At 72.9% G+C, this 112,319-nt stretch carries 98 protein-coding genes and 3 tRNA genes (1 of these 101 running past the window's edge); 59 read left to right on the forward strand and 42 right to left on the reverse strand.

All coding sequences use genetic code 11. The features are described from left to right. Positions 1–288 precede the first annotated feature (288 nt). The 4 genes from ACIQPQ_RS01825 (at position 289) to ACIQPQ_RS01840 (ending at position 5,817) form a co-directional block, all read left to right on the forward strand. Complete coding sequence (locus ACIQPQ_RS01825) at positions 289–1,137, forward strand: hypothetical protein (RefSeq protein ID WP_401298383.1); 849 nt, start codon at positions 289–291, stop codon at positions 1,135–1,137. Between the two features lie 81 nt (positions 1,138–1,218). After that, entirely contained in the window at positions 1,219–2,271 is a 1,053-nt protein-coding gene (locus ACIQPQ_RS01830) for a hypothetical protein (protein ID WP_401298385.1), read from the forward strand. A 188-nt stretch (positions 2,272–2,459) separates the two neighbouring features. After that, entirely contained in the window at positions 2,460–2,993 is a 534-nt protein-coding gene (locus tag ACIQPQ_RS01835) for a hypothetical protein (protein ID WP_401298388.1), read from the forward strand. Positions 2,994–3,096: 103 nt separating this feature from the next. Continuing rightward, the gene (locus ACIQPQ_RS01840) at positions 3,097–5,817 is read left to right on the forward strand and encodes an immunoglobulin I-set domain protein (RefSeq protein ID WP_401298390.1); all 2,721 of its coding nucleotides are present in this window, start codon (positions 3,097–3,099) and stop codon (positions 5,815–5,817) included. Between the two features lie 139 nt (positions 5,818–5,956). Here ACIQPQ_RS01840 and ACIQPQ_RS01845 read toward each other — a convergent pair whose 3' ends face one another. Continuing rightward, entirely contained in the window at positions 5,957–7,312 is a 1,356-nt protein-coding gene (locus tag ACIQPQ_RS01845) for an MFS transporter (RefSeq protein WP_401298393.1), read from the reverse strand. Between the two features lie 481 nt (positions 7,313–7,793). Here ACIQPQ_RS01845 and ACIQPQ_RS01850 point away from each other — a divergent pair, with 481 nt between their 5' ends. The 12 genes from ACIQPQ_RS01850 to ACIQPQ_RS01905 all read left to right on the forward strand — a co-directional run bounded on the left by ACIQPQ_RS01850 (position 7,794) and on the right by ACIQPQ_RS01905 (position 19,977). Continuing rightward, entirely contained in the window at positions 7,794–9,083 is a 1,290-nt protein-coding gene (locus ACIQPQ_RS01850; protein WP_401298396.1) for a glucarate dehydratase family protein, read from the forward strand. 134 nt (positions 9,084–9,217) lie between these two features. Further along, positions 9,218–10,363 carry a carbohydrate kinase family protein gene (locus ACIQPQ_RS01855; RefSeq protein ID WP_401298399.1) on the forward strand — a complete coding sequence of 382 codons (1,146 nt, stop codon included), beginning with the start codon at positions 9,218–9,220 and terminating at the stop codon, positions 10,361–10,363. A gap of 193 nt (positions 10,364–10,556) precedes the next feature. Then, positions 10,557–11,627 carry a PhoH family protein gene (locus ACIQPQ_RS01860; protein ID WP_401298402.1) on the forward strand — a complete coding sequence of 357 codons (1,071 nt, stop codon included), beginning with the start codon at positions 10,557–10,559 and terminating at the stop codon, positions 11,625–11,627. Between the two features lie 13 nt (positions 11,628–11,640). After that, on the forward strand, positions 11,641–12,138 hold the full coding sequence (ybeY, locus tag ACIQPQ_RS01865; protein ID WP_383767404.1) for an rRNA maturation RNase YbeY: 498 nt from the start codon (positions 11,641–11,643) through the stop codon (positions 12,136–12,138). Further along, a complete protein-coding gene (locus ACIQPQ_RS01870) occupies positions 12,135–13,433 on the forward strand; it encodes a hemolysin family protein (RefSeq protein ID WP_401298404.1) in 1,299 nt (432 codons plus the stop codon). Before ybeY ends, ACIQPQ_RS01870 begins: the two co-directional genes overlap by 4 nt. 22 nt (positions 13,434–13,455) lie before the next feature. Further along, positions 13,456–13,878, forward strand: a complete 423-nt coding sequence (locus ACIQPQ_RS01875) for an MmcQ/YjbR family DNA-binding protein (RefSeq protein ID WP_401298406.1) — start codon at positions 13,456–13,458, stop codon at positions 13,876–13,878. Positions 13,879–13,945: 67 nt separating this feature from the next. Continuing rightward, entirely contained in the window at positions 13,946–14,338 is a 393-nt protein-coding gene (locus tag ACIQPQ_RS01880; RefSeq protein WP_401298409.1) for a cytidine deaminase, read from the forward strand. Between the two features lie 197 nt (positions 14,339–14,535). Beyond that, on the forward strand, positions 14,536–15,012 hold the full coding sequence (locus ACIQPQ_RS01885) for a hypothetical protein (protein WP_401298411.1): 477 nt from the start codon (positions 14,536–14,538) through the stop codon (positions 15,010–15,012). A 175-nt stretch (positions 15,013–15,187) separates the two neighbouring features. Then, complete coding sequence (locus tag ACIQPQ_RS01890; protein WP_401298414.1) at positions 15,188–16,555, forward strand: beta-xylosidase; 1,368 nt, start codon at positions 15,188–15,190, stop codon at positions 16,553–16,555. Between the two features lie 150 nt (positions 16,556–16,705). Next, positions 16,706–17,761, forward strand: a complete 1,056-nt coding sequence (locus ACIQPQ_RS01895; RefSeq protein WP_401298417.1) for a WxL protein peptidoglycan domain-containing protein — start codon at positions 16,706–16,708, stop codon at positions 17,759–17,761. A 44-nt stretch (positions 17,762–17,805) separates the two neighbouring features. Then, a complete protein-coding gene (gene era, locus ACIQPQ_RS01900; protein ID WP_383767394.1) occupies positions 17,806–18,759 on the forward strand; it encodes a GTPase Era in 954 nt (317 codons plus the stop codon). A gap of 423 nt (positions 18,760–19,182) precedes the next feature. After that, entirely contained in the window at positions 19,183–19,977 is a 795-nt protein-coding gene (locus tag ACIQPQ_RS01905; protein ID WP_401299572.1) for an alpha/beta hydrolase, read from the forward strand. A 39-nt stretch (positions 19,978–20,016) separates the two neighbouring features. Here ACIQPQ_RS01905 and ACIQPQ_RS01910 read toward each other — a convergent pair whose 3' ends face one another. Genes ACIQPQ_RS01910 through ACIQPQ_RS01920 form a run of 3 tightly spaced genes read right to left on the reverse strand, consistent with a single transcriptional unit; the run spans position 20,017 to position 22,944 of the window. After that, a complete protein-coding gene (locus ACIQPQ_RS01910) occupies positions 20,017–20,703 on the reverse strand; it encodes a DUF4276 family protein (RefSeq protein ID WP_401298420.1) in 687 nt (228 codons plus the stop codon). A 10-nt stretch (positions 20,704–20,713) separates the two neighbouring features. After that, a complete protein-coding gene (locus ACIQPQ_RS01915; protein WP_401298423.1) occupies positions 20,714–21,877 on the reverse strand; it encodes an AAA family ATPase in 1,164 nt (387 codons plus the stop codon). Between the two features lie 44 nt (positions 21,878–21,921). Continuing rightward, a complete protein-coding gene (locus tag ACIQPQ_RS01920) occupies positions 21,922–22,944 on the reverse strand; it encodes an NAD(P)-dependent alcohol dehydrogenase (protein ID WP_401298425.1) in 1,023 nt (340 codons plus the stop codon). Between the two features lie 112 nt (positions 22,945–23,056). Between ACIQPQ_RS01920 and ACIQPQ_RS01925 the strand changes: the two genes are divergently transcribed. Further along, a complete protein-coding gene (locus ACIQPQ_RS01925) occupies positions 23,057–23,632 on the forward strand; it encodes a TetR/AcrR family transcriptional regulator (RefSeq protein WP_401298428.1) in 576 nt (191 codons plus the stop codon). 4 nt (positions 23,633–23,636) lie between these two features. Here the strand turns inward: ACIQPQ_RS01925 and ACIQPQ_RS01930 are convergent, their stop codons facing one another. Genes ACIQPQ_RS01930 through ACIQPQ_RS01940 form a run of 3 tightly spaced genes read right to left on the reverse strand, consistent with a single transcriptional unit; the run spans position 23,637 to position 24,953 of the window. Next, positions 23,637–23,885, reverse strand: a complete 249-nt coding sequence (locus ACIQPQ_RS01930) for a DUF397 domain-containing protein (protein ID WP_401298431.1) — start codon at positions 23,883–23,885, stop codon at positions 23,637–23,639. Positions 23,886–23,922: 37 nt separating this feature from the next. Then, complete coding sequence (locus tag ACIQPQ_RS01935; RefSeq protein WP_401298434.1) at positions 23,923–24,171, reverse strand: DUF397 domain-containing protein; 249 nt, start codon at positions 24,169–24,171, stop codon at positions 23,923–23,925. Continuing rightward, positions 24,168–24,953, reverse strand: coding sequence for a Scr1 family TA system antitoxin-like transcriptional regulator (locus ACIQPQ_RS01940; RefSeq protein WP_401298437.1), 786 nt, complete (start codon positions 24,951–24,953; stop codon positions 24,168–24,170). Before ACIQPQ_RS01940 ends, ACIQPQ_RS01935 begins: the two co-directional genes overlap by 4 nt. A 101-nt stretch (positions 24,954–25,054) precedes the next feature. On the opposite strand from ACIQPQ_RS01940, the gene ACIQPQ_RS01945 reads away from it, so the two are divergent. Beyond that, positions 25,055–25,543, forward strand: coding sequence for an ATP-binding protein (locus ACIQPQ_RS01945; RefSeq protein WP_401298440.1), 489 nt, complete (start codon positions 25,055–25,057; stop codon positions 25,541–25,543). Here ACIQPQ_RS01945 and ACIQPQ_RS01950 read toward each other — a convergent pair. Together ACIQPQ_RS01950 and ACIQPQ_RS01955 are read right to left on the reverse strand one after the other, a co-directional pair. Then, positions 25,521–26,852, reverse strand: a complete 1,332-nt coding sequence (locus ACIQPQ_RS01950) for a GH1 family beta-glucosidase (protein ID WP_401298443.1) — start codon at positions 26,850–26,852, stop codon at positions 25,521–25,523. The two genes, ACIQPQ_RS01945 and ACIQPQ_RS01950, sit on opposite strands and share 23 nt — an antisense overlap. 58 nt (positions 26,853–26,910) lie before the next feature. Beyond that, positions 26,911–27,177 (reverse strand): protealysin inhibitor emfourin, encoded by a 267-nt coding sequence (locus ACIQPQ_RS01955; protein WP_401298446.1) that lies wholly within the window; start codon positions 27,175–27,177, stop codon positions 26,911–26,913. Positions 27,178–27,308: 131 nt separating this feature from the next. Between ACIQPQ_RS01955 and ACIQPQ_RS01960 the strand changes: the two genes are divergently transcribed. Beyond that, complete coding sequence (locus tag ACIQPQ_RS01960) at positions 27,309–27,623, forward strand: hypothetical protein (protein ID WP_383767362.1); 315 nt, start codon at positions 27,309–27,311, stop codon at positions 27,621–27,623. A gap of 46 nt (positions 27,624–27,669) precedes the next feature. On the opposite strand, the gene ACIQPQ_RS01965 is transcribed toward ACIQPQ_RS01960, so the two are convergent. Further along, positions 27,670–28,740 carry a M4 family metallopeptidase gene (locus ACIQPQ_RS01965; RefSeq protein WP_383767359.1) on the reverse strand — a complete coding sequence of 357 codons (1,071 nt, stop codon included), beginning with the start codon at positions 28,738–28,740 and terminating at the stop codon, positions 27,670–27,672. A 345-nt stretch (positions 28,741–29,085) separates the two neighbouring features. Between ACIQPQ_RS01965 and leuA the strand changes: the two genes are divergently transcribed. From leuA to ACIQPQ_RS01980, 3 genes are all read left to right on the forward strand, one after another. Then, the gene (leuA, locus tag ACIQPQ_RS01970) at positions 29,086–30,807 is read left to right on the forward strand and encodes a 2-isopropylmalate synthase (RefSeq protein WP_401298450.1); all 1,722 of its coding nucleotides are present in this window, start codon (positions 29,086–29,088) and stop codon (positions 30,805–30,807) included. A 188-nt stretch (positions 30,808–30,995) separates the two neighbouring features. Beyond that, positions 30,996–31,691, forward strand: a complete 696-nt coding sequence (locus ACIQPQ_RS01975; protein ID WP_401298452.1) for a TerB family tellurite resistance protein — start codon at positions 30,996–30,998, stop codon at positions 31,689–31,691. 232 nt (positions 31,692–31,923) lie between these two features. Continuing rightward, positions 31,924–33,108 (forward strand): exo-alpha-sialidase, encoded by a 1,185-nt coding sequence (locus ACIQPQ_RS01980; RefSeq protein WP_401298455.1) that lies wholly within the window; start codon positions 31,924–31,926, stop codon positions 33,106–33,108. Between the two features lie 77 nt (positions 33,109–33,185). Here the strand turns inward: ACIQPQ_RS01980 and ACIQPQ_RS01985 are convergent, their stop codons facing one another. After that, on the reverse strand, positions 33,186–33,647 hold the full coding sequence (locus tag ACIQPQ_RS01985) for a GNAT family N-acetyltransferase (protein WP_401298458.1): 462 nt from the start codon (positions 33,645–33,647) through the stop codon (positions 33,186–33,188). Positions 33,648–33,847: 200 nt separating this feature from the next. On the opposite strand from ACIQPQ_RS01985, the gene ACIQPQ_RS01990 reads away from it, so the two are divergent. From ACIQPQ_RS01990 to ACIQPQ_RS02015, 6 genes are all read left to right on the forward strand, one after another. Continuing rightward, positions 33,848–34,717: an SCO2525 family SAM-dependent methyltransferase gene (locus ACIQPQ_RS01990; RefSeq protein ID WP_401298461.1), complete on the forward strand. Its 870-nt coding sequence runs from the start codon at positions 33,848–33,850 to the stop codon at positions 34,715–34,717. Positions 34,718–34,871: 154 nt separating this feature from the next. Then, positions 34,872–36,743, forward strand: a complete 1,872-nt coding sequence (locus ACIQPQ_RS01995) for an SCO2524 family protein (RefSeq protein WP_401298464.1) — start codon at positions 34,872–34,874, stop codon at positions 36,741–36,743. 3 nt (positions 36,744–36,746) lie between these two features. Then, a complete protein-coding gene (locus ACIQPQ_RS02000) occupies positions 36,747–37,667 on the forward strand; it encodes an SCO2523 family variant P-loop protein (RefSeq protein ID WP_401298466.1) in 921 nt (306 codons plus the stop codon). Between the two features lie 22 nt (positions 37,668–37,689). Next, positions 37,690–38,691, forward strand: coding sequence for an SCO2522 family protein (locus tag ACIQPQ_RS02005; protein ID WP_401298469.1), 1,002 nt, complete (start codon positions 37,690–37,692; stop codon positions 38,689–38,691). 1 nt (position 38,692) lies between these two features. Continuing rightward, positions 38,693–39,697: an SCO2521 family protein gene (locus ACIQPQ_RS02010; RefSeq protein ID WP_401298470.1), complete on the forward strand. Its 1,005-nt coding sequence runs from the start codon at positions 38,693–38,695 to the stop codon at positions 39,695–39,697. Positions 39,698–39,795: 98 nt separating this feature from the next. Next, complete coding sequence (locus ACIQPQ_RS02015) at positions 39,796–40,782, forward strand: DUF6879 family protein (protein WP_401298473.1); 987 nt, start codon at positions 39,796–39,798, stop codon at positions 40,780–40,782. A 17-nt stretch (positions 40,783–40,799) separates the two neighbouring features. Here ACIQPQ_RS02015 and bla read toward each other — a convergent pair whose 3' ends face one another. Together bla and ACIQPQ_RS02025 are read right to left on the reverse strand one after the other, a co-directional pair. After that, a complete protein-coding gene (gene bla / locus ACIQPQ_RS02020; RefSeq protein ID WP_401299575.1) occupies positions 40,800–41,756 on the reverse strand; it encodes a class A beta-lactamase in 957 nt (318 codons plus the stop codon). A 74-nt stretch (positions 41,757–41,830) separates the two neighbouring features. Continuing rightward, positions 41,831–43,093, reverse strand: a complete 1,263-nt coding sequence (locus ACIQPQ_RS02025; protein WP_401299578.1) for an MFS transporter — start codon at positions 43,091–43,093, stop codon at positions 41,831–41,833. Positions 43,094–43,244: 151 nt separating this feature from the next. Here ACIQPQ_RS02025 and recO point away from each other — a divergent pair, with 151 nt between their 5' ends. Continuing rightward, positions 43,245–43,994 (forward strand): DNA repair protein RecO, encoded by a 750-nt coding sequence (gene recO / locus ACIQPQ_RS02030; protein ID WP_383767329.1) that lies wholly within the window; start codon positions 43,245–43,247, stop codon positions 43,992–43,994. Here the strand turns inward: recO and ACIQPQ_RS02035 are convergent. Next, positions 43,976–44,104: a hypothetical protein gene (locus ACIQPQ_RS02035; protein ID WP_401298476.1), complete on the reverse strand. Its 129-nt coding sequence runs from the start codon at positions 44,102–44,104 to the stop codon at positions 43,976–43,978. The genes recO and ACIQPQ_RS02035 overlap by 19 nt on opposite strands. Between ACIQPQ_RS02035 and ACIQPQ_RS02040 the strand changes: the two genes are divergently transcribed. Continuing rightward, positions 44,103–44,939: an isoprenyl transferase gene (locus ACIQPQ_RS02040; protein WP_401298479.1), complete on the forward strand. Its 837-nt coding sequence runs from the start codon at positions 44,103–44,105 to the stop codon at positions 44,937–44,939. The two genes, ACIQPQ_RS02035 and ACIQPQ_RS02040, sit on opposite strands and share 2 nt — an antisense overlap. A gap of 100 nt (positions 44,940–45,039) precedes the next feature. On the opposite strand, the gene ACIQPQ_RS02045 is transcribed toward ACIQPQ_RS02040, so the two are convergent. From ACIQPQ_RS02045 to ACIQPQ_RS02060, 4 genes are read right to left on the reverse strand one after another with little or no spacing between them, the layout of a single operon-like run. Next, a complete protein-coding gene (locus tag ACIQPQ_RS02045; protein ID WP_401298481.1) occupies positions 45,040–45,462 on the reverse strand; it encodes a Fur family transcriptional regulator in 423 nt (140 codons plus the stop codon). A gap of 59 nt (positions 45,463–45,521) precedes the next feature. Beyond that, a complete protein-coding gene (locus ACIQPQ_RS02050; RefSeq protein WP_401298483.1) occupies positions 45,522–46,424 on the reverse strand; it encodes a metal ABC transporter permease in 903 nt (300 codons plus the stop codon). 6 nt (positions 46,425–46,430) lie between these two features. Next, positions 46,431–47,279 carry a metal ABC transporter ATP-binding protein gene (locus ACIQPQ_RS02055; protein WP_401298485.1) on the reverse strand — a complete coding sequence of 283 codons (849 nt, stop codon included), beginning with the start codon at positions 47,277–47,279 and terminating at the stop codon, positions 46,431–46,433. Further along, the gene (locus tag ACIQPQ_RS02060) at positions 47,276–48,262 is read right to left on the reverse strand and encodes a metal ABC transporter substrate-binding protein (protein WP_401298488.1); all 987 of its coding nucleotides are present in this window, start codon (positions 48,260–48,262) and stop codon (positions 47,276–47,278) included. Before ACIQPQ_RS02060 ends, ACIQPQ_RS02055 begins: the two co-directional genes overlap by 4 nt. A gap of 160 nt (positions 48,263–48,422) precedes the next feature. On the opposite strand from ACIQPQ_RS02060, the gene ACIQPQ_RS02065 reads away from it, so the two are divergent. After that, positions 48,423–49,805 carry a glycine--tRNA ligase gene (locus ACIQPQ_RS02065; protein ID WP_383767315.1) on the forward strand — a complete coding sequence of 461 codons (1,383 nt, stop codon included), beginning with the start codon at positions 48,423–48,425 and terminating at the stop codon, positions 49,803–49,805. Between the two features lie 76 nt (positions 49,806–49,881). Here ACIQPQ_RS02065 and ACIQPQ_RS02070 read toward each other — a convergent pair whose 3' ends face one another. Continuing rightward, on the reverse strand, positions 49,882–51,021 hold the full coding sequence (locus ACIQPQ_RS02070) for a chitinase (protein ID WP_401298491.1): 1,140 nt from the start codon (positions 51,019–51,021) through the stop codon (positions 49,882–49,884). 181 nt (positions 51,022–51,202) lie between these two features. Here ACIQPQ_RS02070 and ACIQPQ_RS02075 point away from each other — a divergent pair, with 181 nt between their 5' ends. Both ACIQPQ_RS02075 and ACIQPQ_RS02080 read left to right on the forward strand, forming a co-directional pair. Then, positions 51,203–52,213, forward strand: coding sequence for an aldo/keto reductase (locus ACIQPQ_RS02075; protein ID WP_401298494.1), 1,011 nt, complete (start codon positions 51,203–51,205; stop codon positions 52,211–52,213). Positions 52,214–52,238: 25 nt separating this feature from the next. Continuing rightward, complete coding sequence (locus tag ACIQPQ_RS02080; protein ID WP_401298497.1) at positions 52,239–52,835, forward strand: TetR family transcriptional regulator; 597 nt, start codon at positions 52,239–52,241, stop codon at positions 52,833–52,835. Between the two features lie 28 nt (positions 52,836–52,863). Here ACIQPQ_RS02080 and ACIQPQ_RS02085 read toward each other — a convergent pair whose 3' ends face one another. Continuing rightward, positions 52,864–53,058: a hypothetical protein gene (locus ACIQPQ_RS02085; protein ID WP_401298499.1), complete on the reverse strand. Its 195-nt coding sequence runs from the start codon at positions 53,056–53,058 to the stop codon at positions 52,864–52,866. Positions 53,059–53,258: 200 nt separating this feature from the next. Between ACIQPQ_RS02085 and ACIQPQ_RS02090 the strand changes: the two genes are divergently transcribed. Then, positions 53,259–56,987, forward strand: a complete 3,729-nt coding sequence (locus tag ACIQPQ_RS02090) for a hypothetical protein (RefSeq protein WP_401298502.1) — start codon at positions 53,259–53,261, stop codon at positions 56,985–56,987. On the opposite strand, the gene ACIQPQ_RS02095 is transcribed toward ACIQPQ_RS02090, so the two are convergent. Continuing rightward, a complete protein-coding gene (locus ACIQPQ_RS02095) occupies positions 56,917–57,132 on the reverse strand; it encodes a hypothetical protein (protein WP_401298504.1) in 216 nt (71 codons plus the stop codon). The two genes, ACIQPQ_RS02090 and ACIQPQ_RS02095, sit on opposite strands and share 71 nt — an antisense overlap. 98 nt (positions 57,133–57,230) lie before the next feature. Continuing rightward, positions 57,231–58,688, reverse strand: coding sequence for an MFS transporter (locus ACIQPQ_RS02100; RefSeq protein ID WP_401298507.1), 1,458 nt, complete (start codon positions 58,686–58,688; stop codon positions 57,231–57,233). A 101-nt stretch (positions 58,689–58,789) separates the two neighbouring features. Between ACIQPQ_RS02100 and ACIQPQ_RS02105 the strand changes: the two genes are divergently transcribed. Continuing rightward, complete coding sequence (locus ACIQPQ_RS02105) at positions 58,790–59,764, forward strand: helix-turn-helix transcriptional regulator (RefSeq protein ID WP_401298510.1); 975 nt, start codon at positions 58,790–58,792, stop codon at positions 59,762–59,764. A 22-nt stretch (positions 59,765–59,786) separates the two neighbouring features. On the opposite strand, the gene ACIQPQ_RS02110 is transcribed toward ACIQPQ_RS02105, so the two are convergent. Beyond that, on the reverse strand, positions 59,787–61,232 hold the full coding sequence (locus ACIQPQ_RS02110) for an MFS transporter (RefSeq protein WP_401298512.1): 1,446 nt from the start codon (positions 61,230–61,232) through the stop codon (positions 59,787–59,789). A 269-nt stretch (positions 61,233–61,501) separates the two neighbouring features. On the opposite strand from ACIQPQ_RS02110, the gene dusB reads away from it, so the two are divergent. Next, positions 61,502–62,572 (forward strand): tRNA dihydrouridine synthase DusB, encoded by a 1,071-nt coding sequence (gene dusB, locus ACIQPQ_RS02115; protein ID WP_401299580.1) that lies wholly within the window; start codon positions 61,502–61,504, stop codon positions 62,570–62,572. A gap of 40 nt (positions 62,573–62,612) precedes the next feature. On the opposite strand, the gene ACIQPQ_RS02120 is transcribed toward dusB, so the two are convergent. The 3 genes from ACIQPQ_RS02120 to ACIQPQ_RS02130 all read right to left on the reverse strand — a co-directional run bounded on the left by ACIQPQ_RS02120 (position 62,613) and on the right by ACIQPQ_RS02130 (position 68,301). Then, positions 62,613–64,499, reverse strand: coding sequence for a CDP-alcohol phosphatidyltransferase (locus ACIQPQ_RS02120; protein ID WP_401298515.1), 1,887 nt, complete (start codon positions 64,497–64,499; stop codon positions 62,613–62,615). A 218-nt stretch (positions 64,500–64,717) separates the two neighbouring features. After that, entirely contained in the window at positions 64,718–66,658 is a 1,941-nt protein-coding gene (locus ACIQPQ_RS02125) for a glycogen debranching N-terminal domain-containing protein (RefSeq protein WP_383767290.1), read from the reverse strand. Then, a complete protein-coding gene (locus ACIQPQ_RS02130; protein WP_401298518.1) occupies positions 66,655–68,301 on the reverse strand; it encodes an MGH1-like glycoside hydrolase domain-containing protein in 1,647 nt (548 codons plus the stop codon). Before ACIQPQ_RS02130 ends, ACIQPQ_RS02125 begins: the two co-directional genes overlap by 4 nt. A gap of 120 nt (positions 68,302–68,421) precedes the next feature. Between ACIQPQ_RS02130 and ACIQPQ_RS02135 the strand changes: the two genes are divergently transcribed. Both ACIQPQ_RS02135 and ppdK read left to right on the forward strand, forming a co-directional pair. Then, positions 68,422–69,645, forward strand: coding sequence for an ROK family protein (locus ACIQPQ_RS02135; protein WP_401298521.1), 1,224 nt, complete (start codon positions 68,422–68,424; stop codon positions 69,643–69,645). A 631-nt stretch (positions 69,646–70,276) separates the two neighbouring features. Next, on the forward strand, positions 70,277–73,024 hold the full coding sequence (gene ppdK / locus ACIQPQ_RS02140) for a pyruvate, phosphate dikinase (protein ID WP_401298524.1): 2,748 nt from the start codon (positions 70,277–70,279) through the stop codon (positions 73,022–73,024). Between the two features lie 234 nt (positions 73,025–73,258). Here ppdK and eno read toward each other — a convergent pair whose 3' ends face one another. After that, positions 73,259–74,539 (reverse strand): phosphopyruvate hydratase, encoded by a 1,281-nt coding sequence (gene eno / locus ACIQPQ_RS02145; RefSeq protein ID WP_401299583.1) that lies wholly within the window; start codon positions 74,537–74,539, stop codon positions 73,259–73,261. Between the two features lie 129 nt (positions 74,540–74,668). Between eno and ACIQPQ_RS02150 the strand changes: the two genes are divergently transcribed. Beyond that, positions 74,669–75,544 (forward strand): winged helix-turn-helix transcriptional regulator, encoded by an 876-nt coding sequence (locus tag ACIQPQ_RS02150; protein ID WP_401298527.1) that lies wholly within the window; start codon positions 74,669–74,671, stop codon positions 75,542–75,544. 46 nt (positions 75,545–75,590) lie between these two features. Here ACIQPQ_RS02150 and ACIQPQ_RS02155 read toward each other — a convergent pair whose 3' ends face one another. After that, positions 75,591–76,085 (reverse strand): excalibur calcium-binding domain-containing protein, encoded by a 495-nt coding sequence (locus ACIQPQ_RS02155; protein WP_401298529.1) that lies wholly within the window; start codon positions 76,083–76,085, stop codon positions 75,591–75,593. Positions 76,086–76,422: 337 nt separating this feature from the next. On the opposite strand from ACIQPQ_RS02155, the gene ACIQPQ_RS02160 reads away from it, so the two are divergent. Continuing rightward, positions 76,423–77,136 (forward strand): DUF4232 domain-containing protein, encoded by a 714-nt coding sequence (locus ACIQPQ_RS02160; protein WP_401298531.1) that lies wholly within the window; start codon positions 76,423–76,425, stop codon positions 77,134–77,136. 205 nt (positions 77,137–77,341) lie between these two features. Here the strand turns inward: ACIQPQ_RS02160 and ACIQPQ_RS02165 are convergent, their stop codons facing one another. Continuing rightward, the gene (locus ACIQPQ_RS02165; RefSeq protein WP_401298534.1) at positions 77,342–78,502 is read right to left on the reverse strand and encodes an alkaline phosphatase PhoX; all 1,161 of its coding nucleotides are present in this window, start codon (positions 78,500–78,502) and stop codon (positions 77,342–77,344) included. 126 nt (positions 78,503–78,628) lie between these two features. Between ACIQPQ_RS02165 and ACIQPQ_RS02170 the strand changes: the two genes are divergently transcribed. Then, positions 78,629–79,567 (forward strand): SDR family NAD(P)-dependent oxidoreductase, encoded by a 939-nt coding sequence (locus ACIQPQ_RS02170; RefSeq protein WP_401298537.1) that lies wholly within the window; start codon positions 78,629–78,631, stop codon positions 79,565–79,567. Positions 79,568–79,714: 147 nt separating this feature from the next. Continuing rightward, a complete protein-coding gene (locus tag ACIQPQ_RS02175; protein WP_401298539.1) occupies positions 79,715–80,497 on the forward strand; it encodes a sulfite exporter TauE/SafE family protein in 783 nt (260 codons plus the stop codon). Positions 80,498–80,509: 12 nt separating this feature from the next. Here ACIQPQ_RS02175 and ACIQPQ_RS02180 read toward each other — a convergent pair whose 3' ends face one another. The 3 genes from ACIQPQ_RS02180 to ACIQPQ_RS02190 all read right to left on the reverse strand — a co-directional run bounded on the left by ACIQPQ_RS02180 (position 80,510) and on the right by ACIQPQ_RS02190 (position 82,700). Continuing rightward, on the reverse strand, positions 80,510–81,124 hold the full coding sequence (locus tag ACIQPQ_RS02180; RefSeq protein WP_401299586.1) for a class F sortase: 615 nt from the start codon (positions 81,122–81,124) through the stop codon (positions 80,510–80,512). Between the two features lie 262 nt (positions 81,125–81,386). After that, positions 81,387–81,950, reverse strand: coding sequence for a hypothetical protein (locus ACIQPQ_RS02185; protein ID WP_401298542.1), 564 nt, complete (start codon positions 81,948–81,950; stop codon positions 81,387–81,389). A 315-nt stretch (positions 81,951–82,265) separates the two neighbouring features. Continuing rightward, a complete protein-coding gene (locus ACIQPQ_RS02190; protein ID WP_401298545.1) occupies positions 82,266–82,700 on the reverse strand; it encodes a gamma-glutamylcyclotransferase family protein in 435 nt (144 codons plus the stop codon). Positions 82,701–82,870: 170 nt separating this feature from the next. On the opposite strand from ACIQPQ_RS02190, the gene ACIQPQ_RS02195 reads away from it, so the two are divergent. Further along, positions 82,871–84,586, forward strand: a complete 1,716-nt coding sequence (locus ACIQPQ_RS02195) for a M4 family metallopeptidase (RefSeq protein WP_401298548.1) — start codon at positions 82,871–82,873, stop codon at positions 84,584–84,586. An 88-nt stretch (positions 84,587–84,674) separates the two neighbouring features. Here the strand turns inward: ACIQPQ_RS02195 and ACIQPQ_RS02200 are convergent, their stop codons facing one another. Beyond that, positions 84,675–85,355, reverse strand: a complete 681-nt coding sequence (locus ACIQPQ_RS02200) for a vancomycin high temperature exclusion protein (RefSeq protein WP_401298550.1) — start codon at positions 85,353–85,355, stop codon at positions 84,675–84,677. 196 nt (positions 85,356–85,551) lie between these two features. On the opposite strand from ACIQPQ_RS02200, the gene ACIQPQ_RS02205 reads away from it, so the two are divergent. The 4 genes from ACIQPQ_RS02205 to ACIQPQ_RS02220 all read left to right on the forward strand — a co-directional run bounded on the left by ACIQPQ_RS02205 (position 85,552) and on the right by ACIQPQ_RS02220 (position 91,732). After that, positions 85,552–86,874, forward strand: coding sequence for a deoxyguanosinetriphosphate triphosphohydrolase (locus ACIQPQ_RS02205; RefSeq protein WP_401298552.1), 1,323 nt, complete (start codon positions 85,552–85,554; stop codon positions 86,872–86,874). Positions 86,875–87,067: 193 nt separating this feature from the next. After that, positions 87,068–88,333 carry an NAD(P)/FAD-dependent oxidoreductase gene (locus ACIQPQ_RS02210; RefSeq protein ID WP_401298555.1) on the forward strand — a complete coding sequence of 422 codons (1,266 nt, stop codon included), beginning with the start codon at positions 87,068–87,070 and terminating at the stop codon, positions 88,331–88,333. A 29-nt stretch (positions 88,334–88,362) separates the two neighbouring features. Further along, positions 88,363–90,252: a DNA primase gene (gene dnaG, locus ACIQPQ_RS02215; protein WP_401298557.1), complete on the forward strand. Its 1,890-nt coding sequence runs from the start codon at positions 88,363–88,365 to the stop codon at positions 90,250–90,252. A 319-nt stretch (positions 90,253–90,571) separates the two neighbouring features. Next, a complete protein-coding gene (locus tag ACIQPQ_RS02220) occupies positions 90,572–91,732 on the forward strand; it encodes an RNA polymerase sigma factor (RefSeq protein WP_401298560.1) in 1,161 nt (386 codons plus the stop codon). Positions 91,733–91,797: 65 nt separating this feature from the next. Here the strand turns inward: ACIQPQ_RS02220 and ACIQPQ_RS02225 are convergent, their stop codons facing one another. The 4 genes from ACIQPQ_RS02225 to ACIQPQ_RS02240 all read right to left on the reverse strand — a co-directional run bounded on the left by ACIQPQ_RS02225 (position 91,798) and on the right by ACIQPQ_RS02240 (position 97,479). Beyond that, positions 91,798–93,726 (reverse strand): ABC transporter ATP-binding protein, encoded by a 1,929-nt coding sequence (locus ACIQPQ_RS02225; RefSeq protein ID WP_383767244.1) that lies wholly within the window; start codon positions 93,724–93,726, stop codon positions 91,798–91,800. Then, positions 93,726–95,459, reverse strand: a complete 1,734-nt coding sequence (locus ACIQPQ_RS02230; protein ID WP_401298563.1) for an ABC transporter ATP-binding protein — start codon at positions 95,457–95,459, stop codon at positions 93,726–93,728. Before ACIQPQ_RS02230 ends, ACIQPQ_RS02225 begins: the two co-directional genes overlap by 1 nt. A gap of 208 nt (positions 95,460–95,667) precedes the next feature. Then, positions 95,668–97,122: an FGGY family carbohydrate kinase gene (locus ACIQPQ_RS02235; RefSeq protein WP_401298566.1), complete on the reverse strand. Its 1,455-nt coding sequence runs from the start codon at positions 97,120–97,122 to the stop codon at positions 95,668–95,670. A gap of 51 nt (positions 97,123–97,173) precedes the next feature. Further along, positions 97,174–97,479, reverse strand: a complete 306-nt coding sequence (locus ACIQPQ_RS02240) for a YtxH domain-containing protein (protein ID WP_401298569.1) — start codon at positions 97,477–97,479, stop codon at positions 97,174–97,176. A 178-nt stretch (positions 97,480–97,657) separates the two neighbouring features. Between ACIQPQ_RS02240 and ACIQPQ_RS02245 the strand changes: the two genes are divergently transcribed. The 5 genes from ACIQPQ_RS02245 to ACIQPQ_RS02265 all read left to right on the forward strand — a co-directional run bounded on the left by ACIQPQ_RS02245 (position 97,658) and on the right by ACIQPQ_RS02265 (position 100,166). After that, positions 97,658–97,730 (forward strand) — tRNA-Asn (locus ACIQPQ_RS02245). Between the two features lie 5 nt (positions 97,731–97,735). Beyond that, positions 97,736–97,808 (forward strand) — tRNA-Asn (locus ACIQPQ_RS02250). A 214-nt stretch (positions 97,809–98,022) separates the two neighbouring features. Then, positions 98,023–98,099, forward strand: a tRNA-Ile gene (locus tag ACIQPQ_RS02255). 216 nt (positions 98,100–98,315) lie between these two features. Beyond that, positions 98,316–99,344 carry an SDR family oxidoreductase gene (locus ACIQPQ_RS02260; protein WP_401298572.1) on the forward strand — a complete coding sequence of 343 codons (1,029 nt, stop codon included), beginning with the start codon at positions 98,316–98,318 and terminating at the stop codon, positions 99,342–99,344. Positions 99,345–99,353: 9 nt separating this feature from the next. After that, positions 99,354–100,166, forward strand: coding sequence for a helix-turn-helix domain-containing protein (locus tag ACIQPQ_RS02265; protein WP_401298575.1), 813 nt, complete (start codon positions 99,354–99,356; stop codon positions 100,164–100,166). Positions 100,167–100,399: 233 nt separating this feature from the next. Here ACIQPQ_RS02265 and ACIQPQ_RS02270 read toward each other — a convergent pair whose 3' ends face one another. Beyond that, complete coding sequence (locus tag ACIQPQ_RS02270; RefSeq protein WP_401298578.1) at positions 100,400–101,209, reverse strand: SDR family NAD(P)-dependent oxidoreductase; 810 nt, start codon at positions 101,207–101,209, stop codon at positions 100,400–100,402. Between the two features lie 96 nt (positions 101,210–101,305). Here ACIQPQ_RS02270 and ACIQPQ_RS02275 point away from each other — a divergent pair, with 96 nt between their 5' ends. After that, positions 101,306–101,686 carry a MerR family transcriptional regulator gene (locus ACIQPQ_RS02275; RefSeq protein WP_401298581.1) on the forward strand — a complete coding sequence of 127 codons (381 nt, stop codon included), beginning with the start codon at positions 101,306–101,308 and terminating at the stop codon, positions 101,684–101,686. Positions 101,687–101,953: 267 nt separating this feature from the next. Further along, a complete protein-coding gene (locus ACIQPQ_RS02280) occupies positions 101,954–102,313 on the forward strand; it encodes a hypothetical protein (protein WP_401298584.1) in 360 nt (119 codons plus the stop codon). 157 nt (positions 102,314–102,470) lie between these two features. Here the strand turns inward: ACIQPQ_RS02280 and ACIQPQ_RS02285 are convergent, their stop codons facing one another. Next, positions 102,471–103,466, reverse strand: coding sequence for a LuxR C-terminal-related transcriptional regulator (locus ACIQPQ_RS02285; protein ID WP_401298587.1), 996 nt, complete (start codon positions 103,464–103,466; stop codon positions 102,471–102,473). Between the two features lie 179 nt (positions 103,467–103,645). On the opposite strand from ACIQPQ_RS02285, the gene ACIQPQ_RS02290 reads away from it, so the two are divergent. From ACIQPQ_RS02290 to ACIQPQ_RS02300, 3 genes are all read left to right on the forward strand, one after another. Next, positions 103,646–103,954 carry a hypothetical protein gene (locus tag ACIQPQ_RS02290; protein WP_401298590.1) on the forward strand — a complete coding sequence of 103 codons (309 nt, stop codon included), beginning with the start codon at positions 103,646–103,648 and terminating at the stop codon, positions 103,952–103,954. Between the two features lie 170 nt (positions 103,955–104,124). Then, positions 104,125–104,322, forward strand: coding sequence for a hypothetical protein (locus ACIQPQ_RS02295; protein WP_401298593.1), 198 nt, complete (start codon positions 104,125–104,127; stop codon positions 104,320–104,322). A 109-nt stretch (positions 104,323–104,431) separates the two neighbouring features. After that, positions 104,432–105,619: a tachylectin-related carbohydrate-binding protein gene (locus tag ACIQPQ_RS02300; RefSeq protein WP_401298595.1), complete on the forward strand. Its 1,188-nt coding sequence runs from the start codon at positions 104,432–104,434 to the stop codon at positions 105,617–105,619. Between the two features lie 511 nt (positions 105,620–106,130). Here ACIQPQ_RS02300 and ACIQPQ_RS02305 read toward each other — a convergent pair. Both ACIQPQ_RS02305 and ACIQPQ_RS02310 read right to left on the reverse strand, forming a co-directional pair. Beyond that, complete coding sequence (locus ACIQPQ_RS02305) at positions 106,131–107,396, reverse strand: CHAP domain-containing protein (RefSeq protein WP_401298598.1); 1,266 nt, start codon at positions 107,394–107,396, stop codon at positions 106,131–106,133. 313 nt (positions 107,397–107,709) lie between these two features. Beyond that, complete coding sequence (locus ACIQPQ_RS02310; RefSeq protein ID WP_401298601.1) at positions 107,710–108,507, reverse strand: SAM-dependent methyltransferase; 798 nt, start codon at positions 108,505–108,507, stop codon at positions 107,710–107,712. A gap of 158 nt (positions 108,508–108,665) precedes the next feature. On the opposite strand from ACIQPQ_RS02310, the gene ACIQPQ_RS02315 reads away from it, so the two are divergent. Both ACIQPQ_RS02315 and ACIQPQ_RS02320 read left to right on the forward strand, forming a co-directional pair. Then, positions 108,666–109,055 carry a hypothetical protein gene (locus ACIQPQ_RS02315; protein ID WP_401298604.1) on the forward strand — a complete coding sequence of 130 codons (390 nt, stop codon included), beginning with the start codon at positions 108,666–108,668 and terminating at the stop codon, positions 109,053–109,055. A gap of 256 nt (positions 109,056–109,311) precedes the next feature. Then, a complete protein-coding gene (locus ACIQPQ_RS02320) occupies positions 109,312–110,262 on the forward strand; it encodes a M28 family metallopeptidase (protein ID WP_401298607.1) in 951 nt (316 codons plus the stop codon). Between the two features lie 81 nt (positions 110,263–110,343). Here the strand turns inward: ACIQPQ_RS02320 and ACIQPQ_RS02325 are convergent, their stop codons facing one another. Beyond that, positions 110,344–112,319: the 3' portion of an AMP-binding protein gene (locus ACIQPQ_RS02325; RefSeq protein WP_401298610.1), read on the reverse strand. Its footprint extends 484 nt past the window's final position; 1,976 of the gene's 2,460 nt are visible here — the last part of the coding sequence; its start codon lies off the right edge, out of view — the gene reads right to left on this strand; its stop codon occupies positions 110,344–110,346.

The following is a 112,319-nucleotide window of genomic DNA, read 5'->3' on the forward strand; positions in this document are numbered from 1 at the left end:
CCTGCGCCTGCGCCCGTGCCTGTTCCTGCGCCTGTTCCTGTGCCTGCGCGGAACTGTGGGCCCGGCCGGTGTCCTCCGGCCGCGGGGGCCCTCCCGGTTGCGCTCATCGCCCGTTCCTCTCCACTCGGTTCTCCGTCCGTCCGTCGCACCCGGTTCTCCGTCCGTCCGGGCTCGTGTCCGGGCCGGCGTCCGGGCACTCGTCCGGTTCGCGCCTGGTGCCCACCTGGAACACAGACGAAGAATAGATTAGGTTAGGCTGACCTTAGTTCCGGGTGGTGGGGGTTTTCCATGGCATCGGCAAGTGGCCTGCGGGGCCACGGAGTTGGCGGTCTCCTCGCGGTCGCCTCGGCGTCCGTCCTGTTGCTGCCGGCCGCACCGGCCGCCGCCGCGGGCGGCTCCGCGACCGGGCCGGAAGGCCAGAAACTCACGGTGTCGGCATCCTCCGGCCTGGACCCGGCGGGGGCGACGGTCACCGTCACCGGCTCCGGCTACAACACGGAGAAGGGCATCTACGTCGCCTTCTGCGTCGACAACGGTGTCGGGAAGACGCCCACGCCGTGTGTCGGCGGCGTCGACATGTCCGGCGAGTCCGGCGCCTCCGCCTGGATCTCGTCCGACCCGCCCTCCTACGGCGAGGGCCTCGCCAAGCCGTACGGCGGCAGCGGCCACGCGGGCACCTTCAGCGTCAAGCTCAAGGTGCGGGCCAAGGACGCCAACACCGACTGCACCGCCGCGGGCGTGCGCTGCGCCGTCATCACCCGCAACGACCACACGCGGGGCGGCGACCAGACCCAGACGGTCCGCATCCCGGTGACCTTCGGCACGGCGGGCGGCTCGGGCGGCACGGCGGGTACGGGGAGCACGGCGGGTGCGGGGAGCACCGGCGGCGCGACGGCGACGCCGGGCGCGACGGCCGGTACGGGCACCACGGGCTCAGGTGCCACGGGCTCGGGCACCACCGGCTCGGGCACCACCGGGGGCGCGTCCGGTGACCAGGCCGCCGACGGCTCCATGGCGAGCACCGGCTCCGACGTCGCGCTGCCCCTCGGGCTCGGCGCGGCCGGTCTGGTCGCCGCCGGGGCGGGTGCCTGGTTCTGGGCGCGCCGCCGCCGGACGGGCACCGGCGGAGCCGCGTAGGCGCGTCGAGCGGTCCCGGCCCGGTCACCGCCCGGTGCGGGCGGGCTGACGCAACCTCACTTTCCAGAGGGAGAACCGAACATGGTGAAGAGACCCGGCGCCGTCGCCCTGACGGCGGGCGCCCTGGTCGCACTCTGCTGCCCCGGCGCGGCCCTCGCGCAGGACGCCCGCGCCACGGGGGAGCCGACCGTCCGGGAGGTCTCGGGCGGCTTCGCGCGCTGGACCGCGGCGGCCGGGCAACTCGCCGACGAGGGCGTCTCGTTGGACGTCACCCGGCCCGCCGTACGGTCCTCCGCCGACCGTGCCTCCTTCCCCGCCCTCGGTGGCAGCACCGACCCGGCGGCGGGCACGGCCGACCTCCGTCTCGGGGGCGCCGCCCGCTTCGACGGCCCGTCCGCGCGGCCTCTGGTCCTCGGCGGACTGCGGCTGCGCCTCGCGGCGGACGGGGGCGGCGCGCTGTACGGCCGTACGGTCGTCGACGGCCGGGCCGCCGAACTCGCCCTGGCGGACGTCGCGTCGGGCGCCGGTCCCGCCGTACGGGCCACCGGGGTGACCTGGGCCGGTCTGCGGGCCTCGCTCACCGCCGAGGGCGCGGCCCTGCTGTCCTCCTGGAGCGGCGCGGAGTTCACGGCGGGGGAGCCGCTGGGGGCGCTGGAGCTGACGCTCGGGACGAGGGCGGCGGGGACCGGCGGGAGCGGGTCGGAGGGCGGGTCCGGGAGCGGGCCGGGGGACAGCCCCTCGGGCGGCTCATCGACCCAACCTGCGCCGAAACCAGATGACTTGGAGCCGGGTGACCTGGAACCGGGCGGCGCCCCGGACGCGGGAGCCGCGCCGGGTTCCGAGGCCCCGGCCGCGGGTGACGGCACCCCCGTGGCCACCGTCACACACGCCACGCTGGCTCCGGGGTCCCGGCAGACCGTCACCGGCGAGGGCTTCGCGCCCGGCGCGGTGGTGCTGGTCGCGATCGACGGCGACACCCGCTACCAGGCGGAGGCGGACTCCGACGGCCGGGTCACGCGTGAATTCCCCGTCTACGACACCGCCTTCACCGGGAAACACACGGTGGAGCTGACCGCAGTCGGCAGCCGTCCGGCGGTCGTGAGCGCGACGTTCGGGGTCGGAACCCCGAGCTGATCAGCGTGTTACGCCGGATCACCCCAGCACGGAGCGGGCCGCACGGTCCGCTCCTCGGCATGCCCGAACTCCCCTGCACAGAAGCCCGGTTGGGTTTTCTTTGCAGTCCGTTGACAAACAGCTGAAGATCGTATTTAGGTTTGCCTTACCTAAGTTCGACTCGTCGAGACGGAAGAGGACCTCCTCCCATGAGAGTCACCCCCCGCACCGCCGCCCGCGCCGCTGTCGCCGTCGCGTCCGCCGCCGCCCTCACCCTGGGCCTGGCCGGTTCCGCCTCCGCCGCCACCTCCACCCGCAGCGTCGTGGACGGCGGCACCACCTACAACCTGTCGCTGACCGCCCCGAACACGGCGACCGCCGCGGGCCAGGTCATCACCGTCACCGGCTCCGGCTACAACACCTCCCAGGGCGTCTACGTCGGCCTCTGCGTGGTCGACGGCGCGCAGGGCGCCAACAAGCCGACCCCGTGCCTCGGCGGCCAGGACGAGACCGGCGCGACCGGTGCCTCGCACTGGGTGAACAACACCTTCGGCGGCATGTTCGCCAACAGCTCCAAGTTCGGCACCGGCGGCACCTTCAGCGTGCAGATCTTCGTCAAGGCCACCCTCGACGACGGCCGGGTCTGCGGCGAGGACGTCGACTGCGCCGTGGTGACCCGCGCCGACCACTTCGACAGCGGCGACCGCAAGTACGACGTGCACGTCCCGATCGCCTTCCAGTAGGCGGTCCCGGCCGGGCCCGTGACCACGGGCCCGGCCCTTCGGCGTCCCCCTGGGTGTCCTCGGTCGGGGCGCACCCCCCGTCCGAGGAACCCCCGGAGATCCCATGACAGACGCCACGAAAGGCCGGCCCGGCCCGGTCGGCGCGGCCCGCCCGCGCGGCCGCCGACCCGCCGCCCTCCTCGGCGCCGCCGCCCTGCTCGCCGCCGCGACGGTCGCCGTGACCGGCGGCACCGCCGCCCAGGCCGCGGACACCCCGCGCACCGGCCTCGGCAAGGCGGGCCAGAAGCTCACCGTGTCCGCCACCGCGCACCTCGACCCGGACGGCGAGACCCTGCGCGTCAAGGGCTCCGGCTACGACGCCACCAAGGCGATCTACGTCGCCCTGTGCAAGGACAACGGTGACGGCGTCATCCCCACCCCCTGCATCGGCGGCGCCGACCAGAACGGCACCGGCAGTTCCTCGCAGTGGATCGTGCCCGAGGGCGACGAGTACGCCGGGGACCTGGCCGTGAAGTGGGGCGCGGGCGGCACCTTCGACGTCGAACTGGACGTGAAGGCGAAGGACGGCAGCGTCGACTGCGCCAAGGTCGGCTGCTCGGTCGTCACCCGCGTCGACCACCGCCGCCCCGGCGACCGCTCCCAGGACGTCCGGGTCCCGGTCGCCTTCGAGGGCCAGGACCCCGGTGACGGCGACGACGGGGGCGACGGCGTGGACGTCCCGCCCGGCACCGTCGACTGGGTGCGCGCCGCCGACTTCACCACCGCGGGCAAGGTCCGCGACCTCCTGCTGCACCCCGACTCCGGGAAGCTCTACGCCGGTTCGGACGACGTCGTCGACACGGGCGACGTCAACGAGCGCGGCCTGTACGCCCTCGACCCGGCCGACGGCAGGGTCCGCAGCCACCTGGCGAAACTGCCCGGCTCCAACGGAGCCCTGCTGGAGCGGACCGTCAACCTGATCGCCGGGCCGCTCCCCGGTGACGGCGTCACCTTCCAGTACCCGCTGCGGGGCCTGGCCACCGCCAAGGACGGCGACACCGCCGCCGCGAGCGCCGTATGGCTGACCGGCGCCACCGTCACGGGCGTCGGACCCGGTACGACGGCCGCCACCACCCTGGTCGCGCAGGGCGCCGCGCTCTCCGAACTCGACACCGCCACCGGGGCCGTACGGCGCACGATCACCCTCGACGGCGGCTCCCAGCTCGGCGTCGACCCGGCCCGTAAGGCGGCCTGGTCGGCGGGGGTGAGCGGCGGGCAGCTGCGCCGGGTCGACACCTCCGGCACCGACGCGTTCACGGTCACCGCGACCGCCCAACTCCCCGACGAGGGGGTCGGGTTCGTCGAGGCCGACCCGGTCACCGGCAACGTCTGGGTGGGCAGCGGCAGTTCGGTCCTCGTCCTCGACGCCGCCGCGAAGCTCCTCACCACGATCACCGGCCCCGACGAGGCGGTCGACGTCGCCTTCGACGCGGTCACAAAGCGGGCGTTCGTCGTCTGGCAGGACAGCGGCGACACCGGCAACGGCGGCGACGAGGTCAGCTCCCTCGGCGTCTACGACACCGTCGGCTTCGCCGCCGCCGCGAAGCCCACCACCCTCGCGGGCAACCAGTCCCAGCTCGGCGAGGCCGCCGTCGCCGTCGCCCCCGGCGGCACCTCGGTCTACGTCTCCAGCCCGGCCCAGGCCCGCATCACCAAGCTCGACCTGCGGAGGTCGCCCCGCGTGACCCAGTCCCCGACCGACCGCACGGTCGCGCCCGGCGACGAGGTCGCCCTGGTCGCCGCTGCCGAGGGCACCCCCGAACCCAGCGTCGCCTGGAGCGTCAGCGCCGACGGCGGGCAGACCTGGACCCCGGTCGAGGGCGCGACGAAGAACGCGTACACGTTCACCGCGCGCGCCGCCCAGGACGGCTACCGCTACCGCGCCGAGTTCACCAACACGGCGGGCCGGACCCGCACCACCCCGGTCACCCTCACCGTCAAGGAGGCGGGCGGCGACAACGGCGGCGGCAACGGCGGCAATGGCGGCAACGGCGGCCAGACCCCGACCGGCCCCTCCGGCACGAAGACCGTCACCGGCACAGGTGGCCAGAAGCTCACCGTCACCCCGGTCAACGGCCTGGCCGAGGAGAACCAGGTCCTCAAGGTCACCGGCTCCGGCTACGACGAGAAGAAGGGCATCTATGTCGCCCTCTGCGTCGACAACGGGCCCGGAGAGCTGCCCACTCCGTGCGTCGGCGGCGTCGACATGACCGGCGGCTCGCACAGTTCGGCCTGGATCTCCTCCAACCCGCCCGACTACGGCAAGGAGTTGGCGAAGCCGTACGGCAAGGGCGGCAGTTTTGCGGTGGAGCTGACCGTGGACGCGAAGGACGAGTTCACCGACTGCTTCAAGAAGACCTGCGTCCTCGCCACCCGCGCCGACCACACCCTGTCCGGCGACCGCTCCCAGGACGTCAAGGTCCCGGTCAGCTTCACCGGCCAGCCCCCGGTCGGCACCGACGACGGCCCCGGCGCCGACTCCGGCGGCACGACGGGCGATTCGGGCGGCACCTCCGGCGGCGGGACGACCGGCGGCACGGACGGCGGCACCGGCACCACGGGCGGCACCACGACCGGCGGCGGCAGCGACGGCGGGTACGGGGACACCGGCACGACCGGCGGCGTCTCCGCGACCGGCGGCACCGGCGGCAGCCTCGCCGCCACGGGCGTCACCGTGGGCGTCGCCGCCGCCTCCGCGGCCCTGCTGACCGCGGCGGGCTGGTACCTTCGCCGCCGCGCGAACCAGGCGACGGCGCGCGTACCGGCCCGCGACACGGCAGCCTGACCCACGACCCACGCCCCACGCCCCTCGCTCCACCCCCCACCCGTCCCCGGTCCCGGCGCGGCACCCGCCCGCCGGAGCCGGGGACGGTCCCTGTCCGCCCCGGCGCCCCACACGCCCGCGGGCCCCATGCGTCCCGTCCTTACGCGTCCCCCGCCCCCGGCGCCCCGCCCGCCGGTCGCGGACCGGCCGTGTCGTAGGCGTCCTGGTCCGGTACGGCGGCCGGGAGGTCGACGGCGACCTCGACGACCGTCTGTTCCGCCGCGCCGACCGGGGGCACCGCGCCGCTCGGGGTGCCGGTGGCCGCCGCGACCATCGCGGCCGGGGTGCCGCCGCGCCGCCGGACCGCGCCGGGCAGCAGCGGACGGCCGCCCGTGTGCAGTGCCACCGCCGTCATCGGGACGGCCACCACGAGCAGCCCCGCCCCCAGCACCAGCCCCATCACCGGGAACCCGGCCTGCGCAGACAGGACGCTCCCGGTCAGCGGGCCCGCCGCCGTGCCCAGCGAGGACGCCGAGCCGACCAGCACCGCCCACCGGCCGCGCGGGTCCAGCGACGCGGCCAGCCCGATCAGGTACGACAGGACGACCGGGTAGAGGGCGTTCCAGGCGATCTCCCCGGCCGCGAACCCGCCGAGCCCGGTCGCCGACGCGCTGACCACGACACACCCGGCGATCAGCGCCGTACCGCCGCCGATCGGCACCGCCCGCCCCAGCCGCGCCCCGAGCGCGCCCGCGCCCAGCACGCCGAGCAGCCCGGCGCCGAGTGCGACCGCGAACACCACGCCGACGGTGGCCTCGCTCAGCCCCGCCTGGGTCAGCCCGATCCGGCCGCTGACCCCCCACAGGGCGTTCTGCACGAGGGACCAGCAGGGCATCGCGGCGGCCAGCACCAGCCCGGACCGCAGGTGCGGCAGCCGGGCGGGGGCGGCGGCGCCGTCGGCCGGGGCCGGGGTAGCGGGGGCGGGTCCGGGGAGCCGCCGGGTCAGCGGCCAGACGGCGCCCGCGGTCAGCGCGAGCGCCGCCAGCGGCTGCCCGTGCCCGGCGCCGAGGTGCGGGACCGTCAGATAGACGGCGCCCGCGAGCGCGGACACCCCGAGCAGGCCGAACGCGGAGGCCCGGTGCGGGTCGGGCTGGGCGGCGATGCGGGTGGCGGCGACCGTGGTGGCCGTGCCGGAGCCGAAGCCGCCGAGGACGGCGCCCGCGACGACGAGCGGCACACCGTCGGCGAGGGCGGCGCCGCCGTAGCCGAGGAGGGCCAGCAGGAGTCCGGCGCGGGCCAGGGCGCGCGCCCCGACCCGCTCGACGCGCGCGGCCAGGGTGAACCCGGCGGCGGCCGAGCCGAGGAGCAGCGCGCTGCCGACGGCACCGGCCTGGGTGGCGGAGAGCGGCAGTCCCGCGTCGAGGCGGCCCACGACGGTGGGCAGCAGATAGGGGGCGAGGTACCCGGCCGTGAAGAGGGCGACGAGGGACCAGGGGGTGGCGCGGGGCGCGGACACGGGCGTTTCCAGGCGTGCGGAAGGGGCCGCTCGGCGTGAGCGGGCCCGGTGGGGGAGGGGGAGGGGTCGAGCGGAGGAATGCGGGGGCGACGTCCGTCGACGGACGGGAACGCGCGGGCAATTTGTATCAAGCACGCAGTCCGGGAGACAGCGCGGGTGGGGTGAAGTGGATCACTTTCTGTTTGGCGGTGGGATCACGGGGTACGCGCGAGCGCCGCATCGCGCGCGCGGCGCGCTCCCGGCGCGCCGCTCACGCGCCCCCTCGCCCCCTCCCCTCCCACCTTCCCCGCACCCCTTCTCCCGCCCCGCCCCACGCCCTCCCGCCCCTCCCGTCGCCCTTCCCGTCACCCCGCGCCATTGACGACGCGAGTTCGCATACCTAGCCTTCATCTCCATACGTGAATCACGTGAATCACGTGAATCACGTGAATGACGTGAATCACGTGAATGACCACCCCGGAGAGCGCAGGAGCCGCCGCCCGTGAACCTCACCGTCGCCGACGTCCGGCTCACCCCGGTCCTGGTCGCGGACCCGCCCCTGCTCAACACCCAGGGCGTCCACCAGCCGTACACCCCGCGCTTGGTCGTGGAGGTGGAGACGGCCGACGGGGTCACCGGCGTCGGGGAGACGTACGGCGACACCACCTACCTGGAACTGGCCCGCCCCTTCGCCGAGCGGCTGCGCGGCCGGTCGGTCAGCGACCTGAATGGGCTGTTCACCCTCGCGGACGAGGTCGCCGTCGACGCCGCCCGGGTCTCCGCCCGCGTCGACGGCGGCGGACTGCGCGGCGTCCGGACCGCCGACAAGCTCCGCCTGTCCGTCGTCTCCGCCTTCGAGGTCGCCTGCCTCGACGCCCTCGGCAAGACCCTCGGCCTGCCCGTGCACGCCCTGCTCGGCGGCAAGGTGCGCGACGCCGTCGACTACAGCGCGTACCTCTTCTACCGGTGGGCCGACCACCCCGACGGGGTGCCCGCCGAGAAGGACGACTGGGGCGCCGCCCTCGACCCGGCCGGGATCGTCACCCAGGCCCGCCTGCTCACCGAGCGGTACGGCTTCACCTCGTACAAGCTCAAGGGCGGCGTGTTCCCGCCGGAGCAGGAGGTCGTGGCGGTCCGCGCCCTCGCCGCGGCGTTCCCCGGGCGGCCCCTGCGGCTCGACCCCAACGGCGCCTGGTCGGTGGAGACCTCGGTGGCGGTGGCCCGCGAACTCGGCGACGTGCTGGAGTACCTGGAGGACCCCGCGCTCGGCACGCCCGCCATGGCCGAGGTCGCCGAGCGGACCGGGGTGCCGCTCGCCACCAACATGTGCGTGACGACGTTCCAGGAGGTCCCGGAGGCGTTCACCACCGGCGCCGTGCAGGTCGTCCTCTCCGACCATCACTACTGGGGCGGACTGCGCAACACCCTCCAACTGGCCGCCCTGTGCCGCACGTTCGGGGTCGCGATCTCCATGCACTCCAACACCCACCTCGGCATCTCGCTCACCGCGATGACCCACGTCGCCGCCACCGTCCCCGGCCTCCGGCACGCCTGCGACACCCACTACCCCTGGCAGACCGAGGACGTCCTCACCGCCCGCGTCCCCATCGAGGGGGGCCGTGTCAGAGTCCCCGACGCCCCCGGCCTCGGCGTCACCCTCGACCCCGAACGCCTCGCCCGCCTGCACCGCCGCTGGCTCGACGACGACGGCACCCTCCGCGACCGCGACGACGCGGCGGCGATGCGCGCGACCGACCCCGCCTGGACGACCCCGACGGTCCCCCGCTGGTAGCGGCCACCCCGGCACGCCGTCACCCCGCCTCCCGGCGGCCACCCCGCCCCCCGGCCCCCGTCGTCCGCGCTCCCCGCCCCCGCCCCTCCCGTGGTGCACACTGGCGAGATCCGTACCACGTCAGGGAGCGCACCGTGATCGCGTCCACCGCGTCCACCGGAGAGGGACACCACCGCCAGGCCCGCCCCACGGCCGCCCACGTCGACCCGCTGAGCGCGCGGCGCGCCCCCGGGGACCCGCCCTGGGACGTCTATCTGACCGGCACCGTCTTCCTCGACATCATCTTCACCGGCCTCGACTCCGCCCCCGTGCGCGGCACCGAGTCCTGGGCGCGGGGCATGGGATCGAGCCCCGGCGGCATCGCCAACATGGCCGCCGCCCTCGCCCGCCTCGGCCTGCGCACCTCCCTCGCGGCCGCCTTCGGCGACGACCACTACGGCGAGTACTGCTGGGACACCCTCGAACAGGGCGAGGGCATCGACCTCACCGCCTCCCGCACGGTCCCCGGCTGGCACTCCCCGGTCACCGTCTCCATGGCGTACGAGGGCGAACGCACCATGGTCTCCCACGGCCACGAACCGCCCCCCGAGGAGACCGCCCCCGCCTCCCCGCCGCACGCCCGCGCCGCCGTCGCCTCCCTCACCCCCGGCACCGGCGCCCCCTGGATCGCGCAGGCCGCCGGTCGCGGCACCCGCGTCTTCGCCGACGTCGGCTGGGACGACACCGGCGCCTGGGACCTCGCCGGACTCACCGACCTGCGGCACTGCGAGGCCTTCCTGCCGAACGCCGAGGAGGCCATGCGCTACACCGGCGCCGCCACCCCGCGCGCCGCCGCCCACGCCCTCACCGACCACGTCCCGCTCGCGGTCGTCACCCTCGGCGCCGACGGCGCGTACGCGGTCGACCGGCGCACAGGGGAGACCGCCGAGGTCCCCGCCATCGCCGTGGAGGCCCTCGACCCGACCGGCGCCGGGGACGTCTTCGTCGCCGGGTTCGTCACCGGGACCCTCGCGGGCTGGCCGCTCGCCGACCGGCTCGCCTTCGCCGGGCTGACCGCCGCGCTCTCCGTCCAGGAGTTCGGCGGCTCGCTCTCCGCGCCCGGCTGGTCGGAGATCGCCGCCTGGTGGCACCAGGTCCACTCGGTCGCCGACCAGTCGCCCGAGGCCCTCGACCGCTACGCCTTCCTCACCGCGCTCCTCCCCGCCCGCGACCCCCGCGACACCGCCCCCTGGCCGCGCCGCCGCGCCGTCCCCACGATCGGTTTCGGCCGCTCCGCGTGACCCCGCCCGCGCCCCGCCCCGGCCCCCTGTACGGCCCGCCCCGGCGTCCCGCGCGGCCCGCCCCGGCGCCCGTAGGCGTCGCCGAAAAGTCCTACGGCGTTGTCAGCCCCCTGGCGTACTCTGGAAAACGCCAGGCCGCCCTTGGGGCAGGCGCGACGTACCCGGGAGGACGTAGAGGCTTTCGGGCCGGCCTATGACTCAGACACCGACAGCTCACACGCCCGCGCAGGGCAAGGCGAGAGCACAGTTCACCGTTCCCGCCCAGCACCCCATGGTGACCGTGCTGGGTTCCGGCGACTCCCTCCTGCGCGTGATCGAGACGGCTTTCCCGGCGGCCGACATCCACGTCCGGGGCAATGAGATCAGCGCGGTCGGCGATCCGCGGGAAGTCGCCATGATCCAGCGCGTGTTCGACGAGATGATGCTGGTGCTCCGCACCGGACAGCCGATGACGGAGGACGCAGTGGAACGCTCGATCGCGATGCTGCGGGCGAGTGAGAACGGGACCAGCGACGGCCGGGAGACCCCGGCCGAGGTACTGACGCAGAACATCCTGTCCTCGCGCGGCCGCACGATCCGCCCCAAGACCCTGAACCAGAAGCGGTACGTCGACGCGATCGACAAGCACACGATCGTCTTCGGCATCGGCCCCGCGGGCACCGGCAAGACCTACCTGGCCATGGCCAAGGCGGTCCAGGCCCTCCAGTCCAAGCAGGTCAACCGCATCATCCTGACCCGCCCCGCGGTGGAGGCCGGCGAACGCCTCGGCTTCCTCCCCGGCACCCTCTACGAGAAGATCGACCCCTACCTCCGCCCCCTCTACGACGCCCTCCACGACATGCTCGACCCCGACTCCATCCCCCGCCTCATGGCAGCGGGCACGATCGAGGTCGCCCCGCTGGCATATATGCGTGGCCGCACGCTCAATGACGCGTTCATCATCCTGGACGAGGCGCAGAACACGAGCCCCGAGCAGATGAAGATGTTCCTCACGCGGCTCGGGTTCGAGTCGAAGATCGTCATCACCGGTGACGTGACGCAGGTCGACCTGCCGAGCGGGACCAAGTCGGGGCTGCGGCAGGTGCAGGACATCCTGGACGGGGTGGAGGACGTGCACTTCTCGCGGCTGACGTCCCAGGACGTCGTACGGCACAAGCTGGTGGGCCGTATCGTCGACGCGTACGAGAAGTACGACGACCAGCACGGCACCGAGAACGGCACCCACAAGGGCGGCCGGGGGAAGTCCGGGCCCAAGGGGAAGTAGACCGAGCACCACCATGTCGATCGACGTCAACAACGAGTCCGGAACCGAGGTCGACGAGCAGGCGATCCTCGACATCGCCCGCTACGCGCTCGCGCGGATGCGCATCCACCCGCTCTCCGAGCTCTCGGTGATCGTCGTGGACGACGACGCCATGGAACAGCTCCACATCCAGTGGATGGACCTGCCGGGGCCGACGGACGTCATGTCCTTCCCGATGGACGAGCTGCGTCCGCCGTCGAAGGACGACGACGAGCCCCCGCAGGGCCTCCTCGGCGACATCGTGCTCTGCCCCGAGGTCGCGAAGCGGCAGGGCGAGGAGGCCCCGACGCGGCACTCCATGGACGAGGAGCTGCAACTGCTCACCGTCCACGGCGTGCTGCACCTCCTCGGCTACGACCACGAGGAGGCGGACGAGAAGGCCGAGATGTTCGGCCTCCAGGCCGCCATCGTCGACGGCTGGCGCGCGGAGAAGGGCCTCACCGGCCCCTCCCCGGCCCCGACCGTGTCATGAGCCTCCCCCTGATCCTCGGCGCGATCGCCCTCGTCGTCGTGGCCTGGCTCGCCGCCTGCGCCGAGGCGGGCCTCGCGCGCGTCTCCAGCTTCCGCGCCGAGGAGGCCGTCCGTTCCGGCCGCCGCGGCAGCGCCAAGCTCGCCCAGATCGCCGCCGACCCCACCCGCTACCTCAACGTGGCGCTGCTGGTCCGCGTCGCCTGCGAGATGGCCGCCGCCGCCCTCGTCACCTACGGCTGCCTGCACGCCATCGACGGCACCGCCGCCGCCCTGCTCGCCGCCATCGGCGTCATGGTCCTCGTGTCGTACGTCGCGGTCGGCGTCTCCCCGCGCACCATCGGCCGCCAGCACCCGCTGAACACGGCGACGGCCGCCGCGTACGTCCTGCTGCCGCTGGCCCGGATCATGGGCCCGATCCCGTCGCTGCTGATCCTCATCGGCAACGCGCTCACCCCCGGCAAGGGCTTCCGGCGCGGCCCGTTCGCCTCCGAGGCGGAGCTGCGCGCGCTGGTCGACCTCGCGGAGAAGGAGTCGCTGATCGAGGACGAGGAGCGCCGTATGGTGCACTCCGTCTTCGAGCTGGGCGACACGCTGGTGCGGGAGGTGATGGTGCCGCGCACCGACCTCGTCGTCATCGAGCGGTACAAGACGATCCGCCAGGCCCTCACCCTCGCCCTGCGCTCCGGTTTCTCGCGGATACCGGTCACGGGGGAGAGCGAGGACGACATCGTCGGCATCGTGTATCTGAAGGACCTGGTCCGCAAGACGCACATCAGCCGGGACGCGGAGAGCGACCTGGTGTCGACGGCGATGCGCCCGGCCGCGTTCGTGCCCGACACGAAGAACGCGGGCGACCTGCTGCGCGAGATGCAGCAGGAACGCAACCACGTCGCGGTCGTCATCGACGAGTACGGCGGCACGGCGGGCATCGTCACCATCGAGGACATCCTGGAGGAGATCGTCGGCGAGATCACCGACGAGTACGACCGGGAACTCCCGCCCGTGGAGGAGCTGGGTGACGACCGCCACCGGGTCACCGCCCGCCTCGACATCACCGACCTGGGCGAGCTGTACGGCCTGGAGGAGTACGACGACGAGGACGTGGAGACCGTCGGCGGCCTCCTCGCCAAGGCCCTCGGCCGGGTCCCGATCGCCGGGGCCTCCTCGACGGTGGAACTCCCCGACGGCCGTGAGCTGCGGCTGACCGCGGAGGCCGCCGCCGGACGCCGGAACAAGATCGTGACGGTGCTGGTGGAGCCGGTGAAGCAGCCCGCGGAGGACGAACAGCCCGCGTGAACCCCGCCCTGGAGGTGTCGACGTGAGTCCGGAAGAACTGCGCGCCCTGTGCCTGTCGTTCAACGCGGTGACGGAGGAGTTCCCCTTCAACCCGCGGGCCTCGGTCTTCAAGGTCGGCGGGTCGGCCACGGGGACGCCCGCGGGCAAGATGTTCGCCCTCACCGAGCTGGACACCCGGCCGCTGACCGTCAACCTCAAGTGCGACCCCGAGGACGCGGTCCGGCTGCGCGCCGAGCACCCCGGCCTGATCGTCCCCGGCTACCACATGAACAAACGGCACTGGAACACGGTGACGGCCGGCGGGGGCGAGGACGGTGACGGCGGTGCGGGCGGTGACGGCGGCGGGCTCCCGGCGGAGCTGCTGCGGGAGCTGGTCGAGGACTCGTACGACCTGGTCGTCGCCGGTCTGCCGCGCGCGGTACGGCTCCGCCTCGACCGCCCCTGAGCCGCCGTCCGCCCGGTCGGCGGCACTGGCGTCCGCCCGGTCGGCGGTGCCTCCGTATGCTCGGGGCATGACCGACAGCAGCGCGCTCGACCCCGAGGACCGCAAGATCGTCACCCTGGCCCGTTCCGCGCGGGCCCGCAACGGCGTGCCCGAGGGCGCGGCCGTACGGGACGACATGGGCCGTACGTACGTGGCGGGCACCGTCGCCCTGCCCTCCCTGGAGCTGAGCGCGCTGCGCACGGCGGTGGCGATGGCGGTGGCGTCGGGGGCGACCTCGCTGGAGGCGGCGGCGGTGGTCGGCGCGGCGGAGACGGCGGACGCCGCGGACCTCGCGGCCGTACGGGATCTGGGCGGGCCGGGGACGCCCGTCCTGCTGGCCGCGCCGGACGGGACGGTCCGCGCGACCGTCCGCGCGGGGGAGCCGGCGGGTTCGGCGGGGGTGTCGGGGGCGGCGGAGTAGTCCGGAATTCACCCTTGCCGCCGCCGGTCGGCTGACGCATCAATGAGACCGTAGAAGGTTCCGACGGACCGTCAGATGTCTGTCCTCCGGGGGTGGTTGACCGCACCCGCCCGCTCCCGGGGGGCGACCGTCCGCCGTACGGACCTCTCCCCTCCATCCCCCATGGATTCCCGGACACGGGAAGGGAACGGACTCCCATGAGAGGCAAGCGATTCACCACGGGTGCGGCCCTGCTGGCCGGAGGCCTCGCGGTCTGCGGGCTGGCGTTCGCGCCGTCCGCCGCCGCCGTCACCCCGCAGTCGGCGACCATCACCGCCAGTTGCGGCTTCTTCGGCGGCGGGCAGGCCACGCTCACCGCCACCCAGAACGGCACCGCCGCCACCCTCACCCTCACGGCCACCGCGATCACCACACCGCTCGCGCTCGGCCAGGACTCGATCACCTCCACCCTCACCCTCACGAAGTCCGGCGGCGGCACCGTCGTCTTCTCCGGCACCCGGAACCCGGCGACCCCCGCCGGGGCCTCCGTCACCGTCGGCCCGCTCGACGGCACGGTGGCCTCCGGCGACACCCTCGACGCGTACGGCGGGTCGCTGAAGATGACCGTCTTCGGCATCCCCATCACCTGTACGGCGACCGCGCCGCAGGCGCCGGGACCGTTCGTCTTCGACTGACGGACGCCGCCACCCCAGCCCCCGATGAGCCGTCAGTCCTCGCGCACACGCACAGAACTGACGGCTCATCAGCTCATGGGCGCCCGTCCATTGACTTCTCGCGCGACGCGCCCCTCAATGCCCCCTGTCGGCGCAGAAGAGCCGCTGCGCCCGCATCCTCCAGGAGAGGGCACCCATGGGCCAGAAACCCCAGAAACCCCAGACACCCCAGAGATCACAGAGATCCCGAAGTAGCCGCGGACGGCGCCGACTCGCGCTCCTCGGCGCCGCCGTGCTCGCGGTCACCGCGGGCGGTGCGCTCACCGCGCCCGCCTCCGCCGCGGCGGCCGGGGACGTGGACTTCCCCACGCACTGCGTTCCGCCGCCCATCGCGGGCATCCCGCCCATCGACGGCACCACCACCGGCAGGATCACGGTGAACACGACCAGCCCGCGCGTCGGGGACACCGTCACCGTGACGTACACGGTGGTGAAACCCGCCGCGAGCAACCCCACCGACATCGCGCTGCCCGCCGACATCATGACGCCGACCGGCAAGGTCACCCTCGGTGGGGCGCAGACCGGCAGCGTCACGGTCGCCGGGCCGAAGAAGAACCCGCCCGTGCCCGGCCGGGGCACCTTCCCGTCGTTCTCGATGACCGGCACCTTCACGGTCACCGCGCCCGGCGCGATCACCCTCTCGCCCGGCGACTACACCATCCACACCAGCTACATCCTCGAACTCGACACCCCGTGCACGGTGACCGATCCGCCCGCCCCCGTGTCGGAGACGGTCACGGCGGCCGACAACCCGCCCGCCAACACCCGTGCCATCACCCTGAGTTCGGCGTCCGGTGCGCCGGGGGCGGCGGTCACCGTCAGCGGCAGCGACTTCACACCGGGCGCGACCGTCACCCTGGCCGGCCGGTCCGGCGGCACCCAGACCGCCGACCGGGCGACCGTCACCGCCGACGCCCAGGGGAACTTCAGCGGGCCGCTCACCGTGAACGACCGCGCCACGAGCGGTGTGGTGGCGTACGAGGGCGCCGCGTGGTCCCCGGACAAGGGCGCCGGGCCCGTCGCGTACGTCGTCCTCGACGACACGCCCGTACCGGACGGCAGCCAGAAGCTGACGACGACCGTCAAGGCGGGCACCCTGTCGATGACCCAGGCCGGGGACACGGTCAGCCTGTCGGCCGTGGACTACGGCACCGGCGGGGCCTCGACCGGGGCGCTGCACACGGTGACCGTGAAGGACTTCCGCGGCGGGCCCGCGGGCTGGTCCCTCACCGGCAAGGTCACCGACTTCACCGGTCCCGGCGCCACCATCCCGGCGGGCAAACTGAGTTGGACGCCCGCGTGTGCCACCGCACCGGGCAGCCCGAGCACCTGCCAGGCCGGTTCGGCCGGGGCGGTCGGCAGCGCGGGGGCGACCCTGGCCTCCGCACCGGACGCGGCGCGCACCGGCGGCGAGTTCACCGCGGACGCCCGGCTGTCGCTCGACGTACCGGCGTTCACCCCGCCGGGGAGCTACTCCGGGGTGCTGACGTTGACGCTCACCTGATTCCGGGCCCCGGTGGCCGGGCGCCCGCCGTACGGCGGTCCGCACCCGCCCGACCACCCCGCCCGACCACCCCGCCCCCCGTCCGGCCCCGTCCTGCCCGGTCTCGCCCCCGTCCCACCTCGTCGTCCGCTGTGTGAGGGGTCCGCACCCATGCGCAAGCCGTACGCCGTCCGCCTCCCCGCCCCTCCGGCTCCCCCGCTCGTGCCCCTGCTCCTGCTCGTGCCCCTGCTCCTGCTCGTGCCGCTGTTCGTGCTCGTTCCGCTGCTCCTGGCCTCCGCTCCGGCCCGAGCCGCCGACAACGGCAGCTGGTCCGTGTACCCCGTCGCGTCGGCCGTCTCCGCACGGCCGTACTTCTACGTCTCCGCCGACCCGGGTCAGACCCTCACGGACCGGGTCGTCGTCGCCAACAAGACGGACACCCCCCTCACCTTCCGGCTCTACGCGGCCGACGCCTACAACACCGCCCGCGACGGCGGCTTCGCCGTCCGGTCGCCCGGCGAGCGGATGCAGGGCGTCGGCGCGTGGGCGGAACCGGCACGGGACCGGGTCACCGTGCCGGGCGGCCGGTCGGTCACGGTCCCCTTCACCGTGCGGGTGCCCGCCGACGCCGAGCCGGGCGACCACCCCGGCGCGATCGTCGCCGTCGACGAACGGGTGGAGAAAGCGGACGGCGGCCCCGTCGCGCTCGGTGTCCGCCGCGCGGTCGGCGCCCGCGTCTACCTCCAGGTCGGCGGCCCGGCCCTCACCGGGCTCGCCGTCGAGAACGTACGCCTCGACCCGCACCGCCCCCTCGTCCCCGGCCTCGGCGACAGCACGACGACGATCTCCTACACCCTGCGCAACACCGGCAACGTCACCCTCGACCCGCGGGTCGAGCTGCGGGCGCGCGGACTGTTCGGCCGGACCCTGCTCTCCCGCGAGCTGACGAAGGTGCCCGCCGAGCTGCTGCCCGGCCAGCGGGTCCGCCTCACCGAGCGCTGGCGGGACGCGCCCCAGCTGGACTGGGGCGACGTGACGCTCACGGCGAGCGCGCGCGACACCCGCGAGTCCGCGAGCGCCTCCTTCTTCGCCCTGCCGTGGCTGGTCGCGGGCGCGCTGGTCGTGGCGCTGGGCGCGGGGGTGTGGGTGGGGACGCGGATACGGCGGGCCGGGCGGGACGGGCGGCCCGAGGGGGTGCCGGGTGCGGAGCCGGACGGGGGCTTGTGAACGGCTGTGCGGCGCGGCCTCGGGGATCAGGGAGAATGGGCGGCATGAGCGTGCGTACCCAGTCATCCGACCAGTCGGCCGAGGCAGCCCACCGGGCCGGTTTCGCCTGTTTCGTGGGCCGCCCCAACGCGGGCAAGTCCACCCTCACGAACGCTCTCGTCGGGAAGAAGGTGGCGATCACCTCCAACCGGCCCCAGACGACCCGGCACACCGTGCGCGGCATCGTGCACCGGCCCGAGGCGCAGCTGATCCTCGTCGACACCCCCGGACTGCACAAGCCGCGCACGCTGCTCGGCGAACGCCTCAACGACGTCGTACGGGCCACCTGGGCCGAGGTCGACGTCGTCGGCTTCTGCCTCCCCGCCAACGAGAAGCTGGGCCCCGGTGACCGGTTCATCGCCAAGGAACTGGCCGGGATCAAGCGGACCCCGAAGGTCGCGATCGTCACCAAGACCGACCTGGTCGAGTCGAAGGAACTGGCCGAGCAGCTCATCGCCATCGACCAGCTCGGCCGGGAACTGGGCATCGAGTGGGCGGAGATCGTCCCCGTGTCCGCCGTCGGCGACCAGCAGGTCGAACTCCTCGCCGACCTCCTCGTCCCCCTCCTCCCCGAAGGCCCCGCGCTCTACCCCGAGGGCGACCTCACCGACGAACCCGAGCAGGTCATGGTCGCCGAGCTGATCCGCGAGGCGGCGCTCGAAGGCGTACGGGACGAACTGCCGCACTCCATCGCCGTCGTCGTCGAGGAGATGCTGCCCCGCGAGGACCGGCCCGCGGAGAAGCCCCTCCTCGACATCCACGCCAACATCTACATCGAGCGGCCCAGCCAGAAGGGCATCATCATCGGCCCCAAGGGACGCCGCCTCAAGGACGTCGGCATCAAGTCCCGCAAGCAGATCGAGGCGCTCCTCGGTACGCCCGTCTTCCTCGACCTGCACGTCAAGGTCGCGAAGGACTGGCAGCGGGACCCGAAGCAGTTGCGGAAGTTGGGGTTCTGAGCGGGGGGTCGGCCGGGGGGCGTTTCTCCGTGACCGTGGGGTCACGCCCCGCAGGGCGCTTGCCCACCCACCCGCCCGTCTCGGTAGGCCAAGCCGCCCCGCCACGGGGCCCTGCCCCGGACCCCGAGGCGGCCCTGCCCCGGACCCCGAGGCCCGCCCGAGCAGCCCCCACCCAGACGCAACCGCCGCCCCACGCCCCGCCCGGCGCTTGCCCACCCCCCCCTCTAGAAAATCCGTTTGGCGGGTCACGCCCTCCCTGCTAACTTGCCGGAGGCCGTGCAGCTGACCGAGGAGGTGGTACCCGTGAACGTTGATTCGACGTGGGTGCTCTCCTCAGGGGTCACGGTCGGGCGATAGGTCGTCGTCCGGGAGCACTGTTCCGCTGTGCTTCCGAAAGGCACGACCACCATGCAGAACCCGGCTTTGCGGTTCACCTCCGAGGACCGTCTCGACGAGACCGTCCTGGAACGCACCTTCACCCTCGGCCCCGCCGACACCTCCGGCCCCGCCGACCCCTCCGAAGTCCCCGGTGCCTCGGGCATCCCGGGCATCCTCTGGACGCCCACGTCCGATGCCGCCCCCGCCACCCCCGCGCCCCTCATCCTCCTCGGCCACCCGCCCCTCGGCCTCCGCGCGATGTACCCGCGCCTGGCGGCGCGGGCCCGCAGTGCCGTCGCGGACGGCTTCGCCGCGGCCACGATCGAGTTGCCGGGTGCCGGGGACCGGCCGCCGCTCCCCGGCGCCGAGCAGGCCCGTGCCGAGTTGCGGCGGGCGATGCGGGCGGGGGAGCGGGTCGATGACGAGACCGTCGACGCCCTCGTCCTGCCGTTGGTCGACGCGGCCGTACCGGAGTGGCGGGCGGCGCTGGACGCCCTCCTCGCGCTGCCGGGGATCGGCGGCCCGGTCGGCTACTCGGGCGGGGTGATCTCGGTGGGCGTCCGTCTCGCGGCGGTCGAACCCCGTGTCAGGGCCGCCGTCCTGTTCGCGGGCAGCCTCGTGCCCCGGACGATCCTCGAAGAGGCCCGTACCGTGACCGTCCCGCTGCACGTCCTGCTCCAGTGGGACGACGAGGGCAACGACCGCCAGGCGTCCCTGGACCTCTTCGACGCCTTCGGCAGCCACGAGAAGACCCTGCACGCCAACATGGGCGGCCACACCGGCGTCCCGGAGCACGCGGGGGACACGGCGGCCCGGTTCTTCACCCGGCATCTGAAGTAGGGCCTCACCCCTTCCCCGGAGGTGTGCCGGGCCCCGCCCTCAGACGGCGCGGGCCCGGCCACCGCCGGGCGCCCCGGATTCCAGGCGGGTCAGCCAGTCGTGGAGGTGGGGGCAGGTGGCGCGGAGGGCGGTCAGGCCGAGGAGTTCGATGGCGTCGGGGCCGTCCACGACCTTGTGGTAGGCGGGGTGGGCGCGCAGGACGCGTTTCGAGGGGGCGGTGTCCGGACCGTCGTTGACGCGTTCGGCGCCGCCCGCCGCGGTGACCTGGGAGCCCAGTACGTCGGCCAGCTTCGGTGAGCCGACGAGTTCGGCCAGCTCGTCCGCCGCGGCGAGTACCCACGCCTCCGTCTCGTGGAGGGCGAGGAACGGCAGGAACCGCGGGTCGTCGACGGTCCGCGCCATCGCCTCCTCGACGTGGGTGACGCGGGCGTAGGGGTCACCGGTCGGGGCGTCGGCCAGACCCGGCGTGTCGGAAGGAAGCCCGTACAGGTCGAGCAGGGTGGTCACCGTGTCGACGGCCGAGTTCCGCAGGAGCGCCCGGATGTCGTGCTCGATCTTGGGCCACCTGCTCACCCCGCCCTTGTCGTGCGGGCGCCCGGCGGCCCGGCGGGTCTTGAGCGTGACCGGGGTGACCCAGACGCCGTTCGCGGTCAGGTCCCGCTGGAGGACCTGCTGCACCAGCCGTTCTTCCGTCGCGCCCTCCACCAGGACGTGCACCTGACGCATCGCTTTGACCTCACCGTTCCCGCTCGGGCCGGGGCCGACCGCCCAGCAGGTTCTTCAGCCACAGGTCGCCCAGCGAGTAGCTGTCGAGCCAGGCCGCCAGTTCCTCGGGGTCGGGGCGGCGCAGCCTGGTCGAGCCGTCCTCGCGTTCCGCGACGACGAGTTCGTCGAGCCCGAACTGGTCGAGGAGGGTGACGGACTGTGTGGCGGCGAGGATCTGGCTGTGGGTGGACGCGGACCGGAACAGTTCCGCCAGCACGGTGAGCGCGAAGGGGTGCAGGCCCAGTTCGGGTTCGTCGAGGACGAGCAGCGCGGGCGGTCGCGGCTGGAGCAGGAGGACGGCCAGGCAGATGAAGCGCAGTGTGCCGTCGGACAGGGCGTCGGCCGGGAACACGGTGTCGGAGCCGACCTGCTTCCACCGGAGCTGTACGCGGCCCGCCGCGTCCTCGGTGAGGACGAACGCGCGGAAGAAGGGCGCGACGGAACGGACCGTGCGCACGATCTGCTCGTACGCCGCGGGATCTTCCTCGCCCAGGCGCCGCAGGAACGCGGCGAGGTTGCGGGCGTCGGGGTGCAGGACCTCCGTGTCGGAGGCGTAGCCCGGCTGCTTCACGGGGGCGCCGGGGGTCGTGTCGTGGAAGTGGTAGACGCGGCAGCCGCGCAGGGTCTCCCGGGTGTGACGGGCCACCTCCGCCACTTCTGCGGCTTCGGCCGCTTCGGACGGCTCGGCTGCATCGGCCGGTTCGTCGTCCGCGATCCGGCCGAGCCTGGACTCGCTGTGGCCCCGCCCGATCTCCCGTACCAGCGGCTGTTCGTCGCCCGCCTCGGTGTACGACTCGACCGCCTCACGGCCGAAGACCAGCTCTCCCCGGTGCGAGGGGACGAGGGTCGCCTCGTAGGCGATCACGTGGCCGCTGTCGGTGGCCTCCACCCGCAGGCCGAGGCCGGCCGATCCCTTTGCCACGTCGTGCAGCAGGGCCACGGCGCCGCCGCGCAGTCCGACCTCCATGCCCAGTTCGCCGTCGGCGATCCGGCCGAGGAGTTCGACGGCTTCGATGAAGTTGGTCTTGCCCGCGCCGTTGGGGCCGACGAGGACGGTGACCGGGCTGAGGTCCAGTTCGGCCCGGTCGATCGACTTGTAGCCGCTGATGGTGAGGCGTCGCACCCTGCGTGACATGGTCATCAATCTATCGAGCGAGGACGGCGGGGCGGGGGAGGTGCTTACCGCTGAAGCACCAGCTTCCCGATGACGCGCCCCGCGCGGCTCTCCTCGATCGCCGTGTTCACGCCCCCCAGGGTGAGGGGGAAGGTGCGGGAGATGTGGGCGCGGACGTGGCCTTCGGTGGTGAGGGTGTTCACGCGGTGGAGGAGGGGGGCGGAGGACTTGAGGAAGACGGGGACGTACTTGGTGCCGCGGGTGCCCGCGCCGCGGAGTCTGCGGGCGGTGATGGTGGTGACGAGGCGGGCCGCCGACGCGACGGTGACCTCGCCGTCCTCGTCGCGGGCGATCGTCACGAACCGGCCGCCCGGCCGCAGGACCCGCCGCGCCTGCACCCACTGGTCCCGGCCGCCCACGCAGTCGATCACCACGTCGAAGGCGTCCGCGCCGTACGCCGACGACAGGACCGTCTCGGTGCGGTCCATGATCTCGTCCGCCCCCAACGACCGTACGAAGTCGCCGTTGCGGCCGCTCGCCACGCCCACCACGTACGCCCCGGCCGCGTGCGCCATCTGCACGGCGAGGTGTCCGACCCCGCCCGATGCCCCGATCACCGCCACCCTGCTGCCCGCCGTGACCCCGCCCCGGTCCAGGCAGGTCAGTGCGGTCTGCCCGGCCAGCGGCAGCGCGGCGGCCGCCGCGAAGTCCAGTCCGTCCGGTACGGGCGCGAGGAGCCCCGTCCGTACGGTGACGTACTCCGCCCCTCCGCCGCCGTCGATCTCGTTGTCCGCGTGCACCCGGTCGCCGACCCGGAACCCGGTGACGCCCTCCCCGACGGCCGTGACGACACCCGCCAGGTCGAACAGCGGCGTGAACGGGAACCTCCGGCGGCTGATGAGGCGCCGGTTCCCCTCGATCATCTGCCAGTCGATCGGGTTCACCCCGGCCGCCCTGACCTGCACCTGCACCTCCTCCGGGCCGGGCGCCCGGACCGGTGTCTCCGCCGTCCCGAGGACGTCGCGCGCCGCTCCGTAGCGGTGCTGCACGATCGCTTGCTGGGTGGACGGCACGCTGTCGGACGTCATGGCGGAGCCCCTCACGAGTCATGGACCAGGTTTCTTTTACCAGGCTGCCCGCACACTACTGTACGACTAGTTCAGTAGTGGTCGCGGTTGTCAGGAGGGGTATCCTGTCGGCATGGCAAAGGTGTCCGGCGAGGCCGAGGACCCGCGTGTGGCCCGCACGCGGCGTGACGTCATCCGTGCGAGCGCGACGTCCCTGCTGGAGGAGGGCTGGGGCGCGACCACGCACGCCGAGGTCGCCCGTCGCGCCGGGTACTCCAAAGCGACGATCTACGCGCACTGGCCGACCTCCGTCGACCTCATGCGCGACGCGATCGCCCAGATCTGCGCCGACGCCCCCCACCCGCCGACCAGCGGCGACCTGCGCCAGGACCTGCACGACGCGCTGAGCCGTCTGGCGCTCACCCTCTCCGAGGGCCGCTACGACCGGCTGATGGCGGGCGTCATCGAACGCGCCGCCCACGACGAGGGCGCGCGCGGGCTGCGGGACCAGCTGTACGAGACGGCGACGGTCGATCTGCGGGGCGTCCTCACCGCACATCTCCGGCCCGACGACGTCGAGCCGGTGCTCGCCATGCTGGCGGGCGCGGTCCTCGTCCGCGCGAGCTACGAGGGCAGAGCGGTGGATTCCGCGTTCATCGCCGACATCATCGCCCGCGCCCTCGACCGCGCCGCGCCCAAGGGGAGTTGAGGCCCTACTTGAGGGAGTCCGTGAACGTCGCCCAGCTCGCCGGGGTGACGTTCAGGGTGGGGGCGTGAGGGGTGGGCTGTTGTTTGGAGTCGCGGATGTGGATGGAGTCGGGGCAGGTGGCCACCTCGACGCAGGCGCCGCCCTCGCTGCTGCTGTGGCTCGACTTCTTCCAGGAGACGGCCACTTCGAGGCAGGCATCGCCTTCGTCGCTGCTGTGGGTCGACTTGAACCAGCGGAGTGCAGTAGTGCTCATGTCTCTCCTAGCAGTGCGGTAGTGGGCTGCTCTGCGACTACCTGAGGGAGTCCGTGAACGTCGCCCAGCTCGCCGGGGTGACGTTCAGGGTGGGAGTGTGGGGGGCGGGTTGTTGTTTGGAGTCGCGGATGTGGATGGAGTCGGGGCAGGCGGCCACCTCGATGCACTGGCCGCCCTCGTCGCTGCTGTAGCTCGACTTCGTCCAGGAGACGGCCACTTCCAGGCACTGGCCGCCTTCATCGCCGCTGTGGGTCGACTTGAACCACTGAAGCGCTTCCGTGCTCATTGCTCTCCTAGTAGGCGGTCGAGCAGGCCCACCGAGTCCTGAGTCGTCAGGGCCTGTGTCCGCAGCATCGCATACTTGCGAGCCAGTCGAGACACCTCTTCCGGGTCGGAGACCCACTGGCTGCCGCGTTGCGATTCCGTATAGGCGAGGTGCTGGTGATCTGGGGTTTCGATGAGTGTGAAGGGGCCGTTAAGCCCTGCGTGAAGTGGGCTCGCCAAAGGCAGCACTTGCAGTGATACGCAAGGCAGTTCGGTCACTTCGCGCAGATACCGCACCTGCTCTTGTCGGGTCTGCGGGGTGCCGATACGAAGTCCGAGAACCGGCTCCCACACCACGAAGCTGAGCGTCGGTGGGTCCTTCCGCTGCAAGATCCCCTGGCGGTCGAGTCGCAGCCGTAGCGTCGTCTCCAGGCTGTCCGGGTCGTACGCCGGAATGCGGTTTTGTAGCACCGCGCGGGCGTATGCCTCTGTCTGGAGCAGGCCAGGGATGACGGCGTTGTCGTACCAGGACAAGGCAATGGCCACCTTCTCCTGATCCATGTACTCCTCGGCCCACAGCGGGAACTGGTCCACCTCAGGGAGGTTCATCACTCCCGCCGCCAGCATTCCCTTCGTACCCAGCACCTCGTCGCAGCGTTCGGCAGTGTCGAGTTTCAGGGGGCGCCGACCCTGTTCGATCGACGCAAGCGTCTCCTGGTTGATGCTCACCCGCGCGCTGAACTCGGGTTGGCTCATACCCGCCGCCCTGCGTGCCGCGGCCAGTTGACGGCCGAGCATCTTCATGGCCGACTGGTTCTTCCTCCGTGTTGGCGTCATGTCTGCTGCACTCCCCGTACTTAATCGCACACCACCCCGTACGGCCCCGTACAAAAACTCTGTACGGGATGACGTACTGCACAAGGGTAGTGACGGTGCGCGACTCTCGTGCCGTGAATAAGTCCACTGATCTCCCCGCCGAGCGCGATCACTTCTACGGCCGCGCGAGCCGTTCCGTCCCTGCCGCCAGGCGGTTCGCCCGCCAGTCGTTGGAGGGGTGGGGGTTGGCGGGGTGGGCGCGGAGCGCCGATGTGTCGCTCTGCGTGAGCGAGTTGGTCACCAACGCCGTGCGGCACGGGGTGCCGAGGGGCCGCGGGCTGCGGTTGCGGCTGCGGTACGACCGGGACCTCGTCCGGGTCGAGGTGCACGACAGCGGGGGCGGGGTGCCGCGGGTGCAGGAGGAGCCGGACGAGGGCGGGCGGGGGCTGCTGCTGGTGTCGGTGCTGGCCGACAAGTGGGGCGTGGGGGAGCGCAGCCCCGGCAAGGTGGTGTGGTGCGAGTTCGAGGTGGGTGGGGAGGGGGCGGGGCCGGGGGTCACTCCGCCGGGGGGCGGGTGAGGAGGTCGCGGTACCAGGCGTACGACGCCTTCGGGGTCCGGCGCTGGGTCGTGAAGTCGACGTGGACCAGGCCGAATCGGCGCGCGAAGCCCTCCGCCCACTCGAAGTTGTCGAGGAGGGACCAGACGAAGTAGCCGCGGACGTCGACGCCCGCGGTGATCGCGTCGTGGAGGGCGCGGACGTGGCCGTCGAGGTAGGTGATGCGGTCCTGGTCGTCGAGGCCGGGGTAGCTGCATCCGTTCTCGGTGATGACGATCGGGGGGAGGCGGTCGCCGTAGCGGGAGGCGAAGGTGGTGAGGAGTTCGGTGAGGCCCGCCGGGATCACCGGCCAGCCGAAGTCGGTCGTCGGGACGCCCTCGATCTCCCGTACGGAGAAGGGGAGTTCGGCGGGCATGCGGACGCCGCCGAAGTCGATCTCGGTGCCCTGGGGGGCGCCGACAAGGGTGGGGGCGTAGTAGTTGACGCCGTACCAGTCGAGGGGGGCGCCGATGAGCTTGAGGTCGGCCTCGATGTCGGGGGAGGGCATGAGGTCGCCGAGGCCCTCGGGGTAGGCGCCGAGCAGGACCGGTTCGGCGAACAGGCGGTTGAGGAGGAGGTCGTAGAAGGCGGCGGCCTCCAGGTCGGCGGGTTCCTGGGAGGCGGGCCAGGTCGGGCCGTGGGAGTTGGCGATGCCGATGTCGTCGGCGCCCGTGGCGCGCAGGGCCTGTACCGCCAGTCCGTGGCCGAGGAGTTGGTGGTGGGCGGCGGGGAGCGCGTCGAAGAGGAGGCGGCTGCCGGGGGCGTGGGTGCCCAACGCGTGGCCGAGGAGCGTGTGTTCGGCGGGTTCGTTGAGGGTGATCCACTTGGTGACGCGGTCGCCGAGGCGGGCCGCCACCGCCGTCACATGGTCGGCGAAGCGGGTCGCGGTGTCGCGGTCCAGCCAGGTCAGGTCGGCGGGGAGGTCCCAGTGGAAGAGGGTGGGGACGGGGCGGACGCCCGCGGCGAGCAGAGCGTCCACCAGGCGGTCGTAGAAGTCGAGGCCGCCGGGGGAGTTCACGCGGGGCCAGGAGATCGAGAAGCGGTACGCGCCGACGCCGAGGTCGGCGAGGAGCGCCACGTCCTCCTCGTAGCGGCGGACGTGGTCGCAGGCCACGGCGGCCGTCGAGCCGTCCTTGATCCGGCCCGGCTCGGCGGTGAAGACGTCCCAGACGGAGGGCGCGCGGGTGTCCGCGGCGCCCTCGATCTGGTGGGCGGAGGTCGAGACGCCCCACAGGAAGCCGTCCGGGAACCGGGGGAGGGGCACGGCTGCCCCGCGCGCATCAGTGGCCATGGGCGGGATCATCCGTACCCCCGGGTAGGGAAGTCAACGCCCGTACGTGAGAAGGGGGTTACGCGCCCTCTTTCAGGACGCGGGAGACCAGCCTGCGCTGCTCGCCGGTGAGGGTCGGATCGGCGGCGTAGACCGTCGTCCCGTCCACGGTGATCTGGTAGCTGAACCCGTCGGGCACCCCGGCCGGAGGCGCGCCCCGGCCGCCGTGCACGGCCTGCGTGGCGAGCGCGCACCACTCGTCGGCGTCCGCCCGCCCCGACGTGTCCACCTCCCCCACCCGCTCGATCCCCGCGAAACCACCCGTACGCCGCACTCGAATCCGCATGCCCCAGGTCTAGTACGGATCGCCCCCGACCGCACCCTTGCCGGGCCGCACGGTCCCTCCCGGCGGCCGGTCGGCGGGTCCCGTCTGCCATGCTGTCCCCGCACGGGCACGGCGGAGGGCGAGGGGGACGCGTGGCCGAGCCGATCACCGGCTGGATCTGGGACCGACACCTGCGGGTCTTTCTCGAACTGCTGTCCCGCTACAGCGGATACGCCTTCGGCGACCTCGACTGGGAGACCGTCGCGGCCGCCGTCCAGGACACCGACGACGAGACGTCCGGCCGCTGGTACACGTACCCCCTGGCCGGCGCCGACGCCACCGTGGACGTCGCCCTCGCGCGGGCCGTCGGCGGCGCGGAGGTGTCCGTCCGCGTCACCGGAGCCGACACCGCCGAACTGCGGCTCCGCACGGACACCCTCCTCACCGCCTTCGCCGCCGCCCCCTGACCACCGGGCGCGACGGAATCCTCGGCCGCGCCGGAATCCGCCTCCGCTACGGCACCCGCACCCCCACCTGCTCCCACGCCTTCGACACCGCCTGGAACTCGTCGGTGCCGTCGCCGAAGCGGGTGCGGGCCGCCTTGACGGTGAGGGCGGCGAAGTCGGTGAAGAGGGCGCGTTCGGCGAGTTCGCCGCCGGTGAGGACGTCGTACCAGACCTGGCCGGCCTTCTCCCAGGCGTAGCCGCCGAGGGCGGTCGCGGCGAGGTAGAACGCGTGGTTGGGGATGCCGGAGTTGATGTGGACGCCGCCGTTGTCGCGGCCGGTGCGGACGAAGTCGTCCATCGTCGCGGGCTGCGGGTCCTTGCCGAGGACGTCGTCGTCGTAGGCCGTGCCCGGTGCCTTCATCGAGCGCAGGGCGCTGCCGGTGACGCCGGGGGCGAGGAGTTCCGCGCCGATCAGCCAGTCGGCCTCGGTGGCGGTCTGGCCGAGTGTGTACTGCTTGATGAGCGCGCCGAACACGTCGGACATCGACTCGTTGAGGGCGCCCGGCTGGCCGTAGTAGGTCAGGTTCGCGGTGTACTGCGTGACGCCGTGCGCCAGTTCGTGGCCGATGACGTCGACGGACTGGGTGAAGTCGACGAAGATCTCGCCGTCCCCGTCGCCGAACACCATCTGCTCGCCGTTCCAGAACGCGTTGTTGTAGTCCTCGTCGTAGTGGACGGTCGCGTCCAGCGGCAGGCCGTCGCCGTCGATCGAGTGACGGCCGTACGCCTTCAGGAAGAGGTCGAAGGTCGCGCCGAGTCCCGCGTACGCGCGGTTGACGCTCGCGTCCTGGCCGGGCTCGTCGCCCTCGCCGCGGACCTCGGTGCCGGGCAGGTCGGTGCCGTGCCGGGCGTCGTAGACCGTGCGCAGCGGCTGCTCGGACGGCGCCTTCGCGGCGGGCGCGGCGGCGAGCCGGAACTCGGTGGTCACCCGGCGCCGGCCGCGCAGTTCGCTGTCGCGGACCAGGGTGCGGCGGGCGGGCCCGGACAGCGCCGGGTTCTCACTGCTCGCCAGCCGGTCCAGGACGTGGGGTGGTACGACGGTGCAGAAGACGGGCTCGAAGCCCCCGTGAGTCGTCATGTCCGGCACCTTGGCACTGCGTGAGAGGACTGTCACCCCCTGCAACCATGATTGGTGAAATACGGTGACATACGGCGCTGTCCGCTCACGGTGAGTGGTATGCCGGGCGCTTCGGGGCGTCCGTACGTGATCGGCCGTATGCGTCGTATGTCCGCCCGGTCCCGCATACTGGAACGGGCCCGCGCGTCGTACGGGGCTCGGATAGAGTGCGGAGCACTATGCGTTTCGGGCTGCTTCTCCTTAGCTGCCGCGGCGAGGGCCTGTAGTCGAGGCCGACCCCCTCCCCGCGGAGCTTGCCGTTGCGTCGTCGGCCGTCCATCCGGACATCTGAGGAGCCACCGCACCATGGCGAACCGCCAGCAGCCCAGTTCTCTGCCGATCCACAAGTACGGCCGCTACGAGCAGGTCGACCTCCCCGACCGCACCTGGCCGCAGCAGCGGATCACCACCGCCCCGCGCTGGCTCTCCACCGACCTGCGTGACGGCAACCAGTCCCTGATCGACCCCATGTCGCCCGAGCGCAAGCGCCGGATGTTCGACCAGCTGGTCAAGATGGGCTACAAGGAGATCGAGGTCGGCTTCCCCGCCTCCGGTCAGACCGACTTCGACTTCGTGCGCTCGATCATCGAGGAAGAGGGCGCGATCCCCGACGACGTCACGATCTCCGTCCTGACCCAGGCCCGCGAGGACCTGATCGAGCGGACCGTCGAGTCGCTGAAGGGCGCCAAGCGCGCCACCGTCCACCTGTACAACGCCACCGCGCCCGTCTTCCGCCGCGTCGTCTTCCGCGGCTCGAAGGCCGACATCAAGCAGATCGCCGTCGACGGCACCCGCCTGGTCGTCGAGTACGCGGAGAAACTGCTCGGCCCCGAGACCGAGTTCGGCTACCAGTACAGCCCGGAGATCTTCACCGACACCGAACTGGACTTCGCCCTGGAGGTCTGCGAGGCGGTCATGGACGTCTGGCAGCCCGGCCCCGGCCGCGAGATCATCCTCAACCTGCCCGCCACCGTGGAGCGTTCGACGCCGTCCACGCACGCCGACCGGTTCGAGTGGATGGGCCGCCACCTCACCCGCCGCGAGCACGTCGTCCTGTCGATCCACCCGCACAACGACCGCGGCACCGCCGTCGCCGCCGCCGAACTGGCCCTGATGGCGGGCGCCGACCGCGTCGAGGGCTGCCTCTTCGGGCAGGGCGAACGGACCGGCAACGTCGACCTGGTCACCCTCGGCATGAACCTGTTCTCGCAGGGCGTCGACCCGCAGATCGACTTCTCCGACATCGACGAGATCCGCCGCGTGTGGGAGTACTGCAACCAGATGGAGGTCCACCCGCGCCACCCGTACGTGGGCGACCTGGTCTACACGTCCTTCTCCGGCTCCCACCAGGACGCCATCAAGAAGGGCTTCGACGCCATGGAGGCCGACGCCCGCGCACGCGGCGTCACCGTCGACGACCTGGAGTGGGCGGTGCCGTACCTGCCCATCGACCCCAAGGACGTCGGCCGCTCCTACGAGGCCGTCATCCGCGTCAACTCGCAGTCCGGCAAGGGCGGCGTCGCGTACGTCCTCAAGAACGACCACAAGCTGGACCTGCCGCGCCGGATGCAGATCGAGTTCTCGAAGATCATCCAGGCGAAGACCGACGCCGAGGGCGGCGAGGTCACCCCGAAGGACATCTGGGCCGCCTTCCAGGACGAGTACCTGCCCAACCCCGAGAACCCCTGGGGGCGCATCCAGGTGCGCACCAACCAGTCGACCACCGACACCGACGGCGTCGACTCGCTCACCGTCGAAGCGGTCGTCGACGGCGAGGACACCGTCCTGTCCGGCTCCGGCAACGGTCCGATCTCGGCCTTCTTCGACGCCCTGGAATCCATCGGCGTCGACGTACGCCTGCTGGACTACCAGGAGCACACGCTGAGCGAGGGCGCCTCCGCGCAGGCCGCCTCGTACATCGAGTGCGCCATCGGGGACAAGGTGCTCTGGGGCATCGGCATCGACGCCAACACCACCCGCGCCTCCCTGAAGGCGGTCGTCTCCGCCGTCAACCGCGCGGCCCGCTGACCACCCCCACCGGCGGTTTACGGACCCCGGTCGCCCCTCGCGGCGGCCGGGGTCCCGTCGTATATCGGCCATCCCCGCGTGAAGGTCACGAGCAGGTCTCGTCCGGGGTGCTGACTAGGGGTCCTCCGTGTGGCTAACATCACGCAAGCATGTGGCGATGTTGCCACAGTGTTTCGCGGAGGTGCGACGTGCTGCCAGGACGGGGACAAGACGGCCGTGCCACCGGGCTGGCCCGCATCCTGGGCTGCCGCACCGCGTGGACGCCCGTCGGCGACGGCGAGTTCTTCTGCCCCGCCTGCGGGGGCGACCGCAACTACCAGCGGATGACCGGCCGCCGCCGCTTCACCCTGCTCGGCCTGCCCGTCCTGCCGCGCGGCGAGACCGGGCCCGTCGTGGAGTGCGCCTCCTGCCGCCGCCACTACGGCACCGACGCCCTCGACCACCCCACCACCACCCGCTTCTCCGCGATGCTCCGCGACGCCGTCCACACCGTCGCCCTCGCGGTCCTCTCCGCGGGCGGCACCTGCGCGACGACCTCCCTGGAGACGGCCGCCGTCGCGGTCCGCGCGGCCGGGTTCCCCGACTGCACCCGCGACCAGCTCGCCGCGCTCGTCGACGCCCTCGCCCACGACACCGGGCGGGTCTACGGCGAGCCCTGCGCGCCCGGCCTCGCGATAGAGCTGCACGAGGCCCTGGACCCCCTCGCCCCCCACCTCGCCCCCGCGGGCCGCGAGGCGATCCTCCTCCAGGGCGCCCGCATCGCCCTCGCCGACGGTCCGTACACCCCCGCCGAGCGCGAGGTCCTCACCACCGTCGGCGCGGCCCTGACGCTGCGCACGGAGGACGTGAGCAGGCTGCTGGCGGCGGCCCGGACACCGTCCTGAGGGTCCCCCGGACACCCTCCTGAGGGTCCCCCTACGGGACGCCCGGACACCGTCCTGGGGTCCCCCTACGGGACGCCCTGACGTCACCCGGACGCCGCTCCGACGCCGCCCTGACGGTCCCGTACGGGACGCAGGGGGCGCTCCGGTGGGGGCAGAGCCGTGGCGTACCCCCCTCCCGCAGGGCCCAGCGGTGACCATGGTGGGGTCCGTCGCCGCCTCCGTTGGGAGTGGGATGTCCCACCTGCGCCGCAGTCTGCTCGCCGCCGCCGTGCTGCTCAGCCCGTTCACCTCGGCCTCCGGGGCCGCCGCCGCGGGCCGCCGCACCACCACCGTCCCCTTCGCCGCCGGACAGGACGGCTACGCGTCCTTCCGTATCCCGGCCGTCGTGCGGACCCCGCGCGGCACCCTCCTCGCCTTCGCCGAGGGCCGCCACGACGGTCCCGGCGACACCGGCGACATCGACCTCGTCGTACGGCGCTCCACCGACGGCGGCCAGACCTGGAGCCCGCTCGGCGTGGTCCTGCCCGGCGGCGGGCACACCCGCGGCAACCCGGCGCCCGTCGTCGACCCGCGCACCGGCGACCTCGTGCTCGTCAGCTGCTCCAACCACGGCGACGTCACCGAGGCGCAGATCATGCGCGGCGAGGTCACCCCGGAGCAGGGGCGCCGCGTCCACGTCCAGTTCAGCCGGGACGACGGACTCACCTTCACCGACGCCGTGGAGATCACCGACCGGGCGAAGCTCCCCGAGTGGCGCTGGTACGCCACCGGCCCCGGACACGCCGTCGCCCTCACCCGCGGGCCGCACGCGGGCCGCCTCGTCGTCCCCGCCAACCACTCCGCGCCGCCGCCGCCCGGCTCCGCCGACACCGGGCGCGAGTACCGCTACTACGCCGGGCACAGCCTGCTCAGCGACGACGGCGGCCGTACCTGGCGGATCGGGTTCGTCGACGGCGACCACGACGGCACCGCCAACGTCAACGAGAGCATCGCCGCCGAACTCCCCGACGGCACGCTGTACTTCAACGCCCGCGACCAGGGCGGGGCGGTGCCCGGCAACCGGCTCGACGCCCGCTCCACCGACGGCGGCGAGACCCTTGTCGCCCCCTACGCCGCCCAGCCCACCCTCGCCGACGCGCCGGTCGTGCAGGGCAGCGTGCTCCAACTGGAGGGCTTCGAGGCGCCGTTGCTCTTCTCGGCGCCGTCGCGGCCGACCGTCCGCCAGGCGATGGCGATCTGGCGCAGCACCGACGCGGGCCTCACCTTCACCCGCACCCTCACCCTCTCCGACCAGCCCGCCGCCTACTCCGACCTCGTCCAGATCGACGCCCGCACGATCGGCCTGCTGTACGAGACGGGCACGGACGGACCGTACGAGCGGATCGAGTTCCAGCTGGTGGGGGTGGGGGAGGTGTAGGGCGGCCGGGGTCCCGTACCCCGGACGGGTGGGGCCGCCGGGGTCCCGTACCAGGGGCGTGCGGGCCCGCCGGGGGCTCAGGCCGTGAGGGACATGAGGAGCCGGTCGGCGCCGGGCCCGAAGTAGTCGGGGTACGGGCCGGCCGGGTCCGCGACGAAGCCCAGGGAGCGGTAGAGGGTGATCGCCGTGGTGTTGCCCGGCTCCACGGAGAGCGTCACCCGGCGCACGCCCCGCGCGCGGAGGTGGGCGAGCGAGGTGGCCATCAGCCGCCTGCCCAGGCCCAGACCGCGCAGCGGCGGGGAGATGCCGAGGCTGAGTATCCAGCTGCGGGCCCCGTCCGGCGGCGTCGACAGCACGTACCCCACCAGGACGTCCCCGTCGGCGACGACGAACACGTACTCCGGGAACGAGGCCAGCAACTGACGCAGCACGAAGTAGGGGTAGGGGGCGGTCGGGAAGGCCTCCTCGTCGAGGCGGACGATATGGCGGAGATCCTCCTCCGTGGCCGCTCTGGTGTGGAAGAGCCTTTCTCCGGACACCTGGCTCAGGGGCGAACCGGTGGCCGACCGAGAATGATCTCGGGGAACTCCGGGAAGAGGAGTCATACCGTCCCCTTGTGAAGAATCGACAAAGTGAATGGTCGTGGTGCTCGCTCTTGTGCGATATCCATACCCGACCTTCCATCATTGCCCGATGCATCCGCTCCTTCAAGACCGCCCGCGACTGCTAGGCTGAACCAATGACCTCGGAATGGCTCGCCGAAGATAAGCTGAATGGCGATGTGCCCTGGGACGCGTTCGATCCCAAGGAGTACATCAAGCGCAATTATCTGGAGATCCAGCCCGTCGACCGGGAGATCCTCGTCCGGGTCAGAGATCACTTCCGCGATCACTTCCGTGATCATTCCGCCGCGCGCGGGGACGGTGGGCCGCGAGGTGCTGTTCCTGAGGCCGGTGCGCCCGGGAGCGGCGGGCGGGGCCGGGGTGCGGAGACCGTCGGCATCGACGTCGGCGCGGGGCCCAATCTCTATCCCGCCCTCGCCATGCTCCCCTGGTGCGACCGGATCACGCTGCTGGAGCGGTCCGCGCGCAACCTCGACTACCTCCGCGGCCAACTCCCCGGCTACGACGCCAACTGGGACCAGTTCTGGGAGGTCCTCAAGAGCGGCGAGGACGGCGCGGGCGCGGCCTACACCGCCCTGGACGCCGACCCGCGGGATCGCCTGCGGCGGGCCGTCGGGGAGCCGGTGTCCGGCAGCCTCTTCGACCTCCGCGACCGAGGACCCGCCTGGGACCTCGGCACGATGTTCTTCGTCGCGGAATCCATCACCACCTCGCTGGAGGAGTTCCGGCGCGGTGTCGGCTGTTTCATGAACGCCCTGAAACCGGGCGCGCCTTTCGCCGCCGCATTCATGGAGCATTCCGAGGGATATCGCGTCGGTTCACAAGAATTCCCCGCCCGCGACATCGACGAGGAAGAAGTGCGCAATGTGCTCGACCCGTACGCCGCGGCCGGAATGGAGGTCGCTTTGATGGACAATCCCCAGCAGCTCGTCCGGCACGGATACACCGGAATGATTCTGGCCTGCGGGCGACGACGCACCACCTGATATTCCACCGGTCTCCGGTATGCGGCTTTGGCCTCCGGAGAACCGGTTCCGGTCGGCGCGACCCACGCGATCCGTACGATCCATACGATCCGTGCGGAAAGCGCGGTCGATGCGGGGCATTTCGTGGCAGCGGGCCTGTGCGAGGGGAATGGGCATGCAGATCAAGCCGAGACAGAATCTGCTCGACGTGTGGCAGGCCGTCGCCCGCCATTCCTTCGGCAGCGGTCGATGGGAGTGGGGCGAGTGGGGCGGGCGCAGCTCCGTCGCCGACGCCGAGCGGCTGCTCTGCCTGCTCTACCCGGCCACCGAGATCACCGCCTTCCGCCTCGACGACCCGGACACCACCCAGCGGGACGTCGAGCGGGCGCTGCGCAGCGTCGGGGACTCCAGCGAGATCCCCGGACACCTCGTCGGGGTCCTCGCCGACTTCATGACCAAGCACCGCGGCGAGGAACGGCCCACCTTCGCGGGCGGCCACTACTTCTCCCCCCAGGACCCCGAGCGCGAACTCACCGAGGAACAGCGGGACCTGGGAGTGGTCGACAGCTTCTCCATGTCCGTCACCCTGTGCCTGGCCACCCTCGGCTTCCTCAAGGTCTACCGGGGCAAGACCCAGCGCACCAGCACCCTCGCCCAGATCGACCGGCTCCAGGAGGCCACCAGCGCCCGGCTCACCGCCGCCATGGTCAGCCTGCTGCGCTCCTTCACCGTCAACGTCGTCGACGTAACCTCCGACCAGGGCCAGGCCCTCACCCGGATGCTCGGCCAGGGACAGCTCTCCGAACGCCAGACCCTCCAGCGCTTCCAGGAACGCTTCCGGCAACTCCGCGCCGTCATCAGCGAGAGCCTCATCCTCGGCCTCGACTCCGACGTCACCGACGAACTCCGCAACGAGAACCGGCTCTTCGAGTGCGGCTGGGCCTGGAGCCTGGTCGCCGGAGCACCCGAGGTCGAACTGGAGGCGGAGACCGCCCAGGGCGTCGGCAAACAGCCCGAGGGCGTCGCCCACCCCACGCCCTACCTGTACTTCACCGTCGTCGCCCTCGACGGCATCCCCGACCTGTTCTCCGAGCGCACCCTCGTCCTCGGCCTGCTCACCCCCGAACAGCAGAAACTCGCCGACGCGCTCCGGCTGCGCTGGGAGATCACCCAGCAGTACTGGTCCGCCATCGCCCGCTTCGGCGACACCACCTGGCCGCTGGAACAGATCCCCTGGCGCACCACCCTCCAGCAACTGGAATCGGAGTACTTCTCCCTCTCCGTCGCCTCCATCCTCGTCCACGACCTGGTCCGCCGCCGCGCCACCGACGACGACCTCACCCGCACCGTCGGCGTCATGGAACGCCTCGCCGAACGCGGCCGCATCACCAGCGGCATGACCCGCGAGGACCGTGCCATCGGCCTGCACCACCCGGGCGTCACCCTGCCCCTGCTCGGCGGCGAGACCCTCGGCCCGCCCATGACCTGGACGATGGCCGACTTCTCCGCCCAACTCCTCAAACGGACCGTCCAGCTCTGCGCCCTGTCCCGGAACATCGCCTCCCAGGACCGCCTGCTGCGGCTCGCCGAGGACATCCTCGACCACCTCTGGAAACGCCGGAAGAGCGACGGCGAGGGCGCCGGACTCTGGGACGACGTGCACGCCGTCTACCCGGGAGCCGACACCGGCCCCTCCCGCCAGGGCCCGCTCTCCTGGAGCATGACCGAGCGCGTCACCGAATGCATGGTCGCCGCCCACGCCCTCTACGACCAGCCGCCCATCCGCAGCGCCGAACTCTCCCTCCTCGCCCGGTCGTTGCTCAGCGAGGCCGCGCACCTCCTCGGCAAGGAACAGATGGAGCAGCCCGCGCCCGCCCCCAAGAGCCCCCAGGGCGAGGAGATCAAGGGCATCGAGGCCGACCTGCGCCGCGCCCGCCTCCTCGTCGACGCGCAGCCCGGCAGCGCCTACGCCCTCGCCCTCGGCGTCCTCACCCGGCTCGACGTGCTCGCCCGCGCCCGCGGCGCCTCCGCGTACCGGGGGGTCTGAGCGGTGCTCGTGTTCGCCGCCTCCGACAAGGGAGGCACCGGCCGCTCGGTGACCAGCGCCAACCTCGCCTACCACCGCGCCCTCGACGGCGACGACGTCTGCTACCTGGACTTCGACTTCGGCTCGCCCACCGCCGCCGCCGTGTTCGACCTGCCCGACGTCCTCGCCGAGGCCGAGGGGCGCGGCCTGCACTCCTACCTCAAGGGCAAGACCGGCGAGCCGCTCCGCGTCGACGTCTGGTCCCGCACGGAACACCCCGTGCTGCGCAGCCGCCCCGGCGGCTCCGGACGGCTGGTGCTGCTGCCCGGCGACCGTACCGGCGGGGAATTCGTCACCGACGACGAGAACCTGCACCGCTGCGTCGACCTGATACTCCGTCTGAAACGCGAATTCGACGTCATCATCGTGGACTTGAGCGCCGGACGCAGTTATGCGATGGACCTCGTCCTCGCCGCCACCTCACCCCGCGGCGGACTCGGCCGCCTGAAAACCCGCTGGCTCGTCTATCACCGCTGGACCCGCCAGCACGTGACGGCGGGCGCCGAACTCGTGTACGGAAAACAGGGGATTCTGCGGGCCGGTACCGCCATGGGCCACGACGAGAACGCGCTTTCCGCCTCGATCCGCTTCGTCCGCGCCGCCGTACCCGATCTGGAGTCCCCGCTCTGGTCGCAGGTCTCGCCCGCGCAGTACGCGTGGATGCGGCAGTGCGACACGCAGTTGGAGGAAATCGCGGCGTCCCGCGGCATCGGCAAGACCCGCGTGCTGGCGTCCATTCCGCTGGAACCCGTCCTCCAGTGGCAGGAGCGCCTCATCACCGACGAGGACGTCCACGACAGCCGCATCGCCCAGGTCGAGACCTGGCAGAAGATGGGCGAACTCGCCGAACGCCTGACGGACGACACGTACTGGGGGCAGCTGTGAACGCGACCCGAGGAGAACGGCGATGAGCGGGCCCGGCGCCGTCTTCCGCGAGACCAGCGCCGAACCCCGCACCGAGGCCGTGCCGTTCGCCCACCTCTCCCTGGAACTCGGCCACCTGTACATGGAGGACTTCGCCGAGGGCCCCGACCGGCTGCGCCGCCACTTCGCCGCCGTCAAGCCCTGGGCGGACGCCGCGCGCGCCGCCGTCGGACCCCTGCCCGCCGGACGGCGGCCCCGGATCAGCACCTGCTTCCTCATCGACGACTACTTCAGCCGCCTCTCCACCCCCGCCGAGCTGATCCCGCCGCTGCTGGCCGCCGCCGCCGAGGCCGGACTCACCGTCGACTACCTCGCCCGCGAGTCCGGCTGCGCCGCCCCCGCCCCCCTCCCCGGCCGCCCCGCGCCCCGCGACCGCGTCGAACCCGCCGAGTCCGTCCTGCACCGGCTCGTGGAGTCCCCGCCGCCCGGCGGCAACGGCTTCCGCCCGCCCGTCAGCCGCACCGGCTGGCTCACCAACGGCCGCCGCACCCCCACCCGGCGCACCTCCGCCGCCCTCGACGCCGACGGCGCCGTCTGGACCCCGCCCAGCGAGACCGGCGCCCGCGGACACTCCGTCTTCATGGACGTCGAACTGTGGAGCGGGCCCGAGGACGCCCGCGTCTGGTCCTGCGCCTTCCTCGCCTCCGTCTGGCAGCTCGTCCGCCTCGGACTGCTCCGCCAGGACGGACGCGCCGTCCTCACCCCCGTCCCCTGGGACGACCGCGACTTCCCCGCCGACTGGGACGCGCTGCCCGCCGTCGTCCGCCTCGACCCGCGGGCCGCGCCCTTCACCGCGTACGCCACGTGCAGCGTCCTGCCCGCCCGGTTCCTGCCCGTCGAGCACGCCGTACGCGTCGTCCTCGACCAGGTCCACGTCGAGGCCGAGGCGTTACGCCAGGTCGCCGAACGCTCCGCCCAGGAGGGCACCCCGGTCCCCGCGGGCGTCGTCGACCGCACCTCCTACGTCTTCCCGCCGGGACTCTGACATGACACCGCCGCACCCGGACACGGCCCCGCCGGGCGCACCGGCCGCGCCCGCAGCCGCCCACGCCCCCGTCCTCGTCTGCGGCGAGGTCCGCACCTGCCTGCTGCCGAACCGGGACGCCGTCGACGAGCGGACCGCCGAAGAAGTGCTGCGGCTGCGCGCCGACGAACGGGTCCGCGTCTCCCGCCGCCCCAACCGCCACGCCGTCTCCCCGGACGTCCTCACCGGCGTCGACTGCCGCCTGCCCGCCGCGGGCGGCGCCAAGGTCCGCGCCGTCGGCACCGTCACCGCCCGCGCCGCCCTCGTCGGCGGCCGTGTCCTGCAGTCCACCGCCCACTTCGCCGCCCCCGCCGACGGCCCCGACCGGCGGCGGCCCTGGGGGTACTACCTGGTGCGGCCCGGCGTCCTCGTCCCCGTCGGCAAGCTGCCCGCGCGGGCCGTCGCCACCGGCTTCCTCGCCGGGCAGCAGCCCGACGAACTCGACGTCGGCTCCGTCGCCGAGAGCCTCCTCGCCCGGATCTCCCGGCAGCACCGCCTCCTCGACCACGACGCGCCCCTCACCACCACCGACACCAGCCTCCGCTGGGCCGCCCTGCCCGCCACCGACGGCACCGACCAGGCACCCCGCTTCACCGTCGGCGACGACGGCCGCCGCCAGGTCGAACTCCGCCTGCCGCCCGGCATCCCGCCCGCCGCCGTCGCCGCGCTCTGCGAGGACCTCGCCCTGCACGACTGGCTGCTGACCACCGTCGGCGACAAACTCGACGGCCTGCGCCTCGGCTCCGGCGACGGACGGGCCGCCCTGAAGACGCTGCGCCCGCTCGTCGACCACCTGCTGCACCTGTGGATGCCCCGCGCCCGCACCGACCGCGCCCTCGACACCCTCTGGCACGCGCTGGAGGAGGCACCCGGCTTCAGCCGGCAGTGGGCCGCGCTGTCCCAGCGCATCCGCGACCAGCTCGCCGTCCAGCTCCTCACCCGCAGCGAGGCACTGACCCCGTCCTGACCACCGACCACACCCACCGACCGCACCCACCGACCGCACCCATCGACCCAACACACCGACCGCACCCACCGACCGAACACACTGGGGGAGAAAGAGAGATGAGCGCACCCACGAGTCCGCATCCGCGCGGCGGCCCGGCGCGGCCCGACAACGACAGCGCGCGCCGCCTGACCGTGAAACTCCTCGTCACCGTCGTCGTCGGCGGCGTCGTCTACGTCCTCACCAATGTCCTGCTGCCCCAGGACGAGGGCCCCTGGCAACTGGTGCTGTCGGTGCTGTGCGGCGGCACCGTGCTGATCGTCCAGTTCATGGCGTCCTTCGTGAACCAGCTCAGCGAACTGAGGGACGTCGTGGAGAAGCGCTTCGCCGACATAGGCGAGGCCACCAAACTCTTCAACGAGGTCGAGAAGTTACGCGGCGACGGCGTGCCCCGGCTCGCCGAGCACGCCACCAAGGTCGTCTCCACCGGGCCCGACATCCTCCACGAGTTCGCCCACGAGGAGATCAACCGCCTCGCCGCGCAGATGGAGGACCTCACCAACCTCATGGCGGAGACACCCGGCGAGAACCACGACTGGCTGATGACGCTGACCAAGTGCACCCGCACCAGCATCGACGCCATCAGCACCACCGTCGTCGACGAGGGCTTCTGGTCCTCCGAACCCGCCAGCCGCTACCTCACCGCCCAGCGCGAGGCGATCCTCGAACGGGGCGTCACCGTACGGCGGTTGTTCATCGTCCGGGCGGCACAGGAACGCTCCGCGCTGGCCCCGATCTGCGCCGAGCAGCGCGACATCGGCATCGACGTCCGGGTCGTCGCCCTCGAAAGCCTCCCGGCGCATCTGCGGCGCGGCCGGATGATCGACTTCATCGTCTTCGACGGCGCGCTGTCCTACGAGATCCACGCGGACCAGCTCAGCGTGAACTCCTCCACGACCGTCAACGCCCGCGCGGACGAGGTGCAGCCGGTGATCCGCCGCTTCAACCAGCTCTGGGACGCCGCCGCCGAGATCTCCCCCAACGGCAGCCCCGACAGCCTGCCCGTCCTCACCCCAGGCTCCGACCCGGACGCCGACGGCGCCTGACCGCGGAGGAGCCGTGCTCAGCCCACCGCCTCCACCACCGACTCGACCACCCGCACGATCAGTTCGTGGTCGTAGGCCGCGTCCCGGTCCGGCTTCGTGAGGAGGACCGCGAGGACGACCGGACGGCCGTCGGGGGTCCACAGGACGCCCGCGTCGTTGTCCGCGCCGTAGAAGCCGCCGCCGGTCTTGTCGGCGACCGTCCAGCCCGCGGGGACGCCCGCGCGGAAGCGGTTGCCGCTGGTGCGGGTGGCGCGCATCCAGGACGTCAGACGGTCCCGGTCGGCGGGCGGCAGGGCGTCGCCGAGGACCAGGCGGGCGTAGGAACGGGCGATCGCGTACGGGCTGGTGGTGTCCGTCTCCCGCCCCGGCTCCGCGGAGTTGAGGTCCGGCTCCCAGCGGTCCAGGCGGGTCGTCCGGTCGCCCAGGGAGCGGGCGAAGCGGGTGACCGCGTCCGGGCCGCCCAGCGCGCGCAGCAGCAGGTTCCCGGCCGTGTTGTCGCTGTCGCAGATCGCCGCCTCGCACAGCTCCGCGACGGTCAGGCCGTTCTCGATGTGCTCCTCGGTGCCGGTGACGGGCGAGTTGGACACCACGTCGGCGGCGGTCCAGTGGACCCGGCGGGCCAGGACCTCCCCGTGGCGGTCCAGGTCGCGCAGTACGGCGCCCGCCGCGAGGACCTTGAACAGCGAGCAGACCGGGAAGCGTTCACCGGCCCGGTGCCGGATCGCGCGCCGCCCGCGCACGTCGTACGCGAAGACGCCCAGCCGGGCGCCGTGCCGTTCCTCCAGGGCGCGCAGCCGGGCGGAGACAGCGTTGTCGTCGTGACCGGTGGTGCCGGTGGTGCCGGCGTGACCGGTGGTGCGGGCGCGGTCCGGGGCGGCGTGGGCCGTGCCCCCGGTCAGCAGGGCGGCGGCGGTGCTCGCGGCTGTGGCGGCCGTGGCGGCGAGCAGGGTGCGGCGGTTCGTCGGGACTCGGATGGGTCTCTCCGTCCGTCGGTGACAGGGTCCGTGGACCGGGTCAGGTGACACGGTCCCGTGACAGGGGTGACAGGTCAGGGCACCACGGTGGTCTCCGTGGCCCCCTCTGTCACGGACGTCGCCGCCCGGCGGGTGGTTGCGAGCAGCGGCAGCGGCGTCGCCAGCAGCAGGACGCCCGCCGCCGCGATCGCCGTCCGCGGGCCGGTCAGCGCCGCCAGGACGCCCCACAGCGCGGTGAGCACGGCGATCGAGGCGCGGGTGCCGACCGTCCAGGCGGCGAGCGTACGGACCACGCGGTCGCCCGGGGTCAGCTCCAGGCGGCGGGTGGCCAGCACCGGGTTGTAGACGCCCGCGCAGGTGATCAGCCCCAGCTCGACGCCCATCACCAGCGCCAGCCCGCCCGGCCCCGGCCGCACGCACGCCAGCCCCAGCGGCCAGCACGCCCGCAGCGTCCCCGCGACGCGCAGCACCCGGCGCCGCCCGTACCGGGCCACCAGCCGGGGTGCCAGCCGCGCCCCGGCCAGCCCGCCCGCGCAGGGCACCGCGAACGCCAGCGCGTACTGCCAGGGCGCGAACCCCAGCGGGCCCAGCATCAGCACCGCCAGCGGCGGCGCCGACGCCATGATCAGCCCGTTGACCAGCACGGCGTTGAGGAAGAGGGGGCGCAGCGCGGCCGACCCGAGGAGGTGCCGCCAGCCGAGCAGCAGGTCGCCCGCGCCCAGCCGCCGGGACGTCGCCCCCTCGGGCGCGGGCGGCTTCTCCTCGTGCCGGACCGCGCCCAGGCCCGCCGCCGACAGCAGGAAGCTCACCGCGTTCGCCACGACCGTCGTCACCGGCCCGAAGAGGCCGATCGCGGCGCCGCCCAGCGGCGGGCCGAGCATCGTCGCGGTCCACGTCGTCGACTCCAGGCGGCCGTTGGCGGTGAGGAGGTCCTCCGGCGGCAGCAGGTGCTTGAGGAAGGCGCCGCTCGCCGCCGTGAAGCAGATGTCGGCCGTGGCCACCACCGCCGCCACCGCCAGCAGCTGCCCGAACCCGAGCACCCCGTACGCGTACGCCACCGGCACGCTCAGCAGGGCCGCGCACCGCACCAGGTCCGCGCCGATCATTACCGGCCGCTTGCGGCGGAACTCCACCCACGGGCCCAGCGGCAGCGACAGCAGCGCCCCGACCGCCGGTCCCGTCGCCGCGAGCGCCGCCACCTGCGCCGGACCGGCCGCCAGCACCAGCACCGCGATCAGCGCGAACGCGTCGAACGCCAGCCACGTACCGAACGTGCTCGCCGCGTACGCCGCCCACAGCCATCCGAACGACCGCCCCAGCCCCCGCCGCGCCGCCACCACCCGCACCTCCCGCACTCCGACCGCACTCCGACCGCGTTCCGTCCGTGCTCCGCCCGCCGCGCGTTCCGCCCGCACGTCGTCCGTCGCGGACCGGGGGATCGTAGCCGTCCGGCCCGCCCCCGCCGCCGCGTGGGCGAGAATGGGACCCATGAGTCTGTTCCGCGACGACGGCATCGTGCTGCGCACCCAGAAGCTCGGCGAAGCGGACCGCATCATCACGCTGCTCACCCGCGGCCACGGCCGGGTCCGCGCCGTCGCCCGCGGGGTGCGGCGCACCAAGTCCAAGTTCGGCGCCCGCCTGGAGCCGTTCTCCCACGTCGACGTGCAGTTCTTCGCGCGCGGCAGCGAGCTGATCGGCCGCGGGCTGCCGCTGTGCACGCAGAGCGAGACCATCGCGCCGTACGGCGGCGGCATCGTCAGCGACTACGCCCGCTACACCGCGGGCACCGCCATGCTGGAGACCGCCGAGCGGTTCACCGACCACGAGGGCGAACCGGCCGTCCAGCAGTACCTGCTGCTCGTCGGCGCGCTGCGCACCCTCGCCCGCGCCGAGCACGCCCCCCACCTGGTCCTCGACGCGTTCCTGCTGCGCTCCCTCGCCGTCAACGGCTACGCGCCGAGCTTCGGCGACTGCGCGAAGTGCGGGATGCCCGGCCCGAACCGGTTCTTCTCCGTCGCCTCCGGCGGCTCCGTCTGCGCCGACTGCCGGGTCGCGGGCAGCGTCGTACCCTCACCGCAGACCCTGGTGCTGCTGGGCGCGCTGCTCACGGGAGACTGGGAGACGGCGGACGCCACCGAGGCGCGCCATGTGCGGGAGGGCAGCGGCCTGGTCTCGGCCTACCTGCACTGGCACCTGGAGCGCGGACTGCGGTCCCTGCGCTACGTGGAGAAGCAGTAGACGCCCGGACGCGTACCGAAGCAGCGGCAGTAGCGGCAATACGAGCAGCAGTACCAGCAGCAGTACCGGCAGTAGTAGTGGTAGCGGCAGTAGAGGAGCGAGTAGGTCATGGTCGTACGCGGGTTCCTGGGGCGGCAGCGCCGGGAGTACAAGGCGCCGGAACCGCACCCCTCGGGGGCGCGCGCGCCGAAGGTGCCCGGCGAGCTGGTCCCCGAGCACGTGGCGATCGTCATGGACGGCAACGGGCGCTGGGCGAAGGAGCGCGGGCTGCCGCGCACCGAGGGCCACAAGGTCGGCGCCGAGCGGGTGCTGGACGTGCTCCAGGGCGGGGTGGAGATCGGCGTCCGCAACATCTCGCTCTACGCCTTCTCCACCGAGAACTGGAAGCGCTCGCCCGACGAGGTCCGCTTCCTGATGAACTTCAACCGCGACTTCATCCGCAAGTCCCGCGACCAGCTCGACGAGCTGGGCATCCGGGTGCGCTGGGTGGGCCGGATGCCGAAGCTGTGGAAGTCGGTCGCCAAGGAGCTCCAGATCGCGCAGGAGCAGACCAAGGACAACGACCGGCTGACGCTGTACTTCTGCATGAACTACGGCGGACGCGCGGAGATCGCCGACGCGGCGAAGGCCCTCGCCGAGGACGTGCGGGCGGGCCGCCTCGACCCGTCGAAGGTCGACGAGAAGACCCTCGCGAAGTACCTGTACTACCCGGACATGCCGGACGTGGACCTGTTCCTGCGGCCGAGCGGCGAGCAGCGCACCTCGAACTACCTGCTGTGGCAGAGCGCCTACGCCGAGATGGTCTTCCAGGACGTCCTGTGGCCCGACTTCGACCGCCGTGACCTGTGGCGGGCCTGCATCGAGTTCGCCTCCCGCGACCGCCGCTTCGGCGGGGCCATCCCCAACGAGGAGCTGCTGGCGATGGAGGGGCGGCAGGAGGACTGAGCCCCGGCCGCCGTACGCGCCCCGCCCGTGCCGTACGGATCGGGGGGCGTGCGCGGGGGCGCTGTGCGCGGGGGGTGCCGTGGGCGCCCCCCGGACCGGTTCAGCCGGTGGCGGCCGTGCCCGCGCAGTCCGCGCAGGTGCCGAAGATCTCCACCGTGTGCGCCACGTTGACGTAGCCGTGCTCGGCGGCGATCGCCTCGGCCCACTTCTCCACGGCCGGGCCCTCCACCTCGACGGCCTTGCCGCAGACCCGGCAGACCAGGTGATGGTGGTGGTCGCCGGTGGAGCAGCGGCGGTAGACGGACTCGCCGTCGGAGGTGCGCAGCACGTCGACCTCGCCCGCGTCGGCGAGAGACTGGAGGGTGCGGTAGACCGTGGTCAGCCCGACGGAGTCGCCCTTGTGCTTGAGCATGTCGTGCAGGTCCTGCGCGCTGCGGAACTCCTCCACCTCGTCGAGCGCCGCCGCCACAGCGGCGCGCTGCCGGGTGGCGCGGCCCTTCACGGGCGATCCAGCGGTCGTCACCGTTGCCTCCTCACGTCTGCGCCTTGCCGGGCCATTGTGCCAGCCCGAACGGGGCGCGGTCAGACGCCGGCCTCGTCGCCCGCCCCCCGCGTGGCCGGAATCGAGCATTCCATGGGGTCGCCGGGCGGGTGCGCGGCGGCCTGGGCGCGGGCGCGGCGCCGGGCCAGCGGAGTGGCCAGCGCGGTCAGCGCGATGAACGCCCCGATGGTGAGCAGCACGATCGTCGCGCCGGGCGGGACGTCCTGGTAGTACGAGGTGACGGTGCCGCCGAGGGTGACGGCGACGCCGATCGCGACGGCGATCGCGAAGGTCGCCGCGAAACTGCGGCTGAGCTGCTGGGCGGCGGCCACCGGGACCACCATCAGCGCGGAGACCAGCAGCAGGCCGACCACCCGCATCGCGACGGTGACGGTGACGGCGGCGGTGACGGCGGTGAGCAGGTTCAGGGCGCGCACCGGCAGACCGGTAACCCGCGCGAACTCCTCGTCCTGGCTGACCGCGAAGAGCTGGCGGCGCAGCCCGAGCGTGACGAGCACCACGAACGCGGCCAGCACGCAGATCGCGGTGAGATCGGACTCGGAGACCGTGGAGAGCGAACCGAAGAGGTACGAGGAGAGGTTGGCGTTGGAGCCGGTGGGGGCGAGGTTGATGAACATCACGCCGCCGGCCATGCCGCCGTAGAAGAGCATCGCGAGGGCGATGTCGCCGCGGGTGCGGCCGTACCAGCGGATCAGCTCCATCAGGACCGCGCCGAGGACGGCGACGGCGGTGGCCATCCACACCGGGGACCAGGAGAGCAGGAAGCCGAGGCCGACGCCGGTCATCGCGACGTGGCCGATGCCGTCGCCCATGAGGGCCTGGCGGCGCTGGACGAGGTAGATGCCGACGGCGGGGGCGGTGATGCCGACGAGGACGGCGGCGAGCAGGGCCCGCTGCATGAAGGCGTAGTCGAGGAATTCCATCGGCGCTCAGCTCAGCAGTCCGGTGCGGACGGGGGTGCTGTCCGCGGGGGCGTGGGGGTGGACGTGGTCGTGGCCGGGCAGGGCGTGCTGGCCGAGGGCGCGCGGGGGCGGCCCGTCGTGGGTGACGCAGCCGTCGCGCAGTACGACCGCGCGGTCGATCAGCGGCTCCAGCGGGCCCAGCTCGTGCAGGACGAGCAGCACCGTGGTGCCCTGGTCGACCTGCTCGCGCAGGGTGTGCGCGAGGATCTCCTGGCTGGCGAGGTCGACGCCCGCCATCGGCTCGTCCATGATCAGCAGTTCGGGTTCGGCGGCGAGCGCGCGGGCGATCAGCACCCGCTGGTGCTGGCCGCCGGAGAGCGCGTCCACCGGGTCCTTGGCGCGGTCGGCCATGCCGACCAGCTCCAGGGCGTGCCGGACGGCCGCGTGGTCGGCCTTGCGCAGCACCCCGAACCGGGTGCGCGACAGGCGGCCCGAGGAGACGACCTCGGTGACGGTGGCGGGCACGCCCCCGGCGGCGGTGGTGCGCTGCGGTACGTAGCCCACGCGCCGCCACTCCTTGAACCGCCGCCGGTCGGTGCCGAACAGCTCGATGCGTCCGGCGGCGACGGGGACCTGCCCGATGACGGTGCGGACGGCGGTCGACTTGCCCGAGCCGTTGGCGCCGAGCAGTGCGACGACCTCACCGCGCCGCACGGTGAGGTCGATGCCGCGCAGCACCGGGCGGGCGCCCAGGTCGGCGCGGACGCCGGTCAGCGCGATGACGGGGTCGCCCGTGCGCGCTATGTCGGGGTCGCCCGCTTTCGCTGCGCCGGGTTCGGCTGTGCTGCTGTCCAACGCGCCCTCCGCGAAGATCATTTGGCTCCCAGGGCTTTCCGAAGCGCCGTGAGGTTCGCCTTCTGGACCTCGAAGTAGTCGGTGCCGCGCGACTTGTCGGTGATGCCCTCGATCGGGTCGAGGACGTCGGTGCCGAGGTTCGCGTCCTTGGCGATGGTCTTCGCGGTCTTGTCGCTGACGAGCGTCTCGTAGAACACGGTCGTGACGCCGTCGGCCTTCGCCATCTTCTCAAGATCCTTGACGCGGGCGGCACTCGGCTCCGACTCGGGGTCGAGGCCGCTGATGGCCTCCTCGATCAGGCCGTAGCGCTCGGCGAGGTAGCCGAAGGCGGCGTGGGTGGTGATGAAGACCTTGGTCTTCGTCGAGGCGAGGCCGGTCTTGAACTCGGTGTCCAGGGCGCCGAGGCGGGCGACCAGGTCGGCGGTGTTCTTCTTGTAGTCGGCCGCGTGGTCGGGGTCGGCCTTCTCGAAGGCCTTGCCGACGCCCTGAGCGACCTCGGCGTACTTGACCGGGTCCAGCCACACGTGGGGGTCCTTGCCGCCCTCGTGCTCGTGCTCCTCGCCCTCTTCCTCACCGGCGTGCTCGTCGTGCTCCGCCGCGTGCCCGCCGACCTCGGTGCCGTGCTCCTCCAGGGAGGTCAGCTCCGCCGCGTCGATCTTGGTCTTGAGGCCGGACTGGTCGACGGCCTCGTCGACGGTGGGCTGGAGGCCCTTGAGGTAGAGGGCCGCGTCGGACTCCTCCAGCTGGGCCCGCTGCCGGGCGCTGATCTCCAGGTCGTGGGGCTCCTGGCCGGGCTCGGTGAGGCTGGTCACCTTCACGTGCTCGCCGCCGATCTGCTGGGCGAGGTAGGCCATCGGGTAGAACGAGGCGACGACGTCGAACTTGGACGTGTTGCCGGAGTCGCCCGCCGCCGCGCTGTCGCTGGAGCAGGCGGTGAGGGCGCTGAGACCGAGGGCGGTGGCCGCCGCGACCGCGGTCGCCGGTATGAGTCGTCGTACGTTCATGACACTCATTTTCATCAAATATGGAAACCGTTGTCAACAATCGATTCGAGGTCCCGGAACAGGCAACCGATTTGGTCGAGGGGGAGCCCCCGCCGGTACGCTGGGGCATTCGCTGGAAGCATCTCGCTCCGCCGCCCGTCGTCGTTATGAAGAGAGCACCGTGGCCGCCGACAAGATCGACACCATCGTCAGCCTGAGCAAGCGCCGTGGCTTCGTATTCCCCTGTAGTGAGATCTACGGTGGCCAGCGCGCCGCCTGGGACTACGGACCGCTCGGTGTCGAGCTGAAGGAGAACCTGAAGCGCCAGTGGTGGCGTTACATGGTGACGTCGCGCGAGGACGTGGTCGGTCTCGACTCGTCCGTCATCCTGGCTCCCGAGGTCTGGGTCGCCTCCGGTCACGTCGCCACCTTCTCCGACCCGCTGACCGAATGCACCTCCTGCCACAAGCGGTTCCGCGCGGACCACCTGGAGGAGCACTACGAGGCCAAGCACAACCGCCCCCCGGAGAACGGCCTCGCGGACGTCAACTGCCCCAACTGCGGCAACAAGGGCCAGTTCACCGAGCCCAAGCAGTTCTCCGGTCTGCTCTCCACCCACCTCGGCCCCACCCAGGACACCGGCTCCGTCGCCTACCTGCGGCCCGAGACCGCCCAGGGCATCTTCACCAACTTCGCCCAGGTGCAGACCTCTTCGCGCCGCAAGCCGCCGTTCGGCATCGCCCAGATGGGCAAGTCCTTCCGCAACGAGATCACGCCCGGCAACTTCATCTTCCGCACCCGCGAGTTCGAGCAGATGGAGATGGAGTTCTTCGTCAAGCCGGGCGAGGACGAGCAGTGGCAGGAGTACTGGATGGAGCAGCGCTGGAACTGGTACACCGGTCTCGGCCTGCGCGAGGAGAACATGCGGTGGTACGAGCACCCGAAGGAGAAGCTCTCCCACTACTCCAAGCGCACCGCCGACATCGAGTACCGCTTCCAGTTCGGCGGCAACGAGTGGGGTGAGCTGGAGGGCGTCGCCAACCGCACCGACTACGACCTCACCGCGCACTCCAAGGCCTCCGGCCAGGACCTCGCCTACTTCGACCAGGAGGCCGGCGAGCGCTGGACGCCGTACGTCATCGAGCCCGCGGCCGGTGTCGGCCGCGCGATGCTGGCGTTCCTGCTCGACGCCTACGTCGAGGACGAGGCGCCCAACGCCAAGGGCAAGCTGGAGAAGCGCACCGTGCTGCGCCTCGACCACCGTCTCGCCCCGGTGAAGGCCGCGGTGCTGCCGCTCTCCCGCAACGCCGACCTCTCCCCGAAGGCCAAGGGCCTCGCCGCCGCGCTGCGCCAGCACTGGAACATCGAGTTCGACGACGCGGGCGCCATCGGCCGCCGCTACCGCCGCCAGGACGAGATCGGCACGCCGTTCTGCGTCACCGTCGACTTCGACACCCTCGACGACAACGCGGTCACCGTGCGCGAGCGCGACTCCATGAAGCAGGAGCGGGTCTCCCTCGACCAGATCGAGGGCTACCTCGCGAGCCGCCTCGTCGGCGCCTGAGCCCCACCGGGCGCTGACGCGCCCCGAGTTGTGCGGAGCCCGCCCCGGCCGGATCGGCCGGGGCGGGCTTTGCCGCTCAACGCCCCTGCAAGGCCTTGACGGTGTCGCCGAAGGTCCAGTTCTTCGCACCGTCCCAGTTGATCGACCAGGTCATCAGGCCCTTGAGCGCGCCGCTGTAGGTCCGCCAGGCCTGGGAGACCAGCGCCGGGCTCATGTGGCCGCCGCCCGCGCCGGGTTGGGCGGGCAGCCCCGGCACCTGCTTGTCGTACGGCACCTTGATCGTGGTGCCCTGCACGACCAGGCCCCGGTTGAGGCAGTCGGTCTGGGCGGTGAAGCCCGCGACGGTGCCCGCCGCGTAGGAGTCGCCGGAGCAGCCGTACATGCTGCCGTTGTAGTACTGCATGTTCAGCCACCACAGGCGGCCGTTGTCCGCGTACTTCTTCACGATCGGCAGGTACGCGCCCCAGATCGAGCCGTACACCACGCTGCCGCCCGTGACGTACGCGGTCTCCGGGGCCATGGTGAGGCCGAACCCGGCGGGCATGCGGGCGAGGACGCCGTCGATGATGCGGATCAGGTTGGCCTGGGACGGGGAGAGCTGGTTGATGTTCCCGCTGCCGACGAGGCCGGTCTCGATGTCGATGTCGATGCCGTCGAAGTTGTAGGTCTTCAGGATCGGCACGATCGTCGCCACGAACCGGTCGGCGACGGCGGTGGACGACAGGTCGATCCCGGCCGTCGCCCCGCCGATCGACAGCAGGATCGTCTTGCCGGAGGCCTTCGCGGCGCACATCTCGGCGGGCGTGGCCACCTTCACCCCGGCGTCCATGCCGTTCTCCCACAGCGCCGTGCCGTCCGAACGGATCACCGGGAAGGCCGCGTTGATCACGTTGTAGCCGTGCGCGCCGATCCGGGAGTCGGTGATCGGGGTCCAGCCGAACGGCGGGTGCACGCCGTTGGCGGCGCCGTCCCAGTTCTCCCAGTAGCCCTGGAGCACCTTGCCCGAGGGGCGCGGCTTCAGCGCACAGGTGTCGGCGGCGGGCGCCCCCGGCGGGGCGGCCTGAGCGGCGTTGGCGGCCGGGGAGGCGAGGGAGGCCGGTGCGGCCGAGGCGGTGGGGGTGAGGGTGGCGAGGGCGGCGGTGGTGACGGCGGCGGCGAGCAGGCCGAGGGTGCGGCGGAGGGGGTGGTGGGCTCGGGGAGCGCGGGGTCGTGGCATGAGGGGTCCTCCCGGTGGGGGTGCGGGTGGAGCGAGATCCGTGTCGTAGACATGACAGTGCGACTGGTCCAGACCTTTCGTCAATGGGTCTGGACCAATTCGGCAACCAGGGGCTGGGGGGATGACAACTATGGACTGACAGATATTGAAATCTGTCAGCTGTCATGTCAGGCTGGAGGACATGACGACACACACCCGCACCCTCGGAACCACCGGCCCCCAGGTCTTCCCCCTCGGCCTCGGCTGCATGGGCATGTCCGCCCTGTACGGCGACGCCGACCGGACCGAGTCCCTCGCCACGATCCACGCCGCCCTGGAGTCCGGCGTGACCCTGCTGGACACCGGCGACTTCTACGGCATGGGCCACAACGAGATGCTGATCGGCGAGGCCCTGCGCACCGCCCCCGCGGCCCGCCGCGAACAGGCCCTCGTCAGCGTCAAGTTCGGCGCCCTGCGCACCCCCGACGGCGCCTGGTCCGGCTACGACGGCCGACCCGAGGCGGTCAAGAACTTCGCCGCCTACTCCCTCCAGCGCCTCGGCGTCGACCACCTCGACGTCTACCGCATCGCCCGCCTCGACCCGGCCGTACCGATCGAGGAGACCGTCGGCGCCCTCGCCGAACTCGTCGAGCAGGGCTATGTCCGGCACATCGGCCTCAGCGAGGTCGGCGCCGAGACGATCCGCCGGGCCGCCGCCACCGCCCCCATCGCCGACCTCCAGATCGAGTACGGCCTGCTGTCCCGCGGCATCGAGCAGGCCATCCTGCCGACCACCCGCGAACTCGGCATCGGCATCACCGCGTACGGCGTCCTCTCCCGCGGCCTGCTCTCCGGCCACTTCACCGCCGACCGGCAGCTCGCGGCGAACGACTTCCGCGCCTACGCGCCCCGCTTCCAGGGCGACAACCTGCGCCACAACCTCACCCTGGTCGAGGCGCTCCGCAAGATCGCCGAACAGAAGGGCGTCTCCGTCGCGCAGATCGCCATCGCCTGGGTGCTGGCCCAGGGCGAGGACATCGTCCCGCTGGTCGGCGCCCGCACCCGCGAGCGGCTCGACGAGTCGCTCGGCGCGCTGGACGTCACCCTCGACGCCGGTGACCTCGCCGCGATCGAGGCGGCCGTGCCCGCCGACGCCGCCGCCGGCGAGCGGTACGCGCCCGCGATGATGGCCCACCTCGACAGCGAGCGCTGACCGGGCCACGGGTACGGTCAAGGGCATGGCACCGACCAGCGAGACCCTGACCGCCGAGCGCATCCTGGCGGCGACCGAGGACGTGCTGCGCCGCCACGGACCGGCCAAGGCCACCGTGGTCGACGTGGCCCGCGCCCTCGGCGTCAGCCACGGCAGTGTCTACCGCCACTTCCGTACGAAGGCGGCACTGCGCGAGGCGGTCACCAAGCGCTGGCTGGACCGCACCTCCGACGCGCTCGCGGGCATCGCCGCCGACATCGGCCGCGACCCGGAGACCCGGCTGCGGGCCTGGCTGACCGGCCTGTTCGACGCCAAGCGGCGCAAGTCCGGCGAGGACCCCGAACTCTTCGCCACCTACATGGTGCTGGCCGGGGAGAACGGCCCCGCCGTCGGCGAACACGTCGACGACCTCACCGGCCAGCTCGCCGGGATCGTCGCCGCGGGCGTCGACTCGGGCGCCTTCGCCCCCACCGACCCCCTCACCGCCGCCCGCACGGTCTTCCAGGCCACCGGCCGCTTCCACGACCCCGGCTACCACGAGGAGTGGAAACTCCCCACCGCGGAAGCGGACTTCGGGGCGCTGGTGGACCTGGTGGTGCGGGGGCTGCGGACGGCGGGGTAGGCAGGCCCGCTCCGGCCTGCGGCGGGGCTCACGGCAGGTCCCGGCCCCGGTCCCGCCGCCCCGGCGGGCGGCGGCCCGACCGGAGGGCGTCCAGCAGGCGGTCGAGCACGCGGAGGGCGGCCTGACGGCGGGCCGGGCGGCGCGACCACACGGCGGGCAGGATCACACCCGCGTAGAGGGCGGCGAAGACGAGGAGCAGGGGGAAGGGGCTCGGCAGCGGCATCGGACGTCCTCCGGTCTCGGCGCGGTGCGCCGGGGCGAGTCGGGTAAGGCGGGCCGATCGGGAGGCCCGTGGTGACGACCCTCGTCCGGCCCGGCCGTCGCACCGGCTGCTCCCCGAACACCCCGAACGCCCGGCAGGAACCCCAGGCCGGACCATAGGCTTCGGAGGACCTCGCCGAAGCGCGCCGAAGGGAACGGGAGTTGGCCGCACCACCTGGGGAGCCCGCCCGGACCGCGGGGCCGGTCGCCGACTTCTGCGCCGAGCTGCGCCGTCTCGTCCGCGCCTGCGGGGTGCCCCAGACCCGGATCGCCCGGACGCTGAACCTGAGCGCCGCCTCCGTCTCGGAACTGCTGGGCGGCGTACGGCGTACGGCCCCGGAATGGGACGTGGTGCGCGGAGTCCTCGGACTGTGCGCCCAGCGGTGCGGGGACCCGCCCGTGCCGCCGCCGGGCCTTCGGCTGGACGAGGACTGGTGGAGAGCGCGCCACGCCGAGCTGGAGCGGACCATGGAGACCGCCCCGCCCCGCCCGCGGCGGTCCCCGGCCGCCCCACCCGCGCCCCGCGACGAGGACGACCCGCCCGCAGACGTCTTCGGCGCCGCCGCGATGGAGGTCCCCAAGGCGGTCGGCGTCCTCGCCGGAGGGCATCCGGACGACTCGTACTCCCTGTACGAGGTCCTGTACGCCAAGGAGAACGGGGCGCGGGCGCTGGAGTCCCTGCTGACCGGCTACCCGCAGCGCGTACGGGCCGCCCGGGGGGTGCGGCGGGCCGAGCTGATCCACGCCGCCCGGATGGTGCTGCTGGCGGTCGCCCTCGCCCGCTGCGGGGAGTCCGGGGGCCGCTGGGACGACATGGGAATGCTCGTCAACGGGCCGGTGCGGGCGTACGGGTGGACCGCGCACGACGACGGGGAGCGGCCTCCAGTGCCCGCCGACCCGGTCCTGCACGAGGCCGTCGAACGGCTCGGGATCGACACCGAGGACGAGCGGGAACTGCTGCGCCACTACCTAGACCTGATCCGGCCTCTGGCGGACTCCTGCCCCGAGTTCGCGCTGGCCGTCGGCCTGCCCCCGGCCCCCGCCCGCCCGGTGGCCGGACCCGGCGGAGGAGTCGGCCTCGCCGGGCTCGGCGCGCTGCTCGCGGAGTTCGTCGGACGGGACGAACCCACGCCCACCGCGCGGGCGTTGCTCCACGGTCCGATCACCTCGTTCGACACCCGCGGCCCCGGCCCCCGGCTGCCGACCCTGGCCGAGGGATACGTCAACCCCCGCTACCGGCTGGCCGGACCGGGCACGCCCGGTGTCCAGGACGGTGCCGCCTCCGACAAGTGGTGGCGGGACCAGCCGCCGCACGGCGACATCGAGCGCTTCCTCGCCGCTCATCTCCTGAGCCTGCCCGCCCTGCTGGCCCCGCTGCTCGTGCTCGGCGCCCCGGGCGCCGGGAAGTCGATGCTCACCCGGCTGCTCCAGGCCCGCGCGCCCGTGAGCGAGTTCCGTGTCCTGCGGGTGGAACTGCGCCATGTCCCCGCCGAACTGGACCTGCAGGCCCAGCTCGAACACGCGCTCAAGGACGCCTCCGGACGTGACGAGCGCTGGCCGGACTGGTCGGAACGCGCCCCCGGAGTCCTCCCGCTCGTTCTCCTCGACGGCTTCGACGAACTGCTCCAGGCGGGTGCCCGACGGCTCGACCCCGGACGGCAGTGGAACTACCTGCGCGAGGTCGAACGCTTCCAGCGCCGCGAGGCGGAACAGGGCCGCCCCCTGGCCGTGGTGGTGACCAGCCGGACCGTGGTGGCCGACCGCGCGGACATCCCGCCGGCCACCCAGGTACTGCGCCTGGAACCCTTCGACGGAGGGGAGATCGAGCGCTGGCTCGCCGTCTGGAACACCACCAACCGCGCCTGGACCACCCGCCGCGGCCTGAGCCCGCTCACCCCCGACGCGCTCCTCCCGCACCGGCACCTGGCCGCCCAGCCCCTGCTGCTGCTGATGCTCGCCCTGTACGACGCCGACGACAACGCGGTGCAGTCGCTGCGTGAGGAGGACTTCAGCCGCACCGAGCTGTACGAACGGCTGCTCACCACCTTCGTCCGCCGCCAGCTCGTCAAGGACGGCACCCTGCCGGCCGCCGGGGCACCGGCCGCCGTCGAACAGGAGCTGCACCGGCTGTCGGTGATCGCCGTCGGGATGTTCCAGCGGGGTGTCCAGGCCCTCACCGGCGCCGAGGCGGCGGCCGACCTGACGGCGCTGGCCGACGGCACGGCCGACAGCGACCTGCTCTTCGGGCGCTTCTTCTTCGTCCACGAGGCCCGCACGGTCATCGCCGAACAGCACCTGCGCAGCTACGAGTTCATGCACGCCACCTTCGGTGAGCACCTCGCCGCCCGCCTCGTGGACCGGACCCTGCGCCGCCTGCCGGACCGCCGCCGGGAAGGGCACACCCTGCCGGACGACGGCGCACTGTACGCCCTGCTGTCCTCCACCCCGCTGACCGACCGGGCGCAGGTCGTACGGAACCTGGCCGATCTGTTCGCCGCGCTGCCGACGGACGCCGAACGGACCGCCCTGCACGACCTGCTCGCCGCGCTGTTCCGCGCCGTTCCCTGGGACACCGCCCACCGGACCCCCCACCCCCACGCCCCCGTACGCCAGACCCGTGTGCACCGCGACGCCGTCTACGCCGCCAACCTGCTGCTGCTCGGGGTGCTGGCGCACGGCCGGGTACGCGCCTCGGACTACTTCGGCCCGGACGACCCGGCGGGCCAGTGGCGCAGGCACACCATGCTGTGGCAGTCCCAGATGTCCGGGGAGTCCTGGGACCTCTACACCTCGACCCTCCATCCGGAGCGGATCCGGCTCCCGGACGGGGGCCGGGACCTGGTCGTGGGGACGGGCCGGGTGCCGTTCGTGCAGCACGACCTCGGCTGGGTCGTGGAGTCCCTGCCCCCGGACCGGCCCGTCGAGCAGGCCGTCGACAACCAGGTGACCGACGTCGTGCGGCGGCTGATGTTCGTCGGCGACCCGGACGCCGAACTCCTGCTGAACGCGGCGCACCCCCTGCTCCACCAGGTGCCGAACGCGCTGCGTACGCACGTCGTCGACGACGGACACGTCCGCTCGGCGGCCCACACACTTCTCGCCCTGTTCAGCCGCGACACCGACGACGACCGCCTGCTGTTTGTCCTCCTCAGCAGGCTGCTGACCGCCGTCGAGGTGCTGCCCTCGGCCGAGGCCGACCTCTTCATGCGGCTCCTCGGCGGTCAACTGGTCCGTGGGGCGGAGTCGTTGTCCGACCGGGACCTCGAACACGTCGTCAGGCGACTGGCCTCTCTGCCCGAGGGGATCGGCTTCTACGCGCTGTGGCGGGAATGCGAGGAAGCCGGACGGGACGTCCTGGGGCGTGGCGGCCGTGAACTGCGCGTCGCGGTCGACGCGTTGCGCTCACGCGTGCACACCTACACCGCAAACACGCCGACGATCGGCTCGCTGATCCTCGAGGAGGTGGCCGCGGCCGGCCGCACCGCCCGCAGCTTCGGAGCCCTGCCGACCGACCCTCGCGGCCCCGACCACCTCCTCGACCGCTGCCTGGTCAGCATCGACCTGTCCATTGCCGCCGCCCGTCGGCCCGCCACCGTCATCGACCTGCTCCGCCTCGCCGTGGACCTCGGCCGCACCGACTGGCTCGCCGCGCACACCGCCGAGTTGCTCGTCCTGCTCCCCGACAATGCCTTCGGGCTGCTCCGCCCCTCGGACCTCGGCCCCCTGCGGGCCGCCCTCCCGACGGGCGGCTACGCCTACGAGGCCGAGTTCGCCGAGGTGGAGGAGGCGTACGGACTGCGGCCCCCGTCCCGGAAGCGCCCTAGGGTCGCTCTCGCCCCGCCGGGTCCACCGTCGCCCGGTGGGCCTCCGCCAGGTGCTCCGCCGCCTTGAGCCAGGGGAGGAACTGGGTGGCCTGGTGCCAGCCGCAGGTGTCGCAGGTGAGGGTGCGCCGGGCGCCGGTCCGCCGGACGTGGACGACGTGTTCGCGGCCGTCGCCGTCCCACCGGCTCACCTTGCTCGCGTCGATCCCTGCCACGGTGCCTCCCGTGTCCGTCCCACCGGAGTCCCCCGGAGGGGTCCGGGGGACGGGGTCAGGTAGGAGTGTGCGGCAGGATCGGCGCCGGTGGGTTGCGGTCAGCCGAACTTTCTCGGCAGGCGCAGGCTCAGCAGGCCCGTCACCGCCACCGCGCCGATCTGGACGGCGAGGGTGGTGATCAGGGCGTCGCGGATGCCCAGGTGGGGGGTGAGGGAGAGGTACAGGGTGCCGAGGGTGGCCACGCCCAGGGCCAGGGAGGCCTGTTGGGTGGTGACCATCATGCCGCTGCCGACGCCCGCCCGGACCGGCGGCACCTCCGACATCACCAGCCGCATCACGACCGGGAGCTGGAGTGCCTGGCCCGCTCCGGCGAGGGCCGTGCCGGGGAGCAGGTCGAGGACGCCGACGTCGGGCCAGTCGGCGCGCACCGCGAGCAGGAACAGCAGGACGCCCGCGCCCTGGAGCACCGCGCCCGCCGTCACCACGCGGGAGCCGTAGCGGGTCACCAGGCGGGGACCGGCGAGGGAGACCAGGAAGAAGGCCGTCGCCATGGGGGCGAGGGCGAGACCCGCGCGGACCGGGCTGAGCCCCGCCCCGCTCTGGAGCGACACCGCCACCACGAACATGAACCCGCTGAACCCGACGGCCAGCGGCGCCATGATCGTCAGCCCGCGCCGCAGCGTGGTGAGCGCCAGCAGGCTCGGCGGCACCAGCGGCGTCCGGCCGAGGCGGTCCGCCCGGCGTTCGACCGCGACGAACCCGGCGGCGGCCGGGACGAACGCGGCCAGGGACACCCACGTCCACAGCGGCCAGCCCGCCGCGCGCCCCTCCGTCAGCGGCGCGAGCAGCGTCAGCAGTGCCGCGGCGAGCAGGACCGTGCCGGGCACGTCGACCGGCTCGGGGTGCGCCGAGCGGGTCTCGGGGACCCGGCGGACGGCCAGCGCCAGGCCGACGACGACCACGGGGACGTTCACCAGGAACACCGACCGCCAGCCGCTGCCCGCGATGTCGGCGTCGACGAGGACGCCGCCGAGGATCTGGCCCGCCACCATGGACAGGCCCGCCGTCGCGCCGTAGAGGCTCATCGCGCGGGCGCGGCGGGTGCCCTCGGTGGAGGACTGGATGGTGGCGAGGACCTGCGGCACCATCAGCGCCGCCGACGCGCCCTGCGCGACGCGGGCCGCGACCAGCGTCCAGGCGTCGGGGGCGAGGCCGCAGGCCAGCGAGGTGAGGCCGAAGGCGGCCGTACCGACCAGGAACAGGCGGCGGCGGCCGAAGAGGTCGCCGAGCCGCCCGCCGAGGACCAGCAGGACGGCGTACGCGACGCCGTACCCGGCGACGACGAGTTCGAGGACGGCCTCGCTCGCGGCCAGGTCGCGGCCCATGGTGGGCAGGGCGACGTTGACGATGAAGAAGTCGACGAGGGGGAGCGCGGCGCCCAGCAGCACGGTGAACAGACCGAGGGAGCCGAGCGCGCCGTGCGGGGCCGCCGCCCGGCCCCGCGCGGGGGAGACGGCCGGGGACGGGGTGGGTGGGGTGGGCGTTGTCTGGGTCACGGTGTCGAGCCTGCGCCCCCGCCCACAGGGGTACCAGAGTGTCCTTATCCTGGTAGCGGGAGTACCTGGCACCCGGGTCCGGACGGCGGCAGGCTGGAGGCATGGCGACCATGGCAGCGCAGGAGACGACCGCACCGGCGACGGCGACCGCGCAGGCGACCGCGACCGCGCACGCAAACGCGACGGCACCCGAGCGTACGACCGGTCCGGCGTCGGGCCCGGCCGGGAGCGGTGCCGGCGCCCCGCGGGCCACCGAGATCCGGCGGCACGAACTCGCCGCGTTCCTGCGCAGCCGCCGCGAGCGCCTCACCCCCGAGCGCGTCGGCCTGCCGCGCGGCGCCCGCCGCCGTACGCCCGGCCTGCGGCGCGAGGAGGTCGCCCACCTCTCCGCCGTCGGCGTCACCTGGTACACGTGGATCGAGCAGGCCCGCGACATCCAGGTCTCCGTGCAGGTCCTGGACGCCCTCGCCCGCACCCTGCTGCTCGACGCGAGCGAACGCGCCCACCTCTTCCAGCTCGCCGGGGCCGCCGACCCGAGCCCCGCCTCCTCCTGCGCCGGCATCACCGACGCCCTGCGCGCCACCCTGATGCAGCTCGACCCGCTGCCCGCCTGCATCCAGAACAGCCGCTACGACATCCTGGCCTACAACCGCACGTACGCCCGGCTCCTCTGCGACCTCGACGCGGTCCCGCCCGAGGACCGCAACTGCATGCTGCTGGTGCACACCGACCCGGTCTGGCGGTCCTCGATCGTGCACCTCGACGAGTCGATGCGGCTCATGGCGGCGAAGCTGCGCGCCGCGATGGCCGGGCACCTCTCCGAGCCCGCGTGGAAGACGCTCCTCGGGCGGCTCCAGGCCGCGTCCCCCGAGTTCCGCGAGAACTGGGAGCGCTACGAGATCGTCGCCAACCGCAGCAAGACCAAGCTGTTCCGCAACGCCCACGTCGGGCTGCTCACCCTCAGCCACACCGACCTGTGGCTCAGCCCGCAGGAGGGGGCGCGCATGGTGACGTACACCCCGGTGGACGCGGAGAGCCGGGAACGGCTGGAGAAGCTGTACCGGATGTTCCCGTGAGGCCAGACCCGTACGGGACCGCTCAGACGCCGGCGCCCGCTGTCTGCCGGATCTCGTTCTCCTCCAGCCGCTCCGCCGTCCGCACGGCCGTCCCGCGCGCCCACCGGCCGCTGGAGACGAAGCCGACCACCAGCACCAGCGCGCCGCACGCGGCGAGGATCCACCAGCCCGCGACCGCCGCCGACACGAACGTCTCGCGGTACGACGACGCTCCTATCCCGGCGGCCAGCACCGCCCCGATCACGGCCACGCCCAGCGTCTGCCCGAGCTGGCGGCTGGTGGAGGCGACCGCCGCCGCCACGCCCGCCTGACTCCGGGGCATCCCGGAGACGGCCGTGTTGGTGATCGGCGCGTTGACGAACCCGAAGCCGATGCCGAAGAGGGCGTAGCCGAGGAACAGGGTGCCGTTGGAGGTCTCCGCGTCGAACGCGGCGAACAGGACGCCGCTCGCGGTCATCGCGACGCCCGCGATCAGCAGCGGGACGCGCGGCCCGACGGTGCCGACGAGACGGCCGGAGAGCGGCGCGCACAGGAACGTCGGCAGGGCCATCGGCAGCATCCACAGGCCCGCGTGCAGGGCGTCGAGGCCGCGCACGTTCTGGAGGTACAGCGTCGACAGGAAGAGGAAACCGCCGAGCGCGGCGAAGGCGCTGATCGCGATCACGGTCGCGCCGCTGAACGGCGCCGACCGGAAGAACCGCAGGTCGATGAGGGGTTCGTCGCGCCGCGGCTCGTACCACAGCAGCCCGGCGAGCGCGGCCAGCGCGACCGCCCCGAAGGGCAGGCTCACGGCGAGCCCCGCCTCCGGCGCCTCGATGATCGCGTACGTCAGGCAGCCGAACAGGGCGATGACGAGGAGCTGCCCGACCGGGTCGGGGCGGCGGGCCTTCGGGGCGCGGGACTCGGGGACGAAGCGCAGGGTCAGCAGCAGCGCGGCGAGGCCGACCGGGAGGTTCAGCCAGAAGATCGAGCGCCAGCCGACCGACTCCACGAGCAGCCCGCCGACCAGCGGCCCGGCCGCCATGGAGAGGCCGACGACGGCCCCCCACGCGCCGATCGCGCGGGCCCGCTCGCGGGGCTCGGTGAAGGTGTTGGTGATGATCGACATGGCGACCGGGTTGAGCATCGAACCGCCCACCGCCTGCACCATCCGCGCCCCGATCAGCAGCTCCAGGTTCGGGGCGAGGGAGCACAGCAGCGAGCCGAGGGAGAAGACGACCAGGCCGGTCGTGAAGACCTTGCGGCGGCCGATCCGGTCGGCCGTGGAGCCCGCCAGCATCAGCAGCGCGGCCAGCACCAGGGTGTAGGCGTCGATCGTCCACTGGAGACCGGCGGTGGAGGCGTGGAGGTCGCGCTCCATCGAGGGGAGGGCGACATTGAGGACGGTGTTGTCCAGGCTCACGATCAGCAGGCTCATGCAGCAGATCGCGAGGACGAGCCGTCGTCGGCGGGGGCTCAGCTCGGGCATGCGGCCATCGTAGCCCAAGTCAATAGTGTGGCTAACTAATGACTGCTACAAGCGGGGCGGCGATGGGTGACAATGGGCGGATGTCCACGCCCCTCCCGACGCCCGCCCCGACGAACCTTCCCGCGACCGTCCCGGCGCCCGCCCCGGCGACCCGTCCCGCGACCGTCCCGGCGCCCGCTCCGGCAGCCGTGCCCGCGGCGGGTTCCCCGGCCGGGTCCCCGCTGCGGATCGGTCCGCACACCGTCGTGCCGCCCGTCGTGCTCGCCCCCATGGCGGGCATCACCAACGCGCCCTTCCGCACCCTGTGCCGGGAGTTCAGCGGCGGCAAGGGCCTCTTCGTCAGCGAGATGATCACCACGCGGGCGCTGGTCGAGCGCAACGAGAAGACCATGCAGCTGATCCACTTCGACGCGACGGAGACCCCGCGCTCGATCCAGCTGTACGGCGTGGACCCGGTCACCGTCGGCAAGGCCGTCCGCATGATCGCGGACGAGGGCCTCGCCGACCACATCGACCTCAACTTCGGCTGCCCGGTCCCGAAGGTGACCCGCAAGGGCGGCGGCTCGGCCCTCCCGTACAAGCGGAACCTGCTGCGGGCCATCCTGCGCGAGGCCGTCGGCGGCGCCGGGGACCTGCCGGTCACCATGAAGATGCGCAAGGGCATCGACGACGACCACCTCACCTACCTCGACGCCGGGCGGATCGCCGTCGAGGAGGGCGTCACCGCCATCGCCCTGCACGGCCGCACCGCCGCCCAGCACTACGGCGGCACCGCCGACTGGGAGGCCGTCGCCCGCCTCAAGGAGCACGTCCCGGAGATCCCCGTCCTCGGCAACGGCGACATCTGGTCCGCCGACGACGCGCTGCGCATGGTCCGCGAGACCGGCTGCGACGGAGTCGTCGTCGGCCGGGGCTGCCTCGGCCGGCCGTGGCTCTTCGCCGACCTGGTGGCCGCCTTCGAGGGCCGCGCCGAGTTCGCGCGGCCCACGCTGCGCGAGGTCGCCGACATCATGGTCCGCCACGCCCGGCTGCTCGGCGAGTGGATCGGCGACGAGACCAAGGGCGTCACCGACTTCCGCAAACACGTCGCCTGGTACCTGAAGGGCTTCGCGGTCGGCTCCGAGATGCGCAAGCGGCTCGCGATCACCTCCTCGCTGGAGGCACTGCGCGCCGGGCTCGACGCACTCGACCTCGACCAGCCCTGGCCGGCCGGCGCCGACGGCCCGCGCGGCCGGACCTCCGGCAACAACCGGGTGGTCCTGCCCGACGGCTGGCTCAAGGACCCCTACGACTGCGCGGGCGTCGGCGAGGACGCGGAACTGGACACCTCCGGCGGCTGAGCCGGGCGGAGCCCGCCCCGGCTCCTTCGCCCGGGGGCGGTCAGTTCTTCGACGGGTGCGGTGTGGAGCCGTACGCCGTGAGGAACTTGTCGCGGAAGGCGCTCATCTTCCACACCGGCGCGTCCTTCGCGGGCCTGACGCCGTCCGTCCACTGCCAACCGGCGACCTTCTCCAGGACCTTCGGGTCCTTGGCGACGATCGACACCGGCACGTCCCGGCTCGCGTGGTTCCCGCTGACGCGGGCGATCGGCTGGTGGTCGCCGAGGAAGACCAGGACGGTGTCGTCGGTGCCGTACCGCTCCAGCCACTGGGTGAGCGCGGTCACCGAGTACTGGATCGACTTGCCGTACTCCTCGCGGGACTTGGTGCTGTCCGCGATGACGTCGGCGGCGTCCTTGCCCGCCTTCTCGATGCCGTCGAAGACCGAACCGTCGCCCAGCTGGCCCCAGTCGACCATCTCCGGGATCGGCGCCCACGGCTGGTGGCTGGAGGTGAGGATGACCTCCGACATCAGCGGCTTGTCGCGCGGCTGCCCGTGCACCAGCCGCTGGAACGCCTCCAGCGCGTACTGGTCGGGCATCGTGGACCAGCTGAACTTCGGCCCCTGGTAGCCGAGTTCGAAGGCGTTGTAGACGTTGTCGAGGCCGTAGTACTTCTGCTCGGGCCAGCCCTTCTGGATGCCCGGCATCACGCCGACGGTGTCCCAGGCGCCGGTCTTCTTGAACGCCTTGGTGAGGCTGAGGTGGTCGCTCGCCATCACCGTGCGGTAGCGCTGCTGGGTGTTGACCCACAGCCCCGACATCGTCGTGGAGTGCCCGAGCCAACTGCTGCCGCCGTACGTCGCCGACGTCAGCCAGCCGCTCTTCGCGTGGTAACCCGCCTTCGCCAGGGACGCGTTGCTCAGCTCCAGGGTGCGGTTCACGCCGGGCGCCATGACCGGGTCCTCGATCGCGCTGCGGCCGTAGCTCTCGATGAACGTGAACACCACGTCCTTGCCGCGCAGATCGGGCAGGAGCTGGTCGGGCGGGGTGGCGCCGAAGGTGTCGCTGCGGGTCTCCTTGGCGAACGCGGCCTCGTCCGCGAGGGTCTTGCGGACCGCCCGGGTCTGGTCCACCACCGTGTCCGCCGCCCCGTACGAGGCCAGCGGCACCCCGGCGGTCTGGAGCCCGAGGATGGAGCAGGTGATCCACACCGTCGCCGACAGCAGCGTGCCGCGCGTGGCGAGCTGGGTGTCGCGCACCAGCAGCCCGGAGAGCCGTACGGTCGCCAGGGCCATGCCCGCGAAGAGCACGACCACCAGCAGCAGCAGGCCGACCGTCGCGGCGGCGGCCGTCGCGCCGCCCATCGAGTCGGCGACGTAGGACTGGGCGTCGTCGAGCAGGCCCCAGTCCAGGACCAGGTTGAAGCCCCGGCCCAGGTACTCCACGAAGTACATGTCGAGCAGGTTCAGCACGGTCAGCGCGCCGAGGAACACCCCGAACAGCGCCGCCGCCGCCACCCGGGCCCGGCGCGGCAGCGACAGCAGCACGGCCGCCGCGAGCACCGCCTCGCCGGGCAGCCGCAGGAAACGTTCCGGCTGGAGCGCGAAGAGCCGGTTCGGCAGCACCAGTGCGCCCAGCACCAGCACGAGGGAGAGCACGGTCGCCGCCCACCACACCACCCGCGCGGCCCGCGGATGCCGCCCGCGCCAGGCCCGCGCGTGGGCGAGGCGGGCACGGAGGCCGGGGAGACGCGGGGCGGAGGGGGCCGCCTCGGCAGCCTCGGGGGCCGGACCCTCCTCGGTGGCCGGACTCTCCTCGGCGGCCGGGGTCTCCTCGGCCGGGGTGCCTTCGGGGGCGGCCTCCCCGGCGGTCGTCGCGCCGGGTTCGGGCACGGGGGTGCCGTCGTCCGAGCCGGGCAGGTCAGGAGACCGTGTGACAACAGGCACCCGAGGGTCCTTCCGTACGAAGCCGGGTGGATCGGCGTATCCGGTGGCGGTCCGGCACCCGGCCGGTTCCGCCACCTTTTCGTACGGCTTGCTCCCCGCCGACGTTCAGCCCCGACGGCCAGCGCTCGGCAAACACCGTGCAAACGCCCGCCCAAGCGGCCCGCCGACCCCCGCGGTGACCGGTGCGCCGACCGTGCCGGGACGCGGTCCGGGTGCGGTCACGCGCCGCCGCCCACCGCGGTGAGCAGCGCCAGCGGGGCCGCCGCCGAGCGGGACTCCCGTACGCACGCGTGAGGGTACGGCACCGGCTCCGCGTGGGTGTCACGGCCGTACCCGGCGAGGACCTCCGGCAGCCGGTGGCCGGTCGCGGTGGCCGCGTCGACCAGGCCGTGGGCGACCGTACGGGCCTCGTCGTGCAGGCCGTAGCGGGCCAGGCCCAGGGTGATCAGCGCGTTGTCGTGCGGCCACACCGAACCCCGGTGGTACGACAGCGGGTGGTACGCCCCCTGCCCGGCGGCCAGCGTCCGCACCCCCCAGCCGGAGAAGAAGTCCGGCTCCAGCAGCCGCCGCCCGACCAGCTCGCCGTACTCCTTGTCCAGCAGCCCGGACCAGAGCAGATGGCCCGCGTCGGAGGCCAGCGCGTCGACCTGGCGGCCCTCGCCGTCCAGCGCCAGCGCCGGGAAGGAGTGCTCCCGCATCCAGAAGTCCCGCTGGAACCGGTCGCGCAGGTCGGCGGCGGCCTGTTCGAGGAGGGCGGCGTACGTCTCGTCCTGCCAGACGGTGCGCGACACCCAGGCGGTACGGCGCAGCGCGTCGTACGCGTACCCCTGGGCGCCCGCCGCCGTCACCGGGCCCGAGGCGCGGGTGCCGTCGGCCGAACAGATGGCGCCGGGGGAGTCCTTCCAGTTCTGGTTGGCGAGGCCGCCCTGGTCGGCGCGGTACACCAGGTAGCCGCGCGAGGTGAGGCCGCCGTGGTCGAGCATCCAGCCGACGGCGGCGCGCGCGTGCCGCTCCAGACGGCGGGCGAGGGCCGCGTCGCCGGTGCGCTCGACGTACGCCCCGAGCAGCACGAGGAAGAGCGGGGTGGCGTCCACCGAGCCGTAGTAGCGGCCGTAGGGGACCTGGTGGAAGTGGGCGAGTTCGCCGTGCCGGACCTCGTGGACGATCTTGCCGGGCTGGGAGACGGACTCCGGGCCGGTGCGGGTGGCCTGCGCGGCGGCGAGGGCGAGGAGGGTGGCGGCGGCCGGGGCGGGCCGGTAGGGCAGCGCGAACAGCGAGGTGAGCAGGGCGTCCCGGCCGAGCAGGGTGAGGAACCAGGGGGCGCCGGCCGCCGGGACGCGGAGTTCCTCGCCGTCCGGGCCGGTCGCCGGGACCTGGAGGGCGGCCAGGTCGGCGAGGCCCCGCGCGCAGGCCGACGCCAGTTCGGGCCAGCCGGTCGGGAAGGCCACGCCCTCCATGAACGCGCCCTCCTGCGCGAGGAGTTGGCCGGTCATGGCGGCCGGGGAGCTGGGCACCCGCAGGGCGCGCTTCTCGCCGTGCGGGCGGGCCATCACGCGCAGCGTCAGCTCGGCCGAGCCGTGCGGCTCCAGGTGCACCGTCCACACCAGGCGGCGGGCGCCGGTGCCGGTCTCCTCGACGCCGTCCGGGGCGGGGTCGGCGGTCACCGTCGTCACGGACCGCCACTCGCCGCGCCGGTAGCTGAACTCCACGCCGTCGTCCAGGATCTGGCGGCGGCGGACGGCGCCCGTCTTGGCGTAGGTGCGGTGGTCGGAGCGGAGTTCGAACTGATCGGTGAAGTCGGCGTCCACGGTGAGCGCCAGACGGACCGTCAGCGGCACCGGACGGTTGCCGACGATCCGCAGCGTCTCCACGAACGAGCTGTCCCCGACGGCCTGTTCACGGAAGAGCGTGCAGGCGGGCGGCTCGGTGCGCCCACCGCGCGGCACGAGCACACAGCGTGCCGCGTCCCCGTCCGCGACCGGTACGAGCGCCTCCGGCACCGCGCCGTCGACGGTGAGCTGCCAGCGGCTGAGATGCCGCGCGTCCCGGACGAACAGTCCGTCGGGGGACCCGGCGCCGCGGACGCCGCTGATGTCCCCGCGGTCCCCGACGGCGGCGAACGTCCCGCCGTACACGAGCAGATGATGCCGGTCCGTCATCCTCGGTCCCCTCCCTGGAGTCCCTGGAGTCCCTTGGGCCCCCGGGGCGCCGTGGCCCCCTTGAGCCCGGTGAACGCGGTGCCGCGGACCCCGTCGGTCGCGCGGTCCCGGTCGTGTGCGTGCGGCGCGGGGGCGGGGGCGGATAACGCGGCTTCGCCTGAACCGGCCTCGGCCCCTGCCCCGGTCCCTGCCTCGGCTCCTGTCACGGTCGCGGTCGCCGTCGGTGTGGGGGTCGCGGTCGGCGTCGGCGTCGGTGTGCCGTGTTCCGTCGGGCCGGGGTGGCGGTCCGCGTGGAGGAGGTCGAGGGCGAGGGCGGCGGTCCAGCTGAAGCCGGTCGCGCCGCAGGCCTCGCCGGTGCGCGGGTCGACGTACTCCGCGAAGCCCGAGGCGTCCGCGGTCTCCAGGGCGGCCGTGCGCAGCGCGTCGGCGCGCGCCCGCTCGCCGTGCAGCCGCAGGCCGCGCTCCACCAGCCAGGCCGTGTTGAACCAGGCCGGGCCGCGCCAGTAGCGGTGCGGGTCGAAGGCCTCGCCGAGCAGGTCGTAGCTCGGCACCAGCCGGGTCGTCGCGCCGAGCCCGAAGTGCGGGCCGCACAGGGTCCGCACCAGGCCCGCGACGACCTCGCGGGGCAGGCCCGGCAGCATCAGCGGCACCAGGCCGGACACCCCGCGCTCCGGGACCGGCCCGCCGCCGCGGACGTCCCGGCAGAAGAACATGCCCCGCGCCGGGTCCCAGAGGCGGTCCACCAGCGCCGCCGTCAGCCGGTCGGCGCGCGCGTGCCGGGCAGTGCCGGTGGCGCCCAACTCGCAGGCGATCCGCGCCAACGCGTGCTCGGAGGCGATCAGCAGCGCGTTGAACGCCGGGTCCTCCACCGCGAACTCGCCGCGCCCGTCCGCGTATCCGCCGTCGCGGTAGTCCGCCGCCAGCCGCACGTACCGCCCGTAGTCGAGGTCCGTCGGCCGGTCCTCCGCCGCCCCGTGGTCGAGGTCGGCGCGGCGGAAGGAGCGGGCCGGGGCCGGGGTGATCCGGGCCAACGGGGCGTCCCAGGAAGGGGCGTTGTCCATGCCCTGCTCCCAGGGGTGGACCACCGACACCAGCCCGCCGCCGCCCAGGTCGCGCCGGTGCAGCAGATAGCGGTGCCAGGCGGCGAGCCGGGGGTAGACGCGGGCCAGGAAGCCGCGCGCCCGCGACAGTCCCGGATCGGCGCGGTGCACCAGCCAGGCCGCGAGCGCGTGCACCGGTGGCTGCACGATGCCCGAGGTCTGTACGGTGCGCGGGGCGCCCGCAGCGCGCCCCGCGGTCGAGGAGCGCCAGAAGTCGGGGCTCGGGAAATACGCGTCGAGCGGCACGGAGGGGTTGAACACGATGTGCGGCACCCGCCCGTCGCCCCACTGGGCGTCCAGCAGCGTCTCCAGCTCCGTCTGCGCGCGGCGCGGCGAGAGGTGCCGCAGCCCGATCGCGACGAACGCGGAGTCCCAGGACCACTGGTGCGGGTACAGGCCCCGGGAGGGCACCGTCGAGGTTCCCGTCCAGTTGCCGTCCAGCACCTCCGCCGCTCTGAGGTGCAGCGACCCGCCGCCCGCGGCGGGATCGTATACAGGCGGGTACGCCGCCGTACGGGCGACGAGCTGGGCGGTGCGATCCACTCGGGGCTCCCCGAAGACGTGGCTGCCGAGAGGTTCGGCAGCGGCTACCGTAGGGTTACGTCTATTTAACACGCAAAACTCAATATGTAATGCACAGTTGGGAAACACAAGGGGGTGCGCATGACCGGACGGCCGGGACGGACGGGCAGAGGCGTCGGACAGGCGGGCGCCGGGGACCTCCTCGCGCTGGTCCGCACGGGCAGAGCCACCACCCGAGGCGCCCTCCAGCAGGCGACCGGACTCTCCCGCGCCACCGTCGGGCAGCGCCTCGACCGGCTCTTCCGCGCGGGCTGGCTGCGCGAGGGCGCGGGCGGCCCGGTCGACTCGCCGCTCGGCGGGCGGCCCTCGATCACCCTGGAGTTCGACGACGCGCACGCCGTCGTCCTCGCCGCCGACCTCGACACCCGCCACGCCCGTGCCGCCGTCCTCACCCTGACCGGCGAGATCCTCGCCGAGCACAGCGGCCCCGCGGTCCTGGAGGACGGCCCCGACGCGGTCCTCGGCGAGCTGGGCGCCTGGTTCGCCGACCTGCTGGAGAAGGCGGGCCACCGTGCCGACGAGGTCTGCGGCATCGGGCTCGCCGTGCCCGGCCCCGTCGACAGCGAGACCGGGCGCGTCGTCCAGCCGCCGATCATGCCCGGCTGGGACGGCTACGACATCCGCGGCCGCCTCGCCAGGGCGTTCACCGAACGCACCGGCGTCCCCGGCACGGTCCCCGTCCTCGTCGACAACGACGCCAACCTCATGGCGTACGGCGAACAGCGCACCGCCCACCCCGACTGCACGGCGTTCGTCCTCGTCAAGGTCTCCACCGGTATCGGCGCCGGGGTCGTCGTCGACGGCGCGATCTTCCGGGGCGTGGACGGCGGCGCGGGCGACATAGGGCACATCCGGATCGGCTCCGACGCGCTGTGCCGCTGCGGCTCCTACGGCTGCCTCGCCGCCGTCGCCTCCGGCGGCGCGGTCGCCCGGAGACTCGCCGAGAGCGGGGTGCCCGCGGCGTCCGGCTCCGACGTACGGGACCTGCTCGCCGCCGGACACCCCGGCGCGGCGGCCCTCGCCCGGGAGGCCGGGCGGCAGGTCGGCGACGTCCTCGCCACCGTCGTGACCCTGCTCAACCCCGGCGTGCTCATGATCGCCGGGGACCTCGCCGGGACCCCCTTCGTCACCGGCGTCCGCGAACTCCTCTACCAGCGCGCACTGCCCCGCTCCACGGCCCGCCTGGAGGTCGTCACCTCACACCTGGGCGAACGGGCCGGCCTGATCGGCGCGGCCGCGTCGGTCGTGGAACACCTGTACGCCCCCGAACGGGCGGAGGAACGGCTGGTGGCGCTGGGGGTGTAGGGGGCGTCCGGGGGTGCGGTACGGGTTGGTCGTGCACGTCGGACGGAGCGGCCCCGTCACGGGGCTCCGCCCCGGACCCCGGCGGGCGACCGGGCCGGGGCCCGCCTCCCACGCGGCCCTGGGGCAACGCACCGCCAGGGCGTTCGCCCACCCACCCACCCGTTTCCGTCGGCCGGTCCGCCCCGCCACGGGGCTCCGCCCCGGACCCCGGACCCCCCATGTCACACCCGCGTTTCCGATCCCATCCCTCCGTCCGGATGGTGGAACCGTGCCCGCCGCCACGGCGTGATTCTCGCCACCCTTGATAGGGGTAGCGCTCAGATGAGCGATCCGAGATCGACTGCACTTCTCCAAGGGGTGGCACTCAGTGCCACCCCTTGATCGTTCATCGATCGAAATCAACCGTGTCGCGGGCCGCTCATTTGAGCGTAAAATGGGGGGCAGGGAGGTGCGTGCGTTCAAGAGGTGAAAACATCGGCCGCTCTCCGCTTGCCAAGCTTTGACTTTCGATCCGGTGGCGGCCGACGGGTTACAGGCACATGACGTTCAGGCAGACCTCCCCAGACACCTTCGATCTGGGTATGTTCCTGGCCGTCAGGGCAGCCACCGCGTCCTCGAGGAGTCGAGACCCGTGTCGGAAAACAAAGATCTCCCGGTAGCCGAGACGGACGGGACCGTTGAGGCCGTGAAGTTCGTCTACGACTTCACCGAGGGCAACAAGGACCTCAAGGACCTTCTCGGCGGCAAGGGTGCCAACCTCGCCGAGATGACCAACCTGGGTCTGCCGGTCCCGCCGGGCTTCACGATCACGACCGAGGCCTGCAAGACGTACCTCGACAGCGGTGAGGAACCGGCGGCACTGCGTGACGAGGTGAGTGCGCACCTCGCCGCGCTGGAGTCCACCATGGGCAAGCGCCTCGGCCAGACCGACGACCCGCTGCTCGTCTCGGTCCGCTCGGGCGCGAAGTTCTCCATGCCGGGCATGATGGACACCGTCCTCAACATCGGCCTCTCCGACAGGTCGGTCCAGGGCCTCGCCAAGCAGGCCGGGGACGACCGTTTCGCTTGGGACTCCTACCGGCGCCTGATCCAGATGTTCGGCAAGACCGTCCTCGGCGTCGACGGCGACCTCTTCGAGGAGGCGCTGGAGGCGGCGAAGGAGGCCAAGAAGGTCACCGTCGACACCGAACTGGAGGCGGCCGACCTCAAGAAGCTGGTCACCCGCTTCAAGAAGATCGTCAAGACCGAGGCCGGGCGCGACTTCCCGCAGGACCCGCGCGAGCAGATGGACCTCGCCATCAAGGCCGTCTTCGACTCGTGGAACGGCGACCGCGCCAAGCTCTACCGCCGCCAGGAACGCATCCCGCACGACCTCGGCACCGCCGTCAACGTCTGCTCGATGGTCTTCGGCAACCTCGGCCCCGACTCCGGCACCGGCGTCGCCTTCACCCGCGACCCCGCCTCCGGCCATCAGGGCGTCTACGGCGACTACCTCCAGAACGCGCAGGGCGAGGACGTCGTCGCCGGTATCCGCAACACCGTGCCGCTCGCCGAGCTGGAGCGCATCGACAAGACGTCGTACGACCGGCTGATGCGGATCATGGAGACGCTGGAGAACCACTACAAGGACCTCTGCGACATCGAGTTCACCATCGAGCGCGGCCAGTTGTGGATGCTCCAGACCCGCGTCGGCAAGCGCACCGCGGGCGCCGCATTCCGGATCGCCACCCAGCTCGTCGACCAGGGCCTCATCGACGAGACCGAGGCGCTCCAGCGGGTCAACGGCGCGCAGCTCGCGCAGCTGATGTTCCCCCGCTTCGACGAGGAGGCCAAGACCCGCCAGGTCGGCCGGGGCATCGCCGCCTCGCCGGGCGCCGCCGTCGGCAAGGCCGTCTTCGACTCGTACACGGCCGTCAAGTGGTCGCGCTCCGGGGAGAAGGTCATCCTGGTCCGCCGGGAGACCAACCCCGACGACCTGGACGGCATGATCGCCGCCGAGGGCATCCTCACCTCGCGCGGCGGCAAGACCTCCCACGCGGCCGTCGTCGCGCGCGGCATGGGCAAGACCTGTGTCTGCGGCGCCGAGGAGCTGGAGGTCGACACCAAGCGCCGCCGGATGACCGTCCCCGGCGGGCACGTGGTGGAGGAGGGCGACCTCATCTCCATCGACGGGTCCAGCGGCAAGGTGTACCTCGGTGAGGTGCCCGTCGTCCCGTCGCCGGTCGTCGAGTACTTCGAGGGCCGGATGCACGCGGGCGCCGACGACGCCGACGAACTCGTCGAGGCCGTCCACCGCATCATGGCGTTCGCGGACCGCAAGCGGCGGCTGCGGGTGCGCGCCAACGCCGACAACGCCGAGGACGCGCTGCGCGCCCGCCGGTTCGGCGCCCAGGGCATCGGCCTGTGCCGCACCGAGCACATGTTCCTCGGTGACCGGCGCGAGCTGGTCGAGCGGCTGATCCTCGCCGACACCGACCAGGATCGCGAGGAATCCCTCAAGCAGCTTCTGCCGCTCCAGAAGCGGGACTTCGTCGAACTCTTCGAGGCCATGGACGGCCTGCCGGTGACGATCCGCCTCCTCGACCCGCCGCTGCACGAGTTCCTGCCCGACATCACCGAACTCTCCGTCCGGGTCGCCCTCGCGGAGTCCCGCCAGGAGTCCCACGAGAACGACCTGCGCCTCCTCCAGGCCGTGCACCGGCTGCACGAGCAGAACCCGATGCTGGGCCTGCGCGGCGTCCGCCTCGGCCTGGTCATCCCCGGCCTGTTCACCATGCAGGTCCGGGCGATCGCGGAGGCCGCCGCCGAGCGCAAGAACGCCAAGGGCGACCCGCGCGCCGAGGTGATGATCCCGCTCGTCGGCACCGTCCAGGAGCTGGAGATCGTGCGCGAGGAGGCCGACCAGGTCATCGCCGAGGTCGAGGCGACCACCGGGGTACGGCTCAAGCTGGCCATCGGCACCATGATCGAGCTGCCCCGCGCCGCCCTGACGGCCGGTCAGATCGCGGAGGCCGCCCAGTTCTTCAGCTTCGGCACCAACGACCTCACACAGACCGTCTGGGGCTTCAGCCGCGACGACGTAGAGGCCTCCTTCTTCACCGCCTACCTGGAGAAGGGCATCTTCGGCGTCTCCCCGTTCGAGACCATCGACAAGGACGGCGTCGGCTCCCTGGTCCGCCTGGCCGCCGAGGCGGGCCGTGCCACCCGACCCGACCTCAAGCTCGGCGTCTGCGGCGAACACGGCGGCGACCCCGAGTCCGTCCACTTCTTCCACGAGGTCGGCCTCGACTACGTCTCCTGCTCCCCCTTCCGCATCCCCGTCGCCCGCCTCGAAGCGGGCCGCGCGGCCACCCAGTCGGCGGGCAGCGACCACCGCTGACCCCTGCGGGGCCCGCCCCGGGGGCGCCTGACGCGCCCCCTTCCGACCCCGGGGCCGCCGCGGTCCCCGACCCTCACCACCGATCGCGGCGGCTCCGGCACGCAAGAGGAGGGCGTCACCCTGTGCGGGGGTGACGCCCTCCGGTGTTTCCGGCCCCGGTGTTTCCGGCCTCGGTATTCCGTCCTCCGGTGCGGGATGCCGTCACGTGCGCGGCGGCCAGGTGTGCCGCGGCTGCTACGCGCGCAGCCCCAGCGCCTCCCGGCCCGCGTACCGCGCCTGCGTCCCCAACTCCTCCTCGATGCGGATGAGTTGGTTGTACTTGGCGGTACGGTCGGCGCGGGAGAGGGAACCGGTCTTGATCTGGCCGCAGCCGGTGGCGACGGCGAGGTCGGCGATCGTGGTGTCCTCGGTCTCCCCGGAGCGGTGCGACATGACGACGGTGTAGCCGGCCCGGTGCGCGGTGGCGACGGTCGCGAGGGTCTCGGTCAGCGTGCCGATCTGATTGACCTTCACCAGAACCGAGTTGGCGATCCCGTCCCGGATTCCGGCCCGCAGCAGCGTCTCGTTGGTGCAGAACACGTCGTCCCCGGTGAGCTGGCAGCGCCCGCCGAGCCGCGCGGTCAGCGCCTGCCAGCCCTCGTGGTCGTCCTCGGCCATCGGGTCCTCGACCGAGGCGACGGGGTAGCGGTCGACCAACGCGGCGATGTGGTCGGCGTGTTCGGCGGACGTACGGCGGACGCCCTCGCCCGCGTAGGCGTAGACGCCGTCGTGGAAGAACTCCGAGGCGGCCGGGTCCATGACGAGGGTGATGTCGCTGCCGGGCTTGTACCCGCTGCGCTCGACGGCACGGACGACGAAGTCCAGGGCCTCCTCCGCGGTGCGCAGGTCGGGCGCGAAACCGCCCTCGTCACCGACGTTGACGCTGTGGCCCGCCTCGGCCAGTTGGCCGCGCAGCGTGTGGAACACCTCCGCGCCCATCCGGACGGCCTCCGCGAAGGTGGCCGCGCCGACCGGCGCGATCATGAACTCCTGGAAGTCCAGCGGGTTGTCGGCGTGGGCGCCGCCGTTGACGATGTTCATCATCGGCACCGGCAGCAGACGGGCGTCGACCCCGCCGACGTAGCGGTACAGCGGCAGCCGGTGGGAGGCCGCGGCGGCCTTGGCGGTGGCCAGGGAGACGCCCAGGATCGCGTTCGCGCCCAGGCGCGCTTTGTCGGCGGTGCCGTCCAGGGCGATCAACGCCGCGTCGACGGTGGCCTGTTCGTCGGCGGTCAGGCCGACCACGGCGTCCGAGAGGGCGTCGTTGACGGCGTCGACGGCCCGGCGCACGCCCTTGCCGTGGAAGCGGTCGGGGTCGCCGTCGCGGAGTTCCACCGCCTCGCGGGCCCCGGTGGAGGCGCCGGACGGGACGGCGGCACGGCCGAGCGAGCCGTCCGACAGTTCGACGTCGACCTCGACGGTGGGATGGCCGCGGCTGTCGATGATCTCGCGTCCGACGACCCGGCTGATGACCACGGGCACGGTGTACTCCTCACGGTCGGTCCGCCGCCGGTGAGGTGCGGCGGACAGGCGGTTCCCTGACGCCCCCCGATAAGTTCACCCGGGGAACAAAGTGGGTCCTGAATGAGAACTTACTATGGGGTCATGAGGATGCACAACGCTGACGAGACCTGTGGTGTCGCTCGGGCCGCCACGGTCCTGGGGGACTGGTGGAACGTGCTCGTGCTGCGCGAGATCGCCCGCGGGCACGTCCGGTTCGACGCGCTCGCCGCCGGGATCGGCCTGTCCCGCAACGTCCTGACCGAACGCCTCGGACGGCTCGTCGCGGCCGGTGTGCTGCGCCGCAGCCTCTACCAGCGCCGCCCGGTGCGCTACGAGTACCTCCTCACCGACGCGGGCGCGGCCCTGGTGCCGGTCCTGGTGGCGATGCAGGAGTGGGGCGACCGCTGGGTGCTGGGGGAGGGGAGCGTCACGCCGCACGTGGCGGAGGGGAGCGCGGAGGCCGAGCGGGTGCGGGGGCTGGTGGGTGTGCCGCTGCCCGACGGGCTTCAACTCCAGGGCGAGCAGGGCGTGTACGTGTCTGTCGTGCCCGAACCGGGGACGGTTGCCGTGCTGTTCACCTTCCCGGGCGTGAGTGACTGCCTGGGGGAGTCTCCGGTCCCCGCCGCGGATGACGCCGAGGCGCTGCACCGGCTGTTCCGGGAGGCGTGGCCGGAGTTCCGGGACGCCGGGGTGGCGGTGACCGGCGTCAGTACGCAACTGGTGCGGGAGCAGCGGGAGTTCGCTCGCGCCGAGCGTCTTCCGTACCCGGTTCTCTCCGACGCGGACCACCGGCTGGCGGCGGCGCTGCGGCTGCCGACGTTCCCCGCCGCCGGGCGGCTGCGGCACAAGGGGGTGCTGCTGGTCGTCGACGCCGAACGGGTCGTACGGCATGCGCTGTTGCCGGGGGAGGACCCGGCCGCTTCGGTCGCGGAGGCGCTGCGGCTGGCCCGGGAGGCCAGCCGGACGCCGGTCACCTGAGGGGGTGGTCGGCGTCCGGCCGTGCGCGGGCCGTGCGCGGGCCGGGCTACTCGCAGCCCGTGCCGTCCCCGTCGCGGTCCAGGTGCCTGCCGTAGCCCGGGTCGCCGACGTGCACCGGTGCCGCCCCGGCCGCGCGGGCCGCCGCACAGTTGCCGTAGTACACCGAGCCGCCGGAACCCCCGGAGCCGGAACCGGAGTCCGAGCCGGACCCCGAGTCCGAGCCGGTGCCGGAGTCGTCCTCGCGGGCTGCCTCCGCCTTCGCCGTGACCGTCTTCGTCACCCGTACCGTCTCCGTCGCCGTGACCGTCTCGGCCGGTTCGGGCGCGGCCGTCGCCGTGGCCGTGGCCGTCGTCGTGACGGTGACCGTGGGCGCCGGGCGGGCGGACAGGGGCTCCGCGTCCTTCGGCTTCGCGGACTCGTCGGAGCCGCCGACGGCCAGGCCCAGGAAGAGGGCGAGGGCGAGCGCGGGCAGGACGTACCGCTTGCGGGCCCACCTGGGGGCGGGGGCGGAAGGGGTGTACGGGTTGTACGGGTTGCTCATCGTGTCCCCCCGGACGGAGCTGAGTGAGGTGAGGGGACGACCGTAGGGGTGGGGATGGGTGGGGTGAGGACGGAGTGACCAAGTTGTGATGGTTGCGTGCGCTTCGCCGGACGGGCCGCCCGGACGGCCGCGCTCCGGACGCCTCCCCGCGATCGCCCCGACGCCCCGGCCGTCGGCCCGGATGCGTGATCTTGTCACCGGTCTGCGACAGCGAGGTCCGGGAACGGCGACGCGTGGAGCCGCGCGGCCCCGGCCCGCCTCCTACACACCGACCGAGCACCAAGCGCCACGCACCGACCAGTTGGCGGTGCGTCGACCAGATGAAACAGGGGATCTCATGTCCGGCAACCGTCGTAAGGCCTTCCTCGTCTCCGCCGTCCTCGTCGGCGGCGCGCTGCTGATGACGGCGTGCCAGGACGGCGACAAGGACAGCGGCGACAAGGCGGGCGGCTCCCCGGCGGGCGCGGGTTCGACCGCCGCCCCGGCCACCCCGACCGGGACCGGCGGCGGCGACGGCCAGGGCACCGGGAGCGGTGGCGCCGACCAGGGCAAGGACGGCGGCACGTCCGGCTCCGGCTCCGGCTCGGGTTCCGGTTCGGGTTCCGCCGGGGGCTCCGGCGCGGACACCGGGGACGGTGAGCGCAAGCCCGTCGGCCAGGTCTGCGGCGCCAACGACATCTCCTGGAAGACCAGGTCCGAGACGCAGGCGGGCGGTTACATCCTCCTCAGCGCCAAGGCGAAGCCGGGCATCACCTGCGTCCTGCCCGCCGCGCTGCCGGTGATCGCGTTCGGCTCCGACGGCACGGAGGCGGGGCCCGCCGAGCAGAGCGTCGGGAAGCAGATCACGCTGAGCGGTTCCACCACCGCCTATGCCGGGATCAACCCGAAGACCACGAACGGCGACTACGGCAAGGAACTCGACAGCATCATCGTCGCCGTCGGGAACGACGACGCGAACCCGGTGTCCCTGCCGGTCGGCACCATCATGGTCGACAAGCCGATCGTCACCAACTGGCACACCGTGCCCACCGACGCCGTCCCCTCCAGCTGAACGCCCCTTCAGCGGTGACTAGGGTCTGTCGTTTGGATCATGCCGGCTTCGGGCCTGGGTGCCTGGTGAGTGCCGGTGAGCGGGGTGTGGTGCGTGCAGCTGCAAGGCGGAGGAGGGCGTCGACGCGGAGCGTCGGCAACCGACGACAACGCCGCAGATGTGCGTGCCACACCCCGCGGCCCAGGCGTGATCCAAACGACAGGCCCTAGTTGCGGAACGGTCCCCGCACCTCGTAGGTGATGCCGCCCGACGAACTGCCCGACGTGCCGCGCTGGCTGGAGAAGTACAGGCGGCTGCCGTCGGGGGAGAAGGCGGGGCCGGTGATCTCCGAGGCGGACTGGCCGTCGACGCGGAGGAACGGCGCGATCACGTCGTCGGGCGTGATCACGCAGATCTCCATGGTGCCGCCGTCCTCCGCGACGAACAGGTCGCCGGAGGCGGTGCCGGTGATGTTGTCGACGCCGGTGAGGGGCGCCGTGCCCGAGGTCACCAGCGAGTCGTCGTAGGCGAGTTGATAGGTGTTGTCCGTCAGGTCCAGTTGCCAGACGCGGTTGTCGCCCTTGGTGGTGAACCAGACGGTGTCGTCGGCGTAGTGGCAGCCCTCGCCGCCGTTGAACGCCTTCGACCCCGCCACCTGGGTGCGGGTGGTGGTGGGCGAGCCGTCCGGATCGGGGACGGTGACCCAGCTGAACGCGCCCGAAGTCGCGGAACCGGCCACCATCACCTGGAGCGTCCCGGCCGACAGGTCGCCCCAACTCGTGGGAACGAAGCGGTAGAAGCGGCCGTTCGTCTCGTCCTCCGTCAGGTAGACCACCCGGCGCACCGGGTCCGCGGCGGCGGCCTCGTGCTTGAAGCGGCCCATCGCCGGGCGCCGCACGGCCGCGTTCACACCCCACGGATCGGTCTCGTAGACGTAGCCGAGGGAGACCTCCTCGCAGGACAGCCAGGTCCGCCACGGAGTGCTGCCGCCCGCGCAGTTGGTGCGGGTGCCGGACAGGATGCGGTACGCCGCCGTCACCGTGCCCGCCGCCGAGAACCGCACCGCGCTCGCCCCGCCGTTCGGGTCGATCTCCGAGTTCGAGACGTAGATCCAGCCCTCGCCGTCCGCGTAACAGGCCCCGCCGTCGGGGGCGTTGTGCCAGCGGTACGAGGTGCCGGGCACCGTCTGCCCGGACCGGGCGATCACCCGGCTGCTGAACCCGGACGGCAGCCGCACACCGTTGGCGTCCGGCGCGCCGAGCGCCCCGTACGGGCCGGTGCCGGGCTGCGCCGGGGCGGCGTACGCGGCGCCGCGCCACAGGGTTCCGCCGAGCACGGCGGAGGACCCGCCGATGACGGCCGCGCGCAGGAGGGTACGACGTTCCACGCTCACTCCCAGGGGGTGTCGTGACCACCCCGCGGCCGGACGGCCGCGGGGACCTCGCGCTGAGGGAGACTAGGACCGCCGGATGTCCATGTCATGGACACGTCTTGGCCAATGGGTGCCCCCGTCATGACCGGCCTACCCTGGGGGCACCCCCGGAGGGAGCACGCCCATGACCCCCAGCGCGTCCGGTGGAGCGCCCGCGACATCCCCGACCAGCGCGGCCGGGTCGCCGTCGTCACCGGCGCCGACAGCGGCCTCGGCTACGTCGTCGCGCGCGAGCTGGCCCGCCACGGCGCCCGTGTCGTCCTCGCCTGCCGCAGGGCGCGCCGGGGCCGGGAGGCGGTGGCCCGGCTGGTCGGCGAGGTCCCGGGCGCCGATGTGGAGACCCGGCGGCTCGACCTCGGGGACCTCGCCTCCGTACGGGAGTTCGCCGCCCCGATCGACCGGCTCGACCTGCTCGTCAACAACGCGGGCGGCCCGGCCCGGCCGTACGGCACCACTACCGCCGACGGGTTCGGGACCCACAGGGGCGTGCACCACCTCGGGCCCTTCGCCCTCACCGGACTGCTGCTGCCCACGCTGCTCGCCGCCCCGCCCGGCGCCCGCGTGGTGACCGTGTCCAGCATGGTCCACCTGGCCGGGAAGCCGGACCTCCGCGTCCTCGACGGCGCACGTGGCCCCCGCCGCCGGACCGCCTGCGGCCGCTCCCTGTCCGCCGACCTGCTCTTCACCCATACCCTCGCGCGCCGCCTGCGGGCCATCGGCAGCGACGTGGTCGCGGCCGCCGCGCACCCCGGCCGTGCCCCCGTCGGCCCGGTCACCCGCCTCCTCGCCCGCTCCGCCGAGGCGGGTGCCCTCCCCGTCCTCCACGCGGCGACCGCCCCGGACGTCGCCCCCGACTCGTTCACCGGCCCCTCCTTCGCGAGGTGGCGCGGCGGCCCCGCACCCGCCCGCCGCGCGCCCTGGACCCGCGACGACCGCGCCGGAGACCTCCTGTGGGCGGAGTCGGCACGGCTCACCGGGGTGACGTACCCCGAGCTGAAGGGCGCCGACCCGCAGGGGTGAACCCGGTCACCGCCTCGGGGTCCGGCCCGCGAAGCCCCCCCCCGCGTGGCCCGCGTCCCCCGCGTGACCCGCGAAGGCCCCGCGGGAACCTCTGAACGCGCTCAGATCGATGGACGGGGCACCTATCGGCTCCCTAGGGTCCCGATCATGCCCGACATATCCCTGACCATGGTCGTCCTGCTCTGCCTCGCCGCGCTCGCGGCGGGCTGGATCGACGCCGTGGTCGGCGGCGGCGGGCTCCTGCTGCTGCCGGTCCTGCTCCTCGGGCTGCCTGCGGGCACCCCCGCCGCGCACGCCCTCGGCACCAACAAGGCGGTCGCCATCGTCGGCACCACCGGCGCGGCGGTGACGTACGCCCGCAAGGCGCCGGTCGACGTCGGGCTCGCCGTACGGATCGGGCTGGCCGCGCTCGCCGGGTCCTCGGCGGGCGCCTTCTTCGCGGCGGGCATGAGCACCGACGTCCTCAAGCCGGTGATCATGGTGGTGCTGCTCGGCGTGGGCGCCTTCGTGATCCTGCGCCCCTCCTTCGGCACCGCCCCCGCCACCGGCCCGGCCGGTCCCCGGCGGGTCCTCGCCGCGATCGGCCTCGCGGGCGTCGGCATCGGCTTCTACGACGGCCTCATCGGCCCCGGCACCGGCACCTTCCTGGTCCTCGCGCTGACCGCCGTCCTCCACCTCGACCTGGTCACCGCCTCCGCCACCGCGAAGATCGTCAACTGCTGCACCAACGCGGGCGCCCTCGCCACCTTCGCCTGGCAGGGCGCCGTGCTCTGGCAACTGGCCGCCCTCATGGCCGTGTTCAACCTCGCGGGCGGCATGCTCGGCGCGCACACCGCCCTCAAGAGGGGCAGCGGCTTCGTCCGGATCGTCCTGCTGACGGTGGTCTTCGCCCTGGTGGCGAACCTGGCGTACGAGCAGTGGATCGCCTGAGCGGCGTCCGGCTCAGCGGCTGCCCGTCAGGTGGGCGAAGACGACCACGTTCCCCCGGTACCCGGTCGACCGGGAGTAGCCGCCGCCGCAGGTGATCACCCGTAGCTCGGGGCGGGCGGCGGCGCCGTAGACCTTCGCGTCGGGGAAGGTGCGGGCGTCGTAGACCTCGACCGTGTCCACGGTGAAGACGGCGGTGCCGCCGTCGCGCCGGTCCACCTCGATGACGGCGCCCCGGCGCAGCGCGCCCAGGTCGTAGAAGACGGCCGGGCCGTCGGCGTTGTCGACGTGTCCCGCGACGATCGCGGTGCCGGTCTCGCCGGGGGTGGTCCCGGCCTCGTACCAGCCCGCGAGGTTCTTCCGGGCGGCGGGCGGCACGTCCAGGCTGCCGGACTTCGTGAGTCCCAGCCCGGTCAGCGGGGCGTCGACGCGGATCGACGGGATGCGTACCCGGTCGGGAGGGGAGGGCGGCAGCGCGGGCGCCGACCGGCCCGACTCCTCGGTGCCGCCGGGCCGCGCCTCGGCGGCCGACGGCTGCGGCGGGGTGCGCGGCTCGGCCGCGCCGTGCAGCAGCCACACCCCCGCGCAGAGGGCGAGCGCGGTGACGGCGGCTATGAGACCGTCGCCCAGCCTCCGCCTCGACCGCGCCGACCGCGCGGCCCCTACGGGTCGTACGGGACCTACGGGGCGTACGGGCTCCCCGGACTCCCTGGGCTCCAGAGGATCTACGGGTCGTACGGGTCGTACGGGTCGTATGAACCGTGTGGACCGCATGGCTCAGCACCCCTCTCCGGGTCGGGACACCCCGTACCCCCTCCGGGCCGCGAGGGGCGTCGGACCCGGAGGGGGAGGGGACTTGCGGTACCGGCGGACGGACAGCGGAGGGTGTCCGTCAGATCCCGTCGCCTCTCGCCCGGCGATGCAGGAGCCAGGTACCGCCCGCGGCGGCGACGGCGAGCGCCGTCACCCCGGCCGCGGTCTGCACGGGATCGGGGCCCAGAGCGCCACCGACCCCCGTCTTCACACTTCCGCGCGGATAGAGCTGCTGGGCCGTCGTGCTGAGCACGACCACCAGGTCCCCGGTGACCTTCCGCCCGTCCGCCGCGCACTCCGCGACGATCTCGTACGTCCCCGGCTGCGCGCTCGGCGGCACCTGGAACTGTCCGATCGCCTGACCGTCGTGCGTGCTCGGCGCCAGGGTGAACCGCCCGGCGCCGACCGCCCCGGCGTCGCCCGCCGCCGACCCCGACTCCCCGCAGGCGGCCGTGTTCGCGCTCACCTGCCCGCCGGGCACCGCGGTGGAGGGGTACACCTTCAGCGCGCCCGCGGCCGGTCCGGCCGCCCCGGCGGCGGCCGCGGCGGCCGTGGAGGCGGCCAGGGCGGGTGCGGCGAGCCCGGCCCCGGCGGCCACGGCGAGCGCGGTACCGGTCAGCAGGCGGGCGGCGGTGCGTCGCATCGGTGCTCCTCCGAGCTTGTCGCGGGGCCGGCCCGCGACATCCCCATGTGCCGCTGCGTCGGTCGTGCCCCTGCACCTCCGAGGTAAGTACCGGCGGCGCCGGGCCGCTTCCTGAGGACGCGTCAGGAAGGGGATGAACGGGTGTCAGGCGTGCCCTCCGCGCCGTACGGGGAGGGGCCGTTCCAGCAGGTCACCGCCGCGTCGGCGGCCTCCTGGGGGAAACCGCCAGAAGAATGCCGCCCCGGGGGTGTGAACGGGTGACCCCACCCCCGGCCCGCGCCCCGCCTCACCGCGCGCCCCCCTCCCGCGCCCCCCTCACCCCACGACCCGCCCCGGCCCCCGCCACTCCCCGCCCGCGATCAGCCGCCCCTCCGTCCGCAGCCGGGCCGCCACCTCGGCCGCCGCGACGTAGACCCAGGCCCGCACCGGTGCCCCGGCGCCGAGGGGGAGCACCTCGCGGGCGATCCGTTCGTAGAGGTTCCGCGGGTCGCCCGGCCGGTACTCCTCCAGGACGTCCAGTTCGGCCAGCAGCGCGCCGTACGCGCCGGGCAGCGCGGTGACCAGTTCCCCGGTGACCGTGCCGCCGGGCTCCTCCACGGCGTACGGGTAGCCGGGGCCGTCGTACAGGACCGCGCCCGTCAGCCGGGCGGGGACCTCGTCGCGGGTACGGCCGCGCAGCAGCAGGTCGTGGTTGACCTCGCCGGGGCGCAGGGTGCCGTAGACGAAGAAGGGAAGCTCCGGAGCGATCACGGAAACGATTCTCCCCGAGCCGCCCGCCCACCCGGCCGCAGGGCCTCCCCGTACGGCCCCCGTATCTCCCCCCGAGGCGCTATGGACACGACCTGTCATGCCCACTTAAATCTCGGAACGACCTCGGCGCACCCCCCACGCGCCCACCGGCGCCCTCCCTGAGGAGTCCCATGCGTCCGCCGCACCCCGGCACCTCCGCGACCGTCCGGAGAACCCTGATCTCCGGGAAGCCCCTGAACCTGCCCGCCGCGGGCATCGCCGTCACCACGGCCGTCCTGCTGGCCGCCGTCCTCACCCCGCCCGCCGACGCCGCCCCGGACACCCGCGCCGCCGCCACCCCGGCCTCCGCGCCCCCGGCGCCCGTGGCCCCTGCCCCCGCCGCCCCGGCCCCCGCGCTCCGCGCCGCCGCCGTGGAGCAGGCGTCCGCCGCTCTCGCCGCGCACGGCGACCGCCTCGGTCTCGGCCCCTCGCAGCGCACCACGGTCCGGGACGTGATCGTCGACCGGGACGGCACCCGGCACGTCCGCTACGACCGCACCTACCGTGGACTCCCGGTCCTGGGCGGCGACTTCGTGGTCCACCTGGGCGAGGACGGCGCCTACCGTTCCGCCGACCGGGCCAGCACCGCCGCCGCCGCCCTCGCCGTCCCCACGACCGCCCCGGCCGTCACCGCGTCCGAGGCCGCCGACACCGCCGTGCGGGCCCTGCGCGCGGCCCACCCCGGCCAGACCCTGCAACGCGCCACCGCAGCGCCGGAGTTGGTGGTCGACGCGGCGCACGGCACCACCCCACGACTGGCCTGGCGGGCCGACGCCACCGCCCTCGACGCGCGGGGCAACCCGGTCGCCCGCACCCTGCTCACCGACGCCCGGACCGGTGCGCGGATCGACGCCTGGGACGGCCTGGAGACCGTCGCGGGCGACGGCCGTTCCCTGTACGCCGGGACGGTCCCGCTGGAGACCACCCGCTCCGGTACGACGTACCTCCTGAAGGACCCCACGCGGGGCAACACCTCGACCGGGGAGGGCACTTCGGGCACGCCCTACACGGACCGCGACAACCACTGGGGCAGCGGCACGACCGCCGACCGGGCCACCGTCGCCGTGGACGCGCAGTACGGCACCGCCGTGACCTGGGACTATTACAAGAACGTGCTGGGCCGCAACGGGATCGCGGGCGACGGCAAGGGCTCCACCAACCGGGTCCACTACGGCAACCGCTACAACAACGCGCTGTGGAGCGACAGTTGCTTCTGCATGACGTACGGCGACGGTGACGGCGTGCAGTTCGGCCCGCTGGTCTCGCTGGACGTGACGGGCCACGAGATGACCCACGGCGTCACCTCCAGGACCGCCCGGCTGGGCACGTCGGGGGAGTCCGGCGGCCTCAACGAGGCGACCTCCGACATCCTCGGCTCCCTCGCGGAGTTCCACGCGGCGAACTCCGCCGACCCCGGTGACTACCTGATCGGCGAGAAGGTCGTCCGCCCCGGCTTCGGCCAGGACGCCCTGCGCTACATGGACCGGCCCTCCAAGGACGGCAGTTCGGCCGACCACTGGAGCAGCGCGGTCGGCGGTCTCGACGCCCACTACTCCTCCGGCGTCGGCAACCACTTCGCGTTCCTCCTCGCCGAGGGCAGCGGCCCGGTCACCGTCAACGGCGTCACCTACAACTCCCCGACGTACGACGGCTCCACGCTCACCGGCATCGGCCGCGAGAAGCTCGGCAGGATCTGGTACCGGGCCCTCACCATCTACATGACGTCCACGACGACCTACGCGGGCGCCCGCACCGCCACCCTCGCCGCGGCGAGCGACCTCTACGGCGCGGCGAGCGCCGAACGCGCCGCGGTCGCGGCGGCCTGGCGCGCGGTCAACGTCAACTGAGCCTGCCGGAAGCCCACATGAGGCGGGCCGTACACCCCGGCCCGCCTCGTCCCCACGGGCCGACCACCCGCGCCCTCCCATGGAACGCCTACTCCTCCGACGCCGCCAGCGCCCGCGCCACCCCCGGCTCCCGCGGACCCAGGAAGCGCGGGTCCGGCTGGAACACCGCGTCCAGGGCCGCCTTGCCCGCGGCGAGGATCTCGCGGGCGCCGCCGTAGTACCAGGTCACGTCGTGCCGGGCGTCGACGCCGACGCCGTAGGACTCGATGCCCGCGCGCTCGCACAGGGCGACCGCCCGGCGGATGTGGAAGCCCTGGCTGATCAGGACGGCACGGTCCACGCCGAAGATCTTCTTGGCGCGGACGCAGGAGTCCCAGCTGTCGAAGCCCGCGTAGTCGCTGACGACGCGGCTGTCCGGGACGCCGTGCCGGGTGAGGTAGGCGCGCATGGCGTCCGGCTCGTCGTAGTCCTCGCGGCTGTTGTCGCCCGTGACGAGGACGACCTTGACCCGGCCCGCGTGGTACAGCTCGGCCGCCGCGTCCAGCCGGTGCGCGAGGTACGGCGAGGGCTCCCCGCCCCACAGCCCCGCCCCGAACACCACCGCCACGTCGCCGCGCGGGGCGTCGGCCGCCGTGCCCAGCCGGTCCGCCGTCGACACGAACAGCCAGGTGGCGGGCAGCAGCCCCAGCACGCACGCGCCCATCACGCCCTGTACCAGCCGCCGCCACCCCGTCCGGGTGCGCGGCAGCCGCGGTCGGCCGATCCTCATGCTGGTCCCCCCTGGTGGTACCCGGCGCCGGACCGCGCCCGCGGCCCCCGCCAGGCAAGACGCGCGCCCGCCCGCTCCGGTTGGCAGCCCGCGACGTCACCCGGATCACATCCGCCCGCCGCCCGAGCCCCGCCCCCCTCCCGCCTCTCCCACCCCGCTGTCCCCGGACGCCGTCCCCGCCGCTTACTGTCGAGGCATGGAAGGCACCGGCACCCCCCACCCCCAGGCACATCACCTCCCCTCGCTCGCGTACGACCCGGCGTCTCTCGACCGCTGGGCGCCGGAGCCGGACAAACGGCCCACCCGTACCGCCTTCCAGCGCGACCGGGCCCGCATCCTGCACTCCTCCGCGCTGCGCAGGCTCGCGGGGAAGACCCAGGTCGTCACGCCGGGCGTCAGCGCCCAGGCCTGGGACAGCACCCCGCGCACCCGCCTCACCCACTCCCTGGAGTGCGCCCAGGTCGGCCGGGAGCTGGGCGCCGCCCTCGGCTGCGACCCCGACCTGGTGGAGGCGGCCTGCCTCTCCCACGACCTCGGCCATCCTCCCTTCGGGCACAACGGCGAGGAGGCCCTGAACGAGTTCGCGGCGGACTGCGGCGGCTTCGAGGGCAACGCCCAGTCGCTGCGCCTGCTCACCCGGATCGAGCCCAAGCGCTTCACCGGCGACCCGGACACCGACGGCGGCGCCGCCAGCGTCGGCCTCAACCTCACCCGCGCCGCCCTGGACGCCGCCACCAAGTACCCCTGGCCGCGCGGCGCCCACCCCACCGACCCGGCGTCCCCCAAGTTCGGCGTCTACGACGACGACCGTCCCGTCTTCGCCTGGGTCCGCGAGGGCGCCCCCGGCACCCGTACCTGCTTCGAGGCGCAGGTCATGGACTGGGCCGACGACGTGGCGTACTCGGTGCACGACGTCGAGGACGGGCTGCACGCCGGGCACATCGACCCCAACCTGCTGCACGCCGAGCCCGAGCGCGCGGACGTCTTCCGCGTCGCGATCGGCCGGTACGTCCCGGCCGGCACCGACCCCGCCGAACTCGCCGCCGCCCTCGACCGGCTCCAGGACCAGGAGTGGTGGCCGCACGGCTACGACGGCACCGCCGTCGCCCAGGCCCGCCTCAAGGACGCCACCAGCCAGCTCATCGGCCGGTTCTGCCTCGCCGCCGAGACCGCCACCCGCGAGAAGCACGGCACCGGCCCCCTCACCCGCTACGGCGCCGAACTCGTCGTACCGCACGCCACCCGCCTGGAGTGCGCGGTCCTCAAGGCCGTCGCCGACCGGTACGTGATGCAGCGCGCCGAGCAGACCCGGCTCCGCGCCGACCAGCGGATCGTGATCTCCGAGCTGGCCGAGGCGCTCACCGCCCGCGCCCCCGAGGGCCTCGACCCGCAGTTCCGCGCCCTGTTCGACCGGGCCGCCGACGACCGCGCCCGCAAGCGGGTCATCGTCGACCAGATCGCCTCCCTCACCGACACCGCGGCCCGCTCCCTGCACGCCCGCCTCACCGCCCGCCCCTGACCGCCCCGGCGCGCGGCGGGGCGCCCGGCCCCGGCGCGCGCCCCACCCGCGCGCCGGAAGCGGGGGCCGCCGCCCCGGTGCGCCGAACGGGCCTGAGGACGACTCGCCCCGGCCCGATCGGGGTACTCCCTCTTCCGCCGCCACCCCCCGTGCGGGACGCTCGGGTGGCGGATCGCTTACGAGGAGGCAACACGTGGTCGACGCGGATCAGACGTTCGTCATCGTCGGAGGAGGCCTGGCCGGGGCCAAGGCGGCCGAGACGCTCAGGGCGGAGGGCTTCACCGGACGCGTGATACTGATCGGCGACGAGCGCGACCACCCCTACGAGCGTCCGCCGCTGTCCAAGGGCTTCCTGCTCGGCAAGGACGCCCGCGAGAGCGTCTTCGTCCACGAGCCCGCCTGGTACGCGCGCCACGACGTCGAACTCCACCTCGGCCAGACCGTCGACGCCATCGACCCCGCCGCCCGCACGGTCCGCTTCGGCGACGACGGCACCCTCGTCCACTACGACCGGCTGCTGCTGGCCACCGGCGCCGAACCGCGCCGCCTCGACGTCCCCGGCACCGGCCTCGCGGGCGTCCACCACCTGCGCCGCCTCGCCCACGCCGAACGCCTCAAGGGCGTCCTCGCCGCCCTCGGCCGCGACAACGGCCACCTGGTCATCGCCGGGGCGGGCTGGATCGGCCTGGAGATCGCGGCGGCGGCCCGCGGCTACGGCGCCGAGGTCACCGTCATCGAACCCGGACCGACCCCGCTGCACGGCGTCCTCGGCCCCGAGCTGGGCACCGTCTTCGCCGACCTGCACCGCGAGCACGGCGTCCGCTTCCACTTCGGCGTCCGGCTCACCGAGATCATCGGCCAGGACGGCATGGTCCTCGCCGTCCGCACCGACGACGGCGAGGAACACCCCGCGCACGACGTCCTCGCCGCGATCGGCGCCGCCCCGCGCACCGCCCTCGCCGAGGCCGCGGGCCTGGAGCTGGCCGACCGCGCCCACGGCGGCGGCGTCGCCGTCGACGCCCGGCTGCGCACCTCCGACCCGCACATCTTCGCCGCCGGGGACGTGGCCTCCTTCCGCCACCCCCTCTTCGGCACCACCCTGCGCGTCGAGCACTGGGCCAACGCCCTCAACGGCGGCCCGGCCGCCGCCCGCGCCATGCTCGGCAAGGACGAGACGTACGACCGGGTGCCGTACTTCTTCTCCGACCAGTACGACCTGGGCATGGAGTACAGCGGCTGGGCGCCGCCCGGCTCCTACGACGAGGTCGTCATCCGCGGCGACGCGGGCAAGCGCGAGTTCCTCGCGTTCTGGCTGAAGGACGGTCGCGTCCTCGCCGGGATGAACGTCAACGTGTGGGACGTCACCGAACCCGTCCAGGCCCTGATCCGCTCCGGGGCGCCCGTGGACCGGGACGCGCTGGCCGCCCCGCACGTCCCGCTGGAAAGCCTCGTCCCGTGAGGGCCGGTCCGCCCCCGTAGACTTCACGCGTGGCAGGACGGATCAACGACGAGGACGTGAAGGCGGTACGGGACGCGGTCCCGATCGACGCCGTGGTCTCGGAGTACCTCCAGCTGCGCGGCGCGGGCGGCGGCAACCTCAAGGGCCTGTGCCCCTTCCACGACGAGAAGTCGCCGTCCTTCCAGGTCAGCCCCAGCAAGGGTCTCTTCCACTGCTTCGGCTGCCAGGAGGGCGGCGACACCATCACGTTCGTGATGAAGGTCGACCACCTCACCTTCTCCGAGGCCGTCGAACGCCTCGCCGCCCAGGCCGGCATCACCCTGCGCTACGAGGAGGGCGGCTACAACCCCTCCCATCAGCGCGGCGAACGCATCCGCCTGGTCGAGGCCCACAAGATCGCCGCCGAGTGGTACGCGGAACGCCTCGCCACCGACGCCGAGGCCGACACCGGCCGCGTCTTCCTCGCCGAACGCGGCTTCGACCAGGCCGCCGCCGTCCACTTCGGCGTCGGCTACAGCCCGCAGGGCTGGGACCACCTCACCCGCTTCCTGCGCGGCAAGGGCTTCACCGACAAGGAACTCCTCCTGTCCGGCCTCGCCCAGGAGGGCCGCCGCGGCCCCATCGACCGCTTCCGGGGCCGCCTGATGTGGCCCATCCGCGACATCGGCGGCGACGTCGTCGGCTTCGGCGCCCGCAAGCTGTACGAGGCCGACAACGGCCCCAAGTACCTCAACACCCCCGACACCGCGCTCTACAAGAAGTCGCAGGTCCTCTACGGCATCGACCTCGCCAAGAAGGACATCGCGAAGGCCTCCCGCGCGGTCGTCGTCGAGGGCTACACCGACGTCATGGCCTGCCACCTCGCCGGGGTCACCACCGCCATCGCCACCTGCGGCACCGCCTTCGGCGGCGACCACATCAAGATCCTGCGCCGCCTGCTGATGGACAACGGCAGCGCGCGCGTCATCTTCACCTTCGACGGCGACGCCGCCGGACAGAAGGCCGCCCTGCGCGCCTTCGAGGACGACCAGAAGTTCGCCGCCGAGACCTACATCGCCATCGCCCCCGACGGCATGGACCCCTGCGATCTGCGGCTCGCCAAGGGCGACGAGGCCGTCGCCGACCTCGCCGAACCCCGCACCCCGCTCTTCGAGTTCGCGCTCCGCCAGATCGTCGTCCGCTACGACCTCGACACCCCTGGGGGAAGAGCTGCGGCTCTGGCAGAGGCGGCTCCTGTCGTGGCGAAGATCAAGGACCCCAGCGCTCGGCGAGAAGTTGCGGTAAGCCTCGCAGGGCTCGTAGGGATTGTGAACCAAGAATTCGTCGTGGAGAAGGTAGGCGCCCTGGTCCGCCGTGGTGGTAGGCAGGCGCCGAATCTTTCTCGCACTCGCGTGCCCGAACTCGAGGCCACCCACAGGCCGACCAGTGCTGGTCCAGCGTTGAATCTGCGAAACGCCACTTACGCCATTGAGCGTGAGCTTCTCAAGCTAGCCCTCCAGCGCCCCGAACTTGTGTCGCCCGCGTTTGATGCCTATGGCATCGACGAGTTCACTGCTGCTCCCTATGCCGCGGTGCGAGAGGCCATCTTGGAAGCGGGCGGTGCCGAAAACGGGATTCAGAACGCTCAGGACTATCTCGTGCGCGTCAGGGATGCGGCCCCCGACGACACTGTCCGTGCGATGGCCACCGAGTTGGCGGTCGAGAGAATCATGAGGCGCACCGTAGATGAGAGCTACGCGGACGAGTGCCTTGTGAAGGTCCGCCGTCACGCTGTGCGACGGCAACTGGTGGAACTGCAAAGCTCGTTGACCCGCATGAGCCACACGGACCCCGCTCAAGTAGCGGCAATTCAGAACGAACTGTGGGTCCTCCAGCAGTACGACCAGGCGCTGCGCGAGCACGGCGCCGCCGCCCTGTAGCCGCCGCCGGACCACGGCCGGACGGCCCCGGAGCCCCGGCGCGCCCCCTGCCCGAGCCGCGCGGCCGGTGTCCCGTCACGCACCGGACGGGCGCGGACGCAAAAAGTCATCGCACGCCCCTCGTGGCGGCGATGTGTCGTACCCCACACTGGGTGGCGGTGCCTGAGTCCTCGGAGCGCGGCCGATCCGTCCACGGCGGGTCCCACCCCCCGCCGCTTCACTCATCGCGGACGGGACGGACGGCGGCAGGGCCGCCCACCCCGCTCCCGCAGCAGCGCTGCCGCCCCGCACGGCAGCGAACACCCTGGAGGTCGCCCCCGTGCAGACCCGGACCCTCACCCCCACCCCCGCCGACCCGCGTACCGCCGGCCCGGACCCGGAGAACAGCATGGAACCGGAGGACGAGGCGGCCGGGCACATACCGGCGCAGGAGCCCGAGGGCCCGCCCCCCGAAGCCCTCGCCACGGCCCCCGGCACCGCACCGGAACCCGACTCCGACCCCGAGCCCGACCCTGACCCCGACCTCGACGCCAGGGCCGCGTCCGCCCGCCGCGCCGCCGAGACCGCCGGGCCCTCCTCCGACCTGTTCCGCCAGTACCTGCGCGAGATCGGCCGTATCCCGCTGCTCACCGCCGCCGAGGAGGTCGAGCTGGCCCGCCGGGTCGAGGCCGGACTCTTCGCCGAGGAGAAACTGGCCCGCACCCCCGACCTGGACAGCGACCTCGCCCTCGACCTGGACCGGCTGGTCGTCATGGGCCGGATGGCCAAACGCCGCCTCATCGAGGCCAACCTCCGGCTCGTCGTCTCCGTCGCCAAACGCTACGTCGGCCGCGGCCTGACCATGCTCGACCTGGTCCAGGAGGGCAACCTCGGCCTGATCCGGGCGGTCGAGAAGTTCGACTACGCCCGCGGCTACAAGTTCTCCACCTACGCCACCTGGTGGATCCGCCAGGCCATGTCTCGCGCCCTCGCCGACCAGGCCCGCACCATCCGGGTCCCCGTCCACGTCGTCGAGCTGATCAACCGCGTGGTCCGCGTCCAGCGCCGCCTGCTCCAGGAACGCGGCTACGAGCCCACCGCCGACGACGTCGCCCTCCAGCTCGACCTCGCCCCCGAACGGGTCGGCGAGGTGCTGCGCCTCGCCCAGGAACCGGTCTCCCTGCACGCCCCCGTCGGCGAGGAGGACGACGTCGCCCTCGGCGACCTCATCGAGGACGGCGACGCGGCGAGCCCCGTCGAGTCGGCGGCGTTCCTGCTGCTCAGGGAGCACCTGGAAGCCGTCCTGTCGACGCTCGGCGAGCGGGAGCGCAAGGTCGTCCAGCTCCGCTACGGCCTCGACGACGGCCGCCCGCGCACCCTGGAGGAGATCGGCCGCATCTTCGGCGTGACCCGCGAACGCATCCGCCAGATCGAGTCCAAGACCCTCAACAAACTCCGCGACCACGCCTTCGCCGACCAGCTCCGCGGCTACCTCGACTGACACCCCACGGCGTACGGCGAGGGGGGCCGCCCACGGGACGGCCCCCCTCGTCACACCGGCGTCGCTCAGTCGACCTCGGCGACCGCCTGCGCGAACTGCGCCTTGTACAGCCGGGCATAGGCGCCCCCCGCCGACAGCAGCTCGGCGTGCGCGCCCTGCTCCACGATCGACCCGTCCTCCATCACGAGGATGGTGTCCGCGTCCCGGATGGTCGACAGCCGGTGCGCGATCACGAACGAGGTCCGCCCGTGCGCCAGCTTCGCCATCGCCTTCTGGATCAGCACCTCGGTGCGGGTGTCGACCGAGCTGGTCGCCTCGTCGAGGACCAGGATCACCGGGTCGGACAGGAACGCCCGCGCGATGGTGATCAGCTGCTTCTCCCCGGCGCTGACCCCGCTGCCCTCGTCGTCGATGACGGTGTCGTAGCCGTCGGGCAGCGTCCGCACGAAACGGTCCGCGTGCGCCGCCCGCGCCGCCTCCTCGATCTCGCCCCGCGTCACCTCGCGCGAGGCGCCGTACGCGATGTTCTCCGCGATGGTGCCGCCGAACAGCCAGGTGTCCTGGAGGACCATGCCGATCCCGGCGCGCAGCTCGTCCCGCGCCATGCGGGCGATGTCGACGCCGTCCAGGGTGATGCGCCCGCCGGACACCTCGTAGAACCGCATCAGCAGGTTGACCAGGGTGGTCTTGCCCGCGCCGGTCGGGCCGACGATGGCGACCGTGTGACCCGGCTCGACGGTCAGCGAGAGGTCCTCGATCAGCGGCTTGTCGGGCTCGTAGCGGAAGGACACGTGCTCCAGCGCCACCCGCCCGCGGACCTCCTCGGGCCGCACCCCGACCGCCGGGTCGGCCTGCTGCTCCTCGGCGTCCAGCAGCTCGAAGACCCGCTCGGCGGAGGCCACGCCCGACTGGACCAGGTTCGCCATCGACGCGACCTGCGTCAGCGGCATCGAGAACTGGCGCGAGTACTGGATGAACGCCTGCACGTCGCCGATCGACAGCGCCCCGGACGCCACCCGCAGCCCGCCGACCACGGCCACCAGCACGTAGTTGAGGTTCGACACGAAGAACATCAGCGGCTGCATGACCCCGCTGTTGAACTGCGCCTTGAACCCGGCCTCGTACAGCGCGTCGTTCTGCTCGGCGAACTGGCGCGCCGACTCCTCCTGGCGGCCGAACACCTTCACCAGGGTGTGCCCGGTGTACATCTCCTCGATGTGGGCGTTCAGCTTGCCGGTGGTGCGCCACTGCTGCACGAAGTGCGGCTGCGACCGCTTGCCGACGCGCGTCGCGACGACCGCCGACAGCGGCACCGTCACCAGCGCGACCAGCGCGAGCACCCACGACACCCAGAACATCATCGCCAGCACGCCGACGATGGTCAGCAGCGAGTTGATGAGCTGCCCCAGCGACTGCTGGAGCGTCTGCCCGATGTTGTCGATGTCGTTGGTCGCCCGCGACAGCACCTCACCGCGCTGCCGCTTGTCGAAGTACGACAGCGGCAGCCGCGACAGCTTCGTCTGCACGTCCTCGCGCAGCCGGAACATCGTGCGGTTGACGGACCGGTTGACCAGCCGGGTCGCCACCGCCATCAGCACACCGGCCACCGCGAACACCACGAGCGCGACCAGCAGCACCCGGCCGACCTGCCCGAAGTCGATGCCCTGGCCGGGGGTGAAGTCGGTGCCGCTCAGCATGTCGGCCTTCTCGCCGTCCCCGCGGTCGCGCAGCGACTGGAGCACCTGCTCCTTGGACGCGCCGTCCGGCATCTCCCGCCCGACGATGCCCGCGAAGACCAGGTCGGTGGCCCGGCCGAGGATCTTCGGCCCGGCGACGCTGAGGCCCACGCTCAGCACGACGCAGCAGAGCATCGCGTAGAGGGTCGTGCGCTCGGGGCGGAAGTGGGTGAGCAGGCGCCGTCCGGACACCTTGAAGTCGAGCGACCGGCTGTCCGGTCCGGTCGGGGCCATCATCCGGCCCATGGGCCCGGCCATCAGGCGGCCTCCGCTTCCGTGAGCTGGGAGAGCACGATCTCCCGGTAGGTCTCGTTGCCCGCCATCAGCTCCCGGTGGGTGCCGGTGCCGACGACACGGCCCTCGTCGAGGACGACGATCCGGTCGGCGTCGCGGATGGTCGCCACCCGCTGGGCGACGATCACCACGGTCGCCTGAGCCGTCTCCCGGCCGAGGGCGGCCCGCAGTGCCGCGTCGGTGGCGTAGTCGAGGGCGGAGAAGGAGTCGTCGAAGAGGTAGATCTCCGGGCGCTGCACCAGCGTCCGGGCGATCGCGAGCCGTTGCCGCTGTCCGCCGGACACGTTGGTGCCGCCCTGGGCGACGGGGGAGTCCAGCCCGTTCTCCAGCCGCTCCACGAACTCCTTGGCCTGCGCCACCTCCAGCGCGTGCCACAGCTCCTCGTCGGTGGCGTCCGGATTGCCGTAGCGCAGGTTCGTCGCGACCGTCCCCGCGAAGAGGTACGGCTTCTGCGGGACGAGGCCGACCGTCCGGGCGAGCAGCGCGGGGTCGAGGTCGGCCACCTCGACGCCGTCGACGAGGACCTGGCCGCCGGTGACGTCGAACAGGCGGGGGACCAGCCCCAGCAGGGTGGACTTGCCGCTGCCGGTCGAGCCGATCACGGCCGTCGTCTCACCGGGGCGGGCCACGAGGTCGACGCCGGTGAGGACGGGCTCCTCGGCGCCCGGGTAGCGGAAGCCCGCGCCCCGGATCTCCAGGTGCCCGTGGCGGCGCAGCTCGCGCACGGGCGCGACGGGCGGGACGACGCTGGAGTCGGTCTCCAGGACCTCCTGGATGCGCTCGGCGCACACCTCGGCGCGCGGCACCATCATGAACATGAAGGTGGCCATCATCACGGACATGACGATCTGCATGAGGTAGGCGAGGAACGCGGTCAGGTCGCCGATCTGCATGTCCCCGCCGTCGATGCGGTGGGCGCCGAACCAGACCACCGCGATCGACGACAGGTTCACCGTGGTCATGACCACCGGGAACATCAGCGCGAGCAGGTTGCCGGTCTTCAGCGACATGCCGGTGAGGTCGGCGTTGGCGGTGCGGAAGCGCTCCTCCTCGTAGCCGTCGCGGACGAAGGCGCGGATGACGCGGTTGCCGGTGATCTGCTCGCGCAGCACCCGGTTCACCGTGTCGAGCCGCTTCTGCATGGTCCGGAACAGGGGCCGCAGCCGCCGCACGATCAGCGTCACGCAGATGCCGAGCACGGGGACGACGGCGACCAGGATCGACGACAGCGGCACGTCGAGGCCGATCGCCAGCACGATGCCGCCCACGCACATGATCGGCGCCGACACCATGAGCGTGAACGTCATCAGCGCCAGCATCTGGATCTGCTGGACGTCGTTGGTGGTCCGCGTGATCAGGGAGGGCGCGCCGAAGTGGCCCAGCTCCCGCGCGGAGAAGGACTGCACCCGGTCGAACACCCCGGCCCGCAGGTCCCGGCCGAGCGCGGAGGCGGTGCGGGCGCCGAAGTAGACGGCGCCGATGTTGCAGACCACCTGCACCAGCGAGATGCCGAGCATGACGGCGCCGTAGGACAGGATCGTCCCCGTGTCCCCGTTCACCACGCCGTCGTCGATGATGTCCGCGTTGAGGGTGGGCAGGTAGAGCGTGGCGCTGGTCTGGAGGAGCTGGAGCGCGACCAGCAGCGCGATGGGTTTCCTGTAGGGCCTGAGATAGGTCCGCAGTAGTCGTATGAGCACGCTACGTCTCTCGGAGTCGGCGGGCGGGGCATTGGTTGCCCCTGGCCCCTATCGTCCGCCATGCGGTAGGCGTTACCCCACTCCATTAACGGCCACGGGCGCGACCGTCGGCCCCCCGCTCCGGGGTGCGCCCCGCGCACAGGACGCACCTCCCTCACGCCGCCCCCCCGTGCACCGGAGGCACGCCCGGTGCGCCGGGGGGCAGTGCCTACGACCGGAACGCCGTCGGGTGGGTCTGCTCCCGCACCGACACGTACTGCTGCCGCACCGCCTGCCCCACCGCCAGCTCGTCCCCCGGGTCCAGCACGTGCGCGACCGCGCCCTGCCAGACGGGCGGGGTCCGGGGATCGAGGGTGCCCTGGGAGGCGCCGAGCGCCCAGGCGGCCTGCCGGGCGGCGCCGATCGCCGCGTAGTCGGCGGGCTGCGGTACGACGATCTGCGCCCCGAACAGGGCGGGCGCCGCCGCCTGCACCGCGGGCAGCTCGGCCGCCGCGCCCAGCAGGAACACCCGCCGCACCTCCACACCCCGGCCGCGCAGCACGTCCAGCGCGTCCGCGAGACCGCACAGCATGCCCTCGAAGGCGGCGCGCGCGAAGTGCTCGGGCTTCATCGACTCGCGCCGCAGCCCGGTCAGGGTCCCGGCGGTGTGCGGCAGGTTCGGGGTGCGCTCGCCCTCCAGGTAGGGCAGCAGCACCAGCCCGTGCGAGCCCGGCGTGGACTTCATCGCGAGGTCGGAGAGCGCCTCCAGGTCGGGGACGCCGAGGAGTTCGACGGCGCCGCGCAGGGTCCGTACCGCGTTGAGGGTCGTGACGACCGGCAGGTGCATGCCGGTGGCGTCGGCGAGGGAGGTGATCATGCCGCTCTGGTCGACGAGGACCTCGGGGTGCACGGCCATCACCGAACCGGACGCGCCGAGCGACACCACGGCGTCACCGACCCCGATCCCCAGCCCGAACGCGGCGGCCATCGTCTCCCCGGTCCCGGCGGAGATCAGCAGCCCCTCCGGGGTGGTGCCCGCCGCCGCCGAGGGCCCGATCACCTCGGGCAGCATCGCCTGGTGACCGAGCGCCAGCTCGACCAGGTCGGGCCGGTAGCCGCCGGTCGCCGCCGACCAGTAGCCGGTCCCGGAGGCCCCGCCGCGGTCGGTGGTCCGCCGTACCGGCCGCCCCAGCAACTGCCACACAAGCCAGTCGTGGGCCTGGAGCAGGACGGCGCTGCGCAGCGCGGCCTCGGGCTCGTTCTTCGCGAGCCAGCGCAGTTTCGTGACGGGCTGGGCGGCGGTCGGCACGGCCCCCACGGCCTGCGCCCACGCCTCCCGCCCGCCGAGCGCGTCCACCAGATCGGCCGCCGCGACCTGCGCCCGTTTGTCCCCGCCGACGAGAGCCGGCCGTACGGTGTTGCCCTGGGCGTCCAGCGGCACGAGCGCGTTCTGCTGCGCCGACACGCCGATGGCCTGCACCCCTTCGAGGAGTCCGCCCCCGGCCGCTTCCCCGAGGGAGAGCAGCCAGGCCTGCGGATCGACGTCGGACGGCCGCCCGCCGCCCTCCGCCGGGTCCATCGGGTGCGGCGCGTATCCCTGCCGGAGCACGGCACCGGTGTCCGCGTCGCAGACGACGATACGAGTGAAATCGGGCGAACTGTCCAACCCGGCGACTATCCCCATGACGAAAATTCTGCCGCACCACGGGGGGTGACCGCGTCGGCCGTGCCCCGGTTACGGATGACCGGTGCCCCAGTCGTCCGCCCCGTCGCCCGCCGCGGACCGCTCCCGCAGCGACCGCACCCGGTCCGCGACCGAGTCCGGCATCCGGTCCCCGACCTTGTCGCTCACCGCGTGGTACGCCTTCCCGGCGTACTGGCGGCCCTGCTGGGCCGCGGTCTCGGCGGTGTTGCGGACGGCGGGGTTCTGCGCGATCTGCCGCGCGGACTTCTTCAACTGTTCATAGCGCTCCCGCCCGGCGCGCGTGCCCAGCACGTAGCCCAGGGCGAGTCCTACGACGAACGTGAGCCGGTAGCGCATGGCGGCCACCCTTCCCTCGTGAGGTGTCTGGCACAGCACCCGTACCCGGGGAGCGGGGCCGGATGCCCGGGGGAACCGATTGGCGGAGCACCCCCCTGCTTGCGCTAATGTATGTGTCGCAGCGAGCGTCCGCCCCCTGGCGAATACCCGGGAAGGCGCGTTCGATGCAACGAGGCATTCCCCTGTAGCTCAATTGGCAGAGCAGCCGGCTGTTAACCGGCAGGTTACTGGTTCGAGTCCAGTCGGGGGAGCTCGGTCCCCTGTAGCTCAATTGGCAGAGCAGCCGGCTGTTAACCGGCAGGTTACTGGTTCGAGTCCAGTCGGGGGAGCATCGTGATCGAGGACCCCGCCGGGGTCCTTTTTCATGTCACGGGTTTCCCGCCACGGGCCACCGGAACCCATCAGGTTCCCTCCCCTGGGAACCATGCAGGTCGCGGCGCGGTCCTCATGGTTGTGCGACGTCGGACCAGGCGGAGCGTGAGATCGTATGAGCGGCTATGCTGCGGCAGACGGCGCGCACACGTGTACGCGACACGCCGCTATGGGGCGGTAGCTCAGCCGGTTAGAGCAGCGGACTCATAATCCGCCGGCCGTGGGTTCGAGTCCCACCCGCCCCACCAAGAGAAACCTTCTGAACTGCGAAAGCTCTTTCTCGCGGCGTTTGTTGTGGCGGGGCGGGCGCCACCTGGACCAGACGCGCCGCCTTCTGACCACGCGCCAGACCGGTGACCACATGCCGCGTCACCTCGGCGGCATGCCGCGGCATGCCTGTCCCTGCGGATACCAGGAACGGCAGGATCTGGAACCGGGCGGTCGTCCACGATGATCCTGGCGTCATGGAACACGTACTCGTCACCGGTGGGACCGGCTTCCTGGGCTCCCACACCATCGCGCGGCTCTTGGCGTCGGGGTACAAGGTCACGACCACGCTGCGCTCGCTGAAGCGGCGACCCGACGTCGAGAAGATGCTCTCCGTGGCCGAGGCGCCGGGGTGGGAGGGGGTCTCCTACGTCGAGGCGGACCTGACCTCCGATGCCGGCTGGGACCGGGCCGTCGCGGGGGCCGACTATGTCCTGCACGTCGCCTCGCCCTTCCCCGCCTCCCGTCCCAAGGACGAGGACGAACTGATCGTCCCGGCCCGCGACGGTGCGCTGCGGGTCCTGCGGGCCGCGCGGGACGCCGACGTCAGGCGGGTGGTCCTGACGTCCTCGTTCGCCGCGGTCGGCTATGGCCACCGCCCTACGGACCGGGTCTTCACGGAAGCCGACTGGACGAGCCCGGACGGGCCCGGCGTGACCCCGTACGTCAAGTCGAAGGCGGTCGCCGAGCGCGCGGCGTGGGACTTCGTCGCCGCCGAGGGCGACGGCCTGGAACTCACCGCGATCAACCCGGTCGGCATCTTCGGGCCGGTGCTCGGTTCCGACTACTCCAGCTCGATCCGTATCGTCCACGCGATGCTCACCGGTGCCCTGCGCGCCGCTCCGCCGATCTGGACCAACACCGTCGACGTCCGGGACGTCGCCGACCTCCACATCGCGGCGATGACCTCACCGGCCGCCGCCGGGGAGCGGTACCTGGCACTGGCGGGCGAGCCGATCTCCTTCGGGCAGATCGCACTCACCCTCCGTTCCCAGCTGGGCGAAGCGGCGGCGAAAGCCCCCACCCGGTCGGCCCCCGCCTGGCTGCTGCGCCTGCTGTCCACGGTCAGCCCGCAACTGCGCGAAACGGTGCCGCAACTGGGCGTGGTCCGCCGGGCCAGCAACGCCAAGGCCCAAGAGCAGCTGGGCTGGGCACCGCGCTCGAACGAGGAGAGTGTCGTCGCGAGTGCGCGCAGCCTGGTGAGGCTCGGCCTGCTCGCCGACTAACGTCGAAGGATGAACGACATGGCGGACACCCTCGGCCACTTCCTGCGGGCCCGGCGGGAACAGCTCAGCCCGCAGGAGGCCGGCCTGCCCGCCGGAGAGCGCCGCCGGGTCCCGGGGCTGCGCCGAGAGGAGGTCGCCCACCTCGCCGGCATCAGCCCCGAGTACTACCTGCGCCTGGAGCAGGGCCGCAACCAGCACCCCTCCGACCAGATCCTCGAAAGCCTCGCCGCGGCGCTGCAACTCGACGACGAAGCCGTCGCCTACCTGCACCGCCTCGCCCACCCCACGCCCCCGGCCCGACGCCGCCGCCCCCGCGCCCGGACGGGCCAGGCCGACCTCCAGCCCCTGCTCGACAGCTGGCCCCTCACCCCCGCCTACACCCAGGGGACAGCGGGCCGCGTCGCCGCCGCCAACCGCCTGGCTGTGGCCCTGTGTCCGTTCTTCGCCGTGGGGAGCAACCCCCTGCGAGCCGTGTTCCTCGAACCGGAGATGCGCAGCCTCTATCCCGAGTGGGACGACGTCACCGCCAAGGCCGTCTCCGGACTTCGCGCGACCCTCAGCATCGACGACGCCGACCCCGAACTCCTGGAGACCATCGGCGAGTTGACGGTCGCCAGCGAACGCTTCCGCACGCTGTGGGCCAAGCGGGAAGTACGCCGCCGCGCCGCCGGCCACACACGGTTCGACCATCCCCTGGTCGGGCCGCTGGAACTGCGCTACGAGAAGTTCCTCAGGCCGGAGGCACAGCAACTCCTCGTCGTCTACCACGCCGACCAGGGCTCACTCAGCGCCGAGCGCCTGCACCTGCTCAGCAGCCTCTGAACCAGTCCACGGACAGCACCCCTCGCCCGGACTCGGCGCCGAAGCCGGGGAGGTCGCCTCGCGGGTGCGGATCGGGAGCGCGCTCAGGGCGACGGCCTCCCGGCGGAACCTGGCCGTCGGCGCGCAGCGAGCGGCACTCAGCAGGCTGTTCCTGGAACAAGTGGGGCAACAACCCGAGCAGGGGGAGTTGACGTCGAACCCGACCGCGCCCGTCAGCCCAGGGCCCGCACGACCTAGCCTTGCCGGCTCTCGGCGGCCTTGCGGAAGAAGCTGCCGGTGATCCTGGCCGCGGTGCGCGACGGAAGAACGCGGCTGAACACGAACGCCTGGAGGCCGTAGGCCCGGCCGTCGACGACCGCGGGGCCGTCACCGCGCAGCGCCGCCATCACCGTGTCGGCGACCTGCTCGGGCAGCCGCTTGCCACGGCCGGGGCCGGGGTTCATGGGGGTCTCGATCGCGCCCGGACTGACCGCCACCACCCGGACACCCGTGCCGCGGGTCTCGTGCCACAGGGCTCGCGTGAAGGAGAGGACGAACGCCTTCGAGGCCGCGTAGGCGGCGTTGTACGGGGCGGGGGCGTACGCGGCGGTGCTCGCGATGTTCACGATCCCGCCGCGCCCGCGGGCCAGCATGGCGGGCAGGAAGAGCGCCGACAGCTCCGCGACCGCGGCGGCGTTCAGGTCGACCGACGCGCGCAGCCGTGCCGGATCGGTGCCGCCCACGGCCCCCGTGACGGCGGCGCCCGCGTTGTTGACCAGCAGGTCGACCGTGACATCCGCCTCCTTGAGCTGCTGGGCCAGCCGGGCCGGGCAGTCCGGCAGGGACAGATCCAGGGGCACGGTCAGCACCTCGACTCCGTGTTCCCTGCGCGCCTGCCCCGCCACCGCGTCGAGGCGCGCGGCGTCCCGCGCCACCAGCACCAGATCCTGGCCCCGTGCGGCCAGCCGCTGGGCGATCGCCGCCCCGATCCCCGTTCCGGCCCCGGTGACCAGCGCCGGGCCCGCGCCGGTGGTCCGCTGTCCTGCTCGTTCGTTCGGTGTCATGCCCGTCACGCTAAACTTTCACGTTGACGTCAATGTCAAGCTCTGGCCTCCGGGCAGCCTCGGGGCGCAGGCGGAGAGAAGGGCGGAGGAGGCGGGATGCGGATCGGGGAACTCGCCAAGGCGGCCGGGACGACCACGCGCGCGCTGCGGTACTACGAGGAGCAGGGCCTGCTCGAGCCCGAGCGCCGGGCCAACGGGTACCGGGAGTACGACGAGCACGCCCCGTTGCGGGTCGCCTTCATCCAGGACCTCTCCCGCGCGGGCCTGCCGTCGGCCGTCATCCGGGAGATCATCCCGTGCGCCGGGCCGTCACGGCGGCCGGACGGCGACTGCGCGTCCCTCGTCGCCCGCGTCCAGCAGGTCCGCGACCAACTGGCGCGGCAGGAAGAGCAGTTGGCGGAGCGGCGTCGGATGCTGGACCTGTACCTCTCGGGTGCGGCGCAGCCGGCCGGCCTCGACCCCGACCGGAGCGCGTAGCGGCCACGGCTCCTGTGGCGGCGAACAGCCCGTAGGCGAGGATGTGCAGCAACAACCGCCTTGAAGAGCGAGTCGGCACCTGATCACCAGCCAGAGGGGCACGTGGGCGAACATCCATCGCGTCATTCCGGAGTGGTACTGATGCCCAGAACACCCACAGCAAGGTGGCTCGCAGCCGCTGTTGTCGCTCTCGGTGCGATCGCGGGCACGCTCGCCTGGTGGCCGCGGGGTGATCCGGCTCCGTACTCCCTGCGGGACGCCCCAGGCGTGAACGTGACGGTCCGGCCCGTCGATTCGAACTATCCCGAGGCCAAGGTGGTGGCACGCGAGACCGAAGAGCTGCTGAAGGTCTACGTCCAGCGCCTGCGCAGCGGTGACGCCGACGACCTGGCCCGGCTCGGTGTTCCATGGTTCACCGGAAAGGAAGGTGCCGCACGACGTCTGATCGCCGCTCATGGTGCTCAGGCGGGAATGCCGGTGAAGGCGGTGGTGGCGGACCCCGTCGCCCCGGGGCTGGCGAGTGTCGACCTGCGTTTCGCGGACGGAAGCAGGCAGACGCTCGACCTCACTCGTGCTGACGGCGTGTGGTGGGCGGCCATGGGTGAGGGCGACCCGATGAACCCGTAGAGACCTCGATCTCCGAGGGGCCGGCCCGTCGCGGAGGCGGCCCCTCTCGTCCTGTGGCCGCGGATTGTCCTGTGGCCGCGGGCGCGGTCGCCGAGCACGTCCTGAACCCGCCCCGCCCGCGTCCGGCACGGCATGTCGGGTGCGGCCGCGCCGCCGCCTACGGCCGGGGCGGGAGCCAGCCCTGCTGGACGGCGCGTACGCCGGCCTCGAAGCGGCTGCGTGCGCCGAGGCGCTCCATCAGTTCCGAGGCGATGCGGCGGGCCGTGCGGTGCGAGACGCCGAGCCGCTTCGCGATCGTCTCGTCCGTGTGGCCCTCCGCCAGCAGCCGCAGCGCGGTCGACTGCTGACCGGTGAGCCCGCTCGGGGACACCGGGGCCACCTCGCCCAGCGGCTGCGCCGACTCCCACGTCGTCTCGAACAGCGCGCACAGGGCTGTGAGCGTGCCCTGACCCGTGAGCAGAACCGCCCCCGCCGCGGTGTCGTCGCTGCTCACCGAAATCATCGCCACCCGCCGGTCCATGAGGATCATGCGGGTCGGCAGCGAGGGCACCGTGCGGACCTGACCGCCCGAACCGGCCAGCCAGGTCGCGTGCTCCACTGTGGGGCGGTTGGCGCGCACACTGTCCAGGTAGATGGTGCGCATCCGGACCCCGCGGTCCAGGAGGTCCTTGTTCAGCGGACGCGACGCCGCCATGTTCTCCGCGGTCTGCGGACCGCCGGGCGCGAACGCCAGGAACTCCTCCTTCACCTCACGGGTCAGCACGGCCAGCCGGTCCCGGATCTGGTCGAGCCCCACCAACTGCTCCACCCCGGGATGACTGGCCGCCGGACGCAACTCGGCGTACTCGGAGATCAACTGGGCCGCCGCCGCCCGGGATGCCTCCAAACGCTGCTGGTGCGCCGCCAGTTGCGCCTGCTGGCGAGCCATCAGGATCTCCATCCCGATGTCCGGTGAGACCGCGCGCAGCCGCCCCGCGTTCCCGGCCGCCGGGCGTACGAGTGCCAGCTCGCTCAGGGCGTCCAGCGCGTCCCGCACCTCCGCCTCGGGCAGCCCGACGGACTCCGCCAGCGCGACCACTCCCGCCGCCGGCTCTCTGAGCATGGCGCGGTACACCGTCTCCGCGACGGAGTCGAGTCCAAGTGCGGTCAACATCAGGCCCCCATGGTGTGCACGTGTCATCCCCTGTGTGCTCAAGATCTTCCCAGAGTGGTGGCGGAACGTCACAGGGGATAGAGCGCAACGTCACAAGGGGCAGGCCGGAACGGGCCCAGGCCCCAACAGTCCAGCGACACGGCACCGCGCGGTCACCTCGCCCTGGGACGCTGGAGCGCATGTACCTTGTCCACGCGCACCTGGAACTACCCCGTGGCACTGAACTGCCGTACGAAATAAGGGATCTGGTGCGATCGGCGATTCTCCCCGGCGACCGGGTGGAGCACCTCGCGGTGCACGTCCGGCCCCCCTCCGAGCTGACCCTCGGCTTCTACCTCCTGGCCGACCTGCTGGAGGAGGCGGAGGAGCGGGCGGTCCGGGTCTGCGGACGTCTGCTGAGGGAGCTTCCGCCGCTGGCCGCAGCGCGGCTGACCGGTGCGGGCGCGCCACTGCTGCCGCTGGCCTTCACACCGGAGCGAGTGGACTGAAACGGCCCGGGTGGACGCATGAGTCCAAGGCCCGTTCCGTCCACCCGTGACCCCTTCTCACGGCTCTGAGCTGCGACGAAGCTAGTGATCACCGGAAGGGCCGAGCGTCACCGCGGGACGCGGCACCGGACCGGGACTTCGCGTCAGACCACCCAGGAACGGACTCCGTCATGCTTCGCACCCGCTTCGCCCAGGCCGCCGCGGTCGCCTCCCTCGCCGTCGTGACGGCCCTCGCCGCACCGGCCCTCGTCGCCGGGTCCGGCACGCAGCAGGCTCCCTTCTCCTCGGTGTTCGCCGGTGACGCCGGCTGGCAGTCGGCCCCCGCGGACAGCGACTGGACCGTCCTCGCCGACGCCGGCTGGCAGTAGGCCCCGCGCGGCAGCCCCGCCGCCGGCCGGACGCGCGCCCTCACCGCCCGCGTCCCCGCCCGATCGACGCCCGCACGACCACACATCACCGCCCCAGGGGGACCCAGACATGAAGAACGTCCGCACGCACGGCCGCAGAGCAGCGGGAGTACTGACCGCAGGTGTGCTCGGCACCGGCCTCCTCACGGTCGCCGCGCCCACCGCCGAGGCAGCCACCACCTGCACGGGCTCGGTCAGCATCTACGGCGTCCTCGACGACGGCAGGCTGACGTACAGCAGCATCAACCCGGCCACCGGCAACCTCGCCAAGGTCCTCGTCGGCCCCGACCTCGGCTTCGAGGCGAAGGCCATGGCCACCCTGAACTTCAACACCGTGCTCGTCACGTCCACCTCCGGCGACCTCTACCGCGTCGACGTCAAGACCAACAAGACCAGCCTCGCCCTGCTCAGCGCGCCGGTGAAGATAGCCGACAGCGGCTGGACCCACGACAAGCTGACCTACGACGGCCACGGTCACCTCTACGGCACCACCTCCGCCGGACTGCTGCTCCGCTACAACGTGACCGAGGACAAGCCCGCCGGGTCCCAGCACATCGGCGCCCGCACCGAGATCGACACCGGATTCGTCCTCAAGACGCTCACCGCCACCGCCGACGACCGGCTGAGCGCCACCACCGAGGACGGACGCCTGCTCGACTACACGGTCTCCGGCGCCGGTTCCTGGAAGGGCAACACCCTCAAGACCTCCGGATGGTCCGGCTTCAACCAGCTCGTCTCGCCCGGCGGCGGCCTCTACTACGGCCGTCTCGCGACCGGCGCCATGTACTGGTACAAGGACGCCAACCCGACCGACGGTTCCGGCTCCGACATCTCCTACCACCTGGACGACCCGGTCAACACCAGTGGCTGGACGCAGAAGCTGCTCTCCGCGCAGCCGGGCACCTACTCCTGCACCACCACCACGGACACCGTCGACCGCAACGACATCGCCGAGGTCAAGGCGGCCGGGCGGCAGCTCATGAACAAGAAGGACTCGTCCTGGGCCACCTCCGCCCAGTGGTCCTGCCTGGAGAAGCTCTGGGACCACGAGAGCAACTGGCGCTGGAACGCCACCAATCCGTCCTCCGGGGCCTACGGCATTCCGCAGTCGCTGCCCGCCTCCAAGATGGATTCCGCGGGTGACGACTGGAAGGACAACCCGCTGACCCAGATCAAGTGGGGCCTCAGCTACATCGACGGCCGCTACGGGTCCCCCTGCGACGCCTGGGGCTTCTGGCAGGCCAACAACTGGTACTGACGCGGTCCTCCGGCCGACGCCGGATCGACTGAAGGGCGGCGCCCCCTCTCCACGAGGGGGCGCCGCCCTTTCGCGTGTCCGGGTTCGGGGCGAGCGGATCTATGAGCCATGGACCGGGCCGCTGGGGAGGCGTGCCGCTGGTCGGGGGCCGTCGTGGGGGTGCGCTGGTGGCCGGTGGCGGGTGGCCGTGGCCGTGGCTGTGGTTGGCGGTTGGCGGTGGGGACGGGGGCGGGCTTGGGTGTGGGCTCCCGGCCAAGGGCAGGGGAGACGGTTGCCAGGACGCCGGCACGCCAGCCTTCCCGTACGCCAGCACGCCCGTATGCCCGCCCTCCCGTACGCCGGTACCTGAGCACATCAGCCCTTCCGTACGCCGGGACGGGAGTAAGCCGGTACGAGAGTAAGTCGGTACGAGAGCAAGTCGGTACAGGAGTAGGGGGAGTACGTCAGTGCGTACGCCGAAGGGCCCCGCCGGATCGGCGGGGCCCTCTGGGAGTCGGGGGAGTGGTGCGGGTCAGTCGACGGGGGAGATGAAGCCCGCGACGTCACCGGCGTTGAGCGGGTTGTTGTTGGTCTTCCAGTTGTACGTGGTCTTCTTCACCTTGTCGCTCTCGTTGCCGCCGACGGTCGTGACGTAGTCGCCGTCGACCGCGACGACCAGGTTGACGTGGTTGGCGACACCGCCGCCGCTGTAGCCGTAGACCACCGCGTCGCCGACCTTGGGCGTGCTGTGCAGGGTGCCGTTGTTCTGGCCGTAGGTGTAGAGGCTGCCGGCCGCCGCGGTCACGCCGCTGGTCCTGACGCCCACGTTGGCCCACACGTAGCGGACGAACTCGGCGCACCAGGCGTTGTTGTAGTGGAAGTCGAAGTCGTAGAAGTTCTTGCCGACCTGGGCGTTGGCGACCTTGGCGATCTTCTGGCCGGTGGTGGCGGTGGGCGCCGGGGGCACGTAGGCGCAGTTGTCAGCGTAGGCGGACACCAGGGTCTGGGTCCAACCGGACGCGTCCACCGGGTCGTTGGTGTGGTAGGCGATGTCGGAGCCGTCGCCGTCGGTCGGGTCGACGTCGTGGTACCAGTACATGCCGCCGTTGGTGCGGCCGTAGTAGAGGCCGCCGCCGGGCGAGGCCAGCGCGTCGACCCCGGACCAGCCGTCGCTCTTCAGCGTGGCGCGGGTCCAGTCGCCGACCCCGTCGATCTTGTAGCTGTAGAGCTGGCCGCTCTGCGTGGAGGCGATGATGCGGTCGTCGCCCGCCGCGGCCAGCGTCTTGAGGACGAAGCCGGTGTCGATCACGACGTGCTGGCCGATGTGCGCGGAGCCCTGCGGCTTGGCCTGGGACACGACGTACTGGTGGAGCTGTCCCTCGACCGTGCCGTAGAGGTGACCGGCGCCGTCGTAGACCATCTTGTCGAAGGTCCAGCCGCCGCTCCAGATCTTCTCGACGCCGGCCAGGGCGAGGGCCGAGTTGTTGGTCTGGACGTCCACCCGGTACAGGTCGCCCGCGGTGGAGGTGACCAGCACGGTGTTGAAGTTGAGGGTCGCCATCGCCTTGGGCGTGAAGCCGAGGTCCGGGCCGATGAGGGTCTTCACCCGGTCGCCGGTGTTCGGCTCGATCTGCGTGTACGTCAGCCGGCCGTCCGCCAGGGTGCCGTAGATCGACACGTCGCCGGTGCACGAGGCGGCGGCCTGTGCGGTGCCACCGGTGACGGTGACGAGTCCGAGGGAGAGGGCGCCGACGGCGACGGCGGCGGAGGCGCGGCGGAGGGTGGTGGCCAGCTTCATGGTGATGCTCCTGCGGCATGGAAAACGGGAGGGCGTGAGCACGCCGCAGCCCCCGACAGCTGCCCTGCAGGTGCAGCTGTGAAGGTTCGTAGCGGTGTGGCGCCCGGTGACAGGAACTACTTTCGTCGCAGGTCAGAGCGGTGAGAAGAGAGACCGGCTGGACGCAAGCGTCCCTGGCCCGTTGCGTCCTGACAGGCCGTCGGGAGCACGACGAACGGTGCCCCGGGCGAGGGGGTTCCTCACGCCCGGGGCGCCGTTCGTGGTTGTGGTCGTCGACGTCGGGGACCGCTCCGGAGCAGGTCCGGGACGCGCGTCACACCGGTTTGCGGCCCACCGCGCCGTAGAAGCCGATCTGGGCGGAGCCGGGTGGGGGTGGGGTGTCGGGGTGCCAGAAGGGGACCTGGGTGAGGCCCGGGGGGAGGAGGTCGAAGCCGGTGAAGAGGGCTTCGACCTCGGGGCGGGTGCGGAGGTTGAGGGTGGCGGTGGCCTTGGAGTAGACGGCCTGGGCGTCCGTGCGGTCGGCGAAGTCGCCCGTGGCGTGGGAGAGGATCAGGTGGCTGCCGGGCGGCAGGGCGTCGCGGAGGGCGGCGACGATCCCGGCGGGCTTCTCCGCGTCGGTGAGGAAGTGCAGGACCGCGACGAGGAGCAGTGCCACCGGCTCGTCGAAGTCGATGACGCGGCGGATGTCGGGGTGGTCGACGATGCCCCGCGGATCGCGTATGTCGCCGAGGACGACGCTGGTCACGCCCGTGCCGCTGAGCAGGGCGTCGGCGTGCGCCTTCACGATGGGGTCGTTGTCGACGTACGCCACCCGGACGTCCGGCGCCACCTCGGCGGCCGTCTCGTGCACGTTGGGGGAGGTGGGGAGGCCGGTGCCGATGTCCAGGATCTGGCGTACGCCGGCGCGCACCACGTGGCGGACCGCGCGGCGCAGGAAGTCGCGGTTGGCGCGGACGCCGATCCTCGCCTCGGGGGCCGCGGCGACCAGCGCGTCGCCCGCCCGCTGGTCGACCTCGTAGTTGTCCTTGCCGCCCAGCAGGTAGTCGTAGATCCGCGCGGGATGCGGCCTGCTGGTGTCGATCAGCTCGGCGCGGACACCGTCCTCGCTCACGCTGCGCTCCTCTCGCCCGCCGCTCCGGTGTCCTGGCCCGGAGGCGGCCTGGCGACAGCCTGCCACATCAACGGGGGTGCGGGGGGTGAGGAGTTGGGGTGGCGGGGCAGGCGCAGGGGGTAGGGAGAGACGGCCGGGGTGGGCGGGAGGTGGCTGCGGTGACGGAACTGGCCCGCGGGGCGGTGGGGGAGCCCGGCGACTGGCTGTGGGCGCTGGCCGCGCTCGCGCTGTACGCCGTGATCAGCTACGGGCTGGAGTACCGGGCCCGGCTGCGGCGCGGGTCGCGGCATCCCGCGCGCGACGCGCTGCACGACCTGCGGGACCGGGAGGAGCCCCAGCGGGTCCGGGACCGGGTCGTCAGCCGGCTGATCATGCTGACGGGCGGCGCCCTCACGGGGCTGGTCGCCTGGCTCACCACCGGGGGCGCGCGGGTCGCCGCCGTCGCCTGCACCGCGATCCTCGCGGCGGTCCTGTGGGCCTGGTTCGACCACCGCACCGAGACGCGCGCCTTCACGGATTCCCCCTCCCGTGGAGTGGGTGAGCGTTAAATCGCGCCAATCCGGCCGGTGATCGCGGGCGTTATGCACGTCCCCGGAGAGTGTGCGCGCGGAGTGGCGTCGTATTTTCCGTGCGGGGGCGGGGGGAATGCGGCCGGGGGTAACCTGGCGTGAAAGGAACGTCCGCTTCGTTCCGGTTGTGAAAGGTGATGGCGTCGGTTCCGGGGGCGTGGAAGTATCCGGGATGCGCCGGGAATACTTCCGGCCACAGACGTCTCAAGCATCCGCCCGCAGAGGGGAATTCGCAGTGCCCTTCAAGTCCTCCCGCACCGCCGTCGTCGCCGTGTCCACCCTGTCCGCCCTGATGCTGGGCTCGACCGGGGTGCACGCCGAAACGCCTGCTCAGGCCGGTGCGGCGCCCGACATCCAGGTCGCCAAGGTGATGCGGCACCTGCACGCGCTCCAGCGGATCTCCGATGCCAACAACGGCAACCGCGCGCACGGCACGGCCGGTTATCTGGCCTCCGTCGCGTATGTCGAGAAAAAGCTGAAGGCCGCTGGATTCCGCACCTCCCGCCAGGAATTCGAGTTCGGCGGCAAGAAGAGCTGGAACCTTATCGCGGACTGGCCGCGCGGCGGCCGTTCCGGAAAGGTCCTGATGGTCGGCGCGCATCTCGACTCGGTGGACACCAGCCCCGGAATCAACGACAACGGATCGAGTGTCGCGGCCATTCTGGAGACCGCGCTCACCGTGTCCGCGAAGAAGGCCGTCCCGGACAAGCACCTCCGGTTCGCCTTCTGGGGCACCGAGGAGGAGACCTACATCGGGTCCACGCACTACGTGAACACCCTCCCGGCCGCCCAGCTCGCCAAGATCACCGCCTATCTGAACTTCGACATGATCGGCTCGCCGAACCCGGGCTACTTCGTCTACGACCAGAGCCCCGAGGTCGCCCGCCACTTCGACCGGTACTTCCGCGACAAGGGCATCCCCACCGAGCCCGCCACCGCGCTCAACGGCCGCAGCGACCACGAGCCGTTCCTCGCCAAGGGCGTCCCGGTCGGCGGCATCTTCACCGGGTCCGCCGAGGTCAAGACGCCCGAGCAGGTCGCCAAGTGGGGCGGCACCGCCGGTGAGGCCATGGACGTCTGCTACCACCAGGCCTGCGACACGCCCGCCAACATCAACCAGCCCGCCCTCGACGTCAACACCGACGCCGTCGCGGCGATGGTGTGGAAGCTCGGCGTGCGCGGATAGCCGCGCGGCCCGGCAGGGCCGGCAGGTCCGGCAGGGCCGGAAGGAGGGGGGCGGCGCCCGGTGGGGTGCCGCCCCCCTCGTTCACGTCCGCCCGCGGGTGCGCGGGCGGGACGCCAGGTGGGCCAGCCGGTCGCGGTCCACCTTGCCCGTGGGCCCCACCGGCAGGGCCGGGAGGACCAGGACGTGCTCGGGGAGCATGTAGCTGGGGAGGGTGCCGGTGAGGTGGCGGCGGACCGCGCCGCCGGTCACCGCCGGAGCCCCGGACGCGGGCTCCGCGCCGGCCCCGGCACCCGATCCCGACCCCGCCCCGGACCCCGATCCCGACCCCGGCTCGGACCCCGTCGCCACCGCCGCCACGATCTGCGGGCCGTCCTCGCCCCGCAGGGTCGTCACCGCGCAGTCCACGACGCCGGGCACCTGCCGCAGCGCGGCCAGCACCTCACCCAGCTCGATGCGGTAGCCGCGCACCTTGACCTGGTCGTCCTGGCGGCCCCGGAACTCCAGCCAGCCCTGCGGCATCCAGCGGGCCCGGTCGCCCGTCGCGTACATCCGCTCGCCCGGCAGCCCGCTCACCGTGTCCGCGGTGAACCGGGCCGCCGACAGCTCCGGGTCGCCGGTGTAGCCGTCGGCCACGACGACGCCCGCGATGTGCAGGTCGCCCTCGACGCCGATCGGGCACGGCTTGCGGTCGCCGTCGAGGACGTAGTAGCGGGCGTTGTGGATGGGGCGGCCGTACGGGATGCTCGTCCACTCCGGGTCGACCTCGCCGACGTCGAAGTGGTTGGACCAGATCGTCGCCTCGGTCGCGCCGCCCAGCGCCACCACGTGCGCGGCGGGGAAGCGGGACCGGACCCGGTCGGGGAGCGTCAGCGGGACCCAGTCGCCGCTGAGGAACACCAGCCGCAGGGAAGGGACTTGCTCCGGGGCCGCGACTCCGTCGGCGAAGGACATCACCATGCTGAGCGCGGCCGGGGCCGAGTCCCAGAAGGTGATGGGCTCGCCGAGCATGATCTCCATCAGTCGTTCCCCGTCGGCGAGTTCGGCGGGCGGCACCACGCGCAGGCTGGCACCCGCGGCGAGGACGCCGAGCAGGTCGTACACCGACAGGTCGAAGGTCAGCGCGGTGACCCACAGCAGGCAGTCGCGCGGGCCGACCTCGTAGGTGCCGTTGACCCACTGGATGACGTTCACCGCGCTGCGGTGGCGCACCGACACGCCCTTGGGCACGCCGGTGGAGCCCGAGGTGAAGATGACGTACGCCGTGTCGTCGGCGCCCGGGCCGCTCGGCAGGGGCAGCCCGGCCGCGTCCTCGACGTCGCTCCAGGTGCTGATCACCGGCCGGTACGACGCCTCGGGGCCGGTGGCGGCCAGCCGCAGGACCACGTCGTAGCGGTCCCGCAGGACCGGCGGCCAGGCGTCGCCGGTACGGCGGCGGACCTCCGCCCGTACCGGCAGGCCCAGTTGCTCGCCGAGCTGCTCGAACCAGGCGGCGGGCACCCGGAGATGGCCGCCGTCGCCGCCCTCCCCGCCCGGCTCGGCGAGGTCGGCGAGGACCACGGCCCCGCCGGGGACCACCGCGCCCAGCGCGTCCCGCAGCACCGACCGCAGGTACTCGAAGCCGGGGAAGAACTGCGCGACGCTCGCCAGGAACACGACGTCCGCGCCCGCCGGGGCGACCACGCGCCCCAGTTCGTCGGCGGGGGCGTGCACGAACCGCGCCCCCGGACCGGCCTCCGCCGCCGCCCGGTCCAGCGCCACCGACGACACGTCGACGCCGGTGTAGGCGGCCGTCCGCCCCGCCAGGGCGCCCGCGAGGAGGCCCGCGCCGCAGCCCACCTCGACCACCCGCGGTCCGGACCCGCCCGTGCCGGGACCGCCCGGCGCCGCACCGCCGGTGGCCGCGGCCGCCGTCAGCACGAGGTCGCGCACGTGCGTGACGTACGTGTCGACCTGCGCGGCGGAGATCCCGTCGGCGGGGTTCCGGTTGAAGCCGGAGGCGCGGGCCAGGTCCTCGTCCTCGGCGACGGTGTCCCAGAGCAGGCCTACCGCCTCCGTGT

It is taken from the genome of Streptomyces sp. NPDC091281, assembly GCF_044757425.1.
Lineage (GTDB): Bacteria > Actinomycetota > Actinomycetes > Streptomycetales > Streptomycetaceae > Streptomyces.

What these genes read in the sequence shown, in the direction of transcription:
- ACIQPQ_RS01825 (WP_401298383.1), top strand. Translation starts at nt 289, where the DNA reads ATGGCATCGGCAAGTGGCCTGCGGGGCCACGGAGTTGGCGGTCTCCTC.
- ACIQPQ_RS01830 (WP_401298385.1), top strand. Translation starts at nt 1,219, where the DNA reads ATGGTGAAGAGACCCGGCGCCGTCGCCCTGACGGCGGGCGCCCTGGTC.
- ACIQPQ_RS01835 (WP_401298388.1), top strand. Translation starts at nt 2,460, where the DNA reads ATGAGAGTCACCCCCCGCACCGCCGCCCGCGCCGCTGTCGCCGTCGCG.
- ACIQPQ_RS01840 (WP_401298390.1), top strand. Translation starts at nt 3,097, where the DNA reads ATGACAGACGCCACGAAAGGCCGGCCCGGCCCGGTCGGCGCGGCCCGC.
- ACIQPQ_RS01860 (WP_401298402.1), top strand. Translation starts at nt 10,557, where the DNA reads ATGACTCAGACACCGACAGCTCACACGCCCGCGCAGGGCAAGGCGAGA.
- ybeY (WP_383767404.1), top strand. Translation starts at nt 11,641, where the DNA reads ATGTCGATCGACGTCAACAACGAGTCCGGAACCGAGGTCGACGAGCAG.
- ACIQPQ_RS01870 (WP_401298404.1), top strand. Translation starts at nt 12,135, where the DNA reads ATGAGCCTCCCCCTGATCCTCGGCGCGATCGCCCTCGTCGTCGTGGCC.
- ACIQPQ_RS01880 (WP_401298409.1), top strand. Translation starts at nt 13,946, where the DNA reads ATGACCGACAGCAGCGCGCTCGACCCCGAGGACCGCAAGATCGTCACC.
- ACIQPQ_RS01885 (WP_401298411.1), top strand. Translation starts at nt 14,536, where the DNA reads ATGAGAGGCAAGCGATTCACCACGGGTGCGGCCCTGCTGGCCGGAGGC.
- ACIQPQ_RS01890 (WP_401298414.1), top strand. Translation starts at nt 15,188, where the DNA reads ATGGGCCAGAAACCCCAGAAACCCCAGACACCCCAGAGATCACAGAGA.
- ACIQPQ_RS01895 (WP_401298417.1), top strand. Translation starts at nt 16,706, where the DNA reads ATGCGCAAGCCGTACGCCGTCCGCCTCCCCGCCCCTCCGGCTCCCCCG.
- era (WP_383767394.1), top strand. Translation starts at nt 17,806, where the DNA reads ATGAGCGTGCGTACCCAGTCATCCGACCAGTCGGCCGAGGCAGCCCAC.
- ACIQPQ_RS01910 (WP_401298420.1), bottom strand. Translation starts at nt 20,703, where the DNA reads ATGCGTCAGGTGCACGTCCTGGTGGAGGGCGCGACGGAAGAACGGCTG.
- ACIQPQ_RS01915 (WP_401298423.1), bottom strand. Translation starts at nt 21,877, where the DNA reads ATGTCACGCAGGGTGCGACGCCTCACCATCAGCGGCTACAAGTCGATC.
- ACIQPQ_RS01920 (WP_401298425.1), bottom strand. Translation starts at nt 22,944, where the DNA reads ATGACGTCCGACAGCGTGCCGTCCACCCAGCAAGCGATCGTGCAGCAC.
- ACIQPQ_RS01925 (WP_401298428.1), top strand. Translation starts at nt 23,057, where the DNA reads ATGGCAAAGGTGTCCGGCGAGGCCGAGGACCCGCGTGTGGCCCGCACG.
- ACIQPQ_RS01930 (WP_401298431.1), bottom strand. Translation starts at nt 23,885, where the DNA reads ATGAGCACTACTGCACTCCGCTGGTTCAAGTCGACCCACAGCAGCGAC.
- ACIQPQ_RS01935 (WP_401298434.1), bottom strand. Translation starts at nt 24,171, where the DNA reads ATGAGCACGGAAGCGCTTCAGTGGTTCAAGTCGACCCACAGCGGCGAT.
- ACIQPQ_RS01940 (WP_401298437.1), bottom strand. Translation starts at nt 24,953, where the DNA reads ATGAAGATGCTCGGCCGTCAACTGGCCGCGGCACGCAGGGCGGCGGGT.
- ACIQPQ_RS01945 (WP_401298440.1), top strand. Translation starts at nt 25,055, where the DNA reads ATGACGTACTGCACAAGGGTAGTGACGGTGCGCGACTCTCGTGCCGTG.
- ACIQPQ_RS01950 (WP_401298443.1), bottom strand. Translation starts at nt 26,852, where the DNA reads ATGGCCACTGATGCGCGCGGGGCAGCCGTGCCCCTCCCCCGGTTCCCG.
- ACIQPQ_RS01955 (WP_401298446.1), bottom strand. Translation starts at nt 27,177, where the DNA reads ATGCGGATTCGAGTGCGGCGTACGGGTGGTTTCGCGGGGATCGAGCGG.
- ACIQPQ_RS01965 (WP_383767359.1), bottom strand. Translation starts at nt 28,740, where the DNA reads ATGACGACTCACGGGGGCTTCGAGCCCGTCTTCTGCACCGTCGTACCA.
- leuA (WP_401298450.1), top strand. Translation starts at nt 29,086, where the DNA reads ATGGCGAACCGCCAGCAGCCCAGTTCTCTGCCGATCCACAAGTACGGC.
- ACIQPQ_RS01980 (WP_401298455.1), top strand. Translation starts at nt 31,924, where the DNA reads ATGTCCCACCTGCGCCGCAGTCTGCTCGCCGCCGCCGTGCTGCTCAGC.
- ACIQPQ_RS01990 (WP_401298461.1), top strand. Translation starts at nt 33,848, where the DNA reads ATGACCTCGGAATGGCTCGCCGAAGATAAGCTGAATGGCGATGTGCCC.
- ACIQPQ_RS01995 (WP_401298464.1), top strand. Translation starts at nt 34,872, where the DNA reads ATGCAGATCAAGCCGAGACAGAATCTGCTCGACGTGTGGCAGGCCGTC.
- ACIQPQ_RS02005 (WP_401298469.1), top strand. Translation starts at nt 37,690, where the DNA reads ATGAGCGGGCCCGGCGCCGTCTTCCGCGAGACCAGCGCCGAACCCCGC.
- ACIQPQ_RS02010 (WP_401298470.1), top strand. Translation starts at nt 38,693, where the DNA reads ATGACACCGCCGCACCCGGACACGGCCCCGCCGGGCGCACCGGCCGCG.
- ACIQPQ_RS02015 (WP_401298473.1), top strand. Translation starts at nt 39,796, where the DNA reads ATGAGCGCACCCACGAGTCCGCATCCGCGCGGCGGCCCGGCGCGGCCC.
- recO (WP_383767329.1), top strand. Translation starts at nt 43,245, where the DNA reads ATGAGTCTGTTCCGCGACGACGGCATCGTGCTGCGCACCCAGAAGCTC.
- ACIQPQ_RS02040 (WP_401298479.1), top strand. Translation starts at nt 44,103, where the DNA reads ATGGTCGTACGCGGGTTCCTGGGGCGGCAGCGCCGGGAGTACAAGGCG.
- ACIQPQ_RS02035 (WP_401298476.1), bottom strand. Translation starts at nt 44,104, where the DNA reads ATGACCTACTCGCTCCTCTACTGCCGCTACCACTACTACTGCCGGTAC.
- ACIQPQ_RS02050 (WP_401298483.1), bottom strand. Translation starts at nt 46,424, where the DNA reads ATGGAATTCCTCGACTACGCCTTCATGCAGCGGGCCCTGCTCGCCGCC.
- ACIQPQ_RS02055 (WP_401298485.1), bottom strand. Translation starts at nt 47,279, where the DNA reads ATGATCTTCGCGGAGGGCGCGTTGGACAGCAGCACAGCCGAACCCGGC.
- ACIQPQ_RS02060 (WP_401298488.1), bottom strand. Translation starts at nt 48,262, where the DNA reads ATGAACGTACGACGACTCATACCGGCGACCGCGGTCGCGGCGGCCACC.
- ACIQPQ_RS02070 (WP_401298491.1), bottom strand. Translation starts at nt 51,021, where the DNA reads ATGCCACGACCCCGCGCTCCCCGAGCCCACCACCCCCTCCGCCGCACC.
- ACIQPQ_RS02075 (WP_401298494.1), top strand. Translation starts at nt 51,203, where the DNA reads ATGACGACACACACCCGCACCCTCGGAACCACCGGCCCCCAGGTCTTC.
- ACIQPQ_RS02080 (WP_401298497.1), top strand. Translation starts at nt 52,239, where the DNA reads ATGGCACCGACCAGCGAGACCCTGACCGCCGAGCGCATCCTGGCGGCG.
- ACIQPQ_RS02085 (WP_401298499.1), bottom strand. Translation starts at nt 53,058, where the DNA reads ATGCCGCTGCCGAGCCCCTTCCCCCTGCTCCTCGTCTTCGCCGCCCTC.
- ACIQPQ_RS02105 (WP_401298510.1), top strand. Translation starts at nt 58,790, where the DNA reads ATGGCGACCATGGCAGCGCAGGAGACGACCGCACCGGCGACGGCGACC.
- ACIQPQ_RS02110 (WP_401298512.1), bottom strand. Translation starts at nt 61,232, where the DNA reads ATGCCCGAGCTGAGCCCCCGCCGACGACGGCTCGTCCTCGCGATCTGC.
- dusB (WP_401299580.1), top strand. Translation starts at nt 61,502, where the DNA reads ATGGCGGGCATCACCAACGCGCCCTTCCGCACCCTGTGCCGGGAGTTC.
- ACIQPQ_RS02125 (WP_383767290.1), bottom strand. Translation starts at nt 66,658, where the DNA reads ATGACGGACCGGCATCATCTGCTCGTGTACGGCGGGACGTTCGCCGCC.
- ACIQPQ_RS02135 (WP_401298521.1), top strand. Translation starts at nt 68,422, where the DNA reads ATGACCGGACGGCCGGGACGGACGGGCAGAGGCGTCGGACAGGCGGGC.
- ACIQPQ_RS02150 (WP_401298527.1), top strand. Translation starts at nt 74,669, where the DNA reads ATGAGGATGCACAACGCTGACGAGACCTGTGGTGTCGCTCGGGCCGCC.
- ACIQPQ_RS02155 (WP_401298529.1), bottom strand. Translation starts at nt 76,085, where the DNA reads ATGAGCAACCCGTACAACCCGTACACCCCTTCCGCCCCCGCCCCCAGG.
- ACIQPQ_RS02160 (WP_401298531.1), top strand. Translation starts at nt 76,423, where the DNA reads ATGTCCGGCAACCGTCGTAAGGCCTTCCTCGTCTCCGCCGTCCTCGTC.
- ACIQPQ_RS02170 (WP_401298537.1), top strand. Translation starts at nt 78,629, where the DNA reads ATGACCGGCCTACCCTGGGGGCACCCCCGGAGGGAGCACGCCCATGAC.
- ACIQPQ_RS02175 (WP_401298539.1), top strand. Translation starts at nt 79,715, where the DNA reads ATGCCCGACATATCCCTGACCATGGTCGTCCTGCTCTGCCTCGCCGCG.
- ACIQPQ_RS02185 (WP_401298542.1), bottom strand. Translation starts at nt 81,950, where the DNA reads ATGCGACGCACCGCCGCCCGCCTGCTGACCGGTACCGCGCTCGCCGTG.
- ACIQPQ_RS02195 (WP_401298548.1), top strand. Translation starts at nt 82,871, where the DNA reads ATGCGTCCGCCGCACCCCGGCACCTCCGCGACCGTCCGGAGAACCCTG.
- ACIQPQ_RS02200 (WP_401298550.1), bottom strand. Translation starts at nt 85,355, where the DNA reads ATGAGGATCGGCCGACCGCGGCTGCCGCGCACCCGGACGGGGTGGCGG.
- ACIQPQ_RS02205 (WP_401298552.1), top strand. Translation starts at nt 85,552, where the DNA reads ATGGAAGGCACCGGCACCCCCCACCCCCAGGCACATCACCTCCCCTCG.
- ACIQPQ_RS02225 (WP_383767244.1), bottom strand. Translation starts at nt 93,726, where the DNA reads ATGGCCGGGCCCATGGGCCGGATGATGGCCCCGACCGGACCGGACAGC.
- ACIQPQ_RS02235 (WP_401298566.1), bottom strand. Translation starts at nt 97,122, where the DNA reads ATGGGGATAGTCGCCGGGTTGGACAGTTCGCCCGATTTCACTCGTATC.
- ACIQPQ_RS02240 (WP_401298569.1), bottom strand. Translation starts at nt 97,479, where the DNA reads ATGCGCTACCGGCTCACGTTCGTCGTAGGACTCGCCCTGGGCTACGTG.
- ACIQPQ_RS02260 (WP_401298572.1), top strand. Translation starts at nt 98,316, where the DNA reads ATGGAACACGTACTCGTCACCGGTGGGACCGGCTTCCTGGGCTCCCAC.
- ACIQPQ_RS02265 (WP_401298575.1), top strand. Translation starts at nt 99,354, where the DNA reads ATGAACGACATGGCGGACACCCTCGGCCACTTCCTGCGGGCCCGGCGG.
- ACIQPQ_RS02270 (WP_401298578.1), bottom strand. Translation starts at nt 101,209, where the DNA reads ATGACACCGAACGAACGAGCAGGACAGCGGACCACCGGCGCGGGCCCG.
- ACIQPQ_RS02275 (WP_401298581.1), top strand. Translation starts at nt 101,306, where the DNA reads ATGCGGATCGGGGAACTCGCCAAGGCGGCCGGGACGACCACGCGCGCG.
- ACIQPQ_RS02285 (WP_401298587.1), bottom strand. Translation starts at nt 103,466, where the DNA reads ATGTTGACCGCACTTGGACTCGACTCCGTCGCGGAGACGGTGTACCGC.
- ACIQPQ_RS02290 (WP_401298590.1), top strand. Translation starts at nt 103,646, where the DNA reads ATGTACCTTGTCCACGCGCACCTGGAACTACCCCGTGGCACTGAACTG.
- ACIQPQ_RS02295 (WP_401298593.1), top strand. Translation starts at nt 104,125, where the DNA reads ATGCTTCGCACCCGCTTCGCCCAGGCCGCCGCGGTCGCCTCCCTCGCC.
- ACIQPQ_RS02300 (WP_401298595.1), top strand. Translation starts at nt 104,432, where the DNA reads ATGAAGAACGTCCGCACGCACGGCCGCAGAGCAGCGGGAGTACTGACC.
- ACIQPQ_RS02305 (WP_401298598.1), bottom strand. Translation starts at nt 107,396, where the DNA reads ATGAAGCTGGCCACCACCCTCCGCCGCGCCTCCGCCGCCGTCGCCGTC.